Origin of the sequence: Cryobacterium sp. 10S3, from assembly GCF_034344045.1 — a bacterium.
In the GTDB taxonomy this organism is placed as follows: Bacteria; Actinomycetota; Actinomycetes; order Actinomycetales; family Microbacteriaceae; genus Cryobacterium; species Cryobacterium glucosi.
On sequence record NZ_CP133773.1, the window covers coordinates 3712452 to 3827794 of the forward strand.

A 115343-nucleotide genomic window follows, 5' to 3' on the forward strand; every position below is an offset into this window, starting at 1 on the left:
GAGCCACCGATGTACGGACGCCAGTTCGCCGGGACGAGTTCGACGATGGCGACCCACCAGCCTGCCGAGACGATCACGGCGCCGAGGGCCGCGAACGAGTGCCAGAGGCGGGTGCGGAACCGGTGCGGCGCCGCGTACAGGTAGACCCCCGCGAGCGGAGGCAGGATCAGGAATGCCTGCAGCTGCTTGGTCAGGAATCCGAAGCCCACCATCGCTCCCGCCCAGAGCACCCATTTCAGGGCACCGGTCTCGATGCCGCGCAGGGTGAAGTAGGTGGCGAGGCTGAGGAGGAGAACGAGCAGGGCATCCGGATTGTTGAACCGGAACATCAGCGCGGCGACGGGGGTCACGGCAAGCACGGCGCCGGCGAGCAGGGCGGTGCCTGCCGAGAAGCGGCGGCGCACGGTGGCGAAGAGCACGGCGACCGATGCGACGCCCATCAGGGCCTCCGGCACGAGGATGCTCCACGAACTGAGTCCGAACAGGCGCACCGAGAGGGCCATCAGCCACAGGCTCGCCGGCGGCTTGTCGACGGTGATCGCGTTGGCGGCGTCGGAGGACCCGTAGAAGAACGCGGTCCAGTCGACCGAGCCGGCCTGCACAGCGGCGGAGTAGAACGAGTTGGCCCAGCCGCTCGCGCCGAGGTCCCAGATGTAGAGCACCGCTGTCGCGAGCAGGAGACCCAGCAGGGCCGGCCGTTCCCAGCGCGCGGAGCCGGCCCTGCCCCGCACGAGGGTGCGCGGCAGGGCCGCGAGGCTGGTCACGAAGCGGGCGCCGAAGCGGGCGTCGAGCGGAGAGACGGAGGGGCGCGGGGAAACCTGGGTCGTCATGAACTGGTCACTTCCTGTCTGGCGGGAGCGTCCCTCCGGGAGGGCTCGTCGCGGGAGGTCACTTCGTCGCGGGAGGTGCGTGGTTCCGTCCTGGTCGGGGCCGGCGTCCGCTGGCTCCGGAAGACCCAGAGCCGCAGCAGCACGAACCGCATCACGGTCGCGAGGAGATTGGCCGCCGTGAGCACGATGATCTCGGCCTGGGGCCCGGCATCCGCTCGGACAAGGTGCAGCACGAGGAGGGATCCGCTCGTCACGAGCCAGGCCAGGCCGAAGATCACAAGGCCCTGCGCCTGGTGCTTGACCGCGCCTCGCCGCCCGCGCACGCCGAAGGTGAGGCGTCGGTTGGCCCAGGTGTTCGCGATCGCGGTGATGAGCAGGGACAGGAAATTGGCCAGCTGGGCCGGCATCACGTACTGGAGCACGAGGTAGAGCAGCGCGAACGCGATGGTCGACAGCACGCCGATCACGCCGAAGCGCAGCACCTGGCCGAGGAAGGTCGGCGGGGTCGGCGGTTCGAACGGCGGTCGGCCGAGCTCGGCGTAGATCTCGTCGACGGGGATCCTGCCGGTGACGAGCGAGTGCGCCACCCGGACCAGGCCCTTGAGGTCGTCGGCGGCGGTACCGACGACGTCGACCCGGCTGTCGGGGTCGTCGATCCAGTCGACGGGCACCTCGTGGATCCGGAGCCCGGCGCGCTCGGCGATGATGAGCATCTCGGTGTCGAAGAACCAGCCGTTGTCCTCCACGAGGGGGAGCACCCGCTGGGCGACGTCACGGCGCATCGCCTTGAAGCCGCACTGGGCGTCGCTGAATTCGACGCCCATCGTCGTGCGGACGAGGGCATTGTAGCTTCGGGAGATGAACTCGCGCTTGCCGCCGCGGGTGACGCGGGACCCGCGCGACAGCCGGCTGCCGATGGCGACATCGGAGTGGCCGGAGAGCAGCGGGGCGACGAGCGGCGGGAGCGCACGGAGGTCGGTGGAGAGGTCCACGTCGACGTATGCGACGACTGCGGCGGGCGAGGCGAGCCAGACCCGCTTGAGCGCCCGGCCCCTGCCCTTCTCGACGAGGTGCACGGCGTGGACGCCCGGCAGTTCGGCCGTGAGCGAGTCGGCGATCGCGGCGGTGTTGTCGGTGCTGGCGTTGTTCGCAATGGTGATGCGCCAGGGTTCCTCGAACTGGTCGGTCAGGTACGCGTGCAGCACACGGATGCTGCGCGCGAGGGTCTGCTGTTCGTTGTACACGGGCACGACGACGTCGAGGGCGAGAGCTGCTGATCGGGTCATGGTGGCCACTCTCCGCCCAGAGCCTATGCCAGAGCACTGGCCGCGTTATGAGTGCGGAAAGGAAGACCTGTGAGGTGCCTGTGCTGCCCGACAGGGCTAGGGTGGGGTCGAAGGAGGCCCCGTGACCACCGCACAGCCGAATGATCGCCGGCAGACCGCGAGGATCGTCGTCGGGGTCGACACCGGCCAGCCGGATGCCGTCGTGCAGCAGGCCGCCGTCTTCGCGGAGCACTTCGGTGCGGAGCTCGTCTGCGCGTGGGTCGACACCGGACGCTACGTGATCGAGGAACACCCGGACGGCAGCGTGACCTCGCTCTCCTTCGATCCCGATGTCGTGGACCTCGCCGACGAGGCTCTTCCTCCCCGGCTCGCCGCACGGCTCACGGCTGCGCTCGAAGGCCGCCCGGTCGCGTGGAGCACCCGGGCACTCGCCGGGGACCCCGCCCTCGCGATCGGCACACTCGCCGACACCCTCGGCGCCGCCATGATCGTCGTGGGTACCCGGGAGTCGAGCGTCCGAGCGGGACTTCAGGCCTTCTTCAGCGGTTCGATCGCGGTGCGCCTCGCGCATCGCCAGCACCGGCCGGTCGTGATGATCCCGCTCGCGCCGGTCCCCTTCGAACAGCGCCTGCCGTGGGAGCCCGCCTGATTCCCACCGGGAGTCCTGCGTAGCGGCTCAGGCGAAGGGCATCACGGCCATCGCCGCCGTCATGGCCGACATCCCGAGGAGGTTGCCGCGTTCGAGCCGGGTGCGGCTCTCGGTCACGAGCAGCACGAGGGACCACACCACGAACGCCCCGCCTGCCACGCAGACCAGGGGCAGCAGGAGCGAATCCGAGTGGGTGTGCCCCGCCGCGGCGGCGCCGCCCGGGGACATCACCGTGTGAGCCATCAGCTGGCCGGCGGTGACCACGAGGCCGAGCGGGTGGTGCAGCAGCATCGTCTGCCCCGCACCTCCGTGAGGTGTCGCATTCTGAGGCGCGCCCGTGGCGGTACGGCGGCGGAGCAGCGCCGAACAGGTCAGTCCCCAGGCGATCAGGATCGCCGCCCACGGCAAGGGCCCGAGGCCGAAGACACCGGAGGCGGAATCCGTCATCGCCGCGAGCATCACGAGGGTGGAGACGACCGCGAGGCCCGACCGGGAGCGCCGGCTGCCGAGCACGCAGCAGAGGTTGAGCGACGCGCCGCCGATCATGATTCCGTGCAGTGCCCAGGTCACCAGCGCTCTCCTCTCGTCCTAGTGGTGCGTGTGCTCGTGCGCCGCGCCGTCGTGGCCGTGCGAGCAGTGCGACACCGGTTCGTTTGCCGGCACGTTCATCGCGGGGTTCGCACCGAAGAAGCCGTATGGCTTGAGCGTGAACTTCGCGTAGTCGACCGGCATCACCGGCCAGTCCTCGATCCGGGGGAAGTGCGTCGGCCCGAAGGTGTGCCAGAGCACGATGTCCTCGCCGTCGATCGACCTGTCGCCCGCGATGTACTTCGTGATGCCGTCCCCGCCCGGGTTCTGGTGCACGAAGTCACCGGCCGCGAACTGCTCCGCCGGGTCGTACTGGGTCACGAAGAGGTGCTTCGTTGCGAACTCGGCGCGCTTCGCGATCGAAGACCCCGGGTCGGCCATCAGCGTCGGAGACTGCTCCGGCTGCAGAACATAGCCGGTCGGGCGCCCGAGCCGGTTGGTCTTCTCGGTGTTGACGATGTGCCAGGCCCTGGCGACGGATGCGTCGGCGACCCGCCCGGAGCCCGCCTCACTCGTGAGCCGGGTCGTCTTCTTGGTGAAGGCGTTGCCGTGCGGGTTGCCCGGCCCCATCGGCAAGCGCACGCCGTCGATCTCGTCGACGGCGTTGGACAGCCCGTCGACCATCATGTCGAGCCGCGCGCTGAAGAGGTGCTGGTGGTACGGGGCGCCGAGCCCGGGAGCGACCTCGCTGGCATACGCGTAGTCTCCCTCGATCGCGGTCTCTCCGATAGGCTCCCCGATCCCCGGGTATGCCGATGTGAAGAGGATGCCGGTGAGCTTGGCCTCGCACTCGATGGTGCCGTCGAGCGACAGGTACCAGTAGAACCCGTAGTCGTAGTTGCCGACGGTGGTGAAGAAACTGATCACGAGTCGCCGCTGCCGGCGCACCTCGTTGGAGCCGGTGAACATGTCGCCGTGCTTCCAGAGCGTTCCGACGTCCTCCTCGTGCATGCAGATGCCGTTCTTGATCGTGAACGGGTTGCCGAGTTCGTCGGCGAGGACGGCGTCGAAGTACTTGATCTCGCCGACGCAGTCGCAGCCGAGCGCGAGGGAGTTGGTGAACCGGCCGAAGAGGTACTCTCCGGTATCGAAATAGTTCTGCCAGAACCGCACCGGGGACGGGTCCCCGTATGGCACGAGCATCTCGTTGATCGAGGCCCGGTAGATGACCGGGCGCTCCTCCCCCGCGTCCGTGAAGGAGAGCTGGCGCAGCACGAGGCCCTCGCGGGTATCGAAGCCGACCTGGAACTTCCAGTTCGCCCAGCTCACCCACTCGCCGTCGACCGTGAAGCTCGGTCCTTCCGGCTGGGAGATCACGATCGGCTTGAGGGTCGTGAGCGGGGCGCCCTGCACGGCCGGGTCGTCGAAGTTGCCGCTCTCCGCCGGGATGTCGAGGGTGCCGACGTCGATGAGGCGCGTGATGGTGCGGGAGGCGGTGTCGACGTAGGCGGAGAGCCCATCGACCGGGTGCGCCCAGGGGTGGTCCTCCGGGTAGTCCTGGCGGAACGCGAGCACCCGGACGATCCGGCGGCCGACCTCTTCCGGGTAGTCGTAGTGCCCGGCAGAGAGCGGCACGACAACGACCTCTTCGATCGTGGTGCCCCGCGCGGCGAGTGCGGCGACCCAGCGCGGGTCCTCGGCGACGATCCCGGCGATCGCGTCGAACTCGGCGAGCAGCACGGGCAGCTGGCCGGCCGACCCGTCGAGCACGCTCGTCGTGAGCACCGCGCGACCGGGGATGGAGACGATGTTATCCGTCGACCGGCCGGTCTCCATGTCGAGAAGCATCACCCGGGCCTGCCGGTCGGGAAGCGGCCCGGTGCCGTCCTGCCAGGCGAGGACCTCACGCTTGTGCGGTTCCCACAGCCCGACATAGGCGAAGCGGGTGGTCGCGTTCCAGTCGGCGCCCGCCGTGACGACGTCGCGCACGGTCTCGAACTCTGCGGCGGTGAGGCTGCCGACCGGGTGGCTCGGCACGGTCCCGGCGTCGTGCTGGCCGTGGTCGTGATCGTGGCCGCCGTGTTCGTGGTGGCCGTGCGGGGTGTCGAGATCGGTGATGGTCATGGTTCTCCAGTCGAAGGGTGGTGAGAGGTGAGCGGATGCTGCGGGCGGGGTCAGCGGGTCACCCGCCGATGGCATCCGTGATCTGGTCGTATGCGACCCGGTTGGTGCGCTTGAGGATGAGCGCCTGCACGAGTCCGCCGAGCGGGAAGAGCACGACGAGGCCGAGCAGGACCGCGCTCACGACGCCGAACACGGGGGCTCCGTCCGCGTCGACGTCACCGACGAGGAAGGGGAAGTTCGTGGCGATGAGCACCGCGGCGCCGAGCAGTCCGAGGAGGCCGAGCACCGGGGCGATCACCGTGTTCCAGAGCCGCCTGTCCTTCCTGGTGCGGGCGAAGTAGACGACGACCGCGACGCTCGTGACGGCCATCAGGACGGCGATCGCGAGGGTCGCGACGCCGGAGAACCAGGTGAAGACCTGGAGCACCGGGTCGAGGCCGAGCGCGGCGAACAGGATCGTCAGGATCGCGGCTGTCGCGGTCTGCACGATCGAGGACAGGTGGGGTGCGGAGTGCTTCGTGTGCACCCGGCCGAGGAAGTCGGGAAGGACCCGGGCGTTGGACATCGAGTGCTGGTAGCGGGTGATCACGTTGTGGAAGGACAGCACGCACGCGAACATGCTCGTGATGAGCAGCACGTTCATCACGACCTGCCCGATCGGTCCGAGGTAGGCGAGGGTCGTGATCAGGATCATCGCGCCCGGGTTCTCCGCGGCCTGGGCGACGACGCCGCTCGGTCCCCATGCCATCACGAGCGCCCAGGACGCGAGCGTGTAGAAGACGCCGATGCCGATCACGGCGACGTAGGTGGCCCGCGGGATGGTGCGGCCGGGGTCCTTCGCCTCGTCACGGAAGATCGCGGTGGACTCGAAGCCGATGAAGGCGGCGATCGCGAACATCAGGCCGATCGCCGGGGAGCCGGTGAGCACGTTGTTCGGTTCGAAGGGCGCCATCGAGAGGCCCTCCGGGCCGCCGTTGACGACCACCGCGACGACGAGCGCGAGCACGACGCCGACCTCGCCGAGCAGGAGCACACCGAGCACCTTCGAGCTCAGGTCGATGTGCCGGTAGCCGAGGAACCCGACGAGGGCGACGGCCGCGAGCGAGTAGAGGTACCAGGGCAGGTCAGGTGCGCCGAGGCCCGTGAGCGTGACGCTCAGGATGTAGCCGACGTACCCGTATACCGAGACCTGGATGGTCGTGTATGTGAGAAGCGCGAGGAAGGCCGTCGCGAGGCCGGCCGGCTTGCCGAGCCCGTAGTTCACGAAGGTGAAGAACGCGCCGGGCTTCGGCACGTGCTTGGTCATCGCGGCGAGGCCGACGGAGAAGAAGAGCAGGACGATCGCCGCGATGGCGAACATCGAGGGGAATCCGACCCCGTTGCCGAGCAGGATGCCGAGCGGAGCCGAGCCGCCGATGACGGTGAGCGGCGCTGCGGCGGCCACGACCATCAGCACGATCGACGTGACGCCGAGGGAACCGGTCAGGGAACGTTCGGCGGGCAGTGTGCCAACGGATGCCGTTGGATCTTTCGTGAGGGTCATGTCATCTCCAGCTCGAGCGGGTTCGTCAGGGAAAGTCGGGGAGGCGGTGCGGAAGGTCTGCGGCCAGCCTGTCGGACCCCTGTTGCCGACCGGTCTCGCCGGGGTAAACGTCCGGGCGGCCCGAATGAGACACGGGCCGCCCGTTGTCCCACTCGGCGGTCACGCGACCGAAACACTCCCGAAGCGCGGCCGCAACGCCGGATGGTTAGCCTGAGGCTCCGCACCGCCGCCCCCGACCGTGAGCTTGTGAACGAGAAAGAACGAGGCCGGACCGATGACCGCACTGGCCAGGGCCATCAACGATCCGCAGCCGGTCGACGGCATCGGAACCCGCTCGCCCGTCGATGGCCTCGACCGGCGCAGCGTGGGATTCCTCGACGTGCTCGCGCAGTCCGTGTCCGCCGTCGCCCCATCCGCCGCCGCGACCACGATCCCACTCCTCGTCGCCGTCGTCGCCGGCGGCGCGACGGTGTGGTCGCTCGCGACCGCGATGCTGCTCGCGTTCCTCGTCGCGACGACGATCAACCAGTTCACCCGGCGCATCGCCGCTGCCGGGTCGATCTACACCTTCGTCTCCCGCGGGCTCGGCACGATGGCGGCGTTCGTCGCCGGCGTCGGCCTGCTCGTCGGCTACGGATTCATTTCGATGTTCGCGCTCGGCGGCGCCGGGTACTACCTCACGATCGTGGTCGGCAGGTTCTGGCCGGCGCTCACCGGATCCGTCCTCGTCGCGGGCCTGCTGATCGTCGTCATGGCGGCACTGTGCCTGCTCGTGCTGGCCCGCGGCATCCGTCTCTCGACCAGGATCACCCTGCTCGTCGAGGCGGTCTCGGTGCTCATCATCGTCGTGCTCGTTGTCGCGCTGCTCGTGCGGCTCTGGCCGGTGCTCGACTGGTCGCAGCTCGCGCCGGGCGGAATCGACCCCGCCAACTTCGCGGTCGGGTCCGCCCTCGCCCTCACGGCCTTCGTCGGCTTTGAGAGCGCCTCAACACTCGGTGTCGAGGCGAAACGCCCGTACGCGAGCATCCCGCGGGCGATCGTGTTCACCGTGCTCGGGTCGGGGATGCTCTACCTGCTCGCCTCGTTCAGCCAGCTCGTCGGGTTCTCCGCCCTCGGTGGCACGATCGCGGCGAGCGCGTCCCCGGTCAACGATCTCGCCGCCGCATACGGGATCGACGCGGTCGGCCTGCTCCTCGACGTCAGCATCGCGACCTCGTTCCTGGCCTGTGCGATCGCGTCGACGACCGCGCTCGTGCGGGTGCTCTTCTCGATGGGCCGGGAGGGCCTGCTGCCGAGCAGGTTCGGGCGCACCCACCCGCGCTATCGCACGCCGTTCGGCGCTGCACTCGTCGCGATGACGGTGATCACGGCGGTGCTGCTCACGACGATCGCGCTGTCCGGCAGCATCTGGCAGACCATGGAGGTGCTCATCGTCGGGGCCGCTGGCGGCTACATGACCGCGTACCTGCTCGTCTGCGTCGCCGCGCCCGTGTTCCTCCGGCGGATCGGCGAGGCCACCTTCTGGCCGGTGTTGTTCGCGGTGCTCGCCGCCGTGCTGCTGGGCGCCGTGCTCGTCACCTACCTCGCCGTCGAGAGCGGCTCGGCCAGGGCGCTCGGGGTCTGGGTCTTCCTCGGCGTGATGGCGCTCGGCCTCGCCTGGTGCGGCCTGCGATTGCGGAGGCGCCCCTGGCTTCGGGACACCATCGGGGTCTATGACGTGCCCGTGACCGGCGACGTCCTCGGCGGGCCGGGCCCGGCGGATGCCGCGGCGCGGGAATCGGGCCGGGCCGGCCCGTGACGGGCGCCGCGCACCTCGGTGCCCGCCAGCCGAAGGCCATCCAGAGCGCCCTGACGGTGCTCGAGGAGGTGGCCCGCTGCGGGTCGGGGGTCACGGCGCGGGAGATCTCGGACAGCCTCGGGCTGCCGAAGGCGACAGCGTACCGGCTGCTCAACCTGCTGGTCCAGGACGAGTACCTCGTGCGGATGCCGGACCTGCGCGGGTTCGCCCTCGGCCGCAAGGTCGTCGAACTCGCCCGCCTGGTCGCGCCCGCCCAGCCACCGGAGGCTGTGCGCGAGGTCGTCGACCGGCTGCGCTCCCGCATCCGTGGCGGCATCCACCTCGTGCGTTACGACAGCGACGGGGTCCGGGTGATCGATCCGGACCCCGACTACCCGCCGAGCGTGTCCGTCAGGAGCGCGCGGGCGCTCGAGACGAGCGCGATGGGCCGGCTGCTGCTCGCAGAACGTCGAGGGGCCGAGTCGTGGGTACTCGGCGAGGACCCGGACCTGGCCGGGCAGCTCGCGACGGTCCGGACCGACGGCTACGCGTACTTCCCGAGCCCGTGGGCGCCGGGGAACGGCTGTCTCGCGATCCCGATCCGGAACCGGGAGGGAACGCTCGTCGCTGGGCTCTGCCTGTCGGCCCCTGCTGCACGGATCGGCGACCCTGCGGAATTCCTCGCCCTGCTCAGGATGGGCGCACGGGAACTCGCGCCCCTGCTCGCCTGAGGGTGGTTCAGGCCGCGGCGGGCAGGTGCAGTGCGGCCCGGCGCAACCGGTCCTTGACCGCGTGCTCGATCAGCACGGGGATGTAGTCCCGCAGCGGGTTCCGGGCGAGAGCGAGCTGCTGCTCGTGCACGGTCTTCTCAATACTCGTCGGCGGTTCGTTGGGAAACTTCTTTTCCAGTCGCACAATGATCTGCTCGACCGCGCGGTCTTCCTCTTTTCGATTCACCCCTTCAGTCTCTGCCTGCTGACCGGCAGGGTCAAACGCGGAGGACGACTCCGTGCCGCGCCACGCTCAGGAACCATCCCGTACGGAGACCCGAAGTGAAAGACTGTCCGGGGCGGCGCCTGCCGCACTTCCTGGGAAGGTTCGAGATGACCGATGCACCAACACAGTCCGCGGAGGAACGCCTGCTGGACTTCCTCCTCGAGCAGGAGCGCAGCATCCAGTTCGATTCCTTCGGTTTCGCGGACGCCTGGGCGGTGGGTTCCCTGCTCGTGGAACTCGGACTCGAACGGGACCATCCGATCGCGATCGCGATCATGTTCGGGGACCAGCGGGTCTTCCACGCGTCCCTGCCGGGAGCATGCGCGGACAACGACGGCTGGCTCGAGAACAAGTTCCGGGTCGTGCGACGGTTTGCGAGCTCCTCGCTCGCCGTCGGCACCCGTTTCCGCGCGGCGGGCCGCGACTTCGACACCTCCTCCCGGCTTGACCCGCGAACGCACGCCGCGCACGGCGGCGCCTTTCCGCTGCGGGTGCGCGGGGCGCTCATGGGCGTCGTCGGGGTCTCCGGTCTCGCCCAGCAGCTCGATCACGACCTCGTCGTCGAGGCGCTCAGGGCACACCTGGTCACACGCGGCTGATACCCGGTCACGGCTCGCCGCACCGGCAGACGGTCAGTATCCGAACACTCGGGTTCCGCTTCCTCGGCGGTTGTGGGATTCTGGCTGAAAGCCCGACGCCGAGCCCCTGGAGTGCCCGTGATTCGCAGCCCTGAACACACCGAGGATGCCTCGGCCTCCGCCACTGATTCCAGGGACCGGATCACCCTGCGGTTCATGGCCGTGCCGCAGGACACCGCCGCCGACGGCATCACTGTCGCGGCAGGCAGTGTGCTCGAGTGGATCGACAAGGCCGCATACGCCTGCGCGGTCGGTTGGAGCGCGTCGGACACGGTGACGGCCTATGTCGGCAACGTGCACTTCACCCGCCCGATCCCACCTGGCAGCCTCGTGGAGGTCCGCGCACGTGTGATCCACACCGGGCGCACGAGCATGCACGTGCTCGTCGCCGTCGACACCGCGAACGTGCGCGAACGTACGTTCACCCCGGCCACGCATTGCATCCTCGTCTTCGTGGCGATCGACGAAGACGGGAAGCCCATTCCGGTGCCGGAATGGGTCGCGACCTCAGCAGCCGATCGTGAACTCGAGGAGAACGCCAAGGCCCGGCTCGCCTTGCGCCGCACCATCCAGAACACTATGCGATCCCAGGAATACACCGGGGTCGGCACCACTCCGCGTACGGTCTTCCGCTTCCTGGCCGCTCCGTCCGCCGCGAACTGGGGCGGGAACGCCCACGGTGGCACGGTGATGCGCTGGATCGACGAGGCCGCATTCGCCTGTGCGGCGAGCTGGAGCTCGGAGTCGGCTGTCGCCGTCTACTCCGGCGGCATCCACTTCTACCGGCCGATCCACATCGGCCACATCGTCGAAGTGGATGCACGGCTGATCCACACCGGGCCGAGCAGCATGCACATCAGCATCCGGGTGCGATCCGGCAGCCCGCGCACGCCGGAGGACCTCAAGCTCACCACGCAGTGCATGAGCATCTTCGTCACACTCGATTCGGATGGCCACTCGCGTGCGGTCGCCCCGTTGCCCCTCGACACCGACGAGGATCTGCGGCTTGATGCCCACGCTCGTGACCTGATCACACTGCGTGCCCAACTAGCGCCGGTACCCGTCGAGTTGATGCGACAGCCCTGACCCCGCCGGCTTCTTGCTGCGGGATACCCGATGGCGGTGGGCTCAGGCGCGGCTCACCGTCGCCTGCGTTACGGACACGAACGCGGGCTTCGGCCGGCCGAGCAGGTAACCCTGGGCGAAAGCGCAGCCGGCTTCCCGAAGCGCAGCGAGCTGGTCCTCGGTCTCCACTCCTTCGGCGACTACGTCGATGTCGAGCTTCTGCGCGAGCGCAATGATCCCCTCGACCAGGGCGACGGATGCTGCATCCGGCAGGTTCGCGGTGAAGGTCCTGTCGATCTTGATCTGGTCGACGGGCAGGGTGTTGAGCCAGGCCAGGGTCGAGAACCCGGTCCCGAAATCGTCGAGCGAAATGCACACGCCGAGCCGCCGGAGTTCGGTGAGGCGTTCCACGACGCCAGGAAGATCGATGAGGGCCCTGCTCTCGACGATCTCGAGGACCAGCCGCTCAGGACGGAGCCGGTTGCGGTTGAGGGCAGCGCGCACGGTCGGGATCAGCCGCGGATCGACGAGGGTGGCACTGGCGAGGTTCACGGCGACGTGCAGCGGTGCCTCCCCGATGGCGGCGAGGTCAGCGGCGTCGCCGAGGGCCGCGAGGTCGGCGAGCGCCTCGCCGAGCACCCACAGGTCCAGGTCGGCGACGAGGCCGGTCTCCTCCGCGAGCGGCAGGAAAGCGGCGGGGGCCAGCAGGCCCAGGCGGGGATGGTCCCAGCGGATCAGGGCTTCTGCCCCCACGACCCGGTCAGGGGAGGAAAGCGCGACGACGGGTTGGTAGTGCAGCCGCATCTCGGCCCGTCCGAGTGCCTCGACGAGCTCGCTGTGAAGTGAGGAGACCGGGTCGGTCCGGTTGCTGTCGTCCGCGAGGGCGACCTGGTTCCGGCCGGTCCGTTTCGCGTCGTACATGGCGGTGTCCGCGGCGGCGAGCAGCCGTTCTCCGCCATCCCCCGGGCCGTTGTGCACCGCGACCCCGATGCTCGCGGTGATGCGCAGGTCGTGGCCGGAGACATGGAAGGGCCGGTTGAGGCTGTCGACGACGCGATGAGCGAGGTGGACCGCCTGTTCGTGACCGGCAAGTTCGTGGGCGAGGACCGCGAATTCATCGCCACCGAGACGTCCGATGGTCGCCTCGGTACCCAGGCACCCGCGGAGCCGAACCGCGATCTGGCGGAGGAGTTCGTCGCCGGCGCCGTGACCGAGCACGTCATTGACCTGTTTGAAGTTGTCCAGGTCACAGAACATCACGGCGGTGCACGAGCCCTCCGCGCACGTCGACACTGCAGCATCGAGCTCACTCGCGAACAGCATCCGGTTGGCGAGGCCGGTCAGCGGGTCGTGCAGGGACTGGTGACGAACCGTGGCGAGGAGCCGGGCGTTCTGCAACGCGATGGCGCCCTGATGGCTGACGCCCTCGATCCGCGCGAGCGTGCTCGGCGAGATGCCCGAGGCAGGAGCGGAACGCCACCCGCCGGCGACGACGCCCATCAGCACATCGCCGGCGAGCAGCGGCACGATGATCGCCGTGGTCATTCCGCATTCCGCGAGGAGGCCGGCCAGTTGCGGGCTCGCGGTCGTCGCCGAGAGCGGGACCGGCCGCTGGTGGGCGAGGAGTTCGACCAGTTCGGGCGTCTGCGCGGCGGGGATCGGCGACGCGAGCACCCGCTCCCTCTGGGGCATATCGAGCCCGGCGGTTGCGACCGCGTGCATCACGCCGGGGCCGGCGTCCCAGAGCAGCACCGCGGCGGCATCGCAGCCGGCGATCGCCGGTACCGCGAGTGCGACGGCATCGGCGACGGCCTCGCTGCCATTGCTCGTCGCGAGCTCATGGGCGAGCACCAGCATGGCCGCCGCCCTGCTCTCTTCGCGCCTGCTGTCGTCGAGGGCCGTGAACAGGTCCAGCGCCGAGGCGGCGTGGCCGGCGTATGCCTCGAGCAGGGTCCTGTCCCCCTCCATCGCGGTGTGACCGAGGGAATAGAGTGCGGCAAGGCGTCCGTAGGTGCGCCGGCTGGAGGCCACGTCCACGATCACCGCCCGGTCGCCGAGGGCGTCGCCGTGGAGGATCCGCGCGGCGACCCTGGCCGCCTTGGGGGCATCGAGTCCCTGGAAGCGAAGCACGGGCTCACCGTGGTCGGACGTCATGATGAGCAGGTACGCCGGCGCAAGCACTGCAGACGACGCACGGGCGACGATGCGGGCGAGAACGTCGTCGACATCGTCGCTTCCGACGAGGTCTGCTGCGGCGAGCTGAACCTCCTTGACCTTCTCGCGCAAGAGCACAAGGGACCTGTTGGTCGGATGGGTCCATGACCGCAACGACCACCAGCGGCGCCGGGTCGACCACGTCACTTCGTAGACGCAACACTCATATCCGTCGCACTGGCATTCCGGGTGGACCACGATGGCGGTATTGAGCCCGAACATGGACGGCAGAGCGGCGAACAGGCCCTGGGCGTACTGGCAGTCGAGACGTGACGGACGATAGCCCTCGTGCAGCCGGTAGCGAAGGCTTGCCGACGTCCCCCGCACGGAAACGGAGTCCATTGTCGAGGTGGTCGTGAACTTGGGAATGAACCGCGGCAATTGGCGGTACACCGCTGCGGGTGATGCGAAGGCGCTCAGGAGCTGCACGAGCACCGGATGCAGCCCGTCGGTGACGACCGTCGAGCCCACCGTGTACATCGTGCGCGGGTCGTCAAGCACGGTCGTCGCGGCCTCGAAGAGCCGGATCCTGGTGTCGTAGCTCACCCAGTTTGCTGTGTCCTCAAGCCAGTCGATCGACTCCGTGACCCCGGCCCTGGCGAGGACATCGGCAACGGCAGCCACTCCGCCGTGTGCGCGCACATGGCCGAGGAGAAGGGAAACTGTCGTGCTCGACGTCTCCCGTGGCTCCAGTGTCATCATCGCCCCCTGTTTGCATACTATCGACTGGACCCGCACACGAGGCGGTCTGGAGCCGGCTGCTCAGCGGGCGAGGGCACAGCGGTCGGTCAGCCGGCGGTGCCGTCCGGGCTCGTCGCCGGGGTCGTCGCGGTGTCCGCAGCGGGAGCGGAGTACCGCATCAGCGACTTGTGCCGCAGGTTGTACTCGCGCTTGAGTTCATTCCAGCGCGGCAGTGAGACCTGGTTGGCCGGCGAAGCCGCGTTGGGTTCGCCTGACGATGGCGCTTCGGACACGGTGTTCTCAGTCCTCGTCGTCGTCACGCGTCGTCGCGACCGGACCGCGGCGGGCAGCGAACTCGCGCTTGAGCGCCGACCAGCGCACGGCGGACACGTAGTGGATGGTGGAGTTCTTCGTCACGTCGGCCATGGGTTCTCTCAGTCTCAAACGGTTGATGAACGGCGCGCCGCTGAGCCTGGTTCATTGTGTGAGCGATCGAGATTGACACGGTTTCGCATCCGTGGATGGAAACCCGACCCATCACGAGGGGTGGACGGGATCGCACATTCATGGTACATCCGCCGACCGGAATCCGGTCATCGAGGGAGGCCTGAACGGCGGGGCTGCATTGTTTCCTTGGATGACGGATGCCGGGACATCCGCCGGTCGCCGACCTAGGCTGCTGACAACCGAGATAGACACCGCGACACGAAGGGACAGAGACCACAATGACCCAGCAGCACCCCACCCTCCGGAAGATCCCGCGTCCCGACTGCTCACAGGGTCACACCTGCACCGGCAGTGCACCAGGTCATGCCCTTCCGCTGATCCAGCAGCGCGTGTCCGCGGCGACGCCGAGCAAGTGGCGCGACGCGATCGTGACCGCCGTCACCCACTCGGGCTGGCTCGCGTTAACGACCCTCGACGATCATGCCACGGTGTGGGTGTGGAACCACGCAGACCTCGGCGCCTCGGCCTCCGTCGGTGAACCAGTCGCACTGCACGACGTCTATCACGTGCTCGCGATCGGAGCCGAGCGCGTGAACGTGCTCCTGGCGCCGGTCGAGCTGTCGGGCTTCTCCGACCTCGTCGGCCTGTCCTAAGGGACCTCTGCTTTACGCCATCGGCATCATGGACTTCATCGCCGACATCATCCGCTCGCACGCGGCCGCGCACTGACGGCAGGCCTCAGCGCACATCTTGCACTCTTCGCTCATTTCGGCGTGCATCATGCACTCGGCGGCGCAGGCCATGCACATCTTCATGCAGGCATCCATCTGGGCCATCATGACCTGCATGTCGTAGCCGGAGGGGCGCAGCATCATTCGCATCATCGTGTGGGTCATGTCGGCGCAGTCGAGGCACATGCTCATGCACTTCGACATACCGGTCATGCCCATGGCCATCATGTCGTCCGCGCAGACCGTACAGGCCTGCTCGCACGCGCTGCAACACTCGATCATGTCCTGCATCGCCGCCATGTCGAGGCCGCTCATGCTCTTCATCGCCATCGAAGAGTCCATCATCTGCGCTGTCATGCTCATCATTTCCGTCATCCCGCTCCGGAAGCCCGGCGTCGGTCCGTGCCGGCTGATGACCGCGGCGTCCACGTTACGAAATGTTACGCCGCACGCTCACGCGCCCTCAAGGGGCGAGTGCCCTAGATTGTGGGAACAGACATTCCCGTGCGAAGGAGCACCATGACCGGCTGGCGGATCCGCGATTTCCACGCTGACGACCTTGATGGGATCCTCCGGCTCTGGCAGGAGGTCACCGAGACCAAGACAGAACCGGTCTACGGCCTGTCCGAAGTGCTCGCCTCCTGCCAGAAGGACCACGCCGTCGTCGCCATGCACGGCGACGAGGTCATCGGGGCCGCGGTCGGCCGTGCTGCGCATGCCCAGGGCTGGATCGTGTTCCTCGCGACCGCGCAGTCCTGGCAAAGCCAGGGCATCGGCACGGCCATGCTCGCAGCACTCGAATCGAAGATGGCCCCGCACGGCCTGACCAAGCTCTCGGCGCTGATGCCGGAGACCGAGAGCCGGGTCGACGCCTTCCTCAACCGCGGCTTCGTCGTCAAGAAGCAGCTGAGCTACTTCGAGCGCGAGATCCCGGTGCAGCGCGAGGGGCTGAAGGCGCTCGGTGAGCTCGGCGGGCGCATCCTGCCGCGCGATCTCTGGGCGGCCGTCGGCGGCATGCGCGCCGAGAAGGAACTCCTCGAGCGCCGGCTCGTGATGCCGCTCGCCGAACCGGACCTCGCCGAACAGTACGGGGTCGTTCCGCCCAAGGCCGTCGTGCTCTTCGGCCCTCCCGGAACAGGCAAGACCACCTTCGCCAAGGCGATCGCCTCCCGGCTCGAGTGGCCGTTCGTCGAGGTCTTCCCCTCCCGGCTGGCCGGCGACCCGAAGGGACTTGCCGGCGCCCTGCGGGAGACCTTCCTCAAGATCTCCGAACTCGAGCACGCCGTGGTCTTCATCGACGAGGTCGAGGAGATCGCGGCCCAGCGCGGCGGCGAACCGCCGTCGCCGCTGCAGGGCGTCACCAACGAGCTGCTCAAGATCATCCCGGCCTTCCGTGAGCGGCCGGGGCGCCTCCTGGTCTGCGCGACCAACTTCATCCGCGCCCTCGACTCCGCACTGCTCCGGCACGGACGCTTCGACTACGTCATCCCGATCGGGCTTCCGGATGCCGCGGCGCGCGCGGCCATCTGGGCCGGCTACGTGCCGGCGCTCGTCGCCGGCACGGTCGACTTCCGCGCCCTCGTCGCCGCGAGCGAGGGCTTCTCGCCCGCCGATATCGAGTACGCAGCCCGCCGCGCTTCGCAGGAGGCACTCGAACGGGCACTCTTCACCGCGGACGAGGTTCCAGCGGATGCGCCGAGCGGTCCCCGGACCGAGGACTACCTCGCGGCGATCCGTGCCACCCGTACCACGGTCTCGCCGCAGGTCGCGGCCGAGTTCCTCGAGGACATCGAGCGGCTCGCCCGGCTCTGACCGGTACCGGCAACCGGTCCGAATACCGCCCGACCTCGTCAGTCATCGTCGCGGAGGATCGCGTTCTTGCTGGTGAGCAGTACGGGTTTCTGGTCGGGGTCGAGTCCGGGTGGTGGGGTGAGCCAGTACTGGCCGGTGTCGTCGCGGGTGATGCGCCAGTGTTCGTTGTGGAGCCTGAGGTGGTCGGCCCGGCAGAGCAGGATGCCGTGGTCGAGGTTGGTCTGGCCGGTGTCGTCTTTCCAGTGGTGGATGTGGTGGGTTTCGGTCCAGGACGGTGGCCGGTCGCAGCCGGGCCACATGCAGCCGCCGTCGCGGAGGGAGAGGGCCGCGCGTTGGGCGGGGCTGAACGTGCGCTGTTCGCGGCCGAGGTCGACACCGCTGCCGTGGCCGTCGAAGGTGACGTCGAGGATCCCGGTGTCGTAGAGGTTGCGTTCGAGGGTTTCGGTGGAGACCGTGACCGCGGTTCCCTCGATGACGCCGGGTTGGAGCGCGGGTGCCGCGGTTTCGGGGTTCGCCGCAGCGTCGGCTGTGGGTGACGGGGCCTCGGTTGGCGCGGCATCGGTGGGTGTGGTTCCCGTGGGCGCGAAACCGGTGGGTGTGGCGCCGGTGGGACGAATGGTGACCATGCGGACCGCGGGGCTTCGTCCTCCGGCGATGCGTTTCGGGTCGGCTTTCACGCCGAGTTTCATCAGGGCCAGGAACGCGTCCGCGGTGAGCTGTTCGGTGGTGCGCGGGTCGTCCTGCACGCGCTTCGCCCACGCTGCCTGCTCCTTGTCCACGAACCGGACCCCGCCCCGGCGGGGACTGGTGATGGCGTCGTAGGTACTCATCAGGTACTCGCCGTCTTCGGCGGCGAACAACCCGACCATGCGCACCTGCCCTGTGTGGAGCCGCCAGAACCGCAACGACCGGTCGTCGTAGACGGCCTTCTCGCGGGCGGCGATGCCGGCCTCATCGAGCACGTCCCGCACCCGCCGGGCGCGCTTGAACAGCTGGTCAGCGTTCACCGTGCGCGCTTCGGCGAGGAGCCGGGCCAGGGCGGTCGCGAGTTTCTCCGCGGTGATCGCCCGGTCCAGATCGCCCAGGCCCTTCCGGAGCGAGTCCGCCTTCTCAACACTGAGCCAGCCTTCTCGCAACGCCCGGCCGATCGGCGCGTGCCACGGCGGAACCGCGGCCGCAGGCACCGGCGGGTCGACTGGCGGCAGGTCTGGAGCGGCCTCGTTGAGGGGCGGAGTCCCGTCGAGTAACTTCTGCGCCTCGGCGGCTTCGCGGGCGGCCTTCTCGGCGGCGTCGGCCTCGGCCAGCAGCCGGCCCACCCCGAGGAGCTTGACAGCATCGCCCTTGCTTGACCCAGACACGCTCTGCAGCAGGTCTTCCGGAGTCCGGAAGCCTTGCCGGGCCGCGAGCCCGTTCCCGCCGAGTTCAGCCCGGGAACGGCGGGCGAGGGTCGCCGCCATCCACGCGGCACACGTCTCCAGCGCCCGCCGGGAATCCGCGATCAACGCTTGCCCGGCAAGAACCTGCTCGTCGCTGAGCGCGTCGTAGTCAGCTGATGACCTTCCCAAGGCCGCGACAGCATCCGGCACCAGCACGGTGACGGGCGTACTGGGAGACGCACCGCCATGCGGCCGATCGGGCGAAGCGGGCGACTCCGGGAGGTTGGTCATGCCCCCACGTTACGACCCACCACCGACATTCTCTGAGCATGGCTCAGGTCTGTGGAAACTCTCGGTGATCAGGAATCTGATGGGGAGCCGCTGCGTCAGGCCTGACGGGGAGACTCCGCCATGAACTCGGCGAGTGTCGCCTCGATCGTGGCGAACGACCAGCGGTAGGCGGCCTCCCCGTCGCGCACGGCGAGCGCGTGCGCGAGCTCGTGGTGGCGGTGCGCCGACGGCGGCGTGTACGAGGTGATCGTGAACCGTTTCTCCTCTTCGCGGGTACGGAGCAGTGCGGCAACGGTGCTCGCGAAGTGCCCCATCACGGCATTTCCGGAGCCGCGCAGGATCAGGGTGTGGAAGTCGATGTCGGCCTCGAGGAAGCCGCGACCGTCACCGTCGCGGTCGGCGATGACCATTGCGTTCGCGGCCGCCTTGACCCCCGCGAGTTGCTCGTCCGTCATGGCATGCGCACTCAGCCGTGCGGCAACGGGCTCGATTCCGAGGCGCATTTCAAGCATCTCGCGCATCTGGGTGAAGTATTCGGGACCGCGGCCACGCCAGACGATGATCTGCGGGTTCATCAGTTCCCAGGAGGTTCGGGCCAGTACCTGGGTTCCGACACGCTGCCGCGGCTCGATCATTCCCAGTGACTGCAGTACCCGCATCGCCTCACGCAGGACCGACCGGGAGACCGCGAAGGTCTCACTGAGTTCGTCGAGGTTCAGGATGTCGCCGGGTGCGTAGCGCGCATCCACGATCGACTGGCCGACGGCATTCACCACCCGTGCGTGCAGGCCGCCCACACGCAGGGAATCCGTGACGGTGCCGCTCTGCATCTGCACTTCTTTCCATTGGCGTAGCCGGGAGGCCTCGGGGGCCCCACCGAGATCGTACCCACCACGCGGGCGTCGACGCGATTCGGGGGGTGGCGCGCGCGCACATCCTGTGCAACACTCAATTATCTGATTTATCAGACTATTGCTAATTTTTTGACGATGGGGTCGCAGGGACGCGGCCTCGGAATGGAATCTGAGATGAATCTCGCCCTTGCGGTTCAGACGGCCACACAGTCGGCGGTCCAGTTGGTCGTACACGCGGCCGACCCGATCAAACCGGCCAGCGGTGACGCCCAGCTGATCATCGCGGCCGTCGTCGGCATCGCCGTCATCATCACCCTCATCACCTGGTTGCGCGTGCACCCGTTCCTCGCCCTCGCGATCGGCGCCGTCGGCGTCGGCGTCGGCGCGGGACTCGCCCCGAGCGCCGCCGTGACGAGCTTCAGCACCGGCTTCGGCGGGACGATGGCGAGCGTCGGCATCCTCGTCGGCTTCGGCGCCATGTTCGGAAAGCTGCTCGCCGACTCCGGCGGAGCCGACCGGATCGTCGACTCCCTCGTGAGCCGGTCGACGACTCGCACCCTGCCCTGGGTGATGGCGCTCATCGGCGGCCTGATCGGCCTGCCGATGTTCTTCGAGGTCGGCCTCGTGCTGCTGATCCCCGTGATCATCCTCGTCGCCCGCCGCAGCGGCCTCTCCCTGATCCGTATCGCGATCCCGGCCCTCGCAGGCCTCTCGGTCATGCACGGCCTCGTGCCGCCGCACCCCGGGCCCCTCGTCGCCGTGACGACCCTGGGTGCCAACCTCGGCCTGACCCTCGCGATCGGCGTGCTCATCGCCATCCCGACCGTCATCATCGCCGGCCCGGTCTTCAGCAAGTTCGCGGCCCGCTGGGTCGACGTGCCCGTACCCGCACTGTTCCTCACCACAGCCGACACCGGTGAAGTGACCCACACCAAGCGCCCGAGCTTCTTCGTGACCCTGTGCGGCATCCTGTTGCCCGTCGTGCTGATGCTCGCCCGCTCGATCGCCGATGCCCTCGCGCCCGGGTCGACCGCGCCGCTGAACGCCGCGCTCGACTTCCTCGGCACCCCGATGATCGCCCTTGGCCTCGCCGTGATCTACGCGATGATCTTCTTCGCCCGTGGCGGCGGCATGACCCGTGCAGCAGTCTCCACATCGCTCTCGAACTCCCTGCCCCCGATCGCCGGCATCCTGCTCATCGTCGGCGCGGGCGGCGGCTTCAAGCAGGTCCTGATCGACACCGGGATCGGAACCGTCATCGCGAACGCCGTCGCAGGCAGCAGCGTCTCGATTCTTCTCCTGGCCTGGTTCGTCGCCGCGCTCATCCGCGTCGCTACGGGTTCTGCCACGGTTGCAACCGTGACCGCAGCCGGCATCCTCGCCCCGGTCGCGGCGACCCTCGGCGCAACGGATGTCTCGCTGATGGTTCTCGCCATCGGCGCCGGTTCACTGTTCCTCTCGCACGTCAACGACGCCGGATTCTGGCTCGTGAAGGAATACCTCGGCACCACCGTCGGGCAGACCCTGAAGACCTGGACGATCATGGAGTGCCTCATCTCCGTGACGGGCCTCGCCGGCGTGCTCCTCCTGAACATCGTGATCTAGCATGAGCGACACCGAACAGCTCTTCGAGAACCAGCAGCCCGTTCTTGTCATCATGGGCGTCTCCGGCTCCGGAAAGTCCACGGTCGCCGGGCTCCTCGCCGGCCAGCTCGGCTGGGACCTGGAGGAGGGCGACGACCTGCACCCGCAGGAGAACATCGACAAGATGTCGGCGGGGCATCCGCTCGACGACGACGACCGGGCGCCCTGGCTCGAGACGATCTCCTCCTGGATCATCGAGCACACCATGGCCGGCGTGCCCGGGATCATCACGTGCTCCGCGCTCAAGCGCAAGTACCGCGACGTGCTTCGCGAGCACAACGTGATCTTCGTGCACCTGACCCTGCCGACGGAGCTGATCCTGCGACGCCTCGCCACCCGGCAGGACCACTACATGCCGGTGTCGCTTCTCGACTCCCAGGTCGCGACCCTCGAGGCGCCCGGCGACGACGAACGCGCCATCACGATCGATGCGGGGCGTGCACCCGCCGCGGAAGCCGCGGAGATCGTGCGACGCCTCGGCCTGACCCCGCGTCCCGGATCGTCGAGCCTCGGAGCTCCCGCCCCCGGACAGTCGTCCGTGCACCCGGTCGCCGCGGTGGCCCAGAAGGCCAGGCCCTAACGGGCTTGCGCCGACCGCGCTACGTCTCCACGCAAACGACCCCCGCTCAGCCGGGGGTCGTTTGTGCGTGCGGGCCACGTTTGTCAGGTTATTCACCCCGGATTCCGGTACGGTATGCGTGTGTCGCTTCGGACGGAGCGATTCATCGCATCCGCTTCGACCGGATGCCGGCAGTGGGAGACGAGATGAGGCTGGCAGGCTTCTCCGCCTCGTTGCACCCTCACGGTGCTCCCCGCACCGCTGGTCTCCGTACCGCGATCCTCGCGGCCCTCGCCCTCATCGCGGTCCTCGCCTGCGTGCTCTTCGCCCACGCCGGCGCCGACGGCCAGGACGTGAACGTGCCCGCAGCGGTCAGCCCGATGGCGATGTCCACCTCCGCGACCACCTCCGGGTCGGCATCCAGCGCCTTCTCCGGCACCGTCGTCTCCGGGACCGTCCTCTCCGGCACACTCGCGCAGGCCGTCGCGCTCTCCGCTTCCGTCGCCGTGACCGCAACGGCGGCGGCGACCGGGATGGCCCGCACGATCGCGGCATCCGTCGGCCAGCGCGTGCTGTGCTTCGAGGGCAACTCCCTCGGCGGCGGCGCCATGGCCGCGATGTCCTGTTCTGTACTCCTCATCCTCGGCAGCCTCCTGCTGATCGCGGGCGGCCCGTCGGCCCTCGGACTCCTGTTCGCGGCCGGCGGTTTCGTGGTCGGCACCTTCCGCACCATCGCGCTGCACCTGCACCGCCCGAGCCTCACGCTGCTTTCCGTCAGCCGCATTTAGGTCGAATCCCGCTCCCGCGCTTCTCCGGCCCTCCCGCCGAACGGATGCGTTCCCCTGCCGTTTTCACCGGCACCCGCGGATTTCGACCCTGTGACCTGAATGGACTACTGAACATGTGCACATCTTCCTGCCCGACGATCCTGGACCGGACGGGGACGGCGTCGTGAAACGCGCCGGACTCTTCGGCAGGGGCGCGGCCCCTGCCGCTCCGACCGCTCCGACCGGTTCCGCTGCGGCGGGCCGCCTCGCCGACTTCGGCTACCTCGGGTCCCGAGAGGTCTACCTCGACGCCGCCTGCCAGAGCCTGCGCCCGCAGCCGGTGATCGACGCCGTGAACGAGTACTACACGAGCTACAACGCCTGCGGCGGCCGGGTCAAGTACGCGTGGGGCAAGCGGGTCGACGAGGAGGTCGCGGCAACGCGGACCGCCGTACTCGCCAGGCTCGGCCTCTCGGCGCGCAGCCATGCGGTCTCGTTCACCCTCAACACGACCTACGGCATCAACCTGCTGCTGCAGCAGCTCCCCCAGGGCCGTTTCGGCCGGGTCGTGACGAGCCACGCTGAACACAACTCGGTCTTCCTGCCGACGATGACCGTCGCGAAACGCCTCGGCCTGCCGAGGCTCGTGCTCGACAGGGCCCCAGACGGCGCCCTCGTCTACGACCCCGCGCAGCTCGAACGCGCCGTCGTCGTCGTGAACGCCGCCTCGAACATCGACGGCAGCACCCTGACGAACCTCGCGGACCTCGTCCGCGACACCCACGCCCGCGGCGGCATCGTCATCCTCGACGCCGCCCAGGCCATGGCCCACGAGCACACGCTGCTCCGAGGGACCGATGCCGACGCCATCTGCTTCTCGGCGCACAAGATGTACGGGGCGAGCCTCGGCGTCGTCGTGACCCGGATCGAGCTGCTGCGCTCCCTCGAGATCAGTTTCGTCGGCGGCGGCATGGTGACGGATGTCCGCGCAGACTCCTTCGACCTCGTCACGGACGACCCCGGCGCACTCCTCGAACCCGGCCTGCAGGCCTGGGGCGAGATCATCGCGCTCGGCCGCGCGCTCGACTGGCTCGGACACGTCCGCCCAGGCGGCCTGGCACCGCACGAACACATCGCGAGCCTCTCCGGCCGCCTGTTCGACGGCCTCAGCGCGATCCCCGGCCTCGTCGTGCTCAATCACGCCGCGAGCCCGGTCATCAGCGGCTACGCCCCGAAGCAGGATTCGCACCGACTCGCGGTGTTCCTCTCCCAGCAGCAGATCATGGTGCGCAGCGGCTACTTCTGCGCCCACCACGAGCTCAAGGAACGGCTCGGGCTTCCCCCGCTCCTGCGCTTCTCCCTCGGACTCCACTCCACTTCGGCGGACATCGACCGCGCACACGACGCCCTCGCCCGCCTCCTGAAAGGCCTTTCCTAAGTGTTCTGCATCGCAGCATTCATCGTTCTCCTGTTCATGGCGGCCATCTCGGCCCGTTATCGCAAGTACCTCGCGAAGGCGTGGAACTGTACGTTCCGCCGAATCACCTTCCGCCCGTGTGACACCACCTTCAAGCAGGACATGAAGGACCACATGCTCGCCCCGATCGCCGCGCGCAGGCCCGGCCTGGTCAAGCCCGCGAGCATCGGCCTCGAGGTCGTCGCCGTCCTGATCATCCTGACGACCATCTGGAGCGGGTACGAGGTCGTCAAGAGCGGCGTCAACCTCTACGTCTACGGAACCTGCAACAAGCAGGACTCAGCGTCGTGCAGCCTCGGCGCCGAGGCATGCTCCATTCCGGACCAGACCCCGGGCTTCGGCGATTCCCTCGCCGCGTGGGACGTGGTCGGCGCCTTCGGCAACGAATTCGCGAGCCTCGGCGAGACCTTCTCCGCCATCCCGAGCCGGATGCAGAACTGGGACGCCACGGCCTACCTGCCCGCGGACGCGACCTACCTGAACCCCTACGACGCGAGCAAGAAGACCGCGCTCGAGGTCATCGACCCCGGCTGCACATACTGCCTGCAGCTCTTCAACAACATCGAGAAGGCCGGATTCGGCGAGAAGCAGAACCTCAGCTACATCGCATACCCGATCCAGTCGGCGACCGGCTACAAGTTCAAGAACTCCCTCCTCGTCACCGAGCAGCTCGAGGCCCTGCGCCTGAACCCGCTCGAGGGCGCCACGACCCCGGTCGACTGGGAGATCCTGAAGCGCATCTACACCGAGAAGAACGACGCCGGGGTCTCCTGGCAGGTCTCGATCAACAGCATGGAGTCCGCGGACGCGAGTGCGCTTCTCCAGGGCTGGGAGCTCGAGTTCGGGCTCAGCCAGGCACAGGCCGACCACGTCGACCAGGTCGCGGCATCCGACCAGGTCACGCAGGTCATCGCGGCCAACAAGAAGACGGTCGAGGAGAGCATCCACACCGTGAAGATCCCGACGATCATCTTCGACGGCCGTCGCCACGACGGCCTCGTCTCCGTCGGCGACCTGGGCTAGCCCGTACGTGCGCTGAGGTGTCGCATCTCGACGTTAGATCCCAACGCGAACATCGATATGCGACACCTCACGGGGCTGAGAGCGGATGCCGGTGCTAGGGCTTCCAGACCATCAGCACGACGACCGCCACGAGCAGCAGGCTTGCGACACCGGAGCCTGCGGCGATCCGCGGGTAGCCGGCGGCCTTGGCGCCTGCGGCATCCGTCGCGAGCGACTCTGCTGCGGCCTTGAGCGCCGGCACGACGAGGAACAGGTTGATCGCGAGCGCGATCACGTAGAGCACGAGGGACAGCCACACCCAGGTCGATCCGAAGGTCCAGGCGTCGTCGGCCTCCTTGAGGCCGAGCGCCCCGAAACCGAAGAACGCGACCACGATCGAAAGCAACGTGAAGATATTGACCGACTTCGCGAGGGTCGCGACGGGACCCGCCTGCCCTGCCCGGATGGAGCGCATGGCGGTCATCGGGAGGATGGCCATCGGTCCGACGATGAAGACGGCGGCGACGATGTGCAGGACGTTGATCAGAATATGCATGCCTACAGGCTAGAGCCGTTCGGGTCAGGACGAGTGCACAACGCCGGGGTGGTCGGCGGGGAGGCCGTGGCGCTTGCCGGCGTGCAGCATCCGCAGGTTCTTCGTCTGCCAATCGCGCACGGCCTGGTGCTGCGGCTCGAGCGCGCGCAGCTCGGCGCAGGCCGTGACCTGGCGGCCGCAGGAGCAGAGCCGCGGCGTCGCCTCGTCGGCGTGGTGCAGCGTTCCGAGGCGCCAGAGCACGGCCATCGCCCAGTCGATCTGGTGCTGGGCGAGCTCGGCCCTCCGATCGGCGCGCTTGACGAGGTCGGTCTCGAGGATGCCGCGGAGTTCCGTGCCCGGCGCATGCTCGAAATCACGCGCCGCGATCCGGCGGAGGTCGTCGACCTGGCCGGTCAGCCGGGCGATGGCGGCGTCCTTCTCGGTGTCACTCGCCTGCGCCTTCTCGGCGAACCGCCGGTGCTTGTCCTGCTGCTCGGCGAACTGGCCGAGCCAGAGCTCGATGTGCTCGGCGTCGCGCCGCTCTGCCTTCTCGGCGCCGAGGTGGTGCAGGCACAGCGCGCAGACCACCTGGTCGCTCGCCGAACCGAAGGTGAAGGGCTGCAGCGACCGGCAGCAGAAGCACTGGGCGAGCACGGGAACGTACAGGGGATACGAGTGGGTCACGAGAGGATGTCCTTGGTCACGAATCGGCCGTAGGCGAGTGCCCCGAACACGAGGATATAGCCGCCCTGAAGCAGCGCATTGGCCCCGAACGACGTCCAGTCGATCGGCTGCCGCAACAGGTCGGCGAAGTCGAGCCAGTAGTGGCTGAACAGCCACGGATGCAGCCAGTCCAGTTGCGGGAGCGCGTCGAGCACCTGGGCGGTCACCGAGAGCACGATCGTCGCGGCCATGGCCCCGACGGGCACCTCGGTCAGGGTAGAGATGAACAGCCCGATCGCCGAAAGGCCGAGCAGGGACACCGTGACGTATGCCGCGATGAGGAGCGAACGAAGCACGGACTCGCCGACCCCGATGGTGTCACCGGAGAGCAGGGTGACCGGGCCGACCGGGAACAGGGCCGCGCCGATCAGGGCGCCGGAGACCGCGACGGTCAGTGTCGCGGCGACGCAGAAGGCCGCGGCGCCCGCGTACTTGACCAGCAGCAGGCGCACCCGCCCGGCCGGGGCCACGAGCAGGTAGCGCAGGGTGCCGAGGTTCGCCTCGCCCGCCACGGTGTCGCCGGCGACGACCCCGACGGTCAGCGGCAGGAAAAGCGGGATCGACACGATCAGGGCGGTGATCGCGACGAAGAGACCGTTCTGGGTGATCCGGTCGAGGAAGGCCGGGCCGCGTCCCGGCGTGACAGGGCTGCTGGTCAGCCGCACGGCGATGGCGATGAGCACCGGGATCGCGGCGAGCGCAGCGAGCATCGCCCAGGTGCGGCGGCGGCGGAAGAGCACGGTGAGTTCGGAGCCGAGGAGCGCGGCACCGGATGCCCCGCGCGGCCTGGCGACGGCGGTCGCGATCGCCGCGTGCCCTGTCGGCTCCGGCACCGATGCGGCCGGCCCTCTCGAGTCTGGCCCGGTCACGGCCGGCCCGGTCACTGCCGGTTCCCTGGGATCACTGGGCGACATCGAAGCCCTCCCCGGTGAGTGCGACAAAACGTTCTTCGAGGCTTGCGGCCGCGACGGTGAAGCCGCGCACGCGCACTCCGGCGGCGACGAGGGCAGCGACGATGTCTTCCGGCGCCGGTGCGGCAGCGGTCAGGGCGGCGCTCAGGTGACCGGGAGCTCCCGCAGCCGATACGAGCGTCACGGGAGTGAGCCCCAGCCGTTCGAGCACCTGCCTGGCCGCCACGGGGTCCGGCGTGTCGAGGCGCGCGTGGGCCTCGCCGGCGCCGCGGAGCTCGTCGAGGGTGCCCTGGGCCACGAGGGTGCCCGCGCGCATCACGGCGACGTGGCTGCACATCTGCTCGACCTCGGCGAGCAGATGGCTCGACACGAAAACGGTCGTGCCCTCCGCGGCGAGCGAGCGCACGAGGCTGCGCACCTCGCGGGTGCCCTGGGGGTCGAGCCCGTTGGTGGGTTCGTCGAGCACGAGCAGCTCGCGCGGCATCAGGAGCGCGTTGGCGATGCCGAGCCGCTGCTTCATGCCGAGCGAGTACGCGTGCACCTTCTTGCCTGACGCATGGGTCAGGCCGACGCGCTCGAGGGCGTGCTGCACCCGTGCGGCGCGGGTGGCCGCTGACGCGCCCGGATCCGCGGTATCGAGCCGACGCAGGTTGGCGGTGCCGGAGAGGAACGGATAGAACGCGGGCCCCTCGACGAGGGCGCCGACGCGCGGGAGCACCGAGCGCAGCGACCCGGGCATCGACCGGCCGAGCAGGCTGATCTCCCCGCTCGTCGCGCTCGCGAGGCCGAGGAGCATGCGGATGGTCGTCGTCTTGCCAGAGCCGTTGGGTCCGAGGAAGCCGAAGACGGAGCCCGTGGGCACGGCGAGGTCGATGCCGGCGACGGCGGCCTGGCGGCCGAACTGTTTGGTGAGACCGTGGGTTTCGATGGCCAGTTCGACGGATGCGATGGCGGGGCTCACCCTCCCACGGCGGCGGCCTGGAGACGCTCACTCGGAACGGCGCCGGCGAAGACCCGCCCGTCATCGGTGAGCAGCACGCTCACGAGGGCGGTCGAGATCACGCGCCCGCCGGTCACGGCGGTCGTCAGCTGGGCGAGGAGCGGCGAGGAGGACAGTTCGACGGGAACGGATCCGGCCGGGAGTTCGACGACGGCGTCCCAGCCGGTCCCGGAGATCGTTACGCCGGCGAGGAACTTCTCCGCCTCGGCCTTCATGGTCGCGTGGTCCGCGGCATCCTTCTTGTCGAGGCTCGTGGTGTCCGGGAGGGCCTGCTCGGTCACGCTCGCGCCGGCGGGCGGCGAGAACGTGAAGAGGGAGGCATCCGGTGCCCCCAGTGAGAGCTCGGTGAAAGCGAGCCGGAACGCCGGCTTCTCCTGCCCGCGGGCGGTGACCTCGACGGCGAGCGGCAGCCCGGTCTCGGAGTCGACCGAGATCGACACCGTTCCGACGAGGGTTCCGGTGGTCTTCGGGGTGAGCACGAGGTCGTAGACGCTCCGACCCGCGACGCTGCCGTCCGTGCCGACCGATACCGTCGTGCTCGGGTCGACCGCGGCGAGGAACTTCGCAGCGACCTCCTCCGGCGTGGCCATGCCGCCGTGGGTGGTCGCGTCCGTGTCCGCGGCGTCCTTCGCCGGCAGGGTCACGTGCGCTGCAGAGTTGTCCTTCGAGTTGTAGAGCCAGACGTCACTGCCGTTGCGCACGAGGTCGCGTTCGGCGAGGTTGTCGAGCACCTGCAGGCGGATGTTGTCCGGCCCGTTGAGGTAGACCCGCCCGGTGTGCGAGCCGGTCAGGAGTTCGAGCGCGGAGGCGGCGCCGGCGTTCCCGCTCGCGGTCGGCCCGGTCGTCGGCAACTCGGGCAGGCCGAGCTCCGAGGTCTGTTCGATGGTTCCGGAGAGCGCGTCGACGGTGCTGGTGCCGACGAGCGCGAGCACCTGCGCAGGCGTCTTGTCTGGCAGGTCTACGGCCGCCCCCGCGGTGAGGGGGACGGCGAGCGCGCCGACGGCGATGACGGCGGGGATGACGATGGCCGGAAGCCACTTCGTGAAGTTTCGGGGAGTCATGAGAACGACCCCTGAGTGTCGCGATTCATAGTCAGATCCTACGTCCGTCCGGCACGGCTCGCACGGCCGCGGGCAGGCAATCCGGGCGCGCTGGGCGAACTCCCAGCACGCCGCATCCGCTCACGGCGTGGGGGCGAGCGCGCGCAGGTCCTTCCGCAGGATCTTGCCGGACGTGGACTTGGGAATGACGTCGATGAACGCCACCTGCCGCACCTTCTTGTGCGGCGCCACCCGCTCGGCGACGAAGGTCATCACGTCCTCCGGCGTGAGCACGTGGCCGGGAAGCACGACGACGAAGGCCTTCGGCACCTCCTGGCCGTCGGCATCCACTGCTCCGACGACCGCGGCGTCCGCGATCGCGGGGTGGCTGAGCAGCAGGGCCTCGAGTTCGGCGGGCGCGACCTGGTAGCCCTTGTACTTGATCAGCTCCTTGAGGCGGTCGATGATCGTCACGTATCCCTCAGCGCTCACGGTCGCGATGTCGCCGGTGTGCAGGAAGCCGTCATCTTCGAGGATCTCCCGGGTCGCCTGCTCGTTGCCGAGGTAGCCGAGCATCACGTTCGGGCCGCGCACGAGCAGTTCGCCCGGTTCGCTCACCCCGACATCGGGAAGCGCGATGGCGAGCCCGGTCTCCGGGTCGACGAGCTTGCACTCGATGTTCGGGAGGGCGAGGCCGACGACGCCGTGCGGGATGTCATCGCGGCCCCGGGGCATCGCGTGCGAGATCGGGCTCAGCTCACTCATGCCGTAGCCCTGGCGCACCTGGCAGCCGAGGCGGTCGGCGACGGCGTGGGCGAGCGAGGCGTCGAGCGGCGCGGCGCCGGAGAACAGGGTCCGCAGGCTCGACAGGTCGTAGTCGTCCACGAGCGGATGCTTCGCAAGGGCCACGGCGATCGGCGGCGCGATGAACACGTAGGTGGCCCGGTAGTCCTGGATCAGCCGGAGGAATTCCGGGAGCTCGAAGCGGGCCATCGTGATGACCGTCTCGCGGGCCGCGAGGGCGATGTTGAGCAGCACCGTCATCCCGTAGATGTGGAAGAACGGCAGGACGGCGAGAACGCGGTCGTCCGGGGTGCCCTCGAGCACCGGAATCGCCTGGGCGACGTTGGCCACGAGGTTGCGGTGGGTGAGGATGACACCCTTCGGCCTGCCGGTGGTTCCGGAGGAATAGGGCAGCACGGCGACGTGGGTTGCCGGGTCGAACACCACGACCGGCGCGGGGTGACCCTCCAGGATGAGGTCGGCGAGGGACAGTCGCGAGCCGTCGTGATCGAGCAGGGCCACGGCATCCGCCGCCAGGCCGGCGAGCGTGGCCGCCTCGCTCGCCTGGGGCAGGAACGGTGTGACGGTGAAGAGCAGCCTTGCCTGCGAGTCGCGCAGCTGGGAGGCGATCTCGGCGGCGCCGTAGAGGGAGTTGATGGTCGTCGCGGTCGCGCCGGCACGGAGGATGCCGTGGAACATGATCGCGAAGGCTGTCGAGTTCGGGGCGTGCAGGGCGACGACGTCTCCGAGGCCGATTCCCCGGGCAAAGAGGGCGCCGGCAACGGCGTCGATGCCGGCAAGGAGCTCGCGGTAGCTCGTCGACAGGCCGGTGGCCGCGTCGATCATGGCGGTGCGGTCCCTGTCCTCCTCGGTGATCGAGCCGAACAGGTAGTCGTAGACGCTGAGGTCGGGGATCTCGACGTCGGGGTGCGTGCTGGCGATGATCATCGGTATCTCCTTCGATACGGTGTGCGAGCGGGGCAGGGTACTGGGCAGGTATATGTCGGGACTGGCATGGAGCGACTCAGGCATATCGAAGCCAGGCATATACCCGGTCGAGAGTCATGCCCGGAAGGCCGAAAGGAGGATCGCGGGCGTCTTCCACCAGGACGGCCGGCTGACGAATTCGGTCAGGAGTCGGCTGGTCTTCGGCGCGCTCCGCGCGCTGACGAACCACGGCGGCTTCGGGAAGAGCGCGAATTCGCCGTGCCAGACCGAACGGGGGAAGGGCCGGAACGGACCGCGGACGATGGTGCGTTCGGTGTCGGCGAGCAGGAGCGCGTTGTGCACAACGCCGATGCCGCTCTGCACGTCGGTGAGCGAGTGGCCGGGGAAGGCCCCCCACGGCGCTGCCGCGGTGAGGAACCCCACGCCTGTCCAGGCGTTGACGGCGATCGTGCCGTAGCGCAGGCGCTCGAGCGCAGCGGTGAACCCCGTGCCGAGCCGGCGGATCGTGGCCGGGGTGCCGAGGATGTTCGCGCCGAGGGTGCCGAGGAAGTCCTCGTTTGCCGCGGTGACCGCGGCGTCGAGGAAGGCCTGTCCGGTCCCGTCGAGTTCGATGACGCCGAGCACGGGAGCGAAGGCCTCGACGCCGATGAGCGCGGCTGGGTCTGCCGTGCCCGCCTCGATCAGCAGACGACCGCCGTCCGGGCCGAGCCGGGTGGCCTCGGGGTAGGCGGCGAGCGCGGCGTGTACCCGGGCGTCGCTGCCCGGGTACCAGGGCGGCCGTGCGGGCGCCGCGGCCAGGGCCGCCCGGAGCGCCGCGAGGAATTCCGCCTTCTGCGGCCATTCGCGGCTGAGCACGACCACCTGACCGGCGATGCAGTTGTAGCCGCCGTTGTGCAGGCGCTGGGTGGCCACGTGCTCGGCCTGGAAGATCACGTCCCGTCGACTCCATTTCCCGGGGAGGACGATGATCGGCGCGACCCCGCCGAGCTCGCTCGTGATGGGCTTCTGCAGCAGCGGGGTGCCGGCGGCGCGCCGGGCGCGGCCCTCTGCGCCCGGGCCGAAGACGACGACATCGTGGGTCGCCGCACTTCCGGTGATGTGCACGTGGCTTACGCCCTCGTGGTGGGCGAGGTACCCTCCGACCGCCGCGCCGCCCGAGACGATCGAGAGCAGTCCCGCCTCGATGAGGGGGGCGAAGGCATCCGTGTAGACCGGAGAGAGGGCGTCGAGCACGGGATTGAGTTTGAGCACCGAGACCCGGTTGTGCGCGATCAGCTCGTAGAGCACGTCGAGCGGCGGGATCGACGTGATGTTGCCGGCTCCCAGCACGAGACCGACTCCCCCGGTGCTGGACGGATGCCGCTGGCCGAGCCCGGCACGCGAGCGCGCCTCCTCCTCGGTCACGCCCGGCCTGAGCCAGGCCTCAGCGGAGAACCCGTGCAGCAGGAGCGCCTCGAAGGGAGTGCCCGGGAGCACGGGGACGGTGATCCGGCCACCGGGGGCGCGCCCGAAGCGGGTGGCCCGGAGTGGGCTCTCACCGCGATCGAGGGCGCTGATCGAGTCCTGCAGGGTCGCGAGGTTTGTCAGCACGACGTAGGGACCGGACAGCCACTCCTCGCCGACGAGCGGGGAGTCCTGGTCGAGCCCCTTGGCGAGGGCCGCGACCCGAACCCAGCGCTCGGCCTGGGCCGCGACCGTGGCGGCGACGGCAGCGAGCAATGCGGAGCGCGCGGCCAGGGGCATGTCCGCCCAGCGGGCAACGCCCGCGGCGAGGCCGGAGACGAGCGTGTCGAGGGCCGCGCGGTCTGCCGCGGAGAGCTCGTCGGCGGGACGTTCGTTGACGGCGGTCGGTTCGGTCGAGGTCATCAATCTCCCTTGATTGCTGCCGGTGGCTCGTTGCGGCCCGCGCGCCAGGCCGGGCGGCCAGACGGCCCGCGCCTGCGGCCTGCGCGTGCTGAACCAGCAGAGTACCGCACGACCCTCGGCGGGGCCCCACCCCAGTGCGCGGGTGTCGCTCGGCTGCGGACGGCAGGCGAGGGTCGATCCGCGTGCCGGGAGTCGCTGTCCCACAGGGCGACGGCGGCGCCGACGGCGACAGCCGACGGCGTGCGGGCCGGCGGGCACGGGAGGAAACCGCGGGTTCGGACCACCGAGCTTTCGGGACGATCAGTGATCCGGACCACGGAGGGCATCGAACTCTGGTGAGGCCTCGGGCGGCCGTTGACCGGTTCGTTTCTGGTGCTGACCAGCGTCTGCGTCGAAGGCGGCAGTTCGTTGATCTGTTGAAAACGTATGACGTACGACGAGGGATCGCAACCGGTGCCCGATGCGGCAAGTCGTCGGCATCCGTCTCGGGAGGTGAGTACGCCCGCCGCGGAACCAAGCCAGCGAAATAGCGCTCAATCAGGTATTTATCATGGCTGAACATCCGTGCAACTCGGCGGTCTCCTGCACCGGAAGTGGCCGGATCGGGTGAGGCTGCGCTGATCCGGGGCAAATCCGAGGGAAAAACGAGGGAAATCCGTGGGAAGTCCGTGGGGTGCGTGGCCCGTTCCAGGCGGAAGGAACCGGGGCGGGACGCTGCCGTGGCGACGATGCCGGCGCAAAAGAAGGCCGGGACAGCACTCCCGGATGCCCGGAACGCGCGTCAGTCTGCCGGCGCGAGGCCCGCCTCTTCCGCGGGGACAGCAGGGAGGACCAGCACGAACCTGCCGTGACGACCGCCGGGGACGGCTTCCACCGTGCCGCCCGCGGCGACCGCAACCCTGCGCGCGAGCGCCAGGCCGAGGCCGGCACCGGGGCTCTCCGCCGCCCGGTATCCGGGCGTGAACAGCAGCTCCGGGACGAGGTCTCCGATTCCCGGCCCGTCGTCGGTCACGCTGATCCGGATCGAACCGCCCTGCGCGACCGCCGCGACAGTGACCCGCGTCCGGCCGTACCGCACGGCGTTCTCGAGCAGCGGCGCGAGGGCACGCAACGCGACGGCCTGCGGAACTCCGAGCTCGAGACCGGGCGCGGGGGCGACGACGATCTCCGGCACCGCGTCGGCCGGCGCCCCGGCCGAAGCCCCGGCCGCTGCCGCGACAGCAGCGCGCAGCACGGCGTCGACCGGCGCCCGCTCATCCCGGTTCACCTGGCCGCGGGACACCGAGAGCAGGGTGCCGATCACCTCGGTGAGCTCATCGACGGATGCGCCGATTCGGCCGAACCGCTCCACTTGCGCCGGCGAGAGCGTCGGATCGAGTCCCGCGAGCTCCGCCTCAGCCCGGATCACCGTCAGCGGGCTGCGGAGTTCATGGGCGAGTTCCGCGGTCAGGCGCTGCTCCGCGATGATCGTGCGCGACACCCGCGCGAGCAGGCCGTCGAGCACCTGGCCGAGGCGAGTGAGTTCGTCGTGGGGCTCGCCGAGGTCGAACCGCCCGGTGAGGTCATCCGCGCTCCATGCGGACGCCCGCCTGGCCATCACCTCGACGGGGCGCAACGCGCGCCGCACGGTCCAGGCCGCCATCCCGCTGACTCCGAGCACGACGAGAACGGCGAGGCCGATGCCCACGAGCAGGGTACGTGTCTCGGTTCGCTGGTACGGCGCGAGGGACAGGCCGACCACGGCGACGCCGATCCGTTCCGTCTCGCCCGGCAGGACGATGGGCACCGCGCGCAGTCTCCAGCCGCCGCTCTCGCGCTCCGTCGGCTCGGTGACCGAGCTCAGCGCCGCGAGCCCGGCCCTGAGCTCTGACGGTCCCGCGACCGGCGCCGGGTCCGGTTCCCCGCCGGTCGCCGTCGAGTCCGTCCCGGTCGCGGTCCCGCTGACCAGCCGGCCGGACGCGTCGTAGATCCAGGTGACGTCCCCGAGGCCGCCGGCCGCGTTCCGGGTTACCGCGATGCCGTCACCCTGGCGCACGACGGTCGCGAGCGCGGATGCCGCGCGCTCAGCGAGGAGACCGTCGATGTCCTCGCTCACGACGTGCGTCAGCACGGCGACGGTCAGGGAGAGCAGTGCCGCCATGCCGACGGTCGTGAGCAGCGCCGTGGCGAAGACGAGGCGGCGGCGCAGCGAGCTCACGCGCGGCAGGACCGGCAGCCGCAATCGTCCCAGGCGGCGCCCGGACGAGTCCCTGGTCCCGGTCATCGGAGGGCGTACCCGACGCCGCGCACGGTCTCGATCCGTCGCGACGCCGGAGACTCGCGGGCGGCATCCGCCCCTGGCCCGGCGAGCGCAGCGGCACCGCCGCCGCCGTGGTCACCGCGGTCGCCGCCTTCACGGTCGTGGTCGCCGCCTTCACGGTCGCGGTCGCCGTCGAGCAATTCGAGCTTGCGGCGCAGCCTGCGCACATAGGAATCGACGGTGTTCTCGGCGACGATGGCGCCGTGCGGCCACGCGGCCGCGACCAGGTCGCGCCGGCGGACGACCTCGCCAGGGCGGGCGAGCAGGGCCGCGAGCATCCGGAACTCTGTCGGTGTGACGGCGATCTCGAGGTCGGCCCTGGCCACGGTGAACCGCTGGGGGTCGAGGCGGAGGCCCGCCGGCTGCCGGTACGGCTCCGGCCTGCCCCGGCGAGCCAGGGCGCCGACCCGCACGAGCACCTCGGCGAGCGCGAACGGCTTTCCGAGGTAGTCGTCCCCTCCGGCGTGGAAGCCGGTGACGATGTCCTGCACGCCGGTTCGCGCAGTGAGGAAGAGCACGGGTGCGAGCTGTCCGGCGGCCCGGAGGGCCTGGCAGACGTCGCGACCGTCGGAGTCGGGCAGGCCGATGTCGAGCACGATCACGTCGACGGGCTGGCCAGGGCCGAACAGAACGACCGCCTCCGCGCCGGTGTGCGCGAGCAGCAGGCTGTAGCCGGCGCCGCCGAGGGCCTCGGCGAGCACCCGGCGGATGAGGGGGTCGTCTTCGCAGACTCCGACCGTGGGCATGGGGCAATCGTACGCAGTGCCCGCGTGCCGCCCGTGTAAACGGTGCAGGTCAACCCGGGTGGCGGGCGTGCCGGTCAGGCGGCGGGCAGGTTCGGCGGCCTAACCTTCTGCTGCACGAGGTCTTCGGCCCGTCCACCGCCGCCCGGCGCCGATTTCCTGTTCGCACTCCACGCAAAGGCACCAGCATGAACCTGATCCAAGCGCTGATCCTCGGCATCGTCGAGGGAATCACCGAATTCCTCCCGGTCTCGAGCACGGGACACCTCACCCTCACCGAGAAGCTCCTGGGGCTGAAGCTCGACGACCCCGGGGTGACCGCGTTCACCGCGATCATCCAGTTCGGGGCGATCGTCGCGGTGATCCTGTATTTCCGGGCCGACATCATCCGCCTGGCCGTTGCATGGTGGCAGGGCCTCTTCCACCGGGAGGCGCGACTCGCGCACGACTACCGCTTCGCCTGGTACGTCATCGCCGGTTCGGTGCCGATCGGCATCGTCGGCTTTCTCGGAAAGGGCCTGATCGGGGGGCCACTGCGCAACCTGTGGGTCGTCGTTGCCGGGCTGATCGGCTGGAGTGTCGTGATGTTCATCGCCGAGCGTGTCGGCAAGCGCAACCGCCCGGAGGAATCGACGACCCTCAAGGACGCGCTCGTGATCGGCGTCATGCAGTGTGTCGCACTGATCCCCGGGGTGTCCCGCTCCGGGGCGACCATCAGCGCCGGCCTGTTCCGCAACCTCGACCGGGTCGCCGCGACCCGGCTGTCCTTCTTCCTCGCCATCCCGGCACTGACCGCTGCGGGCGCCTATGAGGGCCTCTCCTCGGCGAGCGACATCTCGGCCTCCGTCGGCTGGGTGCCCACGATCGTCGCGACCGTCGTCAGTTTCCTCGTCGCCTATGCCACGATCGCGTGGCTGCTGCGGCTCGTCGCGAAGCACAGCATCGCGGTGTTCATCGGGTACCGGGTCGCGCTCGGCCTCGTGATCGCCGGCCTCCTCGTCACCGGCGTCGTAGCCGCGACCTGACCCCACCCCCACCCGTCGCGCTCTCCGCGAGAGTACGAATTGGGCCCTTAAATCACTCGTTTATGGGCCCAATTCGTACTCTCGCGGCAGGGGTGAGCGGGGCCTGCGGGGCGGGGCGGGGCGGCGAATGGCGGGGTGAGGTCAGGCGTGGGGTTCGTGGTGGCGGGGCGAGTATGCCTGGGCGACGAGCGTCCGGAGGGCCTCGAGGCTGCCGTGGGCGAGGCCCTGCGCCCGCGCCTGGATCAGCACGTTCCCGATCGCGGTCGCCTCGACGGGTCCCGCGAGCACGGGCAGGCCGGTGAGGTTCGCCGTCAGCTGGCAGAGCAGCTCGTTCTGCGAGCCGCCGCCGACGATGTGCACCGTGCGGATGCTCGTGCCCGAGAGTTCGCTCGCCGCGCGCAGGGTGCTGGCGTACTTCGTTGCGAGGCTCTCGATGATGCTGCGCACGAGGTCGACGGGGGTCGCCGGCACCGCGAGTCCGTGTGCGGCACAGTGCTCGCGGATCCGCGCGGGCATGTCCCCCGGCGCGAGGAAGGCCGGGTCATCGACGTCGAAGACCGTGACCGGCCCGGTCACCTGCGCAGCCTGGGCGAGCAGGAACGGCAGCTCGAACGCGACGCCCTCGAGGTCCCAGCTGCGCATCGACTCGCTCAGCAGCCAGAGTCCCATCACGTTGCGCAGGTAGCGCACCCGCCCGTCGACGCCGCCCTCGTTGGTGAAGTTCGCGGCCCGGCTTTCCTCGGTAAGCACCGGGGAATTCAGCTCGACGCCGACGAGCGACCAGGTCCCCGACGAGATGTATGCGGCGTTCTCGTCCCGCATCGGCACGGCGACGACAGCGGATGCCGTGTCGTGCGACCCGACGGCGACGAGATCCAGTCGCGAGACGGCTCCGATTTCGTGAGCCACCTCCGGCAGCAGAGACCCGATCCGGGACCCCGGATCGACCAGCCGCGGGAAGATCGAGCGCGGCAGGCCGAGGCGTGCGATGAGCGCATCGTCCCACTCCCCGTGACCGGAACCGTGGCCGTGCCCGTGCCCTGTCAACACCGTGAGCAGCCCGGTCGTCGACGCGTTGGTGCGCTCGGCGACGCGCTCCCCGGTCAGCCAGAAGCCGAGCAGGTCGGGAATCAGCAGCATCGTGTCCGCGCCGTCGAGGCCGCCGGCCTGCCGTTCGGCGGCCAGCTGGTACAGCGTGTTGAACGGCAGGAACTGGAGCCCGTTCCCGGCGTAGAGCTCGGCGTGCGGCACCAGGGCGTGGGTCGACTCGACTCCCGCAGCGGTGCGCTCGTCCCGGTAGTGGAACGGGTTGCCGAGCATCCGCTGCCCGGAAAGGAGCGCATAGTCGACCGCCCAGGAGTCCACGGCGGCGCTCCGCAGCCCGGGTTCCTCCCGCACGGCGGAGTGCAGGCCGGCGAGGACGTTGCGGTAGAGGTCGAGGATGTCCCAGTGCAGCCCGTCGATCGTGCGCACCGGCAGGTTCGGGAACCGGGCGACCCGCCGGAGTCGCAGCTCGTTGTGGCCGACGTGCCCGAGCATGACCCGCCCGCTCGACGCGCCGAGGTCGATCGCGGCGACGGTCCCCGCGCTGCTCACCACGACGGCACCCCCGCGAGAGTCGCCGTTCCGGTCGAGAGCGCCCGGTAGAACGGCAACTCTCGACCGGAACGGCGACCGCCGGGATCGGGACGCGTGGCGGCATCCGCTCGCCCGGGGGAAGCCGGGAGCCCTGTCGTGCGCGAGCGGATGCCCCCGCTCATCGCAGGAAGGCGGCGGCGACGCCGGCGTCGACCGGGATGTGCAGCCCGGTGGTGTGGCTGAGGTCGCTCGCGCACAGCACGAAGACCGCGTTGGCGACGTTCTCGGGAAGCACCTCGCGCTTGAGCAGGGTGCGCTGGGCGTAGTACTTGCCGAGGTCCTGCTCATCGACGCCGTAGACCGCGGCTCGCTTGGCTCCCCAGCCGCCGGCGAAGATGCCGGAGCCGCGCACGACACCGTCGGGGTTGATGCCGTTGACCTTGACGCCGTACTCGCCGAGTTCGGCGGCCAGCAGGCGCACCTGGTGGGCCTGGTCGGCCTTCGTCGCCGAGTACGCGATGTTGTTCGGGCCCGCGAAGACCGAGTTCTTGCTCGAGATGTAGATGATGTCGCCGCCGAGCTTCTGGTCGATCAGCACCCGGGCCGCGGCGCGGGAGACGAGGAAGGAACCCTTCGCCATCACGTTGTGCTGCAGGTCCCAGTCGGCGACCGTGGTCTCGAGCAGGGACTTGGAGAGCGAGAGCCCGGCGTTGTTCACGACGAGGTCGAGGCCGCCGAAGGCGAGCACGGCGGCGTCGATGCCGGCCTGAACCTGGTTCTCGTCCGTGACGTTCGCCTGAACGCCGATCGCGATATCCGTGCCGCCGATCGCCGCCGCGGCCTCCTGCGCCTTGGCCAGTTCGAGGTCGGCGATCACGACGCAGGCGCCCTCGGCCGCGAGCCGGGTGGCGATCGCCTTGCCGATGCCGCTTGCCGCGCCGGTCACGAGCGCGATGCGTCCGGCGAGCGGCTTGGGCTTCGGCATCCGCTGGAGCTTGGCCTCTTCGAGCGCCCAGTATTCGATGGCGAACTTCTCGGCCTCGTCGATCGGGGAGTAGCGGGAGAGCCCCTCGGCTCCCCGCATCACGTGGATGGCGTTGACGTAGAACTCGCCGGCGACGCGCGCGGTCTGCTTGTTCGCGCCGTAACTGAACATGCCGACGCCCGGGATCAGCACGATGAGCGGGTCGGCACCGCGGATGGCGGGCGACTCCGGGGTCGCGTGCCGGTCGTAGTAGGCCTGGTAGTCGAGGCGGTACTGCTCGTGGAGTTCGTGGAGCCGGGCGAGGGACGCCTCGACAGAGGCGTCCGCCGGGAGGTCGAGCAGGAGCGGCGTGACCTTGGTGCGCAGGAAGTGGTCGGGGCAGCTCGTGCCGAGGCCGGCGAGCCTCGGGTGTTCGACGCTGGCGAGGAAGTCGAGGACCTCGGGCGCGTCGGTGAAGTGGCCGACCTTGGCGCTGTCGGTGGAGACGAGGCCGCGAAGGGTCGGCGCAAGCGCGGCGGCCTTGGCGCGGCGCTCGGCCGCCGACAGCGCACCGAAGCCCTCGAGCGGGGCGCCGAAGGGCTCCGGCTTGGAGTGCTCCTCGATGTAGGAGGTGGCGGTCTCGATGATCCAGAGCGAGTTCGCCTCGGCCTCCTCGCTCGTGTCACCCCAGGCGGTGATGCCGTGGCCGCCGAGGATCGCGCCGATCGCGCCGGGGTGGGCGTCCTTGATCGCGGCGATGTCGAGGCCGAGCTGGAAGCCGGGGCGGCGCCAGGGCACCCAGATCACCCGGTGGCCGAAGATCGAGTCGGTGAGTTCTTCCCCGTCGACGGCCGTCGCGATCGCGATGCCGGCGTCCGGGTGCAGGTGGTCGACGTGGGCCGCGTCGACCAGTCCGTGCATCGCCGTGTCGATCGAGGGGACAGCGCCGCCGCGCCCGTGCAGGGCGTAGTCGAGGGCGCCGACCATCTCGTCTTCACGATCGAGGCCGGGGTAGACATCCACCATCGCGCGCAGCCGGTCGAGGCGGAGCACGGCGAGGCCGGACTCGGTGAGGGTGCCGAGGTCTCCGCCGGAGCCCTTGACCCAGAGCAGCTCGACGGTGGTGCCGGTGACGGGGTCGATCTCGGTGCCCTTGGCGGAGGTGTTGCCCCCGGCGTAGTTCGTGTTCTTGGGGTTCGCGCCGAGGCGGTTGGAGCGGGCGACGAGCGCCGCGGCCGTGGGATTGGTGGTCATGATCTGCTTTCCAGGGGCTGGGAGAGGAGCTAGAGGGCAAAGGACGAGCGGGGGCAAGCACGGGCGGTGCGGGGTGTCGGGCCCTGACTGTTGCGGCGGGGAGGGTGGTCTAGGCGCCCCAGCCGGCCTGGGTGCCGCCGACGCGGTCTGCGCAGATCTTCTCCTGGTAACCGGATGCCGCGAACGCCTTCATGGGGTCGGCCGGAAGTCCGCGGGACTCGCGCCACGCGGCGAGGTCGGTGCGGACGTCGGAGTAGAAGGCGTCCATCATGATGCCGTTGGCGCCGAGGACGTCGCCGGCCTCCTGCGCCGCTGCGAGGGCGACGGTGTCCACGCTGAGGGCGCGGGCGGTCATTTCCTGCACGTTGAGGACGGAGCGGATCTGGCCGGGGATCTTCTCTTCGACGTTGTGGCACTGGTCGAGCATGAACGCGACGGTGGAGTCGGGTCCGTAGCCGCCGCCGCGGATGACTTCGTAGAGGATCCGGAACAGCTGGAACGGGTCTGCCGCTCCGACGATGAGGTCGTCGTCGGCGTAGAAGCGGGAGTTGAAGTCGAAGGAGCCGAGCTTGCCGAGGCGGAGCAGCTGGGCGACGATGAACTCGATGTTCGTGCCGGGCGCGTGGTGGCCGGTGTCCAGGCACACCATCGCCTTGTCTCCGAGGGCGGCGACCTGGGCGTAGCTGGTTCCCCAGTCGGGCACGTCGGTGTGATAGAAAGCCGGCTCGAAGAACTTGTACTCCAGGACCAGGCGCTGGTGCTCGCCGATCCGGGCGTAGATCTTGCCGAGGGAGTCGGCGAGGCGGTCCTGCCGGCCGCGGATATCGCCCTGGCCCGGGTAGTTGGTGCCGTCGGCGAGCCAGATCTTCAGGTCTTCCGAGCCGGTCTGGTTCATCACGTCGATGCAGTCGAAGTGGTGATCGATCGCCATCTGGCGCACCTTCGGGTCGATGTGGGTCAGGCTGCCGAACTTGTAGGCGTCATCCTGGAACGTGTTCGAGTTGACCGTGCCGAGCGCGAGGCCCTTCTCCGCGGCGAACTCGCGCAGACCGGTGTAGTCGTCGACCTTGTCCCACGGGATGTGCAGGGCCACCTTCGGCGAAAGGCCGGTGACCTGGTGCACCTGCGCGGCGTCGGAGATCTTCTCCTGGATGGTGCGCGGGGTGCCGGGCGTGCCGAACACCTTGAACCGGGTGCCGGAGTTGCCGAACGCCCAGGACGGCAGTTCGATGACCTGCCCCTCGAGCTGGGCCAGGGTGTCGGGGCTGATGCTCACGTTGTGCTTCTTTCGGTCGGGGCAGCGGATGCGGCGGCGAGGGAGTCGAGTTGGTCTTCCAGATTGAAGATCTCGGTCAGTTGGAGGAAACCGGTGTCTGGGGCACCGTCGAGGGCGACGAAGAAGTCGCCCATCTCGGCCTGCCAGCGGGCGTTGACCTCGGTTGCGGCCATGCCCGCCTGGGCGGCGGCGAGGCTCGCGGTCTCGAAGTAGCCGATCAGCAGCCCGTCGTCGCGCAGGAAGATGGAGTAGTTGTTCCAGCCCGTGCTCTTGAGGGCCAGCAGCATGTCGGGCCAGACTGCGGCGTGGCGACGACGGTATTCGGGGATCAGCTCCGGCTTGACCTGGAGCTGGAAGCACACGCGGTGCTGGGTATCGCTGCTCGACATTGAGGTTCCTTGCTGGTTCGGATTCCGAAAATGAATCGATTCAAGTTTGCCGTGCGGAGCGCATTCCCGCAAGGCCGCGGGACGGATGCAACCGGCATCCGCCCCGCAGCCGACTCGCGCGGGCACTGCGATACTGCGGGTGATACGGGGTTGTGCGCGTGGAACGACCTAGAAGTTGAAGTCCGCGATGTTCTCCTTGGTGAATGTGAACGGCTCGCCGAGGAGCACGGTGGCATCCTTGCCGACGGTGAATTCGCCGAGGGCGCCTGCGGTGAACTTGTCGCCTTCCTTGCCGGTGATGGTGCCGTCGATCAGGGCCTTGGCGCCGTAGGCGGCGAGGTAGCCGAGGTCGGCCGGGTTCCAGAGCGCGAATGCCGTGACCGTGCCGTCGTTGACGTAGTCACGCATCTGGTTCGGCGTGCCGAGACCGGTGAGCGCGACCTTGCCCTTGTACTGCGAGGTCTGCAGGTAGCGGGCCGCCGCTGCGATGCCGACCGTTGTGGGCGAGATGATGCCCTTCAGGTTCGGGTGCGACTGGAGCAGGGCCGCCGTCTTGTCGAAGGAGGTCTGGTCATCGTCGTTGCCGTAGACGGTGTCGACGAGCGTGACGTTCGGGTGGTTCGCGGCGAGTTCCTTCTTCATCGTCTCGATCCAGGCGTTCTGGTTGGTCGCGTTGGCCGAGGCGGAGAGGATGGCGACCTCGCCGGTGTCGCCGATCTGCTTGGTGATCAGGTCGACCTCGATCTTGGCGATGCCGTCGGCCGTGGCCTGGTTGATGTACAGGTCGCGGTACTGCGGGTCGGTGTCCGAGTCGAAGGTGACGACCTTGGTGCCGGCCGCTCGGGCCTCGTTGAGGGCGCTGCCGATCGCCGTGGGGTCGTCGGCGGAGATGATGATCGCGCCGACTCCCTGCTGGGTGAGCGTGTTGATGAAGCTGACCTGGGCATCGGCCGCGGCGGTCGCCGGGCCGACCTCGGCGTAGGTTCCGCCGAATTCGGTGATCGCCTTGGATCCGCCCTTGTCGGAGGTGTCGAAGTATGCATTGCCGAGGTTCTTCGGCAGGAACGTGATCGCGTAGTTCTTGTCGCCGGAGCCGGACGCAGCTGCACCGGTGGAGGTGTCGGTCGAGGCCGAACTGGAGCATCCGGTGGCGAGGAGGGCGATGGCTGCGACGCCGGCGACGAGCGCGACAGCGCGGGCGCCGTGGCGCCGGGTGGTGGTGGAAGGAGACATCGTTGTGCCTTTCAGGTGGGGTGAAGCGGATGTTGGTGGTCGGGCGAGGGAACGGAGCGGTTACTGCTTCTGTTTCTCTGGCGTGGCACGACGGAAACGCAGGCTGCGGAACCACGACAGAAATCGGGGGGAGAGCACGGACAGGATCAGCAGGGCGCCGGTGATGATGTTGATGACGTCCGAGCTGACATTGGCGAGGCGGAGCGCGCTCTGCAGCACGCCGATCAGGAGCACGCCGGCGATGACGCCGTGGATGGCGCCCTTGCCGCCGAAAATGGACACTCCACCCAGGAGGACCGCGGCGATGACCGACAGCTCGAGTCCCATCGCATTGTCACCGCGAGCGCTGCCGTAGCGGAAGGTCCAGTAGATTCCGGCGAGCGCGGCGATCAGCCCCGTGAGCATGAAGGCGACGACCTTGGTCCGGTTGACGTGCACTCCGGAGAAGTGCGCGGTCTCCGTGCTGAAGCCGATCGCCACGATTCCGCGGCCGAAGGGGGTGAAGTGCAGGAGAGCGACGAAGACCACGATCAACGCGACGACCAGCACCATGGCGACGGGGATGCCGGTGCTGCCGAACTTCGACTGGGCGAGGCCGGTCCAGAACGCCGGGAAGCTCGTGACGGCGGTCGTCCCGAGCAGGCCGACGGCGATGCCGCGATAGAGGGCGAGCGTGCCGATGGTGACCGCGAGCGAGGGCAGGCCGACCACGGTGACCAGGAGCCCATTGATCAGGCCCGCGACGAGGCCCATCACCAGGCAGGCGACGATGGCGACCGGGACCGGCCAGCCGGCCTGGGTCAGGATACCGAGCAGGACACTGCTCAGGCCGAGCGTGCTTGCGACGGAGAGGTCGATCTCGCCCATCATGATCACGAGGGTCATCGGCAGGGCGATCATCAGGATCGGCGCGACGTCGAGGAGCAGGAAGCCGAGCGTCGTGGTGGTGCCGAAGCGTCGCACCTCGAGCGAAGCGATCACGATCACGAGGATGAGGGCGACGATGACCGCCATCTCGCGGGTGAGGAGCAGGCGCATCCAGAAGGGTCGACCGTACTCGGCGTAGACGCGCGTGCCGGTCCGGCTGTCGGACGGGGCGGAGATGGTCATGCGGAGACCTCCCGTTCTGAAATGAGTTGGCGGGAGAGTCGGAGCGAGAGGACCCGGTCGAGCACGATAGCGCCGATGATGAGGGTGCCCACGACCGCCTGCTGCCAGAAGTCGGGGATGCCCAGGATGGGCAGGGCACGGTTGATGGTGAGCAGCAGGACCGCACCGATGGCCGCGCCGTAGACGGTGCCGCTGCCGCCGAAGATCGCGACGCCGCCGATCACGGCAGCGCCGACGGCCTGCAGCTCGAGCCCGGTGCCCGTCTGCGAGTTGGTCGTTCCGTAACGGGCAGCGAAGAGCACGCCGGCGAGCCCGGCGAGGGCGCCGCAGAGCAGGAAGGCGACGAGGATGCGACGGGTGACGCCGAGTCCGTAAAGCTGCGCGGCATCGGGATCCGAACCGATCGCGTAGAGCTCCCGACCGCCTCGCTGGTTGCGCAGGTACCAGCCTGCGACGAGCACCACGATCAGCGCGATGATCGTGAGGTACGGCACGAAGAGCAGCGCACTCGTGCCGAGGGCGAGGAAGTCCTTGGGCAGGTCGGACGCGTTCACCCGGTTGCTGCCGGCCCAGAGCACGTTGATGCCCCGGTAGGCATACAGGGTTCCGAGCGTGATCACGAGGGCCGGCACCTTGCCGAACGCGACGAGCGCGCCGTTGAGCAGGCCGAGCGCAGCACCGAGTGCCATGCCTGCGGCGAAGACGACGATGATCGGGATGCCGGGCACGTCGATGAAAAGGCGCCCGGTCAGGTAGGCCGTCAGTCCGACGACAGAGCCGACCGAGAGGTCGACCGATCGGGTGATGATCACGATCGCCTGGCCGACGGCCACGAGCACGAGGATCGACGGGGTGAGGAGCAGGTCCCGGAATCCGTCCTGGCTGAAGAGGAAACTCGGGTTCTTGATCGTGGTGATGAGCACAACGATCACGAGGGCGGCGAGGATGCCGGTCTCGCGGGAACGCAGGAAGGTGCGCAGACCGCGCTGGAACGCTCCGCCGCCCGCTCCGGTGGGCGTCTGGGTGCTGGTTGTCGTGGTCACTGGATGGACTCCGTTGAGTGGGTGGCAGCGAACATGATGGACTCGGCCGTGGCATCCGCCCGGGAGATCTCCGCGGTGATGCGGCCTTCGCGGACGACGAGCACGCGGTCGGCCATACCCAGGATTTCCGGCAGTTCCGAGGAGATCATCACGATCCCGAGGCCCTCACCCGCGAGCTGCGAGAGCAGGCGATGCACCTCGGCCTTGGTTCCGACGTCGATCCCGCGGGTGGGTTCGTCGATGATGAGCACCTCGGGGTTCGTCGACAGCCACTTACCGAGCACGACCTTCTGCTGGTTTCCGCCGGAGAGCGTGCCGACCTCGGTGTCGAGGGCGTTCGTCTTGACCTCGAGGCGGCCGGCCCAGTCCTTGGCGGCCCGGTTCTCGAGGCTCGAGTCGATGAACCCGAAGCGACTGAGCCGGGTACGGGTCGAGAGTGTCAGGTTGCGGGCGACGGATGACTCGAGCACGAGGCCCTGCTTCCGGCGGTCCTCGGGCACGAGGGCCATTCCGGCAGCCATGGCCGCGGTCGGGTTGAGCTTCGGAACGGACTTCCCGTGCATCCGCACGGCTCCGGAGTCGTAGCGGTCGACGCCGAAAACGGCACGGACGATCTCGCTGCGACCGGCGCCGACGAGGCCCGAGAGCCCGACGATCTCGCCGGACCGCACCGTGAAGGACACATCGTGGAAGACACCGGCGGAGGTCAGCCCCTCGACTTCGAGCAGCACGTCGCCGACAGGGGCGACCTCCTTCGGGAACAGGTCGGTTACCTCGCGGCCGACCATCCTGCGCACGATCTCGTCGACGCTCGTGGACTGGATCGCATCGGTCGAGATGTATTGCCCGTCGCGCATGACCGTGATGGTGTCGCAGAGGGCGAAGACTTCGTCGAAGCGGTGCGAAATGAAGACCAGGGCGCGGCCCTCGTCACGCAGGCTGCGGGCGACGGCGAAGAGCCGGTCGACCTCGACGCCGCTGAGGGCTGCGGTGGGTTCGTCCATGATCAGCACCCGGGCGTCCACCGAAATGGCCTTGGCGATCTCGATGATCTGCTGGTCGGCGATCGACAGCCCCTCGGCCGGGCGGTCGGGGTCGATGCGCACCGCGAGGCGGGTGAACAGTTCCTCGGCCTCAGCGCGCATGGCCTTGCGGTCGATCCGGCCGAAGCGCTGGGTCGGCTGGCGACCCATGAAGATGTTCTCCGTGACCGAGAGGTCGGGGAAGAGGGTGGGCTCCTGGTAGATGACCGCGATGCCGGCCGCCTTGGCCTCTGCCGTCGAGCGGAAGTCGACGCTTTCGCCGCGGAGCAGGAAGTCCCCCGCGTCGCGCTGGTAGAGTCCGGCGACGATCTTGACGAGGGTCGACTTGCCCGCGCCGTTCTCGCCCACGAGGGCGTGGATGGAGTTCATGTGCACGGTGAGGTCGGCGGACGTCAGCGCGACGACCGATCCGAAGGCCTTGGCCACTCCACGCAGTTCGAGGGCCGGCGGGCCGGAATTACTGGGGCTGATCGACATTGATAGGTCCTGACCTCCACATTGAGGAACGCTGGGGAAACGCGCGAGCGGGCGTTGAATCGTTTTAATTCTGCGAACACAGGGAAATCTATTTCGATGCCACCGCAGCTGTCAAGTAACAACTGCGTAACGACGAGCTATTCTCGGAGCATGGTGGCAGCGGGCGGAACAAACCCCGACCCGCCGCGAAAAACACCGCGCGGATGCCGGTGGCTGGATATCCGCGCCCCGATCTGACACGATTCATCGTGGCCCCGTGCGGCCCGATCTGGAGAAGACCCGATGTCCGTAAGCGTGCGTGAGGTGGCCGCGACTGCCGGCGTGTCCGTCGGCACGGTGTCGAATGTGCTCAATCGCCCGGACAAGGTTTCCCCGAGCACCGTCGAACGCGTCCAGGCGGCGATCAGCCAGCTCGGTTTCGTGCGCAACGACGCAGCCCGCCAATTGCGTGCCGGTCGCAGCCGGAGCATCGGCCTCGTCGTCCTCGACGTCGCCAACCCCTTTTTCACGGATGTCGCGCGCGGCGCCGAAGACCGCGCAGCCGAGGACGGCCTCACGGTGCTCCTGGGCAACAGCGACGAGAACCCGGGGCGCCAGAGCGCCTATCTCGACCTCTTCGAGGAACAGAGGGTGCACGGCGTGCTCATCTCACCCCTCGGGGACGTCGGCGACCGCCTCTCGCGGCTCCGCGCCCGCGGCACACCGACCGTGCTCGTGGACCGCGAGATCGCCGACCGGAGCTTCTCGTCCGTCGCCGTCGATGACGTGGCCGGCGGATACCTCGCCGTGAGCCACCTCGCCGCCATCGGACGGACCCGGATCGCCTTCGTCGGCGGGCCCCACAGCATCCGCCAGGTCGTCGATCGGCTCGAGGGCGCCCGCAAGGCCGTCGCCGAGCACCCGGGGGTCGTCCTCGAGACGATCGACACGGACTCGCTCTCGGTGTTGCAGGGGCGGTCCGTCGGTGAACAGCTCCTCGCCCGGCCGGCGGGCGAACGCCCGGACGCCGTCTTCGCGGCCAACGACCTGCTCGCGATGGGCGTGCTCCAGGCACTGAATATGCTCGGCGACGTACGCGTCCCCCGCGACATCGCCCTGATCGGATACGACGACATCGCCTTCGCGTCCGCTGCCGTTGTACCGCTTTCGTCGATCCGCCAGCCGAGCGCCCTGATCGGGTACACGGCCGTCGACCTGCTGATGCGCGAGGCGGAGGGCGGCGAGGACTTCGAGCACGAGCAGATCCAGTTCCAGCCCGAGCTCATCGTCCGCGAGTCGACCGCCGGCTAGGCGTGACATCCGCCTGCCCGCACCCGCTTCGCGCCCGCCCGCGCGCCCCGCGTCCGCGCCGGTTTCCGCTGCCCGCGCCCCGTGACGACGGAAACCGCGCCGGTTTGCGCAGGTCGCGCCCGCTCTTTCGGGCGCGACCTGCGCAAACGGGCGCGGCGGCGAAGACCGGGGCGCTGGATCCGGCTAGAAGTGCATGTTCATCGCGACCGGTTCCCCGACGACGGATGCTTCGACGACTGACTCCTCGGCGACGACGTCTTCCGGGTAGCGTTCGGCTTCGATCTGCTGGAGGCTCTTACCCTGGGTGTGCGGCGCCCAGACGGCTCCGACCACGAGCGAGACGGCGAGGAAGCCGATCAGGATGAGGCCGAGCCAGGACAGCCCGATCGAGGTCAGCAGGATCGGGAAGACCATGCTGAGCAGGCCGACCATGATCCGGGCGACGAAGAACAGGATGCCCTGCGCGCTCGCCCGGTACTCGGTCGCGAAGAGCTCGCTGGCCCAGAGGCCGTAGAAGGCCTGGGCGCCGATGCCGGCCGCGACGCCCCAGAGCACGGCGAAGGAGAGCAGCGCCGGCATGGTCGGTTCGGCGAAGACGAGCACGGCCCAGGCAGCGATGCCCAGAAGCGAACCGACGATGTAGAGGATGCGGCGGTTGAACCTGTCGGCGAGGCGCATGAAGCCGAAGTAGGTCGTGGCCACCGTGAGGCCCCAGACGAGCGCCTGCAGCAGGTACTGCTCCGTGGCGCTCTCGACTCCCGCGGCGGCGTAGACCCGCGGCATGAAGATTCCGGCCTGTCCTGCGACTATATTCCAGAACGAGTACACGCCGATCAGGAAGAAGATCGCGGTGATGTTTGCCTTCTTGCTGAAGAGCGCCTTGACGCCGTGGAAGACGTTGGTGGATGTCGCCTTCGCGTTGGATTCCTTCCAGATGGCCGTCTCCGGCAGTCCCTGCCGCATGTACCAGGTGATGAAGGCCACGACGAAGAGCTCGGCGAAGATGAGCCGGCTGCCGAGGAGGCCGAGGGGCTCGACCGCGACGGCGAGGAGGAAGCCGATCAGCGGGCCGCAGGACCAGGCGAGCTGGGCGGCACCGACGTGCTTGGCGCGCTGCCCGGCCGGCGCCTGCTCGGAGAGGTAGGTCCACGAGGCCGGAACGCCGGCCCCGACGGCGATACCGGTGATGATGAAGGCGAGCAGCAGCATCCCGTAGCTCATCGCGAACACGGCGAGGGCGACGCCGATCATATAGACGATGAGGTCGTAGGTATAAATGAACTTGCGACCGTACTTGTCGCACAACGGGCCGCCGATGAGCGCACCCGCCGCCGCACCGAACGCGTTCGCGCTCAGGGCCGCGAGCAATCCGACCGCGAAGTCGTCGATCCCGAACTCCTTCTGCCAGAGCGACAGGCTGGTTGCGATCGCGATGATCGATCCCGCTTCGATGTAATTGGACATCGCCACCGAGATGGTGGCTTTCATTCCGGTTGTGCTTTTGTTTCCAATTCGGACCACGAATGGTCCTCCTTTGCTCTCGTCATTGATGCAGAGGCTCGTGGCCTCGGCTTCGAGGACGCGATGCGGTGGCGCCGGTGGCGCCGCACCGTTCATTGAATGAAACGATTCAATGAGGTGTCCCAGCAGACTACGTCACAATCGTGTGCCTGCCTAACCATTTCGGGTGCGCCGTGACCGGGGGCGACGATCCGGGAGAACCGGGGAGTTGACGCGCTGCGGTTTCCGGAGTTATAGTCGAGATAGTTGAAACGATTCAATTACCACGAAGACGAGGACATCCCATGAGCTTTGCCAGTCGCGAACTCCGCGAAGAAATCCTGTACTGGTGCAAGGAGTCGGTGCGTACCGGACTCAACTTCAACACCCAGGGCAACATCTCGATTCGCCTGCCCGAGCATGACGCGATCGTCATTACGCCCTCCGGCATCCGCTACGACGTGCTGACGGTCGACGAGATGGTCGTCGTCGGCTATGACGGCGTCGTCATCGAGGGGGACCTGTTCCCGTCGACCGAGACGGATGTCCACCTCGCCCATTACCGCCGCCGCCCCGACATCAACGCGATCGTGCACACCGAGTCGCCGTACGCGAACATGTTCGGCGCCGTCGGCAAGACCATCGACCCCGTGCTGCTGAACATGGTGCTCTACGCCAAGGGCGCCGTGCGCATCATGCCGTTCGAGTTCTCCACCAACAAGGACTTCGGCGAGCTCAGCGCCGCGCTCATGGGCGACGACACGAACGCCGTCGTCTGGGGCAACCACGGCATGATCTCGGTCGGCGAAGACGTCGCCGGCGCATTCAAGGTCGCCGTCGCGGTCGAGGCCAACGCGCAGGTGCTCTACGGGGCCCTGCAGCTCGGCACCCCGAACATCCTCGAGCTCGAGAAGATCGTCATCCCCGAGGGTGCGCGCCTGCCCTAAGCGGCATTCGGCACCCGATGTGCGGCGGCCCCGAGCGGGCCGCCGCCGCGCTCAACCTCAGCAGTATCCACAGACATACCCACAGAGAAGTGACCCCATGACGGTATCCGCAGAAACCCTTCGCCTCCTGGAAAGCCAGGCCATCGAGCTCCCGTCGTGGGCGTTCGGCAACTCGGGCACCCGCTTCAAGGTCTTCTCGACCCCCGGCACGCCGCGCACCCCCCAGGAGAAGATCGCCGATGCCGCAACGGTCAACAAGTTCACCGCGCTTTCCCCGAGCGTCGCGATCCACATTCCGTGGGACAAGGTCGACGACTATGCGGCGCTCGGAAAGTACGCCGAAGACCTCGGCGTCGCGCTCGGCACGGTCAACTCGAACACGTTCCAGGATGACGCCTACAAGTTCGGCAGCCTGACCCACATCGACCCGAAGGTGCGCCAGATGGCGATCGATCACCACTTCGACTGCATCGACGTGATGAACCAGACCGGCTCGGAAGACCTGAAGATCTGGCTCGCCGACGGCACCAACTACCCGGGCCAGGGCGATATCCGCGGCCGGCAGGACCGCCTCGCCGACTCCCTCGGCAAGATCTACGCCCGGATCGGCGAGCACCAGCGCCTGGTCCTGGAGTACAAGTTCTTCGAGCCGGCTTTCTATCACACCGACGTGCCCGACTGGGGAACCAGCTACGCCCAGGTCGCCGCCCTCGGAGACAAGGCGATGGTGTGCCTGGACACCGGCCACCACGCGCCCGGCACGAACATCGAGTTCATCGTCGCCCAGCTGCTCCGCCTCGGCAAGCTCGGCTCCTTCGACTTCAACTCCCGCTTCTACGCCGACGACGACCTCATCGTCGGAGCGGCAGACCCGTTCCAGCTGTTCCGGATCCTCTACGAAGTCATCCGCGGCGGCGGCTACGGACCCGACTCCACCGTCGCGTTCATGCTCGACCAGTGCCACAACGTCGAAGAGAAGATCCCCGGCCAGATCCGCTCCGTCCTCAACGTGCAGGAAATGACCGCCCGCGCCCTCAGCGTGGACACCGTCGCCCTCGCAGCGGCGCAGGAGGCCGGCGACGTCCTCGGCGCCAACGGCATCATGATGGACGCCTTCTACTCCGACGTCCGCACCGACCTCGCCGCGTGGCGCGAGTCCCGCGGACTTCCGGCCGACCCCATGAAGGCGTTCGCGGCATCCGGTTACCAGGAGAAGATCTGCGCAGACCGCGTCGGCGGCACCCAGGCCGGCTGGGGCGCCTGACCCCACCCGCATTCGGCACCACCCGTTGCCGTTTCGGACGACTGTGGCCGGCACACCGGCCGCAGTCGTCCGAAACGGCAACTCCTTTAAGTTCTGACGAGCAGAGAGCACGAAGATGACCACCAGCACGGATGCCGCAGTCGTCGCGGCCGTCGACCTCGGCGCCACGAGCGGCCGGGTCATGCTCGGCCACGTCGGGCCGAACGAGCTGCGCCTCCGCCCGGTGGCCCGCTTCGCGAACGGGCCGATCCGCCTGAATGAGGACGGGCATCCCTCGCTGCACTGGAACATCGTCGAGCTCTACCGCAATGTGCTCGCCGGTCTCAGGACCGCCGCCGCGGAAGAGCCCGCCCTCGTGAGCATCGGCGTCGACTCCTGGGCCGTCGACTACGCGCTGCTGCGGCAGGGGCGGATGCTGCAACTCCCGTACCACTATCGCGATGCGCGCACCCAGCCCGCTGTCGATCTCGTCCACCGGATCGCCACACCCGCCGAACTCTATGCGGCCAACGGACTCCAGTTCCTGCCGTTCAACACGCTCTACCAGCTGACCGCAGACCTGACCGCCGGCTCGCTCGACCAGGCCGACCAGGTGCTGCTCGTGCCCGATCTTCTGAACTACTGGCTCACCGGCGTCGCCGTCGCCGAACGCACCAACGCATCAACGACCGGCCTCCTCGGCGTCGGCAGCCGAGAGTGGGACGAACCGCTCATCGACCGGCTCGGCTTCGACCGCCGGATCTTCCCGCGCCTCGTCGATGCCGGGACCCGGATCGGTTCCCTGCTCCCTGACGTCGCCGGCGAGATCGGCGCCCGCGCCCCGATCGACGTGACGGCCATCGGCTCGCACGACACGGCATCCGCCGTCGTCGCGGTGCCTGCCCTCAGCGACGACTTCGCCTACATCTCGTGCGGCACCTGGGGGCTCGTCGGCGTCGAGCTCGAGGCCCCGGTGCTCAGCGCGGCAGGCCGCGCGGCCAACTTCACGAACGAGGGCGGCGTCGACGGCCGCGTGCGCTACCTGCACAATGTGATGGGCCTCTGGCTGCTCAGCGAGTCGATCCGCACCTGGGAGCACGCCGGCGAGACGATCGTTCTCGCCGACCTGCTGCGTGCGGCCGGCGAGGTCACCGGGCCCGTCGCCGTGTTCGACGCCGACGACCAGCGCTTCCTCGCCCCCGGGGACATGCCGGGCCGCATCCGCGACTACTGCCTCGAGCACGACCTGCGCGTTCCGCGCTCGAACGCCGAACTCGTGCGCAGCATCCTCGAGAGCCTCGCGGATGCCTTCGCCCGCGGCGTCGAGACCGCAGCCGCGCTTTCCGGCACCGACGTACGGGTCGTGCACATCGTCGGCGGCGGCTCGCAGAACCGCCTGCTCTGCCAGCTCACGGCCGACCGGCTCGGCCTGCCCGTGCTCGCCGGCCCCGTCGAGGCGACCGCGATCGGCAATGTGCTCGTGCAGGCGCGGGCCCAGGGCCTCGTCACCGGTTCGCTCGAAGGGCTGCGCGCCCTCGTCGCCCGCAGCTTCGTACCCGAGCGGTATACGCCGGTCCGGACTCTCGTCAGCCGATAGCCGGCACGGGGAAACAGGGGAAACAGAAAGGAGCGGCCGGCGCACACGCGCCGGCCGCTCCTGTTCTCAATCGACCAACCCGAGGTCTACCTTTCCGGTCGAGAGCGCCCGGTATACGGGTCACTCTCGACCGGAAAGGTGACTCTGGGATCAGTAGATCGAGGTGTACAGCGCGAGGATCTGCTCGACGGTCACGTCGCGCGGGTTACCGCCGGTGCAGACGTCGTCGAAGGCGGCCTGGGCGAGTGCCGGGAGGTCCTCCTCCTTCGCACCGATCTCGCGCAGTGTCGTCGGGTTGCCGAGGTCGCGGGCGAACGCCGTGACGGCAGTGACGGCCGCGGTGCGGGCATCCTCGACCGACAGGTCTGCGGCACCGGCGACCGCGAAGGCCACCGCGATGTCGCGGAAGCGGTCGCCGGTCGCGTCGGCGTTGAACGCCATCACGGGGGCGAGCAGGATGCCGTTGGCCACGCCATGCGGGGCGTTGTAGAAGGCGCCGAGCGGGTGGGCCATCCCGTGCACGAGGCCGAGGCCGACGTTGGAGTAGCCCATTCCCGCGATGTACTGGGCGAGGGCCATCCGGTCCGCGGCAACCGGGTCGCCGTCGGCGGCGGCGGCGAGGGACTCGGCGATCATCGTGATCGCCTTGAGGTGGAAGAGGTCGGAGAGTTCCCAGGCGCCCTTGGTCGTGTAGCCCTCGATCGCGTGGGTGAGCGCGTCCAGTCCTGTGGCGACCTTGAGCGAACGTGGCGCGGATGACATCATCTCGGAATCGACGACGGCGACGATCGGAATCGCGTGCGGGTCGACGCAGACGAACTTGCGGGAGCGTTCGACGTCGGTGATCACGTAGTTGATCGTGGTCTCCGATGCGGTTCCCGCCGTCGTCGGAACGGCGATGATCGGAACGGAGGCCCGCTTCGTGGCCGCGACGCCCTCGAGCGAGCGCACGTCCGCGAACTCGGGGTTGTTCGTGATGATGCCGATGGCCTTGCAGGTGTCCTGCGGCGAGCCGCCGCCGATGCCGATCAATACGTCTGCGCCCGAGGCCGCGAAGGCCGCGACGCCGCGCTTGACCGCTTCGATCGGCGGGTTCGGGGTGACGTCCGAATAAACCTCATAAGGGATTCCGGCATCGTCGAGGAGTGACGTGACCTTGCCGGTGACGCCGGTCGTGACGAGCACCTTGTCCGAGACCACAAAGGCCTTGGTGAAGCCGCGGGAGGCTATTTCACCGGGGATGACGCTAATGGCCCCTGCGCCGAAGTGTGCCGTTTGGTTCCAGATCATGCGAGTGATCATTGTCTGACTTCTCTCTGTGTGCGTTCAACGTTGAATCGTTTCACTTAGAGAAAGTCTACTCGCCGGAGGCACAGGGCATAGGCTTGTTTTGTACTCAGGCGCAGGCCCACCCCGGACCCGGTGGACCCGCGTCGCTCGCGATCCTCGTCACCGCCGCCGAGATGTCGACACCCGGGCGAATACATCCCCCCACCATTCCCCGGCGCCTCCATTTTCAGGCATCTATCGAGAAGAGCTCCCGTCTATGACTTCTCCGACATTTCCCCTTTCGCCAGCCCAGGCCCGCGACCGCATCCTCGGTTTGCGTGGCGTGCTCTTCGACCTCGACGGCGTGCTGACTCCCACCGCCGACGTGCACATGGTCGCGTGGTCCCGGCTCTTCACCCCCTTCCTCGAAGACCAGGGGGTGAGTCCCTCCTATAGCGATGCCGACTACTTCAGGTATATCGACGGCAAGCCCCGCTACGACGGCGTGCGCAGCCTCCTCGCCTCGCGCGGGATCACGCTGCCAGACGGCGACCCCACGGATGCCCCGACGCAGGACACCGTGTGCGGCCTCGGCAACCGCAAGAACGCGGCCTTCAACGAGACCCTCGCGGAAGACGGCGTGACTCCGTACCAGGGTTCCCTCGACTTCCTCGACTACGTGGTCAACGCCGGGCTGCAGGTCGCCGTCGTCACGAGTTCCCGCAACGGCGAACTCACCCTCGGGGCAGCGGGCATCCGTGATCGCTTCGGTATCGTCGTCGACGGCAACCTCGCCGCCGAGCGTCGGCTCGCCGGGAAGCCCGCGCCGGACACCTATGAACTCGGCGCCGAGCTGCTCGGTCTCACGCCGGCAGAGTGCGTCGTGGTCGAAGACGCCGAGTCGGGAGTGCAGGCCGGCCGCGCCGGTGATTTCGGGCTGGTCCTCGGCGTCGACCGCGGCGTCGGACCGCAGACCCTTCTGGACGCCGGAGCCGATATTGTCGTCTCAGACCTCGATGAACTGGTGCCCCGCCCGTCCGAGCCCAGCACGTCACCCGAAACCGCAACGCAGGAGGCCACCGCATGAACCTGACCGAAGAGGTCATCCAGGACCCTCTCGACCGCAATCGCTTCCCGGTCGACGAATGGGCCCTCGTCGAGACGGCGTTCACCGGAGCCGACATCGGACGCACCGAGACCCTCTTCGCGGTCGGCAACGGCTACCTCGGCCTGCGCGGCAACGTCGACGAGGGCAGGGACGGCCACGTCCAGGGCACATACATCAACGGTTTCCACGAGACCTGGCCGATCCGGCACGCGGAAGAGGCCTTCGGTTTCGCCCGCGTCGGCCAGACGATCGTCAACGCTCCCGACGCCAAGATGATCCGCGTCTACGTCGACGACGAACCGCTCGTGCTGACCCTCGCCGAGTTGCTCAGCTACGAGCGCCGGCTCGACTTCACCACCGGCATCCTCTCTCGCTCACTCGTCTGGCGCACGCCATCGGGCAAGCGCGTCCTGATCCGGTCCCGCCGGATGGTGTCGTTCACCGACCGGCACCTCGCGATCATCGACTACGAGGTCACCATGCTCGACGCGGATGCGTCCGTCGTGATCTCGAGCCAGATCCTGAACCGCCAGGACGGCATCAGCGAGTACGACCGGCCCAAGGGCTCGATGACGACAGACTGGGACCCGCGCAAGGCGGAGTCCTTCACCGACCGGGTGCTGCAGCCACGCTTCAAGCGCGCTTCCGGCGGCCGGTACATCCTCGGCTTCCGCTGCACGAACTCGGCGATGACGATCGCCTGCGCCGCCGACCACCAGATCGAGACAGCCAACGAGTTCGTCGAGTCCTCCGCTATCGGCGACGACCTCGCCAAGCACGTGTACACGATCAAGGCCAAGCAGGGCAATTCGATCCACATCACGAAGACGCTCAGCTACCACACCTCCGCGGGCGTGCCCACTCACGAACTCGCCGACCGGTGCGACCGCACCCTGGACCGCGCGCGGGACGAGGGCATCGAATCGTTCATCGCCCGCCAGCAGGAATGGCTCACCGACTTCTGGGCGCGCACCGACGTGCAGCTTCCCGGGCAGCCCGTGCTGCAGCAGGCCGTGCGCTGGAACCTGTTCCAGCTCGCCCAGGCCTCGATGCGCGCCGACGGCCAGGGCGTCTCCGCAAAGGGCGTGTCCGGCTCCGGCTACGGCGGCCACTATTTCTGGGACACGGAGGTCTACGTCCTGCCGTTCCTGACCTATACCTCTCCGAACGCGGCCCGCAACGCGCTGCGTTTCCGGCACGGCATGCTGGACCAGGCCAGGGACCGCGCGACGGAGCTCAACCAGCTCGGCGCCCTGTTCCCGTGGCGCACGATCAACGGGCTCGAGTCCTCCGCGTATTACGCGGCGGGCACGGCCCAGTACCACATCGACGCCGACATCGCCTATGCGCTCAGCCAGTACGTCGCCGCAACCGGCGACGAGGACTTCCTCGCCCGCGAGGCCATCGACATCCTCGTCGAGACGAGCCGGATGTGGGCGGACCTCGGCTTCTGGCGCGGCAACGGGCACGGCAACGACGTGTTCCACATCCACGGTGTCACCGGGCCGGACGAGTACACGACCGTCGTCAACGACAACCTGTACACGAACATCATGGCGCGCTCGAACCTGCGGAACGCCGTGACCGCGGTCCGCCGGCTGCGGTACATCGACCGCGACGCCTACGACGCCATGGTCGCCCGGCTGAACCTCCAGGACACCGAGATCGCCGAGTGGGCCTTCGCCGCCGAGGCGATGCACATTCCCTTCGACAAGGGCCTGGCCATCCACCCGCAGGACGCGCAGTTCCTCGAGAAGGAACGCTGGGACCTGTCCCAGACGCCTCCGCAGAACCGGCCGTTGCTGCTGCACTACCACCCGCTCGTGATCTACCGCTTCCAGGTCCTCAAGCAAGCGGATGTGGTCCTCGCGCTGCTCCTGCAGGGGGACCAGTTCACTCCGGAGGAGAAGCTCGCCGACTTCGACTACTACGACCCGCTCACGACCGGCGACTCGACCCTGTCCGACGTGGTCCAGTCGATCATCGCGGCCGAAGTCGGGTACCACGAGCTCGCGCTCCGGTACTTCACCTCCGGCCTGTTCGTCGACCTCGCAGACCTGCACCACAACGCGGCGGACGGCGTCCACGTCGCATCCGCCGGTGGAGTCTGGAGCGCCCTCGTCTACGGATTCGGCGGCATGCGCGACCACAACGGCCGGGTCACCCTCGACCCGCGGCTGCCGGAAGGCTGGGAGGGGCTCACCTTCCGGATCACGCTCAAGGGCACCCGGCTCCGGATCGACCTCAGGCAGGACGAGGTCGAGGTGACCGTCGAGGCCGGCGTCGAGGCGAAGCTCGCCGTGCGCGGGGCGCCCGCTTTCACGGTGCGTCTCGGCCAGCCCGTCATCGTCCCGCTCGAGCACCAGGGCGCCCGCACTCCCGGGGCTCCGTCGCCGGCTGCGATCGAGGGCGGACGTCGCGACGACGGCACCGTGATCACCTCGTCGATCCCGACGATCGCGCACCTGACCGACTTCATGGACCAGGTCGACTGATCCCGCCTCTCGTGCGCCGCCGGTCAGAGAAGCCGGAGGCGCACGAGGCTCTCCGCGGTGGCGAGGATGGCCTCCTCGTTGGACAGAGGTTCCCAGCCGAGCATCCGCCTGGCCTTGTCATGGGAGGCGTTCCGCGTCGTGCCGAGTTGCGGGGCGACCTGCCGGAGCGGGGCGCTGAACGGGGCGAGGACACGGACGAGCCAGGTCGGCATCACCCGGCGGGGCACCCGACTCGCGACGTCGCCGAGGTTCGACCTCAGCAGGGCTGCGATCTCCGGAAAGGTCATCGGGGGTCCGGCGACGGCGAGGAACCGTTCGCCGGGCGCGAGCGGGCTCGTCATGGCGCGCACGTGCAGGTCGGCGACATCGCGCACGTCGACGATGTTGGTCTCGATCCGCGGCACCGCGGGCACAGCACCCTTCAGGAGCCCGCGGAGGAGTTCGACGGAACTGGAGAGGTCTGTCCCGAGCACGGGTCCGAAGATTCCGACCGGGTTGATCACCGTGAGCTCGAGGGTGCCTCCCTCGCGATCGACGAAGTCCCAGGCCGCACGTTCGGCGATGGTCTTCGACCTGACGTATGCGCTCACTGAGGCGGTCGGGTCCGTCCAGTCGTCCTCGGTGAACGGGCGGTCCGGATGCTGGGCGCCATACCCGACGGCGGCGAACGAAGAGGTCAGCACGACCCGCCGCACGCCGGCGTCCCGCGCGGCCCGGAGCACCCGCAGTGCGCCGTCGCGGGCGGGGACGATGAGCTCGTCCTCGTCCGCCGGCTCACGTGCGGGGAAGGGTGAGGCGACGTGCAGGACGAAGGCGCAGCCGTTCACCGCTTCCGCCCAACCGGCGTCGGAGAGCAGGTCGGCGACGGTGAACGAGAGGGCGCTGCCGGCATCCGCCCCGCCCGCGGCGACCATCGCGCGCACCTCGGGCTCCCGGGTGAGGGAGCGCACCGTCGTGCGCACCCGGTAGCCGGCGGCGAGGAGCCGCACGATGCAGTGCGCGCCGACGAAGCCAGACCCACCGGTCACCAGAACCAGCTCACCACTCATGAGATCCTCTTCCCGTTGTAAAATCCCTGCACCGGCAGCTCGTCGACGAGAGGCAGTCTAGTGAGCGACTTCAACGAACAGATCATCTCGGAGTTCCGGGAGAACAACGGTCATGTCACCACGGCCGGGTTCGGGTCCAACCTCGTGCTCCTGCACACGACCGGGGCGCGCACGGGTGCCGAGCGCGTCAGCCCGGTGATGTCCATCCGCGACGGGGACGCCTGGCTCGTGGTCGCCTCCGCCGGCGGCCGGCCCCAGCACCCGGCCTGGTACTTCAACCTGCTCTCGCACCCGGAGACCTCCATCGAGACCCCGGAAGGGACGGTCGCGGTCACCGCGACCGATTTGGACGGCGACGAGCACGCCAGAGCCTGGGCGAAGATCATCGCCCTCGCGCCCGGCTTCGCCGGCTACCAGGAGCGGGCCGTCGAACGCCGGATTCCGGTGCTCCGGCTGGTCCGAAACGCCTGAGCGTCGCCTACGCCTGCAGTCGCCGCTCGAGATAGGGGGCCGTCCTGCTCTCGGCGTGGGTGGCGACGACCTCCGGCGGACCGGCCACGAGGATACGGCCGCCAGCGTCCCCTCCGGACGGGCCGAGGTCGATCACCCAGTCGGCCGCCGCGATGACGTCGAGGTTGTGTTCGACAACGACGACGGTGTTGCCCGCGTCGACCAGCCGGTTCAGCTGGGCGAGCAGGAGCTGCACATCCGCCGGGTGCAGGCCCGTTGTCGGTTCGTCGAGCAGGTACAGGGTGTGGCCGCGGCGGGCACGTTGGAGCTCGGAGGCGAGCTTGATGCGCTGGGCTTCCCCACCGGAGAGCTCTGTGGCGGGCTGGCCGAGGCGGAGGTAGCCGAGGCCGACCTCGCGGAGGGTCTCGAGGCTGCGGGCGGCCGCAGGCACGTCGGCGAGGAACCCGGCGGCATCGTCGACGCTGAGCCCGAGGACCTCTGCGATGGTCTTGCCGCGGTAGTCGACCTCGAGGGTCTCCGGGTTGTACCGGGAACCGTGGCACGCCGGGCACAGGGCGTAGCTGCCGGGGAGGAAGAGGAGTTCAACGGTGACGGAGCCCTCCCCGAGGCAGGTCTCGCAGCGGCCGCCGGCGACGTTGAAGGAGAAGTGTCCCGCCCCGAAGCCGCGGCTGCGGGCTGCGGGGGTGGCCGCGAAGGCCGCGCGGACCGCGTCGAACAGGCCGGTATAGGTGGCGAGGTTCGAGCGGGGAGTGCGTCCGATCGGCTTCTGGTCGACGGTGACAAGGCGGTCAACCGGGTCATCGGCGACGATCTGGCTGATCAGAGATGATTTTCCCGATCCGGAAACGCCAGTGACCGCGGTGAGGAGCCCGAGCGGGAACTCGGCGTCGAGATCCTGAAGGTTGTGCACGTTGACCCCGCGCAGGCCGAGCCAGGCGTGTGGTTCCCTCCGCGCCGGCGCCGGGACCGCGGCATCCGTCGTGTCGGAAGCGGGGAACAGGAACCGCCGTGTCACCGACTCCGGGACCCCGGCGAGCCCGCCGACCGGACCGCTGTAGAGCACCTCGCCGCCGCCGGTTCCTGCGTGCGGACCGACGTCGATGACCCAGTCGGCGGCGCGCACGACGTCCATGTTGTGTTCGACGACGAAGACGGAGTTGCCGGAAGACTTGAGCTGCTCGAGCACGACGAGGAGGGGTTCGGCGTCGGCGGGGTGCAGACCCGCAGAGGGCTCGTCGAGCACGTAGACGACGCCGAAGAGTCCAGACCTCAACTGGGTCGCGATCCGGAGGCGCTGCATCTCACCGGGCGAGAGCGTCGGGGTGGAGCGCGAGAGGCTGAGGTAGCCGAGGCCGAGATCGACCAGCACCTCGATGCGCGCGAGCAGGTCGCGGCTGATCGTGGCTTCGACCCCGGCGGATGCCTCGCCGCGCCCGGCGGAACCGGCCTGCGTGAGCGGGCGGAGGGTCTCGGCGAGGGTGGTGAGCGGCAGCCCGGCCAGCTGGGAGATGGAGAGCCCGGCCACCGTCACGGCGAGGGCGGCCGGGGTGAGTCCGCTCCCGTCGCAGAGCGAGCAGGGTCCGGACTCCACGAACCGGAGCGCGCGCTCCCGCTGACTCTGGCTCTGCGAGTCGGCGAGGGTGTGCAGGACGTAGCTGCGCGCACTCCAGAACCGGCCCTGGTACGGCTTGGCGACCCGGTCGCGCTGCGGCGTTATCTCCACGACGGGCTGCTCCTCGGTGAAAAGGATCCAGTCCCTGCTCTCAGCGGGGAGGTCGTTCCACGGCACGTCGACGTCGTAGCCGAGGGCGATCAGGATGTCGCGGAGGTTCTTGCCCTGCCAGGCGCCCGGCCACGCCGCGACGGCGCCCTCGCGGATGCTGAGGGTCCCGTCGGGCACGAGGCTCGCGCGCGTCGGGAGGTGCGCGATTCCGAGCCCGTGGCAGCGCGGGCACGCCCCGGCCACGGTATTCGGAGAAAAGGAGTCCGATTCGAGCCTGGGCGCATCCGCCGGGTACGTGCCCGCACGGGAATACATCATGCGCAGTGAATTCGACAGGGTCGTCAGGGTGCCAACCGTGGACCGCGAACTCGGCGTGCCGCGCCGCTGCTGCAGGGCGACCGCGGGAGGGAGGCCCGTGATCTCGTCCACCTGCGGGGTGTGGCCCTGCTGGATCAGTCGGCGGGCGTACGGGGCCACCGATTCGAGGAACCGGCGCTGGGCCTCTGCGAAGATCGTGCCGAAGGCGAGCGACGACTTGCCGGAACCGGAGACGCCGGTGAACGCGACGATCGCGTCGCGGGGCACGTCGACGTCGACATCCCTCAGGTTGTTCTCCCTGGCTCCCCGCACCCGCACGAAACCGGGGGTGGGAGAGACGGAGGGGAGAGACGAGGTCGGAGTATGCATCCGTCCGACCCTAGTCGCCGCACCTGACTGCGCGCCGATTCGGACAGCAGGCCAGGCCTGGGAACGATCGACTCAGTAGAACTCGACCGTGTTGACGATGTTGCGGAGGGGGAGGCCGTCGAGGAACCGGGTCGCGTTGTCGGCGAAGAGCTCGGCGATCCGGCGTTCCTCCTCGGCGTCGAGGGCGGCGGTGTGGGGGCTGATCACGACGTTCGGGAAGTCCCAGAGCGCGCTCGCGGTGTCGAGCGGTTCCTTCGCGAACACGTCGAGGGCGGCGAAGCCGATCCGGCCAGACTCGAGGGCACGGATGAGGGCGTCCTCGTCCACGACGGTGCCACGCCCGATGCTGACGAAGGTCGTTCCCGGCCGGACCGCGCCGAAGACGTTCTCACCGACAAGTTTCAGGGTCGCGGCCGTTCCCGGCAGGGCGACGACGATCGCGTCCGCACTCGCGGCTCCGGCCGCGAGGTCCTCCGTTCGGATCAGCTCGTCGACGAAGGGAACGGGCAGGTCGTCCCTGCTTGTCCCGATCACACGCATCCCGAGCCCCTTCGCGAGCCGGGCGACCTCGCGCCCCACTCCGCCCAGCCCGATGACGAGCACCGTCTGGTCGCGCACCTGGCCGAGGGCCCTGCGCTCCGGCCACGCGTGCGCGCGCTGGTCGCTTTGGAGCACGGGCAGCTGCTTCGCTCCGGACATGATGCCGAAGATCGCGAATTCGGCGAGCGGGCCGCCGTGCACCCCGGCCGAGGTCGTGAAGACCACCCGGTCGAGATCGGCCTGACCGAGGCCTGCGGACTTGACCTGCGAGCCACCGCCCGCCGCCATCACCTGCACCCAGCGGAGTCCCGGATTCGCCTCAACGGTTCGGCGAAGGGCGACCGGGTTCACGTCGGGAATGCCGAAGAGCACGTCGGCCGAGTCGAGCATCCGCTCGAAGTCGGCCTGCTGACCGGTCGTGCGCCGAAAGGCGGGGTCGCCGCGGTAGTCGGCAGGACGGCGCATCGGCGGCAGCAGGGCCTGGTCACGCACGAGCTCGATGCGGGGTTCCGCCCGCTCGATCAGCAGGCAGAGCTCCTCGCTCAGTGGTGTTGCGACGACGACGCGGAGCGTTACGGTGGTGGTCATGCTGTCAGTCTCCCTGATCAAATGGATGCCGGCGCATGCGCCTCGAGGAATGTAGCGAGTCCGGCCCGGTCGGGCAGGCCCTCCTGGTCACCGCGCGACGTCGTGGCCAGCGCGCCGACCGCGCCGGCGCGGTGCACCCAGTCGGCGAGTGGGAGCCCGTCGAGGGCCGCACTGAGGAGTCCAGCGGAGAAGCCGTCACCCGCGCCGACCGTGTCGACGACAGACACCGAGAACGGCGGGCAGCTCGCGTGCGTCCCGTCCGCGGCGAAGAGTTCGGCCCCGCGTGAACCGGCCTTGACCGCGACGACCTTCACGCCGCGATCGAGGTACCAGCGGGCGATTCCCGCCGGGGTGGTCTCCCCGGTGAGGATGTGCCCTTCGCTCGTGCCGGGCAGCACCCAGTCCGCCTGCACGGCGATCTCATTGATCGCGTGCACCATTTCCGCGGTGTCGGCCCAGAGGCTGGGGCGCAGGTTCGGATCGAAACTCACCGTCGCGCCGGTTTCACGTGCAACATCGACGGCCTGGGCGGCGAGGTGCCGCGGTCCGTCGCCGAGCGCGAGCGGGATCCCGGTCAGGTGCACATGCCCGGCACGGCGCACGTAAGCGGCCGTCGCCTCGGTGGGCGCGAGCGTACGTGCCGCTGAGTGCGACCGGAAGTAGACCACGAGCGGGTCTTCGTCCTCGCCCGGCCTGTTCTTCAGCTGGAACCCGGTCGGTTCGCTCGCGTGCAGGTCGACCTGGCCGACATCGATGCCGTTCGCCTCGAGCTGCTGCAGGACGAATTCACCGAACGGGTCCGTGCCGAGACGCGTGATGAACCCGACGCTGTGGCCGAGCCGCCGCAGACCGACGGCGACATTGAATTCCGCGCCCGCCAGCCTGCGGGTGAAGCGGTCGACCCGGGCGAGCGGACCGGTCTCCTCCGCGACGAACATCGCCATGATCTCGCCGAAGGTGACGACGTCGAAGTCCCTCTGGACAGTGCTGGGCATGTGGTTCCGTTCAGTCGCTGGTCAGTTCGGCGAGGACCCGGCGGATCTTCGCCAGTTCGCTCGCCGCGGTGGCCCGGTCGGGGATCGGGTATTCGAGCACCACGGGCACGTGGGTCCCGATCTCGCGGAGCACGGAACGCCAGTCGACGTCACCCTCGTCGAGCAGCACGGAGTGCAGCCCACCGAGGCGGCCGATGTCCTTCAGGTGGAAGACCGTCGCGTAACGCCCGAGTTCCCGGGCGGCGGCGACCGGGTCAACGCCCGCCCAGAGCCAGTTTCCGGCATCGAACGTGTACCCGATCGGAACGTTCTGGGCCCGCAGGTCGCGGAGGAGCGCAGCCACGACATCCAGTCGCCCGTTCCGCGCGGTCTGGTCGTTCTCGATCGTGACCCGGGCGGATGCCGCCAGCAGGGCCTCGACCAGGCTCCCGAGCCCTGTCAGCTCGTCACCGGGCTCGCCGATGTTCAGCTTGACGCTGAGAGCTCCGAGGGTCGCCGCTTCGTCAAGGTAGCCGGTCAGGAGAGGAGAGGCCTCACCGTCCACGAAGAGCGACTCGGGAACGGAGTAGTAGACCTCGAGTCCGGCCTCGGTCGCCAGGCCGGCGATCGTCAGGAGTTCTTCGCGCCGGGCCGCAGGCTCGGGCGAGAGGTACTCTCGGCGGATCTCGATTCCGGTGGCCCCGAGCGCGAGTACCTCGGCGACGAGGTCGGCCTGGACCGTGGTGGACGCGTCGAGGGCCTCTTTGTAGACCATGGTGTTGACGAACACCGGCCGGGAGCCGCTCACTGGAGTGCCGGTGCGCTGGGCGATGCCGCGGGAATGGTGCCCTGCAGCTTGAAGTCCGGCGTCGAGACGGCCTTCACCACGATCGTGAACACGACCGCGATGATCAGTGACAGGGCCATGAAGATATAGGACGCATCGTTCGACCCGGTGACGTTATTGAGGAAGCCGACGAAGTAGGCCCCTGCGAAGGATCCGAGTGCGCCGAAGCTGTTGACGAGGGCCATCGCGCCGCCCGCGACATTCTTCGGCAGGATCTCGGGGACGATCGCGAAAAACGGCCCGTACGGGGCGTACATAGCGCCGCCGGCGATCACGAGCAGGATGAACGACAGCCAGAAGTTGGACGTCCCGACGAGGTAGGAGGCGTAGAACGCGACCGCCGCCACCAGGAGGAACGGCCAGATGAAGAGCTTCCGCTTCAGGAGCCGGTCGGAGAAGAACGAGGCGACCACCATCAGCACGGTCGCGAGCAGGTACGGGATGGCGGTGAGCCAGCCGATGATCACGATGTCGAAGGACGACGCGGTCTTGATGATCGAGGGGAGCCACATGACGAAGCCGTAGACGCCGATGCTCCAGAAGAAGTACTGGATGCAGAGCTGGATGACGGCCTTCTGCTTGAATGCCTCGCGGTAGTTCGGCACGGCGTGCAGTCCGACCTGTTCCCGGGCGAATTCGTCGTTGATGTCCTTCTTCTGGCCTGCGGACAGCCACTTCGCGTCGTTCGGGGAGTTGTCGATCATACGCAGCCAGACGAACGCCCAGATGATGGAGGGGAGACCCTCGATGATGAACATCCAGCGCCAGCCAACGCTGCTGACGAGGTAGGCCGAGACGACGGACATCCACAGCACCGTGACCGGGTTGCCGAGGATCAGGAAGGTGTTGGCTTTGGAGCGTTCGCCGCTGGTGAACCAGTTACTGAGCAGGATGAGCATCGCGGGCATGATGGCCGCCTCGACGATTCCGATCGCGAACCGGATGACGAATAGCACCCAGATGTTCGTGACGATGCCGATGCAGCTGGCCAGGATGCCCCACAGGATCAGCGCGTAGAAGATCAGCTTCTTCGCGCTCCGCCGTTGCGCGTAACTCGCGCTCGGCACCTGGAAGAAGAAGTAGCCGAGGAAGAACAGGGCTGCAAGGAAGGCCGAGGCGCTGGCCGTGATGTTGAGGTCTTTCGCCATCCCCGCGGCGGCGCCCAGACTGTAATTCGAGCGGTCGAGGTACGCCAGGCTGTAGGTGATGAAGATGACCGGCATGAGCCGTGACCATCGGGATGACGCGAGTTTCTCGCTCATGAACTGAATCTCTTCCTTGAGAACTACCGCAGGGCACACCAACACATGTTCCATTGGGCGGAACACCGTTTGCCCTGACGGAATGAGCCTACGCTCAGGACTGCTCCGGCTGAGAACCCGCGCGACACACGGGCGCGCCGCCGTGAAATCCAGCTCGAGATCAGAGTTGAACGTTATATCGTTAGGTATCGTCGAGCTCTGGTACGGCGCTGAGGAGGTCATCATGAGTGGTTCATTTATGGGAGACGGATTCCCGGGTCGCAAGGGCGGACCGGGCGAAGGTTGGGCCGGAAACGCCATCTGGGAAGCGATGGAGCAGTTGCGCGGGCAGTTCGAACAGAAGGTCGGCACGAGGGTCGGGCGCGGCGACGTCCGTGCCGCGGTGCTCGCGCTCCTCCTGGAGCAGCCGATGCACGGCTACCAGATCATCCACGAGATCGAGGAGCGCAGCAACGGGGCGTGGAAGCCGAGCCCCGGCTCGGTGTATCCGGCGCTCCAGCTGCTCGCCGACGAGGGTTTCATCACGGCCGAGGAGGCCAACGGTCGCAAGACCTATGCGCTCACGGACGAGGGCCGCGCGGTAGCGGATGCCGCAGCCGAGACCTCCGCCCCCTGGGAGGCCCCGAGTGCCCGCGACAGCGGCCGGGCGACCGCACTGCCCAAGGCGGGAATCGGCCTGGCCCAGGCCGCCGCGCAGGTCGGGCGCTCCGGCAGCCCGGAGCAGGTGGACAAGGCCGTCGCCGTGCTCGACGAGGCGCGTCGCCAGTTGTACTCCATCCTCGCCCAGGATTGAACGAGTGCCCGAAGCACGCCGGCGTCAAGGAGATCCGATGACCGACGACGGGAACATGCGCGCCCGCTACCGCCGGATCCTGCGGTTCGCCGCGCGGTACCTGGTGCAGACCTGGTGGTACGAACTGTTCCTGCCCCGGATCGGACTCGCCCGGCTCTCGGCGCGCAACCGGTCGGCGCGGCTCCAGCGCATCGCGCAGCGCTTCCACGTGCTCGCGGTCGACCTGGGCGGCCTCATGATCAAGGTCGGCCAGTTCATGTCGTCCCGGCTCGACGTGCTGCCGCCCGAGATCACCAAGGAGCTCGAGGGCCTGCAGGACGAGGTCCCGGCCGTGCCGTTCCCGGCCATCCGAGCCCTCGCCGAGTCCGAATTGGGGGTGACACTCGAGCGCGCGTTCTCGTTCGTCGACCCGACCCCTCTCGCCGCGGCATCCCTCGGTCAGGTCCACCGCGCGCGGCTCTCGGAAATGGATGCTGCCGAGACCGGCCTGCTGGACGTCGTCGTGAAGATCCAGCGACCGGGCATCGGTGCGATCGTCGACGTCGACCTCCGGGCCCTTCGCCGCGTCGCCGGCTGGCTCAGCCACATTCGCCTCGTTTCGGATCGGGTCGACATGCCCGTCCTCGTCGAGGAGTTCGCGGTGACGAGCCTCGAGGAGATCGACTACCTGCACGAGGCCGCGAGCGCGGAACGGTTCGCGGGGAACTTCGCCGACGACGCCCGCGTCAGCGTTCCCGAGCTCGTGTGGGAGCGAACGACGCGGCGGGTGCTGACCCTGCAGGACGTCACGGCCATCAAGATCAATGACGTCGATGGGCTCAGGGCGGCAGGCATCGATCCGGCTGAAGTCGCCACCGAGTTCGCGGCGGTCATGTTCGACCAGCTCTTCGTCAACGGCTATTTCCACGCCGACCCGCACCCGGGCAATATCTTCGTCACCCCCCTCGCCACCGCGGATGCGGCCACAACAGCGGATGCTCCAGGCCGGGCCTGGAAGTTCACGTTCATCGACTTCGGAATGATGGGCGAGGTACCCGACGCGCTGCGTCGCGGTCTCCGGAACCTGCTCATCGCCGCCGCGTCCCGCAACGGCAAGGGCATGGTGGACGGCATTCGCGAGGTGGGCGTGCTCCTGCCCTCCGCGGACACCGCGGAACTCGAGAGGGCGCTGACGGCGCTGTTCGCGCGTTTCGGCGGGATGGGCTTCGCCGAGCTGCAGGAGGTCGATCCGCGCGAGTTCCGCGCCTTCGCGAACGAATTCGGTGATGTGGTGCGCACCCTGCCGGTCCAGCTGCCGGAGAACTTCCTGCTTATCGTGCGCGCGATGTCGCTGACCAGCGGGATGTGCAGTTCGCTCGACCCGGCCTTCAACATCTGGAACGCCGTCGAGCCGTACTCCGCGCAGCTGATCCGGGCCGAAGGCGGAAACCTGGTGCAGGATCTCGCGAAGCGCACGGTGGCGGCCGCGGGACTCATCGCCCGGCTGCCCCAGCGGCTCGATACCCTGATCACGCGGGTCGAAGACGGCAACCTCACGGTGCAGACCCCACGGCTCGAGCGCCGCCTGGGCAGTCTCGAGCGAACGGGACGGCGGATCATCTCTGCGGTCCTCTTCACCGCCCTGCTGATCGGCGGCATCCTGCTCCGTGCCGACGACGTCGTCTTCGGAACGGTGCTCATGGCCGTGTCCGTGCTTCCGCTGCTCCACGCCACCCTCGCCGGCGCCGTCGCCCGCCGAGGACCCCTGCCCTAGGGAGCTGTCGAAGTCCCGGCCGACGTCACCGCCCGGCACCGAGGTGACGCCGGGCGTCGGAGTACGCGGACGACCACACCAGTTCGTGATCGGCAGGCGACGACGCTCCGCAGGCGAGTGACTCCTCGGCGATCAACAGCGTCGAAGCTAGCCCCGCCAGATAGCGGGATTCTGCGGAGAGTCGCGTGTCGGGGGCGAGGCTGGAGCTCACGACGGTCAGCTCGAGGACGCCTCGACGAATCGATCCGGCAGCATGGGCGACGACAAGGGTGCTCGCGACGTAAAACCCGATGCAGGACGTGATCACCAGGAGTCTCGGTGCGCCCGCCTCAACAAGCGTTACGAACTCTCCGAACACGGCCACTAGGCCGAGCACCGTCCAGCCGCGCCACACGCGAACCCGTCGGCGCTGCCGTGCGGAGATCCCCGCCGGATACAACACGAGCCGCTGGCTCGTGCTGCCGTAGCGACCGGCCGAAACCGTGTAGCTTCCCCAGCGGCAGCGTCCGTCGAGGAGTGGCGAGAGCCACCGACTGAGCGTGAGTTCCGAGAGGTCCATTCGAGCGCTGTTCACCAATCCAGCGTCATCCCGGGCGCAGGGGGGCCGCGCCATCCTTACGGAATCCATGCGCCGAAACGGAGTTTCCCTACGGATTCACTACGCTCGCGCTACTCCCGTCCAGGCAAGCAGCCGGATGTTGGGCGTGCCGTCATCCGCCACCACAGCCGTCTCGGCTCAATGGGTTCACCTTCGCCACGAATGCGGACGCGAGCGAGTCCTCCGCTCGGTGATGTAAGTTGCTGGTCGGACCGACAATATCGGCCGATGCCATGCTAGGTTTCCCACGAAGACTACAGCGTGGGTTCAAGCGGGGGGCTAGCCATGATTCGTCTCAGAGTGACCAGCAGAGCCTGGATCGCGGCAGCATGGGTCTGTGCATCGTGCCTCGGCCTGACGAGTTGTGTCGCCAACGACTCCACCACGGAGATCCGGCTGTTCCTTGCGCAGAAACCCGGTCCCGAAGACGCACTTCCCTCGGCGCTCAAGGCTGCAAGTGACGGCCTCGATGCCGCTTCCAGTCGGTTAGTCGGCACCACCAGAGATGTGAGCTATTTCGTCTCCAAGTACACGGATCCGCAACGAGGCACCCCGGGCTTCTGCCTGATGGTGGCAAAACTGCCGGACGGTCCTTCGAATTCGTTCTGCGGTTCCGCAGACGGAATGTGGACGTCTGGAAGCGGCACCGGCGGAGCACGGGTCATCGAGAGCAACGACGAAGTTCCCGAGGGGTGGACCCGTCTGAGTGACTTCCTCATCGTCAATCCGGACGCTAAACCTTAGGAATCAGCCGAGATGAGCAATCCTCATGAAACTGTGGATCTCGTGTGGATCTACCCGATGGCTGCCTGAATTTCGGGATGTGAACCACAATTGAAGGCAGTTTTCGCACAAGACGCATCGCAGCACCGTCGTCACCTCCGGTCGCCCGATGAGGAAAGTTCCGCTCGTCTGCTCTCACCCTGGAGGAAGGACCATGACCTCAGTTCCGGCCCACCGGCGCACTCGCGGACCGGCTGCACCCCACCACCGAGTGAACGCCTCCCGCGTCTCCCGCAGCGCGTGGACCGCGCTGAACTGGCTTACGTCCCTTGCCGTCGTGGTCGTGATGACCGCATCGGCGGCGGCCATGGTCACTGCTGCCCCGGCGGTCTCCCCGGCTGCGCCGGCGATCGTGCCGGACAGCCGGCCGTGACCGGTCATCGACAATCGCCCCGGCCGCCCGTTGCGGCCGCGCTCATCAAGACACTGATCGTGATCGGCGCCGTCCTGTCTGCGGCACTCGCCTTCGTCGACGTCCGGTTTCCTGTCCAGTTCGACTCGGCCATCCTCGCTCACACCACCGGATTCCTGGCCGGATATGTCGTCACGGTGATGGTGGTCCTGATGTCGCGCGCACCGTTGCTCGAACGCTCGATCGGTGCCGACCGGCTCGCCCGCTGGCACGGCGTCGGCGGTCGCGCCTTCATCGTCCTCCTGGTGATTCATGCGGTCGCGGCCGTGCATTCCTGGATGCTCAGCCACTGGGAAGATGCCTTCACGGCATCCCTCGCCGTCCTGGGCATGCCCGGGCTGGTGGCCGCGACCGCCGGGACGGTCCTGTTCGGCGTGATCGCGGTCATGTCGGTGCGGGCAGCCCGGCGCTCGGTCTCCTACGAGACGTGGCACGGCATCCACCTGCTCAGCTATATCGCCCTGGCGCTCTCGTTCACGCACGAACTGGCCGGGCCCGACCTTGCCGGCAGGCCCGGGCTCCAGATCGCCTGGACCCTGTTCTTCGTATCCGCACTGGGCCTGGTGCTCCGCTACCGCGTTCTCAAGCCGCTGGAGCACGCCTGGCGCCACCGCCTCCGGATCGAACGCCTGGTGCCCGAGGCGGACGGCGTCGTGAGCGTCATTCTGCGCGGGCGGCACATCGACGAACTGCGCGTCGAAGCGGGTCAGTTCTTCCGCTGGCGATTTCTGGCGCCGGGGGTCTGGCGCTCCGCGCATCCCTTCTCGCTGTCTGCGCCTCCCGGCGATGACCTGCTCCGAATCACCGTAAAGGCGCTCGGGAACGGCAGTCACACGCTTCACTCCCTCCGGCCGGGCACGCGCGTGCTCGCCGAGGGGCCGTACGGGGCCATGACGCACCGGAAACGCACTCGTGAATCCGTTCTGCTCATCGCCGGCGGCGTTGGGATCACTACCATGCGCGCACTCTTCGAAGAGCTCGAGGTCGGCGACGGCTCGCTGACCCTCCTCTACCGGGCCTCCCGGGACGATGACGTGATCTTCCGCGACGAACTCGAGGAAATCGCCCGGTTGCGCGGTGCCTCGATCGTGTGGATGATCGGGCCGTCCACAGATCCCCGGAACAGCATGACCGGTGCGAACCTGACTCGGCTCGTCCCCGACGTCGCTGCCCGCGACGTCTACGTGTGCGCATCGCGCGGTCTGTCCAGGGCTGTCCGGTCGGCGCTGAAGGACGCCGGACATCCGCCTGCCCGCCTGCACGAGGAAGTCTTCGCGTTCTAACGGCGCAGCCAGAGTCGCCTGCGTCCGCTCGAAAACGACGAAAGGCCCCCGGTTACCCGGGGGCCTTTCTTGTCCGACTGGATCATTCGACCCACTGTGGGTTGATTGCCTTTCTCGAGAAGGGCCTTGTATCCCTTACCCCGCCCGGCCGCTTTCAGACCGCATTTGCGCGGATCCTCCGCCATCCCCTTGAAAATCCTCTACTTTCGAATTCCCTCAACTTCACACACGATATGGCCCGTTCTCGCGTACGACAAGGCCGGCTGCCACGGCGGCGCCCAGCGGCAGCCGCGTCCTCACCGGCGCTTGCGTCAGTTCGCTACTGACAATGGACGCCAACCGAAGTACCGCCTCTCCAACGCTTCCTCCTCAGGACCGAGCGGGATCCAATCGAAATGCCAACCGCGCGCCCGATCCTCGAGATAACCGCCGTCGTCTACATACAGGTCGCCGGGCACTCCCGGGGTTGGGGATGGGGCAATATCCATCACCCACCAGTCGTCAACGCCCTCAGATACACACAGTGTGCCCGCCTCAGCTGCCGGTGTCGGTGTCGGTGTCGGTGTCGGTGTCGGAACGAGATTTCCTTCGTAACGGCGTCGAGCCTTGCGCCCTTGGGCCAGCGGAGAGCTTCAGTTCCTGAAATGTCATTAGCGCAATGCGCAACCTTGTCTCGTCGATGGGCCGGATCATGGCCCACCGGAACCATTGAGATAAATAGGCAGCTCGACGCGGTTCTCTCGCGAAACGGAGAGCAGAATTCTCCAGCGCTGTCGGAATCCGGCGGAAATTTTCTCGACTCGAAGATCAATTACTTCACCCGAAGCAACGTGCAGGAAATCAGTTGGCGTTGCAAAGTCCTTGATGAGGCGAACGCCGGTTTCGTCTACGCGGACTACGAAATATCCCAAACCGACGTTTGGGAAGCGCACTGAGGCGACTAGGGCACTGTTGAAGCCCTGCTGGTGCTGTGCGTCGAAAAATACGGCTTCGGGAGATCGAATTCGAAGCCTGGAAAGTCGCCGCCTCATCCGGATTGCCCAGTAGAGGTAAAGCAAACCCACGAGAACGCTTGTAGTTGCCAGTGCACTCAACACAATTACCAAAGTTGTGTAAGTTTCCGCCGCCACTAGCATCTCCACTGGGCGCTTGGATGATGAGAACGACTCCGCGTCCCAACAGCGCCAAAAGGATCAAGTAGAAGCTCCCGGCGCTTGTGCGCATACTCACGACCGAGCCGTTCTGGTCGCGCATGAACGAGGTAGTCGTGCCCGCTGTGGTCGGGCGTGTGATGCCGAGGGATCCATTTACGAAAATTGTCGCGTCCATGAAGAGCCTGAGAGGACTCAGCACCACTTTCTAAGTGTTGCGGGACGCCAAAGAGCGCTTCAACGGCGGCGGAACCGCTTCGCATTCAGCGACTTCCGCGCGCTCCTCATCGAGTTACCAAAGAGTAAGGAAGGCAATTCGATGTTCGGTGCTCACCATCTTCGACATTGCGACCCATGACGCTGGCGGGTTGCGAATGAACGGCCTGAGTACGACGCGCTGGATCAAAGCATTCAAATTCAGGTCAAACCAACCTAGACAAGAGCCGAGCGAGGATTTGGTAGTCCAAAAGAACACTATCCAAGAGACAGTGGCCACGGGAACCACTATCCACAGGAGCACCCCTCGAATCACCAAGATCAGAAGCTGCACAAATATGTTGAGTTCGATCATGGCAATCCTCCCGCCCAATCAGTCCAATGATCGCCAAAGGGAGCGACGCCCTTAAACGTATCCCATGCGTACGTCCCCAGATCACCGTAAACATAAGGCTGGTCAAGTCCTTGGCGCATCTGCCGTACACCACGAAGTATCTTCATTCCCCCCGTAATGATTTGATAGGCGGCGACGGCATCGACTGTAACGCCTATCGGAATGCCCATGACTGTAGCCTCTGCGCCCGTCGCCACGGCCAAGCCCAACAAACCCTGCACGAGCTTGGCTACGCCCCAAACGATATTGATACTGCCAGAAATGATCTTCGGGCTGAGCCTTGGGGTCACTACATTTGGAAGGGAAGCACGAGGAATGCGGGACTGCAGCGCTGCCGCCCTTGGATTGGCCTTGTAATATGCGTTGTTGCACGCCGCAGTACCGCAATCCTGTCGCTGCCCGCTCAAATCAAGCTTGTTGATGGGGTCTGCCGGGTAGTCGTACGCATTACTCACCCCGCCTTCGACCGGGTCAACACTCAGGAAGCGTCCGAGGGCGGCGACGTACTGTCGTGCACCCATCTCGATGGTGGCGATGGTTCCGGCGTGCTCTGTGAGTTTGCCGGCGCCTCCGACCCAGCCTAGGGCGGCGTTGACTCCTGGGAGGTTGTCGGGGAAGGTGTCGTCGGCGGCAGTGGTGCCGATCAGCCCGGTCAGGGTGTCGACTGATTGCCCGAACGGGTCGTAGCGGTACCTGTCGGTCCTGGTCCCGCTTTCGTCGACACTGACCGCGACATCTCCGTGGATGTTCGGGTAGGACCACACCTGGGTTCCGTCGGTGCGAGCGGCCACGCTCGCGCCACCCGGCAGTGAACGTGTGGTTTGCCCGGGGATGCCCGTACCACTGAGGACAATGCTCGCTCCGTCACGTTCGGGTCCAATCCAATCTCAGCCCTTGGCCGACCGAAGTTCGTCCAAGCGGTGAGCGACCCTCTCGAGTTCGTTTATCTTAAATTGGGAGAAACCCAGCCACGTGTCTGCCGCCACTCGAAGCTTCAACGACGCGAGGGTGGGATCGAAAAACTCAATACTCAATGGCAGATAGCGTTTGTCCAGTTCTTGGTCTTGATCAACGCGGACATCCTTCACCAAGGACCAAGGAATTTGCAAGAATTTTCGCAATTGTCGAACGCCTGCCCAGAAGGTGATGTCCTGATCTGTCGCCATCACTGCAAATTGATAGACCGGTGGCCGATGATCACCCGCGCCAAGTGACGACTTGTCAAAATCTCCAAGTTCGCCTGCGAATTTCATGCTGGCAGCGAGGACGAGGCGATCCGGATAGATCTTGCGCAAAAGGCGCGCACAAATTTGCGCGGGCATATAGCTTGCGAACAGAGCCAGAATGACGACAAGAAATACGGCGGCTCCGACGAGGCAAGAAATCGCAGTCAGTCGCAAGAGATCGACGTCGCCCCGCTGCGCCGCTTGGATGCTTCGGCCCACGAGCCCGATTGCGCCAACGACGAGAGCGGCAATTGCCGTCGTGACTCGGGCACGACGTGTTCGCATGGGGACGGACCTCATTTCTCACGTCGACTAATTTGAATGTCTCTGTTCATGTCATCTTGACTCAAGCTAAATCGAGTCGGCGGATCCGGCGGCCAGGTATATTTATGGGCCGGAGACACAAACCAGTGCAATTTGTAGTCCCCTCCGATTAAGATCCCCTGGGCGACAGCCAGACATGGTTGCCGCCGGTGCCGGCGATGATGACCGCTTTCCCGCATTTTGCGGTGATGCTGACTTCACGGCCACGGGGAAGGGCTCGGGTTAGTAGTGGTCGTGAACGCACTCCAGCACCTATGGCGCACACGGCTTTTATTCGTCCAATTGATCCGAAACGTCAAATTCCTACGTGGCACTATCCCCCATCGGATGAGGGTGTCCTGCATCGCGCGAAAGATTTCGAGAGGTCCGAACTGAATGAAAGAAGGCGTCAAAGTCTTTGTCTCCCTGCGGGCGAAAGAGCCAATCCCCGCGGCGCTGTGGCGGGAGCCCGATCTGAAAGGCTCTTCCATCTAGAGACCCTTTCACTTCAACGGCCCGCTCGATGCTTTCCCTATGAGTCACGGTCGCAATTTCGACTGACGACACATTCGACCATGGAATTCTTAGGACCCTCTCTGGCCCTCCGCGACGCAACCGCCACAGTTCAAATCGACTCCCAGCGTCAACAAAAGCGAGAGACGCGTTCATCGGTGTGGGATAGCCGATGCTGATGCCACTTATGTCCTTGATCTCAGAAGCGAGCGCGGGCGATAAGCGAATGATCACGAACGACAATGAAGGATTGGCGTTATGCAGGATCGAATACAAGTGACGCTGCGCCGCTCCGAAGGGAATGCCAATCACGAGTACGAATACGGGTACCCCAACGACTATGAACATGAAGTTCACGAACATCTCTGATGGGGTGCCGCGCAATCCTGGGCCAGCCAAAATGAAGATGAGCGCCAGCGCCGGGAGGTAATATCCCCAGCGTCGTCTTCTTGCGGGCACTTTGGATCTTCCTCCGGCCGCCGCTTCAGGAGGTTCAATGGCATTCATGTCTGAACCTCACTACTTAGTTGTGGTGAACATTTTACTGGGCGAAATGTTGCTTATAGTGTCCGCAACACAATCGAGGCCGACCCAATTTGAGGAAGCGCAGTTGAGCCCAGTGGCACTGAGTCCCGACACAACCGCGAGCGGCTCCGCGACCGGGAGGAGCCACGGAACGGCAAGGCCTGTTGCGCCAAACGTAACTGAGACACGCGAAAGCTCCAGTGATGCTTCCTTGAAATTCGACGGCTCAACGTGAACTAATTCGCCATCCCAGTGCTGAGGTTGGCGAACAACCACCGTGGAATGTGTCGGTGCCGTCCAAATTCATTGCCGACGCTTCCATCGGCGCTTGTTTCGCCTGGCCGCGGACAACGGACGCCGACCGAAATGCAACTTTTCCAACGCTTCCTCCTCGGGCCCGAGGGGAACCCACTCAAACTGCCATTCTCGAGCGCGGTCCTCAAGATAGCTGCCGTCATCGATGAACACTTCACCGGGCGCCGTAGGGCTCGGGGACGGGCTTATGACCATCACCCACCAGTCGTCGACGAACTCAGGATAAATGTAGGCGTACCTGCCAGCCCAAGGACCGGCGGTGATCCGCGCAACGCGTCCTTGAAGTCCCCAGAATTCTTCCCCTAGCCACATGCCTAGACCGGATCTGCCGGATAGTCGTACGCGTTGCTCACTCCGCCTTCGACCGGGTCAACACTCAGGAACCGTCCGAGCGCTGGGACGAACTGTCGTGCGCCCATCTCGATGGTGGCGATGGTTCCAGCGTGCTCGGTGAGTTTGCCGGCTCCTCCGACCCAGCCCAGGGCAGCGTCGACTCCCGGGAGGATGTCGGGGAACGTGTCGTCGGCGGCAGTGGTGCCGATCCGCCGGTTCGGCATTTGGTTCATTGCAGCAAGCCCGATAGATTGGCGGCCTGTTGCGACCAAGTATTGAATGCCAGCCCAGCGTCCACGCCCGCCGCGACGCCGAGATTCGCTTGACTAACACTTGCTTGCTGCTGAAGGTATACAAAGCCGTTGCGCGAAGAGGCAAGGTCGTCGTACTCACTCGCTGCCTCGACCCGATGCTCGCTAACGGTAATGGGATCCCATTCCCATAGAACATCTCTGATTTCGGTCCAGACCCGACTCGACATCATCGTCACCTCTGCCCTGCTCGAGCTCTCCCCAGCGGTTGACACTCACCTAGTCTCGGTCAAAGTAAACGTTCTCTTCGGTGAACACCGACGAGCCGGCAACAATAAACGGCTCCTCTTCAAATTCATCGACAATGCTCGGCGACTCTGATGCTTGCGCGATGACGCGAATGACTGATCCGATAGCGTCCAACCCGGACATATCCGTTAGTGAATGCCACCCGCGCACGTGGGCGAATTCATAGAGCGCGGTTCCGAGACTTTCGACTCGCGATGCTGCCTGAGTTCGTCGGCTCTCTTCGCACAGCGCACCGAGGAGTTCGTCTCGTCCAGCAGCGATCACGTTGGCCTCGTGGACTACACGGTAGTCCGACCGTTGAAGCACGCTAATGATCTGTCCGTCGTCCGTGACAGCGGCCATGTCGTCCTCCTCTTCGTCGTCGTCCTCGTCCTCGTCCTCAAATTCGTGGAACAAGGCAAACGGGCCGCTTGTGCCGGTCAGCTCAAAATGAGCTTCCGCATATTTCAGCCCCGCGGCCGCTACGGCCTCAAACCATCCGTCGGGAAACGTTGAGGACTCGTTGTCGATGGATTCGTTTAGGGCCGCATTGTGTTGTGAGAGCGTCTCCACCAAGTGCCGCGTGGCCGTCTGTAGCGCATCGAGCGCTGCCGGAGTCCACTGCTCATTGTCATCGTCGTCATGATCATTTTCGTCCACGATAGTCACACGTAACCTGCCCTTTCGGGTCAATTTGATTGAACGATCAGTCTTTCCTCGACGCTAATGCCACCGATAGTGCCGGGCGTGTGTCGTGTGTCATTTATCGCTCTTGCCCGTATTCGTAGCGACGTCCTAGCTGGCGTTGGTCAGACACGCGCCGCGAGTGTAAATCACGCTGCGTTTCCTCAACTTTTCTTCGTAGTCTCGTCCGTCGCCATGTCACGCAGAGCAAACCTATCGCCACGCTCGGCCGCAAGCCGCAGAAAACGGTCGGCCTCATCTACTTTCTCGGCGTCCCTCAGAAGCCTGGACAAGTTGTATGACGCATTTCTGTCTCCAAGTTCAGACGCGGTGCGAAGGATGCTCTCGGCTTTCTCAATCTCGCCGCGACGTTCGAGGAGGTTCGCATACGGAATCATGCTGTCCAGTTCCCCCGCCTCAATTCCCGCAGAGTAGAGCGCTTCGGCGCCGTCCAAATCTCCCTGAGAAAGCACCACTTCGGCAAGATCAGCTCGAGCCGTGGGGTAGGAATTTGCACCCCGACGGAGCAGCGGCTCCGCGATATCAACATGTCCCAAACTCAATTCCCATGTTCCGAGCATTCCAGCAGCTGCATCGCCAGCTTCACCTTCGTGTTGCATGACGACGCGGAGTAGGTCCGAAGCTTCGTCGGTCGCCCCCTGCTGGCGAAGATGCCACGCCAAATTTACTCGTGCACGCTGGTCGCCCAGCTCGACCAGGTGGCGATAAATATCAATTGCCCGATCAACACCCCCCTGGTCTTCAAGGACCTGAGCGAGACTCAGCCCGCTGTCTCGGTCACCAGCTTGCCAACCGCGCTCGTAAGCGCGGATCGCCTGTTGTACATCTCCCGTGGCTAAGAAACTGTTGCCCAAATTGAGAGCGGCCCAACTCTCACCGTCCTTGACCGCGCGCTCGAAGAGCCGAATGGCCTCCGTGTGATCACCGCGATCTGCGGCATCGTTGCCACGCTCCACCAGATCTTTGTCTGAGTTATCCGTCACTGCTTGCCACCTCCTACTTTGGGTCTTTTCGTTTGTTGGGGTTGTTGAATTTTTTCGCCCCGCCGTGCCCGTCGCGCTTTGTATGCCTGTCTGAACCACTCTTGCCATTCTTGGTGGTGTCATGACCTTTAGAATTTGCGGCTGCCCGCGGCGCCTTCGGCTTGTGCCCCATTGTCATGACGTTTGCGCGTTGTGCGTTTTCAACCGCAAGGCTGCCGAGGTAGACGGCTCCAACAACAACGACTGCGGCAAGGACCACCCAACCCACGGGATTCCAGAAATCAGCTCCGCCAAATACTGCCATAGCAACTAGAACTTCGACGAAATTCCCTGTGAGGTCGAAATTGTTGATGGGGTCCGTTGGGCACACGTAGTCGTTGGCGTTGCCGCCCTCGACCGGGTCAACACTCAGGAAGCGTCCGAGGGCGGCGACGTACTGTCGTGCGCCCATTTCGATGGTGGCGATGGTTCCGGCGTGTTCGGTGAGTTTGCCGGCGCCTCCGACCCAGCCCAGGGCGACGTTGACTCCCGGGAGGTTGTCGGGGAAGGTGTCGTCCGCGGCAGTGGTGCCGATCAGCCCCGTGAGGGTGTCGATGGATTGCCCGAACGGGTCGTAGCGGTACGCTGCGGTCCTGGTGCCGCTTTCGTCGGCAGTGACCGCGACATCCCCGTGAATGTTGGGGTAGGACCACACCTGGGTTCCGTCCGTGCGGGCGGCCACGCTCGCGCCACCCGGCAGTGAGCGTGTGGTTTGCACGGGGACGCCCGTGCCGCCCAGGATGATGCTCGCTCCATTGGCTGTGGCGGTTTGCTCTCACAATCGTGCAAGAAACCTTCTCCACCATTTAACCCTCGGTGCCAAAGGGTCGGGTTTCACAGGTTTGGGACCCAAGGGGCGCCAACCGAAATGCTGGCGTTCAATCTCTTCCTCTGCGGGTCCCAGAGCAATCCATTCGAATTGCCATTCTTCTGCGCAAGTCTCCAGGTACTGACTGCCGTTTGTGTAAAAATCCCCCGGTACGCCTGGCGTAGGCGGGGGGTCGATGACCATCACCCACAAGTCATGCGCAAATTCAGGATAAACGAAAGCGTATCGACCGGCCCAAGGACCGCCATGCAGTCGGGCGATGCGCCCTTGCTCTCTCCAAAATTCTTCTCCGAGCCACATAAAGACGACCTTAGTGATTGATGTGGAAAACGAGGTAGCCTTGGTGGCCCTTAATGCCCCTAGAAATGTCCGAAGAGACGCCAAATCTACCTTTCGATGCCGCACCGCGGTACCCGCGCGTGCCGTTTTGAATGTATCTAGCACCGTTTCTCGCAAAGTCAGCAACGGCTGATTTCTGCCACGAACGTGTGTACAAGCGGCCTGCGATGGCGGCGACCGGGCGCGAAGCCGAAACAGCTTCAACCGCGCCCTCTGTTCCCTTCAGATAGGCGGTCGCTTTCAGAAGCACGCTCCCAACCTTGAAGGCTCCAGCGCCCGGAATAAATAGGGAGGCGATGGTCAAATTCGCCTCTCGCTCCCACTCCTCCGAGGTCGTACGTGCGTAGGGCGAGCAATAAGCGTTCCAGCTTCCACACACTTCCGCGTTGCCCGTCAGATCAAATCCGTTGATCGGGTCAAGCGGGTATGAGTAGTCATTGGCACCCCCACCCTCGACCGGGTCGACGGAGAGGAAGCGTCCCAGGGCGGCGACATACTGTCGTGCGCCCATTTCGATGGTGGCGATGGTTCCGGCGTGCTCGGTGAGTTTGCCGGCGCCTCCGACCCAGCCCAGGGCGGCGTTGACTCCCGGGAGGTTGTCGGGGAACGTGTCGTCGGCGGCAGTGGTGCCGATCAGCCCCGTGAGTGGGTCGATTGATTGCCCGAACGGGTCATAACGGTACGTTGCGGTCCTGGTCCCGGTTTCGTCGGCAGTGACCGCGACATCCCCGTGGATGTTGGGGTAGGACCACACCTGGGTTCCGTCCGGGCGGGCGGCCACGCTCGCGCCACCGGGCAGTGAGCGTGTGGTCTGCACTGGAATGCCCGTACCGCCCAGGATGATGCTCGCTCCGTTGGCTGTGGCGGCGAAACGTATCGTGGTTGCGGGGCCGGTGGGGGGTGTTTCGGTGCGTTGGATGATCTGTCCGCCCGCGTCCCGGATGTAAGCGAGGACCGTGCCATCGGTGAGGGTGGTGCGGACGTGCCGGTCTGCGATGTCGTAGGCCAGTGTCTGGTCGGCCAGTTTGGTGGTGTTGCCGTGGGAGTCGTAGCCGATGCCAGACGGTGGCACACCGGCGCCGACGGGGTAGACGGTCGCGGTGGGCCCCACGACACCGCTGGACGTCAGCCGGTCGGCCTGGTCGTAGCAGTAGGTGGTGGTTCGTGTTCCGGCCGTGCTTTGGTCGGAGCTGGCCGTCCGGTTGCCGTTTCTGCCCGCTCCCGTATTGAGGCCGCAGGACCCGGTGTTGGCGTATTGGTAGGTCAGTGTGTGGCCGGGGAGGGTGGCCGTGATCAGTCTTCCGGCAGCGTCGAATGCGTAGGTCGAGCTGACAGTGGTCCCGTCGGTGACGGTGTTCGCGACGATCCTTCCGGATTGGGAGCGGTTGACCTGGTCGGTGTAGCTGGTTTGTGCGGCAAATGCCCACGTCTGACCCGTGAGGGCCCCGGTCGCTGCGCGCTCGATGGCGGACAGGCTGGACCCGTTGGAGTAGGCGGCCGTGCTCAATCTCCCATACGTGTCGTAGGCGGGGTCGGCGAGCAATGTCCCGTCGACGGTGACCGTTTCGGCCTGACCGCTGATGTTGAAAGTTAGCACCGTCGTCGACGGGGCCTGACCGGGCACGGTGAACTGGGATGTGGTGCTCTGCCCGAGGAGGTTGTACGTGGCGGTGGTCACAACTCCCCACACGTCGGTGGATTGCACAACACGTCCGAGCAAGTCCGTGGTTGTGGTTGACGTCCCGGCGGGGTCGGTGATCGTGCTGGTCAGCGGGTCGGCCGGAAGAACACCGTTAGCCGCGGCGTAGTTGCGGGTCACTGTGCGCCCTGCGACACCGTTGTAGTCCGGGAACACAGTCGTGACGGGGCGGCCCCGGGCGTCATAGGCGGTACACGTCCACGCGCTGTCGCCGGTGCGTTTGGTTCCCACGGTGCGCCCGAACAGGTCAGAGACGAACTGGGTGGTCACCCGGGATCCGTCGCTGGCGGGAGGCTGAATGGTCTGTTTCAGGGCCCCGTACTGGCGTGCGCCCGCGTCCACTCCGCAGACCGGGCTTGTGGTCGACCAGGCTGCACCCACGGTTTCATCGTCGGAGTAGTACACGGATTGGGTTCCGGCGGCGCTCACGCTGGCGCCGGCGTCTACCCCGGCGGGCAGCATTCGTGACGTGCGGCGAAGATTGCTGTCGAAGCCGGTGGTGGTGCGAAGTTTCAGGCCGGCCGGGTCAAGGGTTGACGCAGTCGCAAGTCCGAGCCAGGGTGTCGCGTATTCCGTGGCCGTCGTGAGCGCGGGCACGTTCTGGTTCGTGACGCCCGCCGGGGCGCCGGTACCGACGGAGTCGTCAGTGCTCGTGCCCGTGGTCAGGTTGTACGCGGGCTTCAGCGCGGTGCCGGGAACTTTGACGTAGGCGGTGTCACCGGGCTTCTGCCAAATCAGGCTCAGCGCGGATGCTGAGGTGAGTTGGAAGTACTGCACGCGGATGCGCACGGTCTGTCCGGGCGTGGTCGCGGTGAAGGTTCCCGGCGCGGAGGGCAACCAGCTTGACGGGTGCCAGAAGTCGATGATGAGGTTGTCGTCAATGAAGACTTTCGTGCCGTCATCGGAGTACGTTTCCAACGAGTACTGGCCGGCTGTGGGGAACGTGATGGTGCCGGTGAGCTGCACCGACCAGTTGGTGGCCGGGATGCCCGTGACGGGTGGGAGGCCTGCCCAGTCTTTGTCGATCATGCCGTCGGTCACCGTCGAGATCCCCAGCGTCAGGGCTTTCGGCATGCCAGTGAGCGTGGCGTTGTCGTACCAGGCGGCCGAGAGTCCGTTCATGCCCTCGTCGTACTTGGTCGCCGAGTGACCGGGGGTGATGGCACAGCCTGCCACCGGCTTGAAGTCGCTGCCAAAACAGGTCGCGGGCGCTGGCCCGTACGTGTCCGTGGGACGGTTCAAGCTGTCGTACAGAGTCGTGGACGTGACGCCGACCGGATCCGTGGTCGAGAGGATCTGGTCCTTGCTGTTCCACTTCGCGGTGCTCGTGAGGCCGGCCGGTGAGGTGTCGGTCAGGGTCCGCCAGGCGTCGTCGTAGGTGACGGTGCGGGCATGTCCGTTCGGAAGAGTGCCCCAGGTTCCCTGACCCGCCACGTCGACCGTCGCCGTACGGGTGGCCGGGTTGTTCGTATACTGATGCCAGGGTTGCGCGGTCGCGGTGACCCCGTCCGGCGCGGCAGCTGTCACCTTGGCCGCACGTCCACCGGCGTCGTAGGCGATGGTGGTGCGGTTCTGATCCGATGCGGTCCGTCCAGGGACCCGCGCCCAGTCCGTCTGGAGGGGGTCGCGGACGCCAGTGACCCGCCGCAAGGTGTCGTAGCTGAAGGATGTTTCCTCAGCGCCCGGGTCCACGATTCCGATGAGCTCGCCCGCCGCGTTATAAAACAGCCGGGTGGTATCGGGGTCTCCGGGTTTGTGGCCGGGGTAGACGATCCGGCAAAGCATCCCGGCGGGGGGCGCCGTGGCTCCGGCCACAGTGGGACAGGCGGTGTTGGAGGCGTCCGAGTCGGCGCCGGTCAACGGCCCGCTGGTGAGGTCTCCGCTGTAGAAGTACCAGATGTCCCGGGCGGGACCCGTACCAGCGAGCCGGTCGAAGGTGCGCTTGACGCGCCCGTCGGCCCGATACTCCACCCCGGGCGCCACAGGCTTGTTCACGTCCAAGGGCGACAGGGCTTGTTCGATTGCACCGTCGGTGCGGAAGACATACATCACACCGCTTCCATCGGTGAGGGTGACTTTGTTGTCGGCACCGACCGCGATGACGCCCGCTTCACCAGGCGGCGGCGAGTATCCACCGGCGGGGTTGCGCTTGTAGGAATGCGTACTGCCGGCGGCGTCGGTCACGGTGATCGAGCCCTCCTCAACCCGGGCGCGCGTGTACGTGCCTTGATCTCCGGCGAGAACGGTCGAGGTCGCCCAACCGTCGGGAAGAATCTGCGACTGCTTGGTCAACCAGGATGCCGGAACGAGGAACTGGTCGCCCTTAGCGTTCTGGGCCCAGAGTTCGATCCGGGCGGCACCAGCGTTCTCGAAGTAGTCCAGCCGTAGCGGGGCCGCTGTGCCATCAAAGGACAGGGCGGTGCCCCACTGCACGTCCGCGGGCGAGGTGTTGGTCCACTGGTCGACGACCGTCGTCCCCGCGATGAAGAGGCGGGCGCCGTCGTCCCGTTTCACCCCGAACGTGTACAGGGCACTCGGGTGCGGGTTACCGGCACTCGCCGGGTCAACCGGCGGTGTCACGAAGCCGGTCCATTTTGCCATGAACACGTCCGCGGGGATCCCGTCGCCGGGAGAACCCGTGCCCCAGTTGAAGTTCACCTGCGGGTCAGAGCGCACCAACAGGCGTTTCGCCACAGAAATGTCCCAGGTTTGCGCCTGGCCGACGGGCGGAGCCCCATCAAAGTACTCACCGGTCAACCCGAGGTTCGACGCCGACTGCGAGTTGTAGTTGAACATCACCCCCATCGCGCCTCCCGCCGTCGAGACAGTCGGAGACGGGAAGCTGAGCGATGCGTTCCCGGAAGCCAGATTCACGCTCACCGGGCCGGCTGAATCTGACGGGGAGGGCCCGCCCGCCCCAAGCCGCTTGTTCACGGTGAAGGACGACACCCAGGGGGTGCCGGATTCGGTGTACTGATCATGGGTCAGCACGGTCCACGAATATGCGGTTCCGTCCTGCAACGACCCGGTCGGCACGGTCCAACTCGGCGAGTTCACCCACCCGGAATTCAAAACGCCTCCCATCCTCGAGTCCGCTCCGGTGGCGACACGGAACCAATACTGGATGGGCCGATTCTCCGGATTCACTACAGGTGAAACTGTCAGCGTGGGCTCCGTAGACACCACAACGCTCTTGTCGGATGGCAGGGCGGTGTTCTTGTCCGCCAGCGGCGGTGTATTGACCGTGAAGCTCCAGGTCGCTGACCCGCGTTCCGAGGACACGCCCCACGCACCAGAATAGTCGTCGGTGACGTACCCCTTCCAGTAGTACGTGTGCCCGGGTAGCAAGAGCACCGCGGGAACTTGGAGGGTGTCCGACCCTTGGTAGCCGGTCGACCAGATCGGCGACACGTCCGGGTTGGGGTTCTCACTGAGCTTGAACCCGAACGAAAGCGTTGTGCCCTGCGCCGCCGTATACCCGCCCAGTTTGAATGTCGGCGTCAAACTGATGTTGGTGGCTCCGTTGCCTGGCGAGGGCGCCACCAAGGTTCCCGGGGTCGGGAACTCCTTCCACCAGACATATATCTGGTTGGTGTTGTACTGCTTGTACGTGAAAGCATTCGTTTCTTCGCCGGTGAAGGTCAGCCACATTGCGGTGGTCCCACCGGCAGTCCAGGAGGCCATGTTTTGCGTGAAGGTGTCGTTCTGTATGTTGCCGCCGCCGTTGGTGTAGTTCACCGCCCCCAGGTATGAGCCCAAGTTGTCGTACATGAAGTTGTTCGAGACGTAGAGCCCGCCGGTGCGCGAGGTCGTGGTGCTGTCTGAGGACTGCCCGCCCAGGCCAATCTGCGCGCCCAAAACCTGCTTGCCGGCGATGGACCCCCAGTCGTACAGGGCCATCGTCCGCCAGGTCCCGTTCGTGTTCGTGTTTCCGACCTGGATGCCGTAGTTGTGGTTGTACTGCCCGTTCGTCTTGTAGGAATGCGACTCGGATGCGCCTTGGTAGAGATCGGGATCGACCATCACGGGATACACCCGCTCCTTGTCGTTGAGCCAACTCCTGTCGACGGAGAGGTCCAGTCGCCACGCGTCGCCGTCCTGACGCACCGCGACAGCGACGTCACCCTGGGTGTTGGCGCGGTCGCCTTTGGTTCCGGCCGAGTCCCAGGCAATCGGCCGCGGAATCACCAGCTGCGTGACACCGGCTTCGTCGTTGAAGAGGATATCGCCATTCTTCGGGTCGACGAGCAGCCGCAGCCCGCCGGTATCGATCCGCCATCCCCACGAGACGCGTCCCGACGTCCCAGGACTCTTGGAGAGCTTGAACAGCTCCTTGACGCCCGACGGCCGCACCTGGTAAATGAGGTCCGTGTTCGGGAACACGCCCGGGTATACAGCCTTGTCCTTCTCTTTGGACGACGGGGACTGATCACGCTGCATCGATCCACTCGCGGCGTCCACAAGTGCGAACGAGACCTTCCGCCCGTTGTTCGTCACGCTCAGCAGCGAAGACTCGTCGGAGCGTTCGGCGAAGACCGGAGCCAGAGGATTCTGGGACACTTCGGCGCCACCCTTGCCCAGAAAGGCGAACGGCCCACGCCCGGACAAATCCGTCAGAACCGGCTTCCACGCCCCGTCGACCTTGACGTTCAAAGGCACGTCCGAGAATTCGGTCATCTTCGAGTCGCCAGGACCCTGATAGGTCCGTTCGAAACCACTTTCAGACAAGACCTTCGCCGTTGACTTGTCAAAGCCCTTGAAGTCAGCGGCCTTGAGTTTCTCAGCCGGAGCCGGGGCTGGCACGGGAGCGATATACGTACTATCCGCCGGGGGATTTGAGAAGTCGCCGACTTGGGGCGCCTCGGCCGGAGGAGCTTTCGGAGTGGCCGAACCGTCGGGGAGGAGGGGTTCCGGCGTCGAAACGGCCTTCGCCGCGGCCTTCACGCTGAGCGCGGAAGCGCTGGACGGCTGCACGACTCCGACAACGAGAATCGATGAAAGAACCAGTCCAAGTGCAATGTTCACGACACGACGAGCACGGATCATGGCTCCCCCAAACGCACGATGGCGTCCTCATCAACGCCACTGTGCGTTGCCTGAGGGGAGTAAACCACCCTTGCAATATCCTGTGAAGGGCCTGACCATCACCTGTGAATATGACAAATACTTATGTTAGTCTGGAAGGAAATAAAAAGCTGTTCAAAAGGCATTTCGGTGTCAGATGCGGAACGAGTGTGGCCCCTGAACTGGGGGACAATTCGGACACAGAGCCGCTTCACGAAAGGGGCCTCCGGGCCTGCCGTGGGGACGTGAAGACGATTGGAAAGCATGTCGCGAACGCCCACAGTGAGGAGCTGGTCGATATCCCAGCTGTCTCAAAATTTGCGACAGCTGGGAAGGAAGGCGGTCGAGTCGTTGAGCGCAGTAACGAGCTTTCGCTTGGACCTTACATGGCTCAAGCAGAAATTCGTGCTGCCTTTAGTTGCGTTCATCGGGGCTGTCGTGGCGGTATTCGCGCTGCACATGTAACCAACGCCCGTTGGGCTCCTCAAAGGATTCTCCCTGGCACAATTCGGTTGGTTCACCCTCGCCGAGACGAACCATGCCGCCGGTACAGTGCCGTGCTGGGCCGCGCAAAGTCATGGACCTTGCTCTCGCTCGTGCCCCCATTACCCACGCCGACTCCCTACGCCCCAAGCACCCCGTCAACAAGCTTCCCCAGCCGGGCAACGGCTTCAAACCCCTTGCGGCTCACCATGAATCCAATGAGCCGGTCCTTGTCGAGTCTGCCTACCGCCCGGAGCTCACGAAGGTCGTGGAGCGCATCGCGCTTGCCGGCTGCGTCGGCCCACCCGTTGTTGCCGTTCCAGAGGATTCGCTCGTAGAGCTTGGTCTCTGCCTCTCCGAGCGGAGCCTGCACCTCGCGCGTCGCCACGTTGAACGCCCCGTTCACTGCGGCCCAGCCATGAAGTGGCACGGTGGGGAACTCGACGACAACGACCTTGCTGACGCCATCGCTGGGAAGCGCTCGAGAAAGAAGTTTGAGGCTGGGGTGAAGCAGGACTACAACGCGCGCCTGGTTTCCGAGGCGCCCGGAAGACTTCTCTGTGACAAAGTCCACGCCTTTTAGTGAATCCGGGATCTGGTTCTTCACGGTGACGGCCACTTGAAGCGGGAGGCGTGCGTCTCGTGCAACGAGCCGGCCGAGTTCGGCGCCGGGGATGAAGTTGTTGACCTCGTCCGTCCAGGGAACAGAGAACAGCCTGTGGGCACGCGTGTCGACCTGTGTTGAATCCCGTGGAGTCATATTTCTGAGGCTATCCGGCAGCACCGACAGCGCCGTCGCGTGCGGCACGTGGTCCTGCTGCCAGGAGCACCTGTGGATAATTTAGGCCGAAGGGCTATCGCGTACATTCGCGCACGTCAGACACACGAGGAGTGCCTCGTGGTCGTGCATGGGCACGAACCAGTGACCACACACCGCCCGCACCGCGCTTCCCTCGAGTGACGCTTCGGTTAGTCCTGTGACCGGCGTGTAGTGAGCGATGGTCCCCATTCTCACTACACCGGGAAGATCTCCCGCAGCCAGGCGTCCCTCACTCCTGGTCTGGCGAGCACGTGCACTCGTCGTCTGGTCTACAAGCACTCGATACGATATGGCCTCACCGGCGAGGGGAGCCGCTGTCCATTCAAGCGTTTCAGGCTGCACGGACGCGAGAATCGTCCGGGTCGCAACGCTATTCAGGTGCGCGTATTTTCTTTCCATGGGAGCAATCGTCAGAATTGCCTCGGTTAATTGTTCGCCCGCCTCTTCGAGGGTCTCGATGGAAATGGACAGTTCCATGAGGACATCCAGCTCTGCTGCTGGTCGGAGGATTTTCAACGGACCGGCATTGGACGTATCCAGGGCATTCGCCAGCAGAATAAGCACGGAGAGGTGAAGTTGCATTTTCCAAGCGTCGAGCTGTGCAACCTTGCAGTCGACCACTTCCAAAGCCCGGTCTTCAGCCTGGGGAAGAAACGCATCGGAATTGCCAGCGCATTCATCTGCGAACCACGAGTAGAAATCTTCAGGCGAACCCGCTCTGTGATATCCCGCAGCCCCAAACCATACGGTTTGGGACCCATCCTCAATCAAAACAGTTGCCGCTCCCCGCCAACGGGACGAAAAGGTCTGCTTCCACCATGCCCGGTCGGACACCGCACTGATGGCTTCGCGGAGCGTGCTCGCGTCATCCGCACCAGAGAACTGGTCGTCAAACGCATGAATGATGGGATGCCTCAGTCGCGATATTGGAGGTAGTCGCCGAAGCATGTCTCCAATTTCGGAATCCTTGGCTTTGCCGGCTATTCGCCGTGCAACGACTCGGCGGAGCTCCACCGCATTCCTCAGGTCGGCCGGATCAATCCAGTCCTGCTTCAGGTCGTCACATATACATCGGAGGGTAACGCGTCGGGCTCTGCTCACTAGCCCAGCCTACGAGACCCCCAGCACAAAAAAGCTAGGACATCTCGTCGAGTGCGGCGTCCTCGGAGGCACTTCCCCCAGCGAAGGCCAGCGCCGTCTGGCTTTGCGCGTGGAACATCCGGCTTTGATAGGCAACTAGATCTCTACCAAGAATCCTCTTATCTCGCACCCCCACGACGAAAAAAGAAAGCGCGCCCGAATCGAGAACTTTGTATAGATGAGTTCGACTTAGCCCGAGAAAACGGGCAGCTTCGGATGGCGTGACCGAAGAACCCTCAGCGAGGACGAGGACATTTTCTCCTCTGCGCAATTCAGCGGCCATGGAATCGAGCGCACTCTTTAGCGTTCCGGAAGGAAGCTGATCTCGGGTGCTTTCGAGAGTTCTTAGCTGGTCGGCGGAAACGTCGGATACGGAGACCGTTGTCATTGTCGGATGCTCATTCCGGAAAGTGAATTTTGGATAGTTAGTTTTATATGGGCTAAGGACTAGAGCCTCGGCGGCGCAACGTGGTTGAAGAATTATCAACAAGATTTTCGGTGACGCATGTCACAAGTGTCACAGGTGCCACAACTGTTGTCAACTCGTCGACGCAGCGGTGAGGCCCACCACAAGTTCGTGAAAGACGCCCGACCTTCTCCAGAACTTGGGTAACCTCTCAAGACTGTGCCCCGTCGCTGCCAGCGGAGTGGCATTAACCGCGTATCCATTGGCGAGAAGGTAGGCATGTTAGCAATTGGGGCGTGCGAACGAGCTCTGCATGGCGTTGGTTCCAGCTATCACCTTGACCGTTGGCGTCTTTGGCAATCTCTACACAGAGTCGCTGAGAGATTCGCGACTCCGCAGACGCGAGGAAGTCGCTCGAGTCGATGGGCGCAAACGGATATTGGTGGACCGGACGGAGCGCACGATGTCCTCATAAAGCTCACGTCGGACCATGTGCGCGTGGAAGGCCAACGGCGCAAAATGCTCAGAGGTGACGTCTTAGCTCTCCCCGTTCCCCGTTTGGCTTCAACTTGGGATTCCGCGGCCCAGAGACAGCAAGTCCCCGGGGAGTACCCAGTCGTGACGAGAGTCACCTTTGGCGCACGGATTACCTGGACATCACCTCGAGGCCGACAGCAAGAAACCGAGGTCACCTCGTCCGTGTCAGCGCCTGACGGCAGGACCGTCTAACGCGGGTTACGTGGGGTCGGCTCGCCGGGCCCGAACGTACCAATTGGCCTCAGGTCGTCGGGCTGGCTTTCATCAGCTCTGGGCTCCTCCTCTCCGGCTCCATGTTCTTGCCAGGAATTGACCCATTTCTTCGAGCGGCAGGCGCAACCACAGCAGGCCTGTTCATAGGCGGCGGCCTCCAGCTGAAACCCTTGACCTTCATTCGTAAGGCGGTGTCTCACCCCAACCCCAAGCTTGGGTGGATTCTCGTCGCGGCATCTCTGGCACTGGCGACTGGTTTTGGCGTCCTTCTCGTGTTCCGTCAGTGGACGAATGACTGGGTACCCCTCGGGTTCCTTATCTTGGGTCTGGCAGTTTGCGCGCTCGGCTCGGGTCTTGGGAATCTATATCCCGGGGGCAACAAGCACCCTGAAGTATTTCTGCTGCCTGTGGGATTCAACGGCCTCCTCCTGTTCGAGACCGGACTTCACACGGATGCGAGCTCATCCCCGCTGACAGTGATGGTCTTTGTCCCAGCATTGGTCGTTTCAGTTGTGCTCACGGTTTGGGCGTTTCAAATTCGCGGAGCAGCAACCGCCGAATATGCCAAGGCGACGGAGGTCGCTCGTGGCGTCCTCTGGGGCTGGCTCCTCCTATTCGCCGCGAGCGTCTTTTCGTCCATGGTCGGGATCCACCTTGATGGCAAAGACTCCCTCGACCCGCTGCGCTTTCTGCTGCCGCTAGTTACGTTTGGCTCGGTCATCGCTGCCGTAACCACTGGTTTTTCGAGGTACGCGGAGGTCAAAGGCGCACTGGAGATGGAGACATCCCTGAATCGTTAGCAGCACACGGCCGAGTCGTCATCGGTGTCCGTCGAGCGTGACTAGGCTGACCCTGCAGAGACCGGGGAGGGCAATCGCCATGGGGGATCGTTTCATTTATTGGCAGCCAGGATTGGCTGACGCCGAAGGTCTACTGTCTGGCACTCTCGAGGTGGCCAAGGAGAATAGTGCAACGCTCGGTTTTCTACCGAATGCCGCCTTCACCGACCGAGCCGCGCACAATGGTCTCCTCGTGGCGTCGCGGGATGGGATCGTCGTTGGCTATGTCCTGTATGACCTCCCAAAGTCCCACATCAAACTCGTTCACGTCAGCGTGACTGCTGGCAGCCGCGGCGACGGGCTTGCGGCCCGAATGGTCGAGCACGTCATCGAATCGAACCCTCGCCGGACAGGAATCCTTGCCAATTGCCGCAGGGACTATGACATGGATGCGTTCTGGACGTCCCTTGGCATGTCGCCGAGGTCGGATAAGCCTGGCCGAGCTCTCGATGGATCCACCCTCACAGTTTGGTGGCGACCTCTCGGTGAACTGGACCTGTTCGACGGACTGATATCGGAGTCAGGCAACCCTCTCATCGTCTTGGACTCGAACGTAGTTATCGACCTTCATTCGTCCCCGACAGTCAAGCGCCCAAACCGAGTTGAATCACGCGCACTCGTCGGCGACTGGCTCCAGGCAGCAGCAGCGTTCGCGGTGTCACCGCACCTCGACGTAGAACTCAACAAGCTCAGTGACCCGTTGGAACGAAAGCAGCAGATGAGTGGATCAGCGCACCTCATCCGCCTCCGCAGCGACCAGACAGCATCCAAAATTCTTTCCGGCGAGCTCGCATCGCGCATCACCACTGCTGAGTTCTCAAGAGACGCAAGCCTCAGCGACGACTTCATTCATCTCGCGGACGCCGTCAGGGCCAACGCCGACTTCTTCGTAACGAACGACGGCAATCTCATTTCTCTTACGCAAGAGTGGCTCGAGAGAGACTTTGGACTGGCCATCGTCCGGCCTCATGAACTCGTAATACGACTCGACAAATCCGGTGAACGTCCACTCTACGAACCGAGGCTCCTTCAATCCGTCGACTTCGAGTTCCAAAACGCGACGACGCGATCCGACGCAGCCCTTGAGGACGCCTTCCTGAACTTCACCGGACATGAACGCGGCCAAGACTTCCGCTCCAGGTTGCGCGCAGCTCTCGCCGGTGCTGAAGGGCTTTCCGCCCAAATTCTCACGGACGGCGTCGGCAAGTTATACGGCATCCTGGTAATCCAAGTGGTTGACGGATGCCTGCAGGTACCACTGTTCCGTGTTTCCCGAGGGCACATCGCTTCAACCGTCGCGTTCCAACTTGCCCGACGCCTGCGAAGCCTTGCTCTGCAGCAAAGTGTTGGACAAATCGCAATTGATGACCCAGTCCTTCAGAGCGTCACCAAAGAGGCACTCGTCCATGACGGGTTCCAAGAGGTGTCGAACGTCTATTCAGCCCGAACCATTGACGCTTATTTCAATACTGCCGAACTCGGTGCTGATCTCGGCGAGCAGGTCAACGTCAGCACGGCAGACGCCGTAGCTGAGGTCGAGAGGCGTCTATGGCCATTGTTAATCCGGGAGGACGTAACGCCGTGCGTTGTGCTCCCCATTCGGCCCCAGGCCGCCATGGAACTCTTCGGGTATCCGGCGAACCTCGTGGATCGCAGTCCGTCTTTGGGGTTGCGCCGGGAGCACGTATATTTCGCAAGCTCGAACACGAAACTCGTCTCAGCCCTACCGGTTAGGGCGCTCTGGTATATCAGCGCCGACGCGACAGTCGCTGAGCGATTGATTTTCGCGCACTCTCGCATCATCGAATGCTTGGACCTGCCCACTGCTGAGGCGAATCAGCGCTTCTCCCATATGGGTGTTTACAAACTCAAGCAGTTGCAAGTGGCGGCTGGAAAACGCAGCACGGTGCGGGTAATTCGCTTTGAGGACACGCATCTGTTACCTCGTCCCCTTCCGCGCCGGCAGCTTAAGCCCGTCAAGGAAAGGCACGGGGTTGTGGGAAACTTTCAATCGACCCGGTCGGTGCCAGTTGGCTTCTTTCACGATATTTTGGACGCTCAAAGAGATGATGCAGGCGAGGTCCATGGCTGAAGTACTTTTGGCAATTAAGCCCGTTTTCGCGGCGGCCATCTTAAGCGGCGTCAAAAAGGTGGAGCTGCGTCGTCGAGTTCCTCTTTGGGCGCCGGGCACGATTGTGCACATGTACGCGAGCACACCTCAGCGTGCTGTGACCGGTTCGTTTGTTGTGAAGGAGGTACTGCGCGCGGAGCCTTGGCTTCTCTGGCGGGACTACCATCGCGACCTTCACTTGAACTTCGATGAATTCAGCAGCTACCTTGCAGGTCTGTCCCATGGATTCGCTATTGAGATTGAAAGCCAGGCGACCTACCCGACACCAGTGTCGCTTGAGGAGATCCGATCAACCCTCGCCATACAGCCGCCCCAGAGCTTCCGATACTTATCGGCACCCAAAGTTGAGCAGCTGCGAACTCTCGCGTCTGTTCATCCCATCCAGCCCGAACAGCACGGTGAAGTTGAACACAATCGGGCAGCCGGCTAAGCCCTAGCGCCGCTCCGGCGATCAACGCGCCCGTGATGACTTCACTGTCCCTTAGCCCAGCACAGGCCTCCCGTCGAAGGGACGGCACAGAGGGACCTACAGGGGTGGCACCACCCTGAAATCAGCCTGGCCTGACCGCGCGCAAGCCGCCTCTCCACCACAACCCGGCCAACTACCGAATTAGTCTTCTCTCACCACTCCACCGTCGCCTCGTCCCGCGCCTTCTCGACGAGCTCGTCCGGCTCATCCAGGTGCTCCACCGGCCGGTCGCCGCCGAAGTAGCCGGAGGGGAAGCACAGCCAGACGACGAGCTCGTTCTGCGACAAGGCCACCTCGTGCGCGAGCTCGACCAGGGCGGGAATGACCGGTGCGACATGTCCCGATTCGAATTGGAAGCCTGGATACGCGTACGCACGTCCTCGCTCGATGGCGAGGAGCTGTCCATCCGCTCTCATCCGAGAGACCACGTCGACATCGGTCTTCGGCAGATTCAGGGCCTCCAACACTTCCTCAGGGTTGAGCAGCCCCCAGGTCGCCTCTATTTCGCGCCAGACCGTCTCAATCCTCATGGCCGGCACCTGACTGCTCGACGCGCTCAATCCGGCGGATCTGGCTGGTGACATGCCAGTAGAAGTCAGTCATCTCGTCGTCGGAGATCATCGTCCACCGTCCGGGCTCCCCGACACTGCACGCCTCGAGGGTGCGGAGCGGCCGCGTCACGTCGTTGAAGGTGGCCGGCCGGCCTGAACCCGGAATGCGCGTGACCGTCTTGGCGTCCAGGTCGAGGATGTGTGAGCTGCCCTGCGTGACAACGCGCCAGACGCCGCCCTCGTCACCAGCTAGGGACGTGACCTCCTGCGGTTCGTGCTCCATGTTCGCCGACCCTCCCTGTCGACCAGTTCGCTTCGCCGACACACTCTGGACTCAGATACGTTTAATGCATATACTAATCCGCAATTCAAGCCTTTGGGGTTGCGGTGACAAGTTCCGACTACGAACCGAATCTGGACTTGGCAGTCTGGATCGAAGTGAAGCAATTCGTTCTCAATGCCGTCGCAGATTCGGCCGACGGCACCCCATACACGGTGGCCGAGTTGAAGATCGCGGCGTCACGCCTCGCCGCATGGACCTGGCAGACGGCAGGGCTCCCGTTGGAGCGCGCTGTGGTCTTCCGACGGGACGTGGTCGCCCGGTTCATCGCAGTTGGCTGTCCCACGTTGAAGCCCGCCTCGCGGGGCAACCTTAGAAGCCAGCTCCTGCGGATGTCCGAGGTACTACTCGACCCGCGCGAGGTACCCCGGCGACTCGCCGCGCTCGAGCCGTCAGAGCCGGCAGCCCCGTACTCGAGCGCGGAGCTGATCTCGCTTCGCAGTTGGGCCTCCACGCAGTCGACTCCGGCACGGCGCGCGAACGCCTGGGTGCTGCTGGCCACCGGTGTCGGCGCGGGACTGGCCGCATCCGAAATCGGCCAGCTCCGCGTGCGCGACATCGTGGTTGACCAGGGCGGCGTGCTCCTGGAAATCAACGGTGAGCGCCCACGTACTGTGCCCGTTCTGCGCGACTGGGAGCAGGTCTTGGTCGACCGGACCCGCGCCCTCGCACCAGAGCGGTTCGCCTTCCGCGAGAACCACGGCGCGTATTACCCGAACCTCATCGCCAATTTCATCGACCGCAGCCAGGTCGTCGGAGTCAAACCCCAGTCGCAGCGACTGCGCGCAACCTGGATAGTCCGGCACCTGGAAGCGGCCACACCGGTCGTCCCGCTGATGCGCGCCGCCGGCATCGAGTCCCTGGAGGCGCTCACCCGGTACGTGAGGTTCGTGCGCGAGCGTGATGCGGGTGAGGTTCGGGCGAGGCTGCGGGACGCGTGAAGCTACAGTGCACGCATATCCGGGCATGCAGGTGTGCACGAATAAGCTTGCATTGGGCTGAGTAGCCGGCGAAACCGACACGGGGAGAGACAGCAGCATGTACACGGTGACCGTCAAGCGATTTCGGGACCTCGGTGCGGTCATCAAGGCGGTCCGCGCATCCCGGGGCATACGCCAGGAGGACTTGGCCTACAAGCTCGCATTCTCCCGCAACTACCTCCAAGGGCTCGAGAACGGGAAGCCCAACCTCTACGTCACCCGGCTATTTCGCACCATGAACACACTCGGCATCACCATCAGCGTCTCCTACACCCTCGGCGACAAGGCGGAAGACTCAGACTAATGCAGAGTCAGCAGTGCTGAGGGCGGCCTGGCCAGGCTTAGAACGACTGCGCATAGGAAGGTCATGAGCAATTCTGAAGACCTGTGTGAAGTTCGATTGCGCCGTTGCGGCGCGCAGTCACGAATCTGGGAAATAACGCTGTTCCCTGTCATCGACGAATGTTATGACAGGGCCAACGGTCTGCGGACGCGGATGATGTTCTCTGCCGCGCTGCCGTTCGATGAGTTCTGGTTCGACTCAGCCGACCTGTCCACCCACCGAATCGACGGTCAACTACTCCCCGTCGAGGTGGCTGTGGGGGTTGCGGAGTTCGTGGCGCACGTGCGCGGTATCGTTACGCCATGTATGAAGCCTTCTGCGGAGCCACCGGCTCAGTCGTTTTAGCATCCGACTACGCCGACCTTTCCTCGGGCGAAAGGGCGAGCTTTCGGGACTCCCTCTCTTGCACATCCTGTTCTAAGGCGGCTTACTTCATCCGGCGTGCGCGAAACGGTCGTGCGGCGTGTTTCGGCGCCAGGCCCCACGGCGATGACTGCGAATTGGCAGCTGCGCTAACGGATGACCGAGGAAGCGGTCACCTTCCCACGGATGAGCCGGCATACAACCGCGGCGACGAGTTACTTCTTCAGCCAGCGCTGAATCGAGCAGTCCCACATGTGACGCACACGCCAGGCGGCCAGCCGCATGAAGGGAAAGCGCGTCAGTATGCGGGCCCTGGAGGTTCCCGTATCGCTCGCAGCAACCTCGGCCTGTCAACCCTCTTGCGTCGGCTAGTTCGAGAGCCGGACTTCGCCGTCAACCCCGCGATCATTGTGCTCCCGGACGATAGGCGAATGAGTATCGCGGAACTCTGCATCGCAGCAATTGACGCTGATGTGCAACACAATGGGCAGCGCCGTCTCTATTGGGGCACAATCCGGTATGTACACGAAGACGAAACGGGTGCTTGGTTCAACCTGGGTTGGCGAGGTGCTCCTTCGCTGAAGCTGGAGTCCAAATTCCTCGCCGAACTGATGGAGAGTAAGGGCATCGACGACGCCGAAGACCTACAAGGAGCGGCGTTCCTTTACTACGGCCCTATGCGCCAGGCAAGAACTTCTGGCCGACTGCTCTTGTTCCCCAAGGACCTCGATTGGTTCACTGTTCGTCTCGCAGATGAGGACGATTTCTAAGCGAGGCCTCGTTCTGTCGACGATGTCTGCGAGCTGGCGCTGGGCAATTGCTCGTGTCACGGCTATCGGGCATACTCCCGAACCTGTGTAACGTCGTCCAACGGGAGGCCCCTTTCGGGGCCCTGAGCTGGCTCGCTGAGCACTGAAAACGCCCCGTCGATTGGCCACAGCCCAAATGCGCTCAGGAGAAGAAGCTTTTCCAGACAATGCGGCTCAGGACCGTGAAGATGAGCAATATCGCTGTCGTCATCCACACAAAGTCGAACACAACACATGTCCAGTAGAGGCCCTTGGACTTCTCCCTCTTCGAGTGAAAGCTAGGGGCCTTGAGATGCCCGAATTCCTTCTCAGCGAGAACCCCGAAGAACGTGGTCATTGGATGAACTATGAGAAAGTAGCTCAATCCTTCAGGCACACCAGCTATCTTCCGTTCTTCCTTTTCGTGCGATACACGAACAACTGGAACGGCACCAAGGATAGAAACAGGCCTTGACTTCTCATCGGCCGATTCTGCAATCGTGCCCTCAACCAGAGAGGCAAGCCGAGAAGAAGGTAGCTCGGCTTCCGCCACCTCATCCATTTACGAGAAGACCGAGGTTGTTCAGTCGGAAGTAGGCCGAATCGCGCGACACAGCGAACGCGTTCGCAAGGTCGTCGATGTCGTCCACGTCTTCCCAAACACGCTCAACGTCTTTGCGAGGCATCAAGAGGGCCGCAGCCAGCATGTTGGCCTGGACTTCCTTATACAGGTCGTTGGGATCCCTATAGTCAGCAAGCGGCTTTCGATCCTCAACGAAATCGAAAGTTCCACCGCGTTGGTCATCGTGCAGTGCGACATGGGCGAGCTCATGTGCAATCGAAAAACGGCGCCTGGGTTTGGCGTCCGAAGCATTGATCTGAATCAGGTACTGGAAGCGGGCAGAATCATCGTGACGCTTCACGCGTGCCGATACAGTATCCGGAGAAAACTCAACGTCCTGTACCTCACAGCCGAAGAACACTGCCATTCGCCGGATATCGACTCTCGACGAAGATTCGCCGAGGAGTCCGGCCTCGTCCCGCATGCGCGCAGCCAAATTCTCAATTGCAGTTGGAGAAATGAAGCGTGTCGACATGGTCGAAGCATAGCGCGGGGTTCCATTTTCAAATTCGGGGACTCTCCGGCTGCTTGCGTCGGGCGCTCGGGATACACGCCGTTGCTTACGTTTGCTGAGGAAGCAGCATCGGCCACAGGTGGGATATGTCATGCCCAGGATATGCGCGGTGCTCAGCCACGACAGAGGCCGGGTGGTCGTGCGACGTGCCGGACCTGCCCGCATGGCGGGGTCTCTCGGCTGGCTCAGGCCAGAAGATCTCTCTAGTCGCGAATAAATAGTATCTGACCAGCCGCTTCCTTAGAGATCCACACCTCCGCTCGTACGCGCGCATAGATACGGGCAATGGAACTCTATTCACAGCCCCAATCGATAGCCGCCCGTCGCCTTTCTTCAAACCCGTGGTCCCCATCGGCGACTCGCCCGCTACTTGTCGAGCCGGCCGGGCCAGAGGTCGACGCCGAAGCCCATTTCAAGCTTGGCTATTGTGGCGAGGTCGGGCCAGGAGCGGCCGTTGAGCACGGACATCATCGTCGAGGGGTCCACGCCCACGTCGCGGGCCGCCCCGCGGATGCTTCGGTCTCCGATGGCGGCCTTCACGTTCAGAGCGAACTGCCGGGCGACCTCCCCGACGGGATCTACCGAGGACATTTCGGGCCAGTTGTCCGTGAGGTCGTGCGGAATGGGTCGGGCGGGCCTGGACATAGGACGAGCGTAGAGCACGGAACGCGGGGTGCCCGATGACACCCGAGGCCTTGACCCTTGTCGACGATAGTCATAACGCATATAGTAATCTGCAATTGGACGCGAATGTCGCCCAAACCATACAGAACTTCACTCCGATGATTCCCAACCGACTCTGGGACGACGTCGCGGACTTCACCCGGTCCGCCGTTGCAGACTTCGCGCCGACAAATTGCGCCGAAGCCAGCAAAGCCCTGACCGTTGTGTCCCGGCTCGCCGTCTGGACGACGGAGACGGCCTGCCTCCCGCTCGAGCGCAACATCGTCTTCAGCGGACGACACATCGAGACGTTCACCGCACGCCAGATGGCAGGCCTCAGTCCCGTCGTCGCCCGGGCAGAACGCCTCCGCCTCCTCCGCATCGCCGGCGAACTCCACTCCTTCGACCCCGTCCGCCGAGGTGCCGGCAAGAAGCCACGGCCGAACCCCTTCGCCCCGTATTCCCCGGCAGCGATGGTTCGGTTCCGGAGCCAGGCCGCCACACGGTCGACCGCGCTCCGCCGTCATAACTGGATGGTGCTGCTCGCCCTCGCCGCGGGCTGCGCCTTGACGACAGCCGAGATCATGCACCTCAAGGTCGAGGACGTGGACTCCACCGCGGACGGCGTCATCGTCACCGTGACGGGTGCAAGCCCGCGGACGGTCGTCTGCCTGGTTGACTGGGAAGACGACGTCACGCGGCTACTGCGCGGGCCGCTCGTTTCGGACTACCTCTTCGTGAAGGACGAGCGCCCCAACGACGCCGTCGCGTACGTGAAGAAGTTCTTGAACTCAACGGCGAAGGGCCGCGAGTTCCCGACCGTGGAGCGTCTGCGGTCCACGTGGATTGTGGGTCACCTCGAGGCCAGGACGCCCATCGTCGCCCTGGCCCAGGCGCTCGGCGTCAAGACGTTCAGCACGTTCGAACGGCTCGCGCCGTTCGTGAGGATACCCGAGGCCTCCGACCTGAAGGTCCTCTTCCGCGGGGAGCCGCGACCATGACGACGACAGACGCGCAGCCGGCGTCTACAACAGTCATGGAGCAGCTTCGACGGACCCTGCCCAAGCACGGGTTCACCGGCAACTCCAGCCGCATCTCTCACAGCCAGGTCGAGTTCATCGGCAAGCTCGTCGACGACTCCAAAGTCGCCGAGCAGATTGACGCCTGGAGGGTGGAGGACCGGGTGAAGACCGCGCCCGGCGGACGGCGAAGTGTCGCCAGCACCCGCACGGTGCTCATCCTGTTCCTGCTTCTCAGCACCGAGCACAGCGCCCTGTTCGTCAAGGAGATGGCGACCATCGCTTCCGACCGGTTGAGCGGGAAGTCACTACGACACCTCGACTTGTGGGGCAAGAGGGAGACCGGCGAGGGCTGGTACTTCCCGCTCTGGCGTGCCCTGCACCGAGCGCTGGACGCTATCGACCCGAAGCCCGGCAAGCAGTGGAAGTTCTCTACTCCCGAACAATACGAAGAAACGCTGCGTCGCCGTGTCGAGGCGAACAGCGAGGTCAAGCAGGCGCGCCTGGACTGGGTGTGCAACGCCTTGATTGAAGCGACCCTCCAGCTCGTGCCCGACGCGGCCCGCAACCAGTGGCAGGGCGACCTCTGCGTGGACGCGACTGTCGTCCCCGCCTACGGGAAGCGCGGCGCGCCGCGGTCCAAGACCCACGTGGCCATCGAGTCCGACGCCGGCTGGTACCGCCGCACCAGCAGCCACAAGGAGACCAACGACTCGACCAAATCGGTGAAGTCCGTGTTCGGCTGGGACCTGACCATCGCCGTCCAGACCAACCACGACCCCAAGACCCTCCCCGGGTATCCGCTCCTGGTCGCGGGCATCGGCTTCAACATCCCCGGCACCGCACTCATCCACACCGCACGCCACATCTTCGAAAGCGTGGCCGAGCGCGGACACCCCGCCGGGCGCGCCACCGGCGACCGCGGGTACCATGTCGCCGCTGTACCCAAAGAATTCCAGATCCCACTCCGCATGCTCGGCTACACCGTCGTCACCGACTACCTCGACATCCAACTGGGCCTCAAGGACGGCTATGCCGGCGCCATCCAGGTCGAAGGCGCACTGTACTGCCCGTCGATGCCCGAAGGCCTCGTCAACGCGACCGTCCTCTACCGAGCGAAGGACATCGACGCCGACACTTGGCGAAAACGCATCGTTGAACGCCGCCAATACATGCTGCGTCCCAAGGAGAAGCCCGACGCCAAGGGGCGCGTCCCGATGATGTGTCCCGCCCGCGGACCCGGAGCCACCGTCAGCTGCCCACTCGTAGAGAACGGCTGTTCCAAGGTCGACGACGCCCTGACGACCATCTACAACCCACCCGTCAAGCCCGACACAATCTGCACAAACGCCTCCTCGGTGAGCGTCCCACTCGACGCAGGCGCGAAGCTCGCCCAGCACTACCAGTACGGCAGCAACGAGTGGCAGGAAATCTACTCCCACGACCGCAACACCATCGAAGGAGCCAACGGGTTCCTCAAAGACAGCTCCCACGAAGCCATCGGCGACTCCAGCCGCCGACGCGTCCGCGGGTCCACCGCCCAATACCTGCTCGTGAGCATCCTCGTCGTCGCCGGCAACCTCCGGAAACTCCAGAAATTCCGCGACGACATGCTTCGGCCAGAGACCGACGACGAACGCTCCGACCGCAAGGCACGGAAACTCTTACTCCGGAAGAGGCGCAAGAACCGCAAGAACAAGCGCGTCGCCGCTTGGGACGACTTCCAGACGTCGCCAGCCAAGACCTAGGCCCGGCGCCGCTTCACCGACACTCTCACGCGCACTGCACGGCGCTCCCGCACGCTCGAAAACACCTCTTCGAGTCGGCTGGGGCGCTTTTTCGTGGCCGGAAGAGGCGTCCCAGCAGAGTCGGCCTCACCGAGAGGCAACGTAAGCGCCGGGAACGACGAAAGGCCCCCGATTTCTCGGGGGCCTTTCTTGTCCGACCGGGTTTCGCAAATAGATTCAATCTATTTGGCAATCAACCCACTGTGCGCGAGGGGGGACTTGAACCCCCACGTCCTTTCGAACACTGGCACCTGAAGCCAGCGCGTCTGCCAATTCCGCCACTCGCGCGAACTTAGAGAGGCTAGCACTAATCGGGGTGCGAATGCCATTCGTCCAGCCGCCGGGCGAGGCGGGAAGGGGCGCGCAGCATCCGCCCCGTTTGCCGTCTCGTGACCCTCTCGGACGCGAGTCATGCGAGACTGCCTCCTGGCCGGACAGAAACGGACCCACCTCCGTGCCCATAGCCGCCTCCCGTAGGATGACAATTCCGGTTCCATGTGCCCGGCGGGCGAGTTAACACGCGAGGCAAGTAACATGCTGATAGCCGAAAGGATCGGATCGGGAGACCTGTGGGCATTCTGGATAACTTTGAAAAGGGCCTTGAGCGCGCCGTAAACGGCGCATTCGCCAAGACCTTCAAGTCGGGACTACAGCCGGTGGAGATCACCTCCGCGCTGCGTCGCGAACTGGACACCAAGGCAGCTGTGGTGTCCCGCGACCGCATCCTCGCGCCCAATCGCTTCACCGTCCGCATGAGCCACACCGACTTCCAGCGCATGACCAACCTCGGACCCGCACTCATCGACGAGCTCACCGACCTGGTCCAGCAGCACGGCAACGAGCAGCGCTACCAGTTCGCCGGCGGCATCTCGATCAGCCTCTCCGACGACCGCGGCCTCAGCGAGGGCATGGTCCAGATCGACTCGTCCACCGTCAAGGGCAGCGTCACCTGGACGCCCGTCGTCGATGTCGGCGGCAAGCGGTACCCGCTCCGCAAGTCGACCACGGTCATCGGTCGCGGCACGGATGCCGACATCACCATCGACGACACCGGCACCTCCCGCCGCCACGTCGAGATCACCTGGGACGGCGCCCGTGCGCAGGTGCGCGACCTCGGCTCCACGAATGGATCCCAGCTCAACGGTGTCGCCGTCAAGCAGGCGATCCTCGAACCGGATTCGGTCATCACCATCGGCCGCACCCGCATCGTCTTCCGGGTGCTCGCCCAGGCCCACGCGGATGCTCCCGCTGCCGACCAGCGCTCCGATCTGCCGGCCGCACCGCACGAGCGCCACGACATGGGCGGATTCTGGGGGCCCTCCGCATGAATGTCAGCGAGCTGACCCTGCTCGTCCTGCGGCTCGGGTTCCTTCTCGTGCTCTGGCTCTTCATCTTCGGCATCGTCTATGCCCTCCGCAGCGACCTTTTCGGCCAGAGGGTCCGCAAGCAGCCCAAGGACGGCGCCCCCGCGGTGGCGTCCGCAGGACTCGCCGCAGCATTCCCGTCGGCCGTACCGGTCGCGGCACCGGTGATGCAGGCCGCTCCCGCCTTCGTCCAGCCGCCGGCGGCATCCGCTGCGGCACCGACGGAACAGTTCTCGGCGCAGGCCGCGAAGGACGACCTCGGCCCCGGCGACAAGGCCACCGCCCAGAACGCGACCAGGCTCGTGATCACCTCCGGCCCGAAGGCCGGCACCGAATTCCCGTTGACCGTGGATTCGGTCACGATCGGTCGCTCCGCCGATTCAAGCCTCGTCATTCGCGACGACTACACGTCGACCCACCATGCCCGGCTGATGCTGTGGAATGACAAGTGGATGATCCAGGATCTCGATTCGACAAACGGCACCTTCCTCGCGGGCGTACGCCTCGCGGTTCCGACACCTGTCCCCTTGAACACCACCGTCAAGATCGGCGCGACCAGCTTCGAGCTTCGGCGGTAGGTCCATGGCGACAGTCAGTCACAGCGCGGCCGCGTCCCACGTTGGAAAGATCCGGTCCAACAACCAGGACTCCGGCTACTCCGGCCAGCACCTGTTCCTCGTCGCAGACGGCATGGGCGGGCACGCGGGAGGCGACGTCGCCTCCGCGATCGCGACCAAGCGCATCATCGAGGCCGACCGGGACTACCAGAGCCCGCAGGACGCCGAATTCGCACTCCAGGCCGCCCTCATCGCGGCGAACTCCCTCCTCGCCGAGACGGTCTACGAGCACACCGAGCTGACCGGAATGGGCACGACCGTCAGCGCCCTGATCGTGCTCAACGACGAGGTCGCGATCGCCCACATCGGCGACTCACGCATCTACCTCCTGCGCCAGGGCGAGCTCTCCCAGATCACGATCGACCACACCTTCGTGCAGCGCCTCGTTGACAGCGGCCGCATCACCGAGCAGGAGGCGATGGTGCACCCGCGCCGCTCGGTCCTGATGCGCGTGCTCGGGGACGTCGAGGCCGCCCCCGAGATCGACACCTCGATCCTCGCGACCTTCGCCGGCGACCGCTGGCTGATCTGCTCTGACGGACTGAGCGGCGTCGTCTCCAACACCAGCATCGCGGCCGCACTCTCGAGCGAGCTCGACCCGCAGGGCGTCGCCGACCGACTCGTCAAGGAGAGCCTCGACGGCGGAGCCCCTGACAACGTCACGATCGTCGTCGTCGACATCGGCGCGCCGGACCAACGCATCGACACCCCCATCGTCGTCGGGTCGGCATCCGCACCGCTGGCCTTCGGCGAGGAACCCGGACGCAGCCGTGCCCTGCGGATGTCGAGCCTGCGCCTGCACCCCGTTCGCGAGACCCACTTCGAACCCGATTCCCAGGACTACCTCACCGAACTCATCGAGGAGGATGCCCGCCGCGCCCGCCGCCGCAAGGCCACCTGGCTCGCCGGCGTCATCCTGCTCATCGTCGCCCTCGTCGGCGGCGGAATCCTCGGCTACCAGTGGACCCAGACGCGGTACTACGTCGGCGTCGAGGGCAGCACGGTCGCGATCTTCCGCGGCGTGCAACAGGACCTCGGGCCCATCTCCCTCCACTCCGTCTACGAGGAGACCCCGCTCCAGGTCACCGACCTGCGCGTCTACGACCGGCAGCAGGTCGAGCAGACCATCAGCGCAGCGTCGCTCGATGAGGCCCGCCTCGTGGTCGAGCGCCTGACGAAGGCGAAGAATGAGTAACGCACGGGCAACGGATGCCCCCACGCGCGCTCCGAAGTCCAAGCCCGGCAGCACGCGGCGACTGCACCTGCCGCAGAAGATGCGGAACGTCGAACTGTTCCTGCTCATCGTCGCGTGCGGGATCAACGCCTCGGCCGTCGTGCTCGTCCAGCTCGGGGCGCTCGGGCACATCGATACGACCCTCGTCGTGCTGGGCGCAGGGTTGTCCGGCCTCGTGCTCTGCCTGCACATCGTCCTGCGCTTCGTGGCGCGGGACGCCGACCCGTTCATCCTGCCGATCGCCACGCTCCTGAACGGCATCGGAATTGCGATGATCTACCGCATCGACATCGCCAATGGAGACGCCGGCTGGGACAGTGCCGCCGTGCGCCAGACCGTGTGGAGCGGCCTGGCGATCGCCTGCGCCATCACGGTGATGCTCGTCATCCGCAACCACCGGGTGCTCTTCCGCTACACCTACGTGTCCGGGTTCGTCGCGGTCGTCCTGCTCCTCCTCCCGCTCGTCCCCGGCCTCGGCCGCGAGGTCAGCGGTGCCAGGGTCTGGATCGGAATCGGCTCCTTCGCAACCTTCCAGCCCGGTGAGATCGCAAAGATCGCCCTCGCGATCTTCTTCGCCGGCTATCTGGTCCGCAACCGGGACAGCCTGTCGATGGTCGGCCGCCGGGTGCTCTGGATGAAGTTCCCGCGGCTGCGCGACCTCGGTCCGATCCTGGTTCTCTGGGCCCTCTCGATGTCGGTCATCATCTTTCAGCGCGATCTCGGAACAGCGCTGCTCTACTTCGGGCTGTTCCTCGTCATGCTCTACATCGCGACCGGCCGGCTCAGCTGGGTCCTGCTCGGCATGACCCTCTTCATCGGCGGCGCGATCATCGCCAGCCAGACCCTCGATTACGTGCACGGCCGGTTCCAGAACTGGCTCGATGCGCTCAACCCCGACGTCTACAACGCAGACGGCGGGAGCTACCAGCTCGTCCAGGGCTTGTTCGGGCTCGCCAAGGGCGGCCTTCTCGGCACCGGCCTCGGCCAGGGACGCCCCGAAATCACCCCGGTTCCGCAGAGCGACTACATCATCGCGAGCCTCGGCGAAGAACTCGGCCTCGCCGGGCTGTTCGCGATCCTGGCCCTGTACCTGCTCTTCGTGGCCCGCGGCATCCGCATCGGCTTCGCCGGGCACGACGACTTCGGCAAGCTCCTCGGTGTCGGGCTCTCCTTCGTCGTCGTCCTCCAGTGCTTCATCGTGATCGGCGGTGTCACCAGGGTCATTCCGCTCACGGGGCTCACGACACCCTTCCTCGCGGCCGGCGGGTCATCGCTCGTCGCCAACTGGATCATCGTCGCGCTCCTGCTGCGCCTGTCCGACACCATCCGCAACCAACCCAGGCTGGTGGTCTGATGAATCGCGAACTCAAGCGCGTCAGCATTGTCGTCATGCTGATGTTCGTCGCCCTGCTGAGCTCGACGACGATCATCCAGGTCTTCCAGGCCGAAAGCCTGTCCGCAGACTCACGCAATACCCGCACGCTCTACGACAGCTACATGGTCGAGCGCGGCGCCATCCTGGTTGCGGGGACCCCGATCGCACAGTCTGTCCCGACCGATGACAACTACAAGTACCTGCGCACGTACAGCAAGGCCGCGCTCTACGCCCCTGTCACGGGGTTCCTGCCCGTCAATGGTGCGGCCACCGGGCTCGAGCACGCGCTCAACGGCGAGCTCAGCGGCACCTCGGACTCCCAGTTCTTCGACCAGATGAACTCCCTCGTCACCGGCCAGGTCTCCAAGGGCGCATCGGTCGAGGTCACGATCGACCCGGTCGCCCAGCAGGCCGCCTGGGATGCCCTCGGGAACCTCACCGGTGCCGTCATCGTCACCGAGCCGAAGACCGGCCGGATCCTGGCCATGGTGTCCAAGCCGAGCTACGACCCGAACCTGCTCGCCGTGCACGACAGCGAGGCCGTCACCGGCACGTACCAGAGCCTCGTGAACGACCCGGGCAACCCCCTCATCAACCGGTCCATCGATGCCCTCAACCCTCCCGGCTCCGTCTTCAAGCTCGTCGTCGCATCCGCTGCCATCGAATCGGGCAAGTTCACCCCCGACAGCGCCTTCCCGAACCTGGCGACCTTCACGCTGCCGGGCAGCTCGTCGATCGTGATCAATTCCGGTGGCGGCACCTGCGGCAGCGGCGACACGGTCACGATCGCCACCGCGCTGCGCCTGTCCTGCAACATCCCCATGGCAGAGCTCGGGCTGCAGCTCGGGTCGACGGCCATCCGGGAGATGGCCGAGAAGTACGGGTTCAACACGAGCTACTCGGTTCCCCTCGACGTCGCGACGAGCGTGTACCCCACGGTCCTCGACGACGCGCAGACCGCACTTTCGGCATTCGGGCAGTACGAAGTGCGCGCAACGCCCCTGCAGATGGCGATGGTGTCGGCGACGATCGCAAACGGCGGAGTCCAGATGGCGCCGAACCTGGTGGAGGAAATCATCGCCCCCAATCTCAGCCCTCTCGAAAGCTTTACGCCGAAGACGGTGAAACAGGTGATCAGCGCCGCAACCGCGGCCACGATGACCCAGATGATGGTCAACGACGTCGCGGATGGCGCGGCGAGCAATGCAAGAATAGACGGGGTCAACGTGGCGGGAAAAACGGGTACGGCCGAGAACGGAACTGACGAGCCATACACACTCTGGTTCACCGGTTTTGCTCCCGCAGAAGATCCAAAATACGCGATCACCGTCCTCGTCGAGGATGGCGGAGGTCTTGGCCAGAAGGGGTACGGCAATTTGCTCGCCGCACCCGTTGCAAAGCAGGTACTAGAGGCGGTGCTGAACAAATGAGACCCACAGCAGGGCTCACCTTCGGGGGACGCTACGAACTGAAGTCCCGGATCGCCATCGGCGGAATGGGCGAGGTCTGGCAGTCCGTCGACCTCGTAATCGGTCGTACCGTCGCCATCAAGATCTTGAAAGACGAGTACCTCGGTGACCCAGGCTTCCTCGAGCGCTTCCGCGCCGAGGCCCGTCACGCCGCTCTCGTCAACCACGAAGGCATCGCCAATGTCTTCGACTACGGCGAAGAAGACGGAAGCGCGTTCCTCGTCATGGAACTCGTACCCGGCGAAGCCCTGTCGACGATCCTCGAGCGCGAGCACGTCCTGCCGACCGACAAGGTCCTCGACATCGTCGCGCAGACGGCATCCGCCCTGCACGCCGCGCACGCCGCGGGACTGGTGCACCGGGACATCAAGCCCGGGAACCTGCTGATCACCCCCGACGGCCGCGTCAAGATCACCGACTTCGGCATCGCCCGCATCGCGGACCAGGTTCCACTGACCGCCACCGGTCAGGTCATGGGCACCGTGCAGTACCTCTCGCCCGAACAGGCCAGCGGTCGCTCAGCGTCGCCGACGACCGACATCTACTCGCTCGGCATCGTTGCATATGAGTGCCTCGCCGGACGCCGCCCGTTCACGGGCGAGTCCCAGGTGGCCATCGCGATGGCGCAGATCAACGAGATCGCCCCCGACCTGCCCGACACCGTCTCCGAGCCGGTCCGCAACCTCGTCATCTCCTGCCTCGCGAAGAACCCGGCGGACCGCCCGGCATCCGCAGCCCACCTCGCCAGGGCCGCGACCGCCCTGCGCCGCGGTGATGTGGCCCTCGCGGCCGCTTCCGTTCCTGCCGTCATGAACGGGGTCACCCCCACCATGGCGACCATGCTCATGCCCGGTGCCGGCGCGAACGCGCAGGCGACCACGCTGCTTCCCTCCGGGCTGCCGCCCGTCACGCGCGCGTCAGCGGCAGCGGCCGAGGAGGCCGCGAAGAAGAAGCGCAGCCCCTGGACCTGGCCTCTCATCGCCCTGATCGCACTGCTGGCCCTTGTTCTCATCGGTGGCATTGTCGCGTTCGTTTCCCAGCAGAACAGCGGAAGCACCCCCGTCACGACGTCGAGCACGTCGAGCACCCCGTCGCCCACTCCCTCGAAGACGCCGAGCGCCACTCCGACGCCCACGCCGACGCCGACCCCGACCCCGACCCCCACCACGGCGGAAGTAACCGAGTCCGATTTCATCGGTAAGACCAGCGGGGAAGCCCGCACCATGCTCCAGTCTCTGGGCTTCGTCGCCGACGTCGTCACGGGCAAGGCCTCGGTCGACCCGGCAACGCAGGTTGCAGACACGGTCTACTCGGTCAACCCCACCGGCCCGGTCAAGAAGGGCGAGAAGATCACGGTCACGGTCTACGCTCCGGCCGTCGTACCCGACGCCCCGAGCGCCGCTCCGACGACGACCACGACCACCGTCGCCAGCGGCAAGACGGTGACCTACACCTGGGTCGCGCAATCGTGCCCCAGTGGCCAGACCCTGGCCGGGTACAAGCTCGAGGTGACGGGCGGCACCGTGCAATCCGCGAACCCGACGGGCGCTGATGTCACCACGGCGACCGTCGTCGCCGGCCCGGTCGGATCGATGACCGTCAAGTACCTGTACTACTGCGGACAGGTCGCCTCAGCCTGGTCGCCGTCCTCCACCGCGGTGCCGATCACCGCTGCGACACCGTAAGACTGACGCAGGGACGTCAGCTAAAATAGCCAAGATCCGCGCAACCAGGGTTGCCTCAGCCGGGGCGATGCCTGGAGCCGAATGGTCGACAAGAGTGGGAGTGAGTCTGTGAGTGATGAAGGCCGCCTGCTCGCAGGTCGCTATCGAGTGGGGGCACTCATTGGTCGCGGCGGCATGTCCGACGTGCATATCGGCACCGACGCGCGGCTCGGCCGCACGGTTGCGATCAAACTCCTGAAGTCGTCCCTCGCGGCCGATCCCGCCTTCCGCACCCGCTTCCGCCAGGAGGCCCAGGCCGCGGCGCGGATGGCGCACCCCACGATCGTGCGTGTCTTCGACGCCGGCGAGGAGACCGTCGGAGAACCCGGCGGCCTCGAATCGCAGATTCCGTTCATCGTGATGGAATTCGTCGACGGACGCCTGCTCAAGGACATCATCCGCGAAGGCCCTGTCCAGGCCACCGAGGCCGTGCGCATCATCGACGGCGTCCTGACGGCGCTCGAATACTCGCACCGCGCGGGTGTCGTTCATCGCGACATCAAGCCCGGCAACATCATGATCACCAAGACCGGCCAGGTGAAGGTGATGGACTTCGGCATCGCGAGGGCCATCTCGGATTCCTCGACGACGGTCGCCCAGACCACGGCGATCCTCGGCACGGCATCCTATTTCTCCCCGGAGCAGGCCAAGGGAGAATCCGTCGACGCACGCACGGACCTGTACTCCACCGGCGTCGTTCTCTTCGAGATGCTCACCGGCCGCGCGCCCTTCCGCGGCGATACACCCGTCGCCGTCGCCTACCAGCACGTCAGCGAGACACCGGTCGCCCCGAGCTCGATCAACCCCAAGGTTTCCCCGGCACTCGACGTCGTCGTGATGCGCGCCCTTGAAAAGGACCGTTTCGCCCGGTACCAGAGCGCCGTCGAGTTCCGAACGGATGTCGAGATCGCCGGCTCCGGCGTGATCCCGCTGCACCGCCCCGTCGATGAAGCCACCGCGAGCCTTTTCGGCGCACCGCCCACGGCGACCTCCGGATCGGAGCTCGCGCTCAAGCAACTCGCCGAGGACGCCACGATGGTGCGCACTCAGCGACGGCCCCCGGTCATCTGGATCTGGGCCGGCATCCTCAGCGTGATCGTGATCGTGCTTTCCGTGATGATCTGGGCCTTCAGCCTCACCCCCAGCAGCGACCTCCCGGATAACTCCCGGAAGGTGCCCTCGTTGGTCGGCCAGAGCTACGAGACCGCCCAGAACACCCTCATCGAGTCCGACCTCGCTGCCACGATGGCCCAGGAGGCCAGCGCAACGGTCCCCAAGGACAAGGTCACCCGCACAGACCCGCCCGCTGGAACGATCGCCCAGCCGACCGATGTGATCAAGGTCTACGTATCAACGGGTCCGCAGCCCGTGACGGTGCCCGATGTCACGAACCTGCCGATCGCCGACGCCCAGGCCGCGATCAGCGCTCTCGGGCTCCTGCCAGGGTCGATCACCAAGGAGAACTCTGCGACGATCGCGCCCAACCTTGTGCTGCGCACCGACCCGGCGCTGCAGGGGAGCGCCCAGACCGGCGACACCGTCGATATCTTCATCTCCAGCGGCCTCGTCACCCTGCCGAACCTCGTCGGCCAGTCCCTTCAGGCGGCTAGCGAGCTCCTGCTGGCCCCGTCCGTACAGGTTGTGCCGATCCCGACGCCAGACGCCACGTGCGCCATGAAACCGGGATCTCCGGTCACCAAGCAATCCCAGGCGCCCGGAGACGTGGAGCAGAAGTCCCAGGTGGCGCTCACCTACTGCGCAGGCTAACGCCGCGTTTTCTGCCCCACCCTCCCTCCCGCTCGGGATGCAAAGAGCTCACGAGCGCATGTGCCCGACAGGCCAGCGCGCTGGCCACCGTGCCGCCTGCCGTGCCCGAGCGCGGAGGATCCCAGAGCAGGGTGAGTGTGTCGAATTCAGGAGATTCTTGGTGTCGGGTGGGATCGGCCGCACTAGTCCGCGAACCGGAGTTGCCCGCCCGTGCGGATCTCCTGAATTCGGTACCACGAGCACGCACCCGTCGTCTTCAGGTATGAAACTCGAAATAAGAAGCACAAAATTATGTGAGTAAGTCTCGCATTCGTGTTCTATTCGGGGTAGAATCGGGGTATGGCAGGAGCTTCAGATCCCCAGTCACACACCCCGCAGGCCCACGATTCAGTGGCCGCGGGAGATCAGCCCATCACGGTGGGCCGCGTATCCACCGAGTCGGCCCATCCGGTTGCGGTTGCCGAGGGTTTCGAGGGCGCGGAGGGTCTGGTCGGCTCGGTGTCGTCGGTTCATGCGGATGCTGTCGCCCGGCTCGTGGAGGCGCAGGCGGTTCTCGCCGATGCCCTGGCGGCGATCCCGGTCGGGCTGCTCAGCGATACAGAAGCTGTCTCGGCGCTGAGTACCGTGGAGGCGATCGGGCGGACGGTGGATGCGGCCCGGGTGAGCACGGCGACGGATGTGGACCGGAGGGCCCGGGTCCTCGGCCGCGAAGGTCTGGCCTGGCGGATGGGCTGCACGGGCCCGTGGGATGTCCTCACCCGGGTGACGCGGGTTTCGGCCCGGGAAGTGAAGCGGCGCACGAAGCTCGGCGACGCGGTGTTACCGCGGCCGTGCGGCGGAAGCAGCTGGTTACCGCCCTTGTTCCCGACCGTTGGGGCCGCCCTGGCAGCGGGGGAGATCGGGGTGGAGACGGCGGAGTTGATCGTGGCCGGGTTGCAGGTGATCAGTCACCGGGTGGCGCCGGATGACCTGTTGACGGCGGAGCGGGCCCTGGTCGCCTCTGCGGCGGGGCTGATCACCCCGGAGACGGAGAACCTGGCCGGGGCGGGTGTCGCGGTGACGACGGACTTGATCCGGGGCATGGTCGCTCAGTGGCAGGCGGCCCTGGACCCCGACGGGGTCCTCCCAACCGAGGACCTGTTCGAAGCGAAGTCCAACATCGGCTTCGGACAACTCAAGAACGGGCTCTACCCCGTCAAGGGCGGAGTCACGCCGGAACTCTACGGGGTGATGAACACCCTCTTCGACGCCTTCCTCAGCTTCCACGCCCGCCCGGCGTTCCCCACCGCCGAGGAACAGGCCCTCATGGACTCGGGGCAGATGATCCCCGGCGCCGAGACCGCGGGCACGGACGCGGGCACGGGCCCGGAGCTGGACGTGATCGAGGCAGAGCTGCGGGAGCGCCGCGCGGATACCCGCACCGGCGGGGAGAAACGCGCCGACATCCTCCGGGCCCTGTTCGAACACGCCGCCCGCGACGAGGACACGCCCAGCATGGGCGGGTCGGCGCCGACGGTGATGGTGCACGTGAATGCAGCGGACCTCGCCTCGGGGGTCGGGGTGGGGTGGATCGACGGGGTCGAGGCCCCCGTGTCTTTGAAGACGGTGCATCAGCGCATCTGTGATGGCGGCTTCCAAGGGGTCCTCTTCGGGGCGAACAACGAAGTGCTCAAGCTCGGGCCGGAACGACGGTACTTCAACCGGGCCCAGCGCCGGGCGATCACCGCCCGGGACGGCGGCTGCATCATCCCCGGGTGCAAGGCCCCGGCGCACTGGGCCGAAGTGCACCACGTGAAGCCCTGGGCGAAGGACGGGCCCACGACCGTCGACAACGGGGTCCTACTGTGCTGGTTCCACCACCACAGCATCGATACCTCCGGGTGGGAGATCCGAATGGTGAAGGGCTCACCGCAGGTGCGGGCCCCCGGGTTGATCGATCCGCAACGGCTCTGGCGGCCGCCGAACAGGCACCGCGCCCACCAGGTCCTCACCGGACCACCCAACCGCGACTGACCAGGCGCGACCGCCCGGCATTGAACCGTTGAAGCCTTGAACCGAACACCACAACGGAGCGACCGCGGCCCCTCATGTCGGAGCACAGCCGCTCGGACTACCCCTAGGAGAGCTTGAGGATGGGGTGGAGTCCCCGCGCGGTCTCCTGGGCCCCTGGCAGGCCGGTGAGGGCCAGCCAGTTGGCAAGCATGAGGTAGCCGCCCTCGGTCAGGACCGATTCCGGGTGGAACTGCACGCCGAGAATCGGAGCGGATGCGTGCCGCAGCCCCATGATCACCCCGCCAGCCGTCCGCGAGGTCACGACAAGGTCGCTCGGAACGGTGGAATCGACGACGGCGAGCGAGTGGTACCGGGTCGCCGTGAAGGGCTGCGGAACGCCCGCGTAGAAAGCGCTGTCGTCGTGCGTGACCTGGCTCGTCTTGCCGTGCATGAGCTCCTCGGCGTTCGTCACCGTGGCCCCGAAGGCCTCCGCGATCGCCTGGTGCCCCAGGCACACGCCGAAGAGCGGCGAGCCGGCCTCGAACGCGGCCAGCACGACTGCGATGGAAACGCCCGCGTCCGCAGGCTTCCCCGGCCCCGGCGAGAGCAGCACACCGTCGAATTCGGCGATGCGCGCTGCGGCGTCCTCTGGTGGAAAGGCGTCGTTTCGCACGACCTCGGTCTCAGCTCCGAGCTCCATCAGGTAGCCGTTGAGCGTGTAGACGAAGCTGTCGTAGTTGTCGATCACGAGTATGCGGGTCATGGGGTGCCGACCGTCGATTCCTGGCTATTGACGATGGTGTCCACCCACGGGAAAACCCACGTGGCGAGGACGAAGAGGACAAGAGCGATGAGCACCAGCACCTGGAGGATGCGG

Annotated in this window: 101 protein-coding genes and 1 tRNA gene (2 of these 102 cut by a window edge); 42 read left to right on the forward strand and 60 right to left on the reverse strand. The window is 66.3% G+C overall.

Annotated features, from left to right (window positions below):
* Together RHM57_RS17190 and RHM57_RS17195 are read right to left on the reverse strand one after the other, a co-directional pair.
* Window positions 1-830: the 5' portion of a glycosyltransferase family 39 protein gene (locus RHM57_RS17190; protein ID WP_322188920.1), read on the reverse strand. The gene continues 1318 nt to the left of window position 1, outside the view; 830 of the gene's 2148 nt are visible here — the first part of the coding sequence; the start codon lies at window positions 828-830; its stop codon lies off the left edge, out of view.
* Window positions 827-2116, reverse strand: a complete 1290-nt coding sequence (locus RHM57_RS17195) for a bifunctional glycosyltransferase family 2/GtrA family protein (RefSeq protein WP_134560496.1) — start codon at window positions 2114-2116, stop codon at window positions 827-829. The genes RHM57_RS17190 and RHM57_RS17195 overlap by 4 nt, the downstream gene beginning before the upstream one ends.
* A gap of 121 nt (window positions 2117-2237) precedes the next feature.
* Between RHM57_RS17195 and RHM57_RS17200 the strand changes: the two genes are divergently transcribed.
* Window positions 2238-2765 carry a universal stress protein gene (locus RHM57_RS17200; RefSeq protein ID WP_134562088.1) on the forward strand — a complete coding sequence of 176 codons (528 nt, stop codon included), beginning with the start codon at window positions 2238-2240 and terminating at the stop codon, window positions 2763-2765.
* A 27-nt stretch (window positions 2766-2792) separates the two neighbouring features.
* Here the strand turns inward: RHM57_RS17200 and RHM57_RS17205 are convergent, their stop codons facing one another.
* From RHM57_RS17205 to RHM57_RS17215, 3 genes are read right to left on the reverse strand one after another with little or no spacing between them, the layout of a single operon-like run.
* Window positions 2793-3335 (reverse strand): hypothetical protein, encoded by a 543-nt coding sequence (locus RHM57_RS17205; protein WP_322188922.1) that lies wholly within the window; start codon window positions 3333-3335, stop codon window positions 2793-2795.
* Between the two features lie 18 nt (window positions 3336-3353).
* Window positions 3354-5417, reverse strand: coding sequence for a primary-amine oxidase (locus tag RHM57_RS17210; protein ID WP_134449233.1), 2064 nt, complete (start codon window positions 5415-5417; stop codon window positions 3354-3356).
* Between the two features lie 58 nt (window positions 5418-5475).
* Window positions 5476-6960 carry an APC family permease gene (locus tag RHM57_RS17215; RefSeq protein ID WP_134449234.1) on the reverse strand — a complete coding sequence of 495 codons (1485 nt, stop codon included), beginning with the start codon at window positions 6958-6960 and terminating at the stop codon, window positions 5476-5478.
* A 274-nt stretch (window positions 6961-7234) separates the two neighbouring features.
* On the opposite strand from RHM57_RS17215, the gene RHM57_RS17220 reads away from it, so the two are divergent.
* Window positions 7235-8758, forward strand: coding sequence for an APC family permease (locus tag RHM57_RS17220; protein ID WP_134562086.1), 1524 nt, complete (start codon window positions 7235-7237; stop codon window positions 8756-8758).
* Window positions 8755-9468: an IclR family transcriptional regulator gene (locus tag RHM57_RS17225; RefSeq protein WP_134449236.1), complete on the forward strand. Its 714-nt coding sequence runs from the start codon at window positions 8755-8757 to the stop codon at window positions 9466-9468. The genes RHM57_RS17220 and RHM57_RS17225 overlap by 4 nt, the downstream gene beginning before the upstream one ends.
* Window positions 9469-9475: 7 nt before the next feature.
* Here RHM57_RS17225 and RHM57_RS17230 read toward each other — a convergent pair whose 3' ends face one another.
* Window positions 9476-9694 carry a three-helix bundle dimerization domain-containing protein gene (locus RHM57_RS17230; protein WP_134449237.1) on the reverse strand — a complete coding sequence of 73 codons (219 nt, stop codon included), beginning with the start codon at window positions 9692-9694 and terminating at the stop codon, window positions 9476-9478.
* A gap of 146 nt (window positions 9695-9840) precedes the next feature.
* Here RHM57_RS17230 and RHM57_RS17235 point away from each other — a divergent pair, with 146 nt between their 5' ends.
* Both RHM57_RS17235 and RHM57_RS17240 read left to right on the forward strand, forming a co-directional pair.
* Entirely contained in the window at window positions 9841-10332 is a 492-nt protein-coding gene (locus RHM57_RS17235; RefSeq protein ID WP_134449238.1) for a heme-degrading domain-containing protein, read from the forward strand.
* Between the two features lie 117 nt (window positions 10333-10449).
* A complete protein-coding gene (locus tag RHM57_RS17240; protein ID WP_241985123.1) occupies window positions 10450-11457 on the forward strand; it encodes an acyl-CoA thioesterase in 1008 nt (335 codons plus the stop codon).
* A gap of 42 nt (window positions 11458-11499) precedes the next feature.
* Here RHM57_RS17240 and RHM57_RS17245 read toward each other — a convergent pair whose 3' ends face one another.
* The 3 genes from RHM57_RS17245 to RHM57_RS17255 all read right to left on the reverse strand — a co-directional run bounded on the left by RHM57_RS17245 (window position 11500) and on the right by RHM57_RS17255 (window position 14757).
* Window positions 11500-14349, reverse strand: a complete 2850-nt coding sequence (locus RHM57_RS17245) for a putative bifunctional diguanylate cyclase/phosphodiesterase (protein ID WP_166787374.1) — start codon at window positions 14347-14349, stop codon at window positions 11500-11502.
* 89 nt (window positions 14350-14438) lie between these two features.
* Entirely contained in the window at window positions 14439-14624 is a 186-nt protein-coding gene (locus RHM57_RS17250) for a hypothetical protein (protein ID WP_134449240.1), read from the reverse strand.
* 7 nt (window positions 14625-14631) lie between these two features.
* Window positions 14632-14757, reverse strand: a complete 126-nt coding sequence (locus tag RHM57_RS17255; RefSeq protein WP_255454126.1) for a hypothetical protein — start codon at window positions 14755-14757, stop codon at window positions 14632-14634.
* A gap of 299 nt (window positions 14758-15056) precedes the next feature.
* On the opposite strand from RHM57_RS17255, the gene RHM57_RS17260 reads away from it, so the two are divergent.
* Window positions 15057-15431: a hypothetical protein gene (locus RHM57_RS17260; protein WP_134449241.1), complete on the forward strand. Its 375-nt coding sequence runs from the start codon at window positions 15057-15059 to the stop codon at window positions 15429-15431.
* A 12-nt stretch (window positions 15432-15443) separates the two neighbouring features.
* Here RHM57_RS17260 and RHM57_RS17265 read toward each other — a convergent pair whose 3' ends face one another.
* On the reverse strand, window positions 15444-15938 hold the full coding sequence (locus tag RHM57_RS17265; RefSeq protein ID WP_241985124.1) for a hypothetical protein: 495 nt from the start codon (window positions 15936-15938) through the stop codon (window positions 15444-15446).
* Window positions 15939-16028: 90 nt separating this feature from the next.
* On the opposite strand from RHM57_RS17265, the gene RHM57_RS17270 reads away from it, so the two are divergent.
* On the forward strand, window positions 16029-17321 hold the full coding sequence (locus RHM57_RS17270; RefSeq protein WP_134449242.1) for an ATP-binding protein: 1293 nt from the start codon (window positions 16029-16031) through the stop codon (window positions 17319-17321).
* Window positions 17322-17359: 38 nt separating this feature from the next.
* Here the strand turns inward: RHM57_RS17270 and RHM57_RS17275 are convergent, their stop codons facing one another.
* Both RHM57_RS17275 and RHM57_RS17280 read right to left on the reverse strand, forming a co-directional pair.
* Window positions 17360-18988, reverse strand: a complete 1629-nt coding sequence (locus RHM57_RS17275) for an HNH endonuclease signature motif containing protein (protein WP_322188926.1) — start codon at window positions 18986-18988, stop codon at window positions 17360-17362.
* 95 nt (window positions 18989-19083) lie between these two features.
* Window positions 19084-19818 carry a FadR/GntR family transcriptional regulator gene (locus RHM57_RS17280; RefSeq protein WP_134449244.1) on the reverse strand — a complete coding sequence of 245 codons (735 nt, stop codon included), beginning with the start codon at window positions 19816-19818 and terminating at the stop codon, window positions 19084-19086.
* A 198-nt stretch (window positions 19819-20016) separates the two neighbouring features.
* Between RHM57_RS17280 and RHM57_RS17285 the strand changes: the two genes are divergently transcribed.
* The 5 genes from RHM57_RS17285 (at window position 20017) to RHM57_RS17305 (ending at window position 25312) form a co-directional block, all read left to right on the forward strand.
* Window positions 20017-21447 carry a GntP family permease gene (locus tag RHM57_RS17285; RefSeq protein WP_134449245.1) on the forward strand — a complete coding sequence of 477 codons (1431 nt, stop codon included), beginning with the start codon at window positions 20017-20019 and terminating at the stop codon, window positions 21445-21447.
* Between the two features lies 1 nt (window position 21448).
* On the forward strand, window positions 21449-22066 hold the full coding sequence (locus RHM57_RS17290; protein ID WP_134449246.1) for a gluconokinase: 618 nt from the start codon (window positions 21449-21451) through the stop codon (window positions 22064-22066).
* Between the two features lie 185 nt (window positions 22067-22251).
* Complete coding sequence (locus RHM57_RS17295; protein WP_134449247.1) at window positions 22252-22833, forward strand: hypothetical protein; 582 nt, start codon at window positions 22252-22254, stop codon at window positions 22831-22833.
* Between the two features lie 115 nt (window positions 22834-22948).
* Window positions 22949-24250 (forward strand): aminotransferase class V-fold PLP-dependent enzyme, encoded by a 1302-nt coding sequence (locus tag RHM57_RS17300; protein ID WP_134449248.1) that lies wholly within the window; start codon window positions 22949-22951, stop codon window positions 24248-24250.
* Complete coding sequence (locus tag RHM57_RS17305) at window positions 24251-25312, forward strand: hypothetical protein (RefSeq protein ID WP_134449249.1); 1062 nt, start codon at window positions 24251-24253, stop codon at window positions 25310-25312.
* A 94-nt stretch (window positions 25313-25406) separates the two neighbouring features.
* On the opposite strand, the gene RHM57_RS17310 is transcribed toward RHM57_RS17305, so the two are convergent.
* From RHM57_RS17310 to RHM57_RS17350, 9 genes are all read right to left on the reverse strand, one after another.
* Window positions 25407-25847 (reverse strand): DUF2269 family protein, encoded by a 441-nt coding sequence (locus RHM57_RS17310; protein WP_134449250.1) that lies wholly within the window; start codon window positions 25845-25847, stop codon window positions 25407-25409.
* 24 nt (window positions 25848-25871) lie between these two features.
* Window positions 25872-26510, reverse strand: coding sequence for a hypothetical protein (locus tag RHM57_RS17315; RefSeq protein WP_134449251.1), 639 nt, complete (start codon window positions 26508-26510; stop codon window positions 25872-25874).
* Complete coding sequence (locus RHM57_RS17320) at window positions 26507-27355, reverse strand: ABC transporter permease (RefSeq protein ID WP_277612984.1); 849 nt, start codon at window positions 27353-27355, stop codon at window positions 26507-26509. Before RHM57_RS17320 ends, RHM57_RS17315 begins: the two co-directional genes overlap by 4 nt.
* 94 nt (window positions 27356-27449) lie before the next feature.
* Window positions 27450-28421 carry an ABC transporter ATP-binding protein gene (locus RHM57_RS17325; protein ID WP_322188928.1) on the reverse strand — a complete coding sequence of 324 codons (972 nt, stop codon included), beginning with the start codon at window positions 28419-28421 and terminating at the stop codon, window positions 27450-27452.
* A complete protein-coding gene (locus RHM57_RS17330; RefSeq protein WP_322136890.1) occupies window positions 28418-29521 on the reverse strand; it encodes a LolA family protein in 1104 nt (367 codons plus the stop codon). Before RHM57_RS17330 ends, RHM57_RS17325 begins: the two co-directional genes overlap by 4 nt.
* A 120-nt stretch (window positions 29522-29641) precedes the next feature.
* Window positions 29642-31228, reverse strand: a complete 1587-nt coding sequence (locus RHM57_RS17335) for an AMP-binding protein (RefSeq protein WP_416173118.1) — start codon at window positions 31226-31228, stop codon at window positions 29642-29644.
* A gap of 117 nt (window positions 31229-31345) precedes the next feature.
* A complete protein-coding gene (locus tag RHM57_RS17340; protein WP_322188933.1) occupies window positions 31346-33097 on the reverse strand; it encodes an aldehyde dehydrogenase family protein in 1752 nt (583 codons plus the stop codon).
* Between the two features lie 781 nt (window positions 33098-33878).
* Complete coding sequence (locus RHM57_RS17345; protein ID WP_322188935.1) at window positions 33879-35360, reverse strand: HAMP domain-containing sensor histidine kinase; 1482 nt, start codon at window positions 35358-35360, stop codon at window positions 33879-33881.
* Window positions 35357-36142 carry a response regulator transcription factor gene (locus tag RHM57_RS17350; protein WP_322188937.1) on the reverse strand — a complete coding sequence of 262 codons (786 nt, stop codon included), beginning with the start codon at window positions 36140-36142 and terminating at the stop codon, window positions 35357-35359. Before RHM57_RS17350 ends, RHM57_RS17345 begins: the two co-directional genes overlap by 4 nt.
* 185 nt (window positions 36143-36327) lie before the next feature.
* On the opposite strand from RHM57_RS17350, the gene RHM57_RS17355 reads away from it, so the two are divergent.
* Window positions 36328-37164, forward strand: a complete 837-nt coding sequence (locus tag RHM57_RS17355) for an undecaprenyl-diphosphate phosphatase (RefSeq protein WP_134449257.1) — start codon at window positions 36328-36330, stop codon at window positions 37162-37164.
* A gap of 141 nt (window positions 37165-37305) precedes the next feature.
* Here the strand turns inward: RHM57_RS17355 and RHM57_RS17360 are convergent, their stop codons facing one another.
* From RHM57_RS17360 to RHM57_RS17400, 9 genes are all read right to left on the reverse strand, one after another.
* On the reverse strand, window positions 37306-38703 hold the full coding sequence (locus tag RHM57_RS17360; RefSeq protein ID WP_416173119.1) for a rhamnulokinase: 1398 nt from the start codon (window positions 38701-38703) through the stop codon (window positions 37306-37308).
* A gap of 53 nt (window positions 38704-38756) precedes the next feature.
* Window positions 38757-38924, reverse strand: coding sequence for a hypothetical protein (locus RHM57_RS17365; protein ID WP_166787375.1), 168 nt, complete (start codon window positions 38922-38924; stop codon window positions 38757-38759).
* Entirely contained in the window at window positions 38921-40960 is a 2040-nt protein-coding gene (locus tag RHM57_RS17370; protein WP_322188939.1) for a bifunctional aldolase/short-chain dehydrogenase, read from the reverse strand. Before RHM57_RS17370 ends, RHM57_RS17365 begins: the two co-directional genes overlap by 4 nt.
* A gap of 109 nt (window positions 40961-41069) precedes the next feature.
* Window positions 41070-42236 (reverse strand): L-rhamnose isomerase, encoded by a 1167-nt coding sequence (gene rhaI, locus RHM57_RS17375; RefSeq protein ID WP_322188941.1) that lies wholly within the window; start codon window positions 42234-42236, stop codon window positions 41070-41072.
* Complete coding sequence (locus RHM57_RS17380) at window positions 42233-42625, reverse strand: L-rhamnose mutarotase (RefSeq protein ID WP_134559349.1); 393 nt, start codon at window positions 42623-42625, stop codon at window positions 42233-42235. The genes rhaI (RHM57_RS17375) and RHM57_RS17380 overlap by 4 nt, the downstream gene beginning before the upstream one ends.
* 168 nt (window positions 42626-42793) lie before the next feature.
* Window positions 42794-43858 carry a rhamnose ABC transporter substrate-binding protein gene (rhaS, locus tag RHM57_RS17385; protein WP_134446401.1) on the reverse strand — a complete coding sequence of 355 codons (1065 nt, stop codon included), beginning with the start codon at window positions 43856-43858 and terminating at the stop codon, window positions 42794-42796.
* 60 nt (window positions 43859-43918) lie between these two features.
* Window positions 43919-44968 (reverse strand): ABC transporter permease, encoded by a 1050-nt coding sequence (locus RHM57_RS17390; RefSeq protein ID WP_322188943.1) that lies wholly within the window; start codon window positions 44966-44968, stop codon window positions 43919-43921.
* The gene (locus RHM57_RS17395; protein WP_370294981.1) at window positions 44965-46011 is read right to left on the reverse strand and encodes an ABC transporter permease; all 1047 of its coding nucleotides are present in this window, start codon (window positions 46009-46011) and stop codon (window positions 44965-44967) included. Before RHM57_RS17395 ends, RHM57_RS17390 begins: the two co-directional genes overlap by 4 nt.
* Window positions 46008-47531 (reverse strand): sugar ABC transporter ATP-binding protein, encoded by a 1524-nt coding sequence (locus RHM57_RS17400; protein WP_134446403.1) that lies wholly within the window; start codon window positions 47529-47531, stop codon window positions 46008-46010. Before RHM57_RS17400 ends, RHM57_RS17395 begins: the two co-directional genes overlap by 4 nt.
* A 282-nt stretch (window positions 47532-47813) precedes the next feature.
* On the opposite strand from RHM57_RS17400, the gene RHM57_RS17405 reads away from it, so the two are divergent.
* Entirely contained in the window at window positions 47814-48821 is a 1008-nt protein-coding gene (locus RHM57_RS17405; protein WP_322188945.1) for a LacI family DNA-binding transcriptional regulator, read from the forward strand.
* 183 nt (window positions 48822-49004) lie between these two features.
* Here RHM57_RS17405 and RHM57_RS17410 read toward each other — a convergent pair whose 3' ends face one another.
* Window positions 49005-50309 (reverse strand): MFS transporter, encoded by a 1305-nt coding sequence (locus RHM57_RS17410; RefSeq protein WP_198413467.1) that lies wholly within the window; start codon window positions 50307-50309, stop codon window positions 49005-49007.
* A gap of 317 nt (window positions 50310-50626) precedes the next feature.
* Here RHM57_RS17410 and RHM57_RS17415 point away from each other — a divergent pair, with 317 nt between their 5' ends.
* The 3 genes from RHM57_RS17415 to RHM57_RS17425 all read left to right on the forward strand — a co-directional run bounded on the left by RHM57_RS17415 (window position 50627) and on the right by RHM57_RS17425 (window position 54108).
* On the forward strand, window positions 50627-51268 hold the full coding sequence (locus RHM57_RS17415) for a class II aldolase/adducin family protein (RefSeq protein WP_134446406.1): 642 nt from the start codon (window positions 50627-50629) through the stop codon (window positions 51266-51268).
* 97 nt (window positions 51269-51365) lie between these two features.
* Window positions 51366-52532, forward strand: coding sequence for an L-rhamnose isomerase (rhaI, locus tag RHM57_RS17420; RefSeq protein ID WP_322188947.1), 1167 nt, complete (start codon window positions 51366-51368; stop codon window positions 52530-52532).
* A gap of 115 nt (window positions 52533-52647) precedes the next feature.
* Entirely contained in the window at window positions 52648-54108 is a 1461-nt protein-coding gene (locus RHM57_RS17425; RefSeq protein ID WP_322188949.1) for a rhamnulokinase family protein, read from the forward strand.
* Window positions 54109-54258: 150 nt separating this feature from the next.
* Here RHM57_RS17425 and fucO read toward each other — a convergent pair whose 3' ends face one another.
* The gene (gene fucO, locus RHM57_RS17430; RefSeq protein ID WP_241975203.1) at window positions 54259-55398 is read right to left on the reverse strand and encodes a lactaldehyde reductase; all 1140 of its coding nucleotides are present in this window, start codon (window positions 55396-55398) and stop codon (window positions 54259-54261) included.
* 256 nt (window positions 55399-55654) lie between these two features.
* Here fucO and RHM57_RS17435 point away from each other — a divergent pair, with 256 nt between their 5' ends.
* Both RHM57_RS17435 and RHM57_RS17440 read left to right on the forward strand, forming a co-directional pair.
* Window positions 55655-56464, forward strand: coding sequence for an HAD family hydrolase (locus tag RHM57_RS17435; RefSeq protein WP_134448622.1), 810 nt, complete (start codon window positions 55655-55657; stop codon window positions 56462-56464).
* The gene (locus RHM57_RS17440; RefSeq protein ID WP_134448620.1) at window positions 56461-58980 is read left to right on the forward strand and encodes a glycoside hydrolase family 65 protein; all 2520 of its coding nucleotides are present in this window, start codon (window positions 56461-56463) and stop codon (window positions 58978-58980) included. Before RHM57_RS17435 ends, RHM57_RS17440 begins: the two co-directional genes overlap by 4 nt.
* A 23-nt stretch (window positions 58981-59003) precedes the next feature.
* On the opposite strand, the gene RHM57_RS17445 is transcribed toward RHM57_RS17440, so the two are convergent.
* A complete protein-coding gene (locus tag RHM57_RS17445) occupies window positions 59004-60029 on the reverse strand; it encodes an SDR family oxidoreductase (RefSeq protein WP_134558166.1) in 1026 nt (341 codons plus the stop codon).
* A 60-nt stretch (window positions 60030-60089) separates the two neighbouring features.
* On the opposite strand from RHM57_RS17445, the gene RHM57_RS17450 reads away from it, so the two are divergent.
* Window positions 60090-60500, forward strand: coding sequence for a nitroreductase/quinone reductase family protein (locus RHM57_RS17450; protein WP_134448616.1), 411 nt, complete (start codon window positions 60090-60092; stop codon window positions 60498-60500).
* Window positions 60501-60507: 7 nt separating this feature from the next.
* On the opposite strand, the gene RHM57_RS17455 is transcribed toward RHM57_RS17450, so the two are convergent.
* From RHM57_RS17455 to RHM57_RS17475, 5 genes are all read right to left on the reverse strand, one after another.
* A complete protein-coding gene (locus RHM57_RS17455) occupies window positions 60508-62910 on the reverse strand; it encodes an excinuclease ABC subunit UvrA (RefSeq protein WP_322188951.1) in 2403 nt (800 codons plus the stop codon).
* Window positions 62911-62982: 72 nt separating this feature from the next.
* Entirely contained in the window at window positions 62983-64038 is a 1056-nt protein-coding gene (locus tag RHM57_RS17460) for a D-2-hydroxyacid dehydrogenase (RefSeq protein WP_322188953.1), read from the reverse strand.
* A gap of 17 nt (window positions 64039-64055) precedes the next feature.
* Window positions 64056-65033 carry a sugar kinase gene (locus RHM57_RS17465; protein ID WP_322188955.1) on the reverse strand — a complete coding sequence of 326 codons (978 nt, stop codon included), beginning with the start codon at window positions 65031-65033 and terminating at the stop codon, window positions 64056-64058.
* Window positions 65034-65043: 10 nt separating this feature from the next.
* Window positions 65044-65820, reverse strand: a complete 777-nt coding sequence (locus RHM57_RS17470; protein ID WP_322188957.1) for a sugar phosphate isomerase/epimerase — start codon at window positions 65818-65820, stop codon at window positions 65044-65046.
* Window positions 65817-67121 carry an MFS transporter gene (locus RHM57_RS17475; RefSeq protein WP_134448606.1) on the reverse strand — a complete coding sequence of 435 codons (1305 nt, stop codon included), beginning with the start codon at window positions 67119-67121 and terminating at the stop codon, window positions 65817-65819. The genes RHM57_RS17470 and RHM57_RS17475 overlap by 4 nt, the downstream gene beginning before the upstream one ends.
* A 223-nt stretch (window positions 67122-67344) precedes the next feature.
* Between RHM57_RS17475 and RHM57_RS17480 the strand changes: the two genes are divergently transcribed.
* Together RHM57_RS17480 and RHM57_RS17485 are read left to right on the forward strand one after the other, a co-directional pair.
* Window positions 67345-67914: a PadR family transcriptional regulator gene (locus RHM57_RS17480; RefSeq protein WP_134448604.1), complete on the forward strand. Its 570-nt coding sequence runs from the start codon at window positions 67345-67347 to the stop codon at window positions 67912-67914.
* 37 nt (window positions 67915-67951) lie between these two features.
* Window positions 67952-69667 carry an ABC1 kinase family protein gene (locus RHM57_RS17485; RefSeq protein ID WP_134448602.1) on the forward strand — a complete coding sequence of 572 codons (1716 nt, stop codon included), beginning with the start codon at window positions 67952-67954 and terminating at the stop codon, window positions 69665-69667.
* Between the two features lie 25 nt (window positions 69668-69692).
* Here RHM57_RS17485 and RHM57_RS17490 read toward each other — a convergent pair whose 3' ends face one another.
* Entirely contained in the window at window positions 69693-70226 is a 534-nt protein-coding gene (locus RHM57_RS17490; protein ID WP_134448600.1) for a DUF6611 family protein, read from the reverse strand.
* A 339-nt stretch (window positions 70227-70565) separates the two neighbouring features.
* On the opposite strand from RHM57_RS17490, the gene RHM57_RS17495 reads away from it, so the two are divergent.
* From RHM57_RS17495 to RHM57_RS17505, 3 genes are all read left to right on the forward strand, one after another.
* Complete coding sequence (locus RHM57_RS17495) at window positions 70566-71009, forward strand: hypothetical protein (protein ID WP_322188960.1); 444 nt, start codon at window positions 70566-70568, stop codon at window positions 71007-71009.
* Between the two features lie 193 nt (window positions 71010-71202).
* Complete coding sequence (locus RHM57_RS17500; RefSeq protein WP_134448596.1) at window positions 71203-71421, forward strand: hypothetical protein; 219 nt, start codon at window positions 71203-71205, stop codon at window positions 71419-71421.
* Complete coding sequence (locus RHM57_RS17505; RefSeq protein ID WP_322188962.1) at window positions 71418-72743, forward strand: ferredoxin reductase family protein; 1326 nt, start codon at window positions 71418-71420, stop codon at window positions 72741-72743. The genes RHM57_RS17500 and RHM57_RS17505 overlap by 4 nt, the downstream gene beginning before the upstream one ends.
* Window positions 72744-73432: 689 nt before the next feature.
* Here the strand turns inward: RHM57_RS17505 and RHM57_RS17510 are convergent.
* The 13 genes from RHM57_RS17510 to RHM57_RS17570 form a co-directional block, all read right to left on the reverse strand.
* On the reverse strand, window positions 73433-73873 hold the full coding sequence (locus RHM57_RS17510; protein WP_322188964.1) for a hypothetical protein: 441 nt from the start codon (window positions 73871-73873) through the stop codon (window positions 73433-73435).
* Window positions 73874-74461: 588 nt separating this feature from the next.
* Window positions 74462-75295: an RHS repeat-associated core domain-containing protein gene (locus tag RHM57_RS17515; protein WP_322188966.1), complete on the reverse strand. Its 834-nt coding sequence runs from the start codon at window positions 75293-75295 to the stop codon at window positions 74462-74464.
* 96 nt (window positions 75296-75391) lie between these two features.
* Entirely contained in the window at window positions 75392-75949 is a 558-nt protein-coding gene (locus RHM57_RS17520) for a hypothetical protein (protein ID WP_322188968.1), read from the reverse strand.
* Between the two features lie 408 nt (window positions 75950-76357).
* Window positions 76358-77053, reverse strand: a complete 696-nt coding sequence (locus RHM57_RS17525) for a hypothetical protein (RefSeq protein WP_322188970.1) — start codon at window positions 77051-77053, stop codon at window positions 76358-76360.
* A 647-nt stretch (window positions 77054-77700) separates the two neighbouring features.
* Window positions 77701-77952 carry a hypothetical protein gene (locus RHM57_RS17530; RefSeq protein WP_322188972.1) on the reverse strand — a complete coding sequence of 84 codons (252 nt, stop codon included), beginning with the start codon at window positions 77950-77952 and terminating at the stop codon, window positions 77701-77703.
* Window positions 77949-78209, reverse strand: coding sequence for a hypothetical protein (locus RHM57_RS17535; protein WP_322188974.1), 261 nt, complete (start codon window positions 78207-78209; stop codon window positions 77949-77951). The genes RHM57_RS17530 and RHM57_RS17535 overlap by 4 nt, the downstream gene beginning before the upstream one ends.
* A gap of 40 nt (window positions 78210-78249) precedes the next feature.
* Complete coding sequence (locus RHM57_RS17540) at window positions 78250-78927, reverse strand: hypothetical protein (RefSeq protein WP_322188976.1); 678 nt, start codon at window positions 78925-78927, stop codon at window positions 78250-78252.
* Between the two features lie 179 nt (window positions 78928-79106).
* Window positions 79107-79946 carry a tetratricopeptide repeat protein gene (locus RHM57_RS17545; RefSeq protein ID WP_322188978.1) on the reverse strand — a complete coding sequence of 280 codons (840 nt, stop codon included), beginning with the start codon at window positions 79944-79946 and terminating at the stop codon, window positions 79107-79109.
* Between the two features lie 13 nt (window positions 79947-79959).
* On the reverse strand, window positions 79960-80667 hold the full coding sequence (locus RHM57_RS17550; RefSeq protein ID WP_322188980.1) for an RHS repeat-associated core domain-containing protein: 708 nt from the start codon (window positions 80665-80667) through the stop codon (window positions 79960-79962).
* Window positions 80668-81124: 457 nt separating this feature from the next.
* A complete protein-coding gene (locus RHM57_RS17555) occupies window positions 81125-87877 on the reverse strand; it encodes a PA14 domain-containing protein (protein ID WP_322188982.1) in 6753 nt (2250 codons plus the stop codon).
* 661 nt (window positions 87878-88538) lie between these two features.
* The gene (locus RHM57_RS17560) at window positions 88539-89159 is read right to left on the reverse strand and encodes a hypothetical protein (RefSeq protein WP_322188984.1); all 621 of its coding nucleotides are present in this window, start codon (window positions 89157-89159) and stop codon (window positions 88539-88541) included.
* An 81-nt stretch (window positions 89160-89240) separates the two neighbouring features.
* The gene (locus tag RHM57_RS17565; protein WP_322138491.1) at window positions 89241-90320 is read right to left on the reverse strand and encodes a DUF3039 domain-containing protein; all 1080 of its coding nucleotides are present in this window, start codon (window positions 90318-90320) and stop codon (window positions 89241-89243) included.
* A 34-nt stretch (window positions 90321-90354) separates the two neighbouring features.
* Window positions 90355-90747, reverse strand: coding sequence for a helix-turn-helix domain-containing protein (locus RHM57_RS17570; protein WP_322138492.1), 393 nt, complete (start codon window positions 90745-90747; stop codon window positions 90355-90357).
* A gap of 848 nt (window positions 90748-91595) precedes the next feature.
* On the opposite strand from RHM57_RS17570, the gene RHM57_RS17575 reads away from it, so the two are divergent.
* The 3 genes from RHM57_RS17575 to RHM57_RS17585 all read left to right on the forward strand — a co-directional run bounded on the left by RHM57_RS17575 (window position 91596) and on the right by RHM57_RS17585 (window position 94915).
* Entirely contained in the window at window positions 91596-92315 is a 720-nt protein-coding gene (locus tag RHM57_RS17575) for a hypothetical protein (protein ID WP_322188986.1), read from the forward strand.
* A 151-nt stretch (window positions 92316-92466) separates the two neighbouring features.
* Window positions 92467-94446, forward strand: coding sequence for a GNAT family N-acetyltransferase (locus RHM57_RS17580; protein ID WP_322188988.1), 1980 nt, complete (start codon window positions 92467-92469; stop codon window positions 94444-94446).
* A complete protein-coding gene (locus RHM57_RS17585) occupies window positions 94439-94915 on the forward strand; it encodes a hypothetical protein (RefSeq protein WP_322188990.1) in 477 nt (158 codons plus the stop codon). The genes RHM57_RS17580 and RHM57_RS17585 overlap by 8 nt, the downstream gene beginning before the upstream one ends.
* Before the next feature lie 191 nt (window positions 94916-95106).
* On the opposite strand, the gene RHM57_RS17590 is transcribed toward RHM57_RS17585, so the two are convergent.
* Together RHM57_RS17590 and RHM57_RS17595 are read right to left on the reverse strand one after the other, a co-directional pair.
* Window positions 95107-95484 carry a hypothetical protein gene (locus RHM57_RS17590; RefSeq protein WP_322188992.1) on the reverse strand — a complete coding sequence of 126 codons (378 nt, stop codon included), beginning with the start codon at window positions 95482-95484 and terminating at the stop codon, window positions 95107-95109.
* Window positions 95474-95788 (reverse strand): hypothetical protein, encoded by a 315-nt coding sequence (locus RHM57_RS17595; protein ID WP_322188994.1) that lies wholly within the window; start codon window positions 95786-95788, stop codon window positions 95474-95476. Before RHM57_RS17595 ends, RHM57_RS17590 begins: the two co-directional genes overlap by 11 nt.
* A 155-nt stretch (window positions 95789-95943) precedes the next feature.
* Here RHM57_RS17595 and RHM57_RS17600 point away from each other — a divergent pair, with 155 nt between their 5' ends.
* The 4 genes from RHM57_RS17600 (at window position 95944) to RHM57_RS17615 (ending at window position 98301) form a co-directional block, all read left to right on the forward strand.
* The gene (locus RHM57_RS17600; RefSeq protein WP_322188996.1) at window positions 95944-96786 is read left to right on the forward strand and encodes a hypothetical protein; all 843 of its coding nucleotides are present in this window, start codon (window positions 95944-95946) and stop codon (window positions 96784-96786) included.
* Window positions 96787-96883: 97 nt separating this feature from the next.
* Window positions 96884-97129, forward strand: a complete 246-nt coding sequence (locus RHM57_RS17605; RefSeq protein WP_322188998.1) for a helix-turn-helix domain-containing protein — start codon at window positions 96884-96886, stop codon at window positions 97127-97129.
* A gap of 63 nt (window positions 97130-97192) precedes the next feature.
* Window positions 97193-97513: a hypothetical protein gene (locus RHM57_RS17610; RefSeq protein ID WP_322189000.1), complete on the forward strand. Its 321-nt coding sequence runs from the start codon at window positions 97193-97195 to the stop codon at window positions 97511-97513.
* A 449-nt stretch (window positions 97514-97962) separates the two neighbouring features.
* Complete coding sequence (locus RHM57_RS17615) at window positions 97963-98301, forward strand: hypothetical protein (protein WP_322189002.1); 339 nt, start codon at window positions 97963-97965, stop codon at window positions 98299-98301.
* Window positions 98302-98482: 181 nt separating this feature from the next.
* Here RHM57_RS17615 and RHM57_RS17620 read toward each other — a convergent pair whose 3' ends face one another.
* The 3 genes from RHM57_RS17620 to RHM57_RS17630 form a co-directional block, all read right to left on the reverse strand.
* Window positions 98483-98881 (reverse strand): hypothetical protein, encoded by a 399-nt coding sequence (locus RHM57_RS17620; protein ID WP_322189004.1) that lies wholly within the window; start codon window positions 98879-98881, stop codon window positions 98483-98485.
* The gene (locus RHM57_RS17625) at window positions 98874-99416 is read right to left on the reverse strand and encodes an ImmA/IrrE family metallo-endopeptidase (protein ID WP_322189006.1); all 543 of its coding nucleotides are present in this window, start codon (window positions 99414-99416) and stop codon (window positions 98874-98876) included. The genes RHM57_RS17620 and RHM57_RS17625 overlap by 8 nt, the downstream gene beginning before the upstream one ends.
* Window positions 99417-99821: 405 nt before the next feature.
* The gene (locus tag RHM57_RS17630) at window positions 99822-100100 is read right to left on the reverse strand and encodes a helix-turn-helix transcriptional regulator (protein WP_322189008.1); all 279 of its coding nucleotides are present in this window, start codon (window positions 100098-100100) and stop codon (window positions 99822-99824) included.
* A gap of 137 nt (window positions 100101-100237) precedes the next feature.
* On the opposite strand from RHM57_RS17630, the gene RHM57_RS17635 reads away from it, so the two are divergent.
* Both RHM57_RS17635 and RHM57_RS17640 read left to right on the forward strand, forming a co-directional pair.
* Window positions 100238-101119: a hypothetical protein gene (locus RHM57_RS17635; protein ID WP_322189010.1), complete on the forward strand. Its 882-nt coding sequence runs from the start codon at window positions 100238-100240 to the stop codon at window positions 101117-101119.
* Complete coding sequence (locus tag RHM57_RS17640) at window positions 101116-102885, forward strand: hypothetical protein (protein ID WP_322189012.1); 1770 nt, start codon at window positions 101116-101118, stop codon at window positions 102883-102885. Before RHM57_RS17635 ends, RHM57_RS17640 begins: the two co-directional genes overlap by 4 nt.
* A 243-nt stretch (window positions 102886-103128) precedes the next feature.
* On the opposite strand, the gene RHM57_RS17645 is transcribed toward RHM57_RS17640, so the two are convergent.
* Window positions 103129-103212, reverse strand: a tRNA-Leu gene (locus tag RHM57_RS17645).
* Between the two features lie 281 nt (window positions 103213-103493).
* On the opposite strand from RHM57_RS17645, the gene RHM57_RS17650 reads away from it, so the two are divergent.
* From RHM57_RS17650 to RHM57_RS17685, 8 genes are all read left to right on the forward strand, one after another.
* The gene (locus RHM57_RS17650) at window positions 103494-104252 is read left to right on the forward strand and encodes an FhaA domain-containing protein (RefSeq protein WP_134560835.1); all 759 of its coding nucleotides are present in this window, start codon (window positions 103494-103496) and stop codon (window positions 104250-104252) included.
* On the forward strand, window positions 104249-104866 hold the full coding sequence (locus tag RHM57_RS17655) for an FHA domain-containing protein (RefSeq protein WP_134448592.1): 618 nt from the start codon (window positions 104249-104251) through the stop codon (window positions 104864-104866). Before RHM57_RS17650 ends, RHM57_RS17655 begins: the two co-directional genes overlap by 4 nt.
* Before the next feature lie 4 nt (window positions 104867-104870).
* Window positions 104871-106100, forward strand: a complete 1230-nt coding sequence (locus RHM57_RS17660) for a PP2C family protein-serine/threonine phosphatase (protein WP_134448590.1) — start codon at window positions 104871-104873, stop codon at window positions 106098-106100.
* Window positions 106093-107493 (forward strand): FtsW/RodA/SpoVE family cell cycle protein, encoded by a 1401-nt coding sequence (locus tag RHM57_RS17665; protein WP_322189015.1) that lies wholly within the window; start codon window positions 106093-106095, stop codon window positions 107491-107493. Before RHM57_RS17660 ends, RHM57_RS17665 begins: the two co-directional genes overlap by 8 nt.
* Window positions 107493-108944: a peptidoglycan D,D-transpeptidase FtsI family protein gene (locus RHM57_RS17670; protein WP_134560834.1), complete on the forward strand. Its 1452-nt coding sequence runs from the start codon at window positions 107493-107495 to the stop codon at window positions 108942-108944. Before RHM57_RS17665 ends, RHM57_RS17670 begins: the two co-directional genes overlap by 1 nt.
* Complete coding sequence (locus RHM57_RS17675) at window positions 108941-110668, forward strand: serine/threonine protein kinase (protein ID WP_134448584.1); 1728 nt, start codon at window positions 108941-108943, stop codon at window positions 110666-110668. Before RHM57_RS17670 ends, RHM57_RS17675 begins: the two co-directional genes overlap by 4 nt.
* Window positions 110669-110842: 174 nt before the next feature.
* The gene (gene pknB / locus RHM57_RS17680) at window positions 110843-112474 is read left to right on the forward strand and encodes a Stk1 family PASTA domain-containing Ser/Thr kinase (protein ID WP_416173120.1); all 1632 of its coding nucleotides are present in this window, start codon (window positions 110843-110845) and stop codon (window positions 112472-112474) included.
* Between the two features lie 339 nt (window positions 112475-112813).
* Window positions 112814-114487, forward strand: coding sequence for an HNH endonuclease signature motif containing protein (locus RHM57_RS17685; protein WP_322189019.1), 1674 nt, complete (start codon window positions 112814-112816; stop codon window positions 114485-114487).
* A gap of 103 nt (window positions 114488-114590) precedes the next feature.
* Here RHM57_RS17685 and RHM57_RS17690 read toward each other — a convergent pair whose 3' ends face one another.
* Both RHM57_RS17690 and RHM57_RS17695 read right to left on the reverse strand, forming a co-directional pair.
* Window positions 114591-115229, reverse strand: a complete 639-nt coding sequence (locus RHM57_RS17690; protein WP_322136868.1) for an anthranilate synthase component II — start codon at window positions 115227-115229, stop codon at window positions 114591-114593.
* On the reverse strand, window positions 115226-115343 hold the 3' portion of the coding sequence (locus tag RHM57_RS17695; protein ID WP_166787341.1) for a hypothetical protein. 44 nt of this gene lie beyond the right edge of the window; only the last 118 of its 162 coding nucleotides appear in the window; the start codon falls outside the window, past its right edge — the gene reads right to left on this strand; its stop codon occupies window positions 115226-115228. Before RHM57_RS17695 ends, RHM57_RS17690 begins: the two co-directional genes overlap by 4 nt.

Bases quoted from the DNA above. Each gene is read 5' to 3' on its own strand.
- RHM57_RS17485 (WP_134448602.1), top strand. From the start codon at position 67,952: ATGACCGACGACGGGAACATGCGCGCCCGCTACCGCCGGATCCTGCGG.
- RHM57_RS17295 (WP_134449247.1), top strand. From the start codon at position 22,252: ATGAGGCTGGCAGGCTTCTCCGCCTCGTTGCACCCTCACGGTGCTCCC.
- RHM57_RS17525 (WP_322188970.1), bottom strand. From the start codon at position 77,053: ATGAATGCCATTGAACCTCCTGAAGCGGCGGCCGGAGGAAGATCCAAA.
- RHM57_RS17465 (WP_322188955.1), bottom strand. From the start codon at position 65,033: ATGCCCAGCACTGTCCAGAGGGACTTCGACGTCGTCACCTTCGGCGAG.
- RHM57_RS17410 (WP_198413467.1), bottom strand. From the start codon at position 50,309: ATGAAAGCCACCATCTCGGTGGCGATGTCCAATTACATCGAAGCGGGA.
- RHM57_RS17215 (WP_134449234.1), bottom strand. From the start codon at position 6,960: ATGACCCTCACGAAAGATCCAACGGCATCCGTTGGCACACTGCCCGCC.
- fucO (WP_241975203.1), bottom strand. From the start codon at position 55,398: ATGATCTGGAACCAAACGGCACACTTCGGCGCAGGGGCCATTAGCGTC.
- RHM57_RS17640 (WP_322189012.1), top strand. From the start codon at position 101,116: ATGACGACGACAGACGCGCAGCCGGCGTCTACAACAGTCATGGAGCAG.
- RHM57_RS17675 (WP_134448584.1), top strand. From the start codon at position 108,941: ATGAGACCCACAGCAGGGCTCACCTTCGGGGGACGCTACGAACTGAAG.
- RHM57_RS17425 (WP_322188949.1), top strand. From the start codon at position 52,648: ATGACCACCAGCACGGATGCCGCAGTCGTCGCGGCCGTCGACCTCGGC.
- RHM57_RS17370 (WP_322188939.1), bottom strand. From the start codon at position 40,960: ATGACCACCAATCCCACGGCCGCGGCGCTCGTCGCCCGCTCCAACCGC.
- pknB (WP_416173120.1), top strand. From the start codon at position 110,843: ATGTCCGACGTGCATATCGGCACCGACGCGCGGCTCGGCCGCACGGTT.
- RHM57_RS17195 (WP_134560496.1), bottom strand. From the start codon at position 2,116: ATGACCCGATCAGCAGCTCTCGCCCTCGACGTCGTCGTGCCCGTGTAC.
- RHM57_RS17235 (WP_134449238.1), top strand. From the start codon at position 9,841: ATGACCGATGCACCAACACAGTCCGCGGAGGAACGCCTGCTGGACTTC.
- rhaS (WP_134446401.1), bottom strand. From the start codon at position 43,858: ATGTCTCCTTCCACCACCACCCGGCGCCACGGCGCCCGCGCTGTCGCG.
- RHM57_RS17345 (WP_322188935.1), bottom strand. From the start codon at position 35,360: ATGACCGGGACCAGGGACTCGTCCGGGCGCCGCCTGGGACGATTGCGG.
- RHM57_RS17500 (WP_134448596.1), top strand. From the start codon at position 71,203: ATGACCTCAGTTCCGGCCCACCGGCGCACTCGCGGACCGGCTGCACCC.
- RHM57_RS17655 (WP_134448592.1), top strand. From the start codon at position 104,249: ATGAATGTCAGCGAGCTGACCCTGCTCGTCCTGCGGCTCGGGTTCCTT.
- rhaI (WP_322188947.1), top strand. From the start codon at position 51,366: ATGACGGTATCCGCAGAAACCCTTCGCCTCCTGGAAAGCCAGGCCATC.
- RHM57_RS17560 (WP_322188984.1), bottom strand. From the start codon at position 89,159: ATGACTCCACGGGATTCAACACAGGTCGACACGCGTGCCCACAGGCTG.
- RHM57_RS17615 (WP_322189002.1), top strand. From the start codon at position 97,963: ATGAGTATCGCGGAACTCTGCATCGCAGCAATTGACGCTGATGTGCAA.
- RHM57_RS17625 (WP_322189006.1), bottom strand. From the start codon at position 99,416: ATGTCGACACGCTTCATTTCTCCAACTGCAATTGAGAATTTGGCTGCG.
- RHM57_RS17435 (WP_134448622.1), top strand. From the start codon at position 55,655: ATGACTTCTCCGACATTTCCCCTTTCGCCAGCCCAGGCCCGCGACCGC.
- RHM57_RS17440 (WP_134448620.1), top strand. From the start codon at position 56,461: ATGAACCTGACCGAAGAGGTCATCCAGGACCCTCTCGACCGCAATCGC.
- RHM57_RS17445 (WP_134558166.1), bottom strand. From the start codon at position 60,029: ATGAGTGGTGAGCTGGTTCTGGTGACCGGTGGGTCTGGCTTCGTCGGC.
- RHM57_RS17635 (WP_322189010.1), top strand. From the start codon at position 100,238: ATGATTCCCAACCGACTCTGGGACGACGTCGCGGACTTCACCCGGTCC.
- RHM57_RS17365 (WP_166787375.1), bottom strand. From the start codon at position 38,924: ATGAGCGGGGGCATCCGCTCGCGCACGACAGGGCTCCCGGCTTCCCCC.
- RHM57_RS17285 (WP_134449245.1), top strand. From the start codon at position 20,017: ATGAATCTCGCCCTTGCGGTTCAGACGGCCACACAGTCGGCGGTCCAG.
- RHM57_RS17475 (WP_134448606.1), bottom strand. From the start codon at position 67,121: ATGAGCGAGAAACTCGCGTCATCCCGATGGTCACGGCTCATGCCGGTC.
- RHM57_RS17530 (WP_322188972.1), bottom strand. From the start codon at position 77,952: ATGAACCAAATGCCGAACCGGCGGATCGGCACCACTGCCGCCGACGAC.
- RHM57_RS17340 (WP_322188933.1), bottom strand. From the start codon at position 33,097: ATGACCTCGACCGAACCGACCGCCGTCAACGAACGTCCCGCCGACGAG.
- RHM57_RS17660 (WP_134448590.1), top strand. From the start codon at position 104,871: ATGGCGACAGTCAGTCACAGCGCGGCCGCGTCCCACGTTGGAAAGATC.
- RHM57_RS17585 (WP_322188990.1), top strand. From the start codon at position 94,439: ATGGCTGAAGTACTTTTGGCAATTAAGCCCGTTTTCGCGGCGGCCATC.
- RHM57_RS17220 (WP_134562086.1), top strand. From the start codon at position 7,235: ATGACCGCACTGGCCAGGGCCATCAACGATCCGCAGCCGGTCGACGGC.
- RHM57_RS17590 (WP_322188992.1), bottom strand. From the start codon at position 95,484: ATGAGGATTGAGACGGTCTGGCGCGAAATAGAGGCGACCTGGGGGCTG.
- RHM57_RS17380 (WP_134559349.1), bottom strand. From the start codon at position 42,625: ATGTCGAGCAGCGATACCCAGCACCGCGTGTGCTTCCAGCTCCAGGTC.
- RHM57_RS17620 (WP_322189004.1), bottom strand. From the start codon at position 98,881: ATGGATGAGGTGGCGGAAGCCGAGCTACCTTCTTCTCGGCTTGCCTCT.
- RHM57_RS17355 (WP_134449257.1), top strand. From the start codon at position 36,328: ATGAACCTGATCCAAGCGCTGATCCTCGGCATCGTCGAGGGAATCACC.
- RHM57_RS17595 (WP_322188994.1), bottom strand. From the start codon at position 95,788: ATGGAGCACGAACCGCAGGAGGTCACGTCCCTAGCTGGTGACGAGGGC.
- RHM57_RS17610 (WP_322189000.1), top strand. From the start codon at position 97,193: ATGAGCAATTCTGAAGACCTGTGTGAAGTTCGATTGCGCCGTTGCGGC.
- RHM57_RS17255 (WP_255454126.1), bottom strand. From the start codon at position 14,757: ATGGCCGACGTGACGAAGAACTCCACCATCCACTACGTGTCCGCCGTG.
- RHM57_RS17415 (WP_134446406.1), top strand. From the start codon at position 50,627: ATGAGCTTTGCCAGTCGCGAACTCCGCGAAGAAATCCTGTACTGGTGC.
- RHM57_RS17670 (WP_134560834.1), top strand. From the start codon at position 107,493: ATGAATCGCGAACTCAAGCGCGTCAGCATTGTCGTCATGCTGATGTTC.
- RHM57_RS17390 (WP_322188943.1), bottom strand. From the start codon at position 44,968: ATGACCATCTCCGCCCCGTCCGACAGCCGGACCGGCACGCGCGTCTAC.
- RHM57_RS17245 (WP_166787374.1), bottom strand. From the start codon at position 14,349: ATGACACTGGAGCCACGGGAGACGTCGAGCACGACAGTTTCCCTTCTC.
- RHM57_RS17690 (WP_322136868.1), bottom strand. From the start codon at position 115,229: ATGACCCGCATACTCGTGATCGACAACTACGACAGCTTCGTCTACACG.
- RHM57_RS17280 (WP_134449244.1), bottom strand. From the start codon at position 19,818: ATGCAGAGCGGCACCGTCACGGATTCCCTGCGTGTGGGCGGCCTGCAC.
- RHM57_RS17455 (WP_322188951.1), bottom strand. From the start codon at position 62,910: ATGCATACTCCGACCTCGTCTCTCCCCTCCGTCTCTCCCACCCCCGGT.
- RHM57_RS17290 (WP_134449246.1), top strand. From the start codon at position 21,449: ATGAGCGACACCGAACAGCTCTTCGAGAACCAGCAGCCCGTTCTTGTC.
- RHM57_RS17480 (WP_134448604.1), top strand. From the start codon at position 67,345: ATGAGTGGTTCATTTATGGGAGACGGATTCCCGGGTCGCAAGGGCGGA.
- RHM57_RS17685 (WP_322189019.1), top strand. From the start codon at position 112,814: ATGGCAGGAGCTTCAGATCCCCAGTCACACACCCCGCAGGCCCACGAT.
- RHM57_RS17210 (WP_134449233.1), bottom strand. From the start codon at position 5,417: ATGACCATCACCGATCTCGACACCCCGCACGGCCACCACGAACACGGC.
- RHM57_RS17270 (WP_134449242.1), top strand. From the start codon at position 16,029: ATGACCGGCTGGCGGATCCGCGATTTCCACGCTGACGACCTTGATGGG.
- RHM57_RS17360 (WP_416173119.1), bottom strand. From the start codon at position 38,703: ATGCTCGGGCACGTCGGCCACAACGAGCTGCGACTCCGGCGGGTCGCC.
- RHM57_RS17460 (WP_322188953.1), bottom strand. From the start codon at position 64,038: ATGACCACCACCGTAACGCTCCGCGTCGTCGTCGCAACACCACTGAGC.
- RHM57_RS17405 (WP_322188945.1), top strand. From the start codon at position 47,814: ATGTCCGTAAGCGTGCGTGAGGTGGCCGCGACTGCCGGCGTGTCCGTC.
- RHM57_RS17490 (WP_134448600.1), bottom strand. From the start codon at position 70,226: ATGGACCTCTCGGAACTCACGCTCAGTCGGTGGCTCTCGCCACTCCTC.
- RHM57_RS17575 (WP_322188986.1), top strand. From the start codon at position 91,596: ATGTTCTTGCCAGGAATTGACCCATTTCTTCGAGCGGCAGGCGCAACC.
- RHM57_RS17570 (WP_322138492.1), bottom strand. From the start codon at position 90,747: ATGACAACGGTCTCCGTATCCGACGTTTCCGCCGACCAGCTAAGAACT.
- RHM57_RS17630 (WP_322189008.1), bottom strand. From the start codon at position 100,100: ATGTCCAGGCCCGCCCGACCCATTCCGCACGACCTCACGGACAACTGG.
- RHM57_RS17330 (WP_322136890.1), bottom strand. From the start codon at position 29,521: ATGACTCCCCGAAACTTCACGAAGTGGCTTCCGGCCATCGTCATCCCC.
- RHM57_RS17275 (WP_322188926.1), bottom strand. From the start codon at position 18,988: ATGACCAACCTCCCGGAGTCGCCCGCTTCGCCCGATCGGCCGCATGGC.
- RHM57_RS17605 (WP_322188998.1), top strand. From the start codon at position 96,884: ATGTACACGGTGACCGTCAAGCGATTTCGGGACCTCGGTGCGGTCATC.
- RHM57_RS17350 (WP_322188937.1), bottom strand. From the start codon at position 36,142: ATGCCCACGGTCGGAGTCTGCGAAGACGACCCCCTCATCCGCCGGGTG.
- RHM57_RS17665 (WP_322189015.1), top strand. From the start codon at position 106,093: ATGAGTAACGCACGGGCAACGGATGCCCCCACGCGCGCTCCGAAGTCC.
- RHM57_RS17260 (WP_134449241.1), top strand. From the start codon at position 15,057: ATGACCCAGCAGCACCCCACCCTCCGGAAGATCCCGCGTCCCGACTGC.
- RHM57_RS17400 (WP_134446403.1), bottom strand. From the start codon at position 47,531: ATGTCGATCAGCCCCAGTAATTCCGGCCCGCCGGCCCTCGAACTGCGT.
- RHM57_RS17310 (WP_134449250.1), bottom strand. From the start codon at position 25,847: ATGCATATTCTGATCAACGTCCTGCACATCGTCGCCGCCGTCTTCATC.